We start from the raw sequence: 113,803 nt of genomic DNA, 5'->3' as shown, positions 1-113,803 counted from the left end.
AAGCTGCTCCACCGCCACCCGGGCGTCCGCGATCCAGTTCCGCACCACGCCCTGCTCGGCGATCGGCCTGCCGAAGGCCGTCCGGGACACGGCCCGCCGGCACATCAGCTCGATCGCCCGCTCGGCCGTGCCGATCAGCCGCATGCAGTGGTGGATCCGCCCCGGACCCAGCCGGGCCTGGGCGATGGCGAAGCCGCCGCCCTCCTCGCCGATCAGCGCGGAGACCGGAACCCGCGCCCCGTCGAAGACCACCTCCGCGTGGCCGCCGTGCGCGTGGTCCTCGTACCCGTACACCCGCATCGCCCGCCGGACCTCGACACCCGGGGTGTCGCGCGGCACCAGGACCATCGACTGCCGGCGGCGGATGTCCGCGCCCTCCGGGTCGGTCTGGCCCATGACGATGAGAATCCGGCAATCGGGGTGCATCGCACCGGAGATGTACCACTTGCGGCCGGTGACGACATAGTCGTCGCCGTCCCGCTCGATCCGGGTGCGGATATTGGCCGCGTCGGAGGAGGCGACCTCCGGCTCGGTCATCGCGAAGGCGGACCGGATCTCCCCGGCGAGCAGCGGCTCCAGCCACCGCTTCCGCTGCCGCTCGCTGCCGAACTGCGCCAGCACCTCCATGTTCCCGGTGTCCGGGGCGGCGCAGTTCAGCGCCGCGGGTGCGAGCCGCGGACTCCGGCCGGTGATCTCGGCGAGCGGCGCGTACTGGAGATTGGTCAGCCCCGCCCCGTACTCGCGGTCCGGGAGGAAGAGATTCCACAGCCCCCGGCGGCGTGCCTCGGCCTTCAGCCCGTCCAGGACCGCGGGGGTCTCCCAGGGCGAGGCGAGCCGTGCGCGCTGCTCGCGCTCGACCGTCTCGGCCGGGTGCACGCACTCCGCCATGAAGGCCAGCAGCCGCTCCCGCAGCTCCTCGGTCCGCGCGTCGAATGCGAAGTCCATCCGGGTCAGCCCTCCTTGAGAGTGGTGAGGCCGTGCTCGATGAAGTGCGGGACGGCGGCGCCGATCAGGCCGAAGCCCTCGCCCAGGGTCCGGCCGAGGGTGTAGCGGTAGTGGATGCCCTCCAGGATCACGGCGAGCTTGAACCAGGCGAAGGCCGTGTACCAGGGGACGGCGGACACATCGCGGCCGGACCGGGCGGCGTACCGCTCGATCACCTCGGCCGCCGAGGGGTGGCCCGGGGCGCTCGCGGCGGTGCCGAGGGGGGTGCCGGGCACGGTCGTCCTCGTCCCGTACATCGCCAGCAGGCCGAGATCGGTCAGCGGGTCGCCGAGGGTGGACATCTCCCAGTCCAGGACCGCCGTGATGGTGTCGTCCGCGCCGATCAGCACATTGTCGAGACGGTAGTCGCCGTGGACGACGGCGGGGGCGGGGGAGCGCGGCAGGGATCCCGCGAGGGCGGCGTGGAGTTCGTCGATTCCGGGGAGTTCGCGGCTGCGGGAGGCGTCGAGCTGGCCGCCCCAGCGGCGCAGCTGCCGGGCGAGGAAGCCGTCGGGCCGGCCGAAGTCGCCGAGTCCCACCGGGCCGGGGTCCACGGCATGCAGCTCCACCAGGGTGTCGACCAGGGTGAGTACGGCGGCACGGGTGCGGCCGGGGCCGATCGCGGCGAGCTCGTCCGCGGTGCGGTACGGCACGCCCGCCACCAGCTCCATCACATAGAAGGGGGCCCCGATGACGGTCTCGTCCGTGCAGAGCAGCACGGTCCCGGGCACCGGGACCCGGGTCGGCGCGAGAGCCGTGATCACCCGGTGCTCACGCCGCATGTCGTGGGCGGTGGCCAGCACATGACCCAGCGGCGGGCGGCGGACCACCCACCGGCGGCCGGTGCCGTCGGTGACCGCGTAGGTGAGATTGGATCTGCCGCCCTCGATCAGCCGGGCGCCGAGCGGCCCGCTCACCAGTCCCGGGCGCTCGCGGTCGAGATGGGCGCGCAGCCTCTCGGGGTCGAGTCCCGGTGGGGGCGGTGGGCTCATCGGGCACCTCCGTGGCGCTGCGGTGACGGCCCGCCCATGATGACCGACTGGTCGGTATGCCGTCCAGAGCGCACAGCGGTACGGAGCCGGCCGCCCCCGCCCGCGCGGCCGGCGCCCGTGGTGCCGGATGGGTCAGTGGTCGTCCCAGTGCCCGTCGTGGGCGGCGTGACGGTGGCCGTCGTGGACATAGTCCAGATGATCGCCGTGGGCGACGGCCGGATGGCCGCACTCCGGGCCGTGCTCGTGCGCGTGGCCGCTGTGCGAGACGTGCTCGCCCGGCTCGCACTCGTCCCAGTGGCCGGAGTGTTCGCGGTGCAGATGCCCGTCGTGGGCGTAGTCCACATGGTCGCCGTGCGGGACGCCGGTGTGTCCGCAGGCCGGGCCGTGGGTGTGCGGATGAGTGGGGTGTTCCTGATGGAGGACGGACATGAGACAACCTCTTTATCCGGTTCAGTGGTGTTATGTACCACTCCTCTCCCAGACTAGGCCCTCTACTCCGGGTCGTGCCGGGGACTTCTCCGGGGCGCGCCGGGGCCGGCGCTCAGAAGATCATCGTTACGGCGAACGCGGCCAGCGCCACCGTGCAGACCGTGGCCGCCAGGGCGGTGGGGTGCCCCAGGGTGCTCGGTCTCCGCCCGGCGCCCAGTATCCGCACCCGGTGGTGGGCCACCCACAGAAACGCCAGCCACACCAGCCCGCTGAACACCGCCGCGACGGATCCGGCCGTACTCGTGTCGCCGATCAGCGCCTGTCGCCCGGCCAGTACGGCGGCCACCGTGAAGGCGAGTGTCGTACGCCGCCAGGCCAGCCGGGTCCGCTCCGGCTGAAGCCCCGGATCCCGCCCACCGCCGCCGGGCGTGGGATCCGGCGCGTCCCCGCCATCCGAAGAATCGTTTCTCCTTTTGTCATCAGAGGAATCCGTCATCGGCTGCCGCCCCACCCGAAGACCACCACGGCCGCCATCACCACCGCCACCAGCGCGATCACCAGACTGAGCAGCGCCGGCAGCCGCGACACCGGCAGATCGGCGCCCCGCCGCATCGCCCGCTCGCACCGCACCCAGTGATTGACCGCCCGCAGCGCGCAGAGCACTCCCGCGCCCAGCAGCCCGAGCGCCATTCCGGCCCGTACACCCCAGTGCAGATCCGGCAGGAACTGGTCCACCGCGAAACCGCCCCCGATGAGGGCGAGCGCGGTGCGCAGCCAGGCCAGAAAGGTCCGCTCATTGGCGAGCGAGAACCGGTAATCGGGGGTGTCGCCCTCGTCGCGCACCCGGTCGGGGGCGAACCAGAGCCGTATACCGCGGACGAGATCGCTCATCTTTCGCACCCTACCCGCGGAAACGATCAATGGCTCCGGGCCCGCAGCCGCAGATAGGCCGCCAGACCGTCCGGCACCCACTCCCACTCCTCCAGCCGGCGCTCCAGCTCCCGCTCGGTGAGGAAGGCATGCCAGGCGATCTCGGACGCCTGCGGTCGCACCGGCCGATCGCAGCGGACCTCGTACACCGCCGACCACCAGCCGCCCCGTGACGCCGGACCCTCCCCGTCCTCGTGGAGAAAGGTGAACAGCGGTACGGGCCGGGCGAGCCCGGACACCCCGAGCTCCTCCTCCGCCTCCCGCAGCGCCGCGTCGTCATAGCTCTCACCGGCGCCCACCACCCCGCCCGTGAACATGTCGTACAGCGAGGGGAAGATCAGCTTCGAGGCGGTCCTGCGATGGACGAAGATCCGTCCCTCTCCGTCCCTGACCAGCACGAACACACAGCGGTGCAGCAGTTTGCGGGCATAGACCTCCGCCCGGGTCGCCCGGCCGGTGACCCGGTCGTGCCGGTCCACCACATCCAGGATCTCGGCGCCGGGGTCGGGCAGGGAGCGGGGATCGGTCACCTGTCCCATCCAACCATCCGCGCCCCGAGGGGGCATTGACGTGTTACCGGCCCGTACGGAAGATCGGACCACCGAATTTCCCGTGGAGCCGGCCGGACAGGGATGGACAACATGGCGTACGACGCTGATGTGATCGTGATCGGGGCGGGTCTCGCGGGTCTGGTGGCCACCGCGGAGCTCATCGACGCCGGTCGCACGGTGATCCTGCTCGACCAGGAGCCGGAGACCTCCATCGGCGGGCAGGCGCACTGGTCCTTCGGCGGTCTCTTCCTGGTCGACTCGCCCGAGCAGCGCCGGCTGCGGATCCGCGACAGCCGCGATCTCGCCCTCCAGGACTGGCTCGGCACGGCGGGCTTCGACCGCGAGGAGGACCGCTGGCCGCGCAAGTGGGCCGAGGCGTACGTCGACTTCGCCTCCGGCGAGAAGCGCGCCTGGCTGCGCGCCCGCGGCGTCCGCTTCTTCCCCGTCGTGGGCTGGGCGGAGCGGGGCGGTTACGACGCCGGCGGGCACGGCAACTCCGTCCCCCGCTTCCACATCACCTGGGGCACCGGGCCCGGGGTGGTCGCCCCCTTCGAGCGCCGGGTCCGCGGGGGCGCAGCCCGCGGGCTGGTCCGGCTCCGCTTCCGGCACCGGGTCACCGCTCTGAGCGGCACCGCGGGCACGATCGACACCGTCTCCGGGGAGATCCTGGCCCCGTCCGGCGCCGCCCGGGGCACCGCCAGCGGCCGGGAGGCCGTCGGCGCCTTCGAACTGCGCGCCCAGGCCGTGATCGTGACCTCCGGCGGGATCGGGGGCAATCACGATCTCGTACGGGCCCAGTGGCCCGCGCGGCTCGGCACCCCGCCCGAGCGGATGCTCTGCGGAGTCCCCGCCCATGTCGACGGGCTGATGCTCCAGGTGGCGGAGCGGGCGGGCGCGAGCCACATCAACCGGGACCGGATGTGGCACTACACCGAGGGCATCGAGAACTGGGATCCGGTCTGGGCCCGGCACGGCATCCGTATCCTCCCCGGCCCGTCCTCCCTCTGGCTGGACGCGCGCGGCAGGCGGCTGCCCGTACCGCTCTTCCCCGGGTTCGACACCCTCGGCACCCTGGAGCACATCGCGAAGTCCGGCCACGGCCACACCTGGTTCGTCCTGGACCAGCGGATCATCGGCCGGGAGTTCGCGCTCTCCGGCTCCGAGCAGAACCCGGATCTGACCGGGAAATCGGTGCGCGACGTCATCGGCCGGGCCCGCGCGGATGTGCCGGGGCCGGTGCGGGCGTTCATGGAGAAGGGCGCGGACTTCGTCGTGGAGAAGGATCTGTCCGCCCTGGTCCGCGGGATGAACGCGCTGACCGCCGAGCCGCTGATCGACGAGGCGGAGCTGCTGCGGGAGATCACCGCCCGGGACCGGGAGATCCGGAATCCGTTCACCAAGGATCTCCAGATCACCGCCATCCGGGGCGCCCGGAAGTATCTGGGCGACCGGCTGATCCGCACGGCCGCGCCGCACCGGATCCTCGACCCCGCGGCCGGTCCGCTGATCGCGGTACGGCTGAACATCCTCACCCGCAAATCGCTCGGCGGGCTGGAGACCGACCTCTCCTCGCGGGTGCTGGGCGCGGACGGGCGACCGCTGCCGGGGCTGTACGCGGCCGGCGAGGCGGCAGGATTCGGCGGCGGCGGGGTGCACGGCTACCGCTCGCTGGAGGGGACCTTCCTCGGCGGCTGCATCTTCTCGGGCCGGGCCGCGGGGCGGGCGGCGGGCCGCGCCGTCTGACGCACGCCCGCGTTCTCGGACGTACCGCCCTCCGCCGTCCACGCGCGCCCTCCGGCGCGCGGCCGGCGGTCCGTGCGCCCGCGCCCGCCGCCCTGCGGCCTGCGGTCTCCGTCGTGCGCCTGTGATTTCCGCCGTGCGCGCCCGGCGCCGAAGTGTCTCCGGACGCTCTCCGGAGGCTCTCCGGACGGCGGAAGGCCGGGCGCGGTTCCCCGAGGAGCCCGCCCGGCCTGTTGCCGTGTGCCGGATGTCCCTACAGGACCAGCGACAGCAGCAGCACGAACACGATGCCGACCACCGAGATGATGGTCTCCATCACCGACCAGGTCTTGACGGTCTGGCCGACATCCATTCCGAAGTACTCCTTCACCAGCCAGAACCCGGCGTCGTTGACATGGCTGAAGAAGAGCGAACCGGCGCCGATGGCCAGCACCAGCAGCGCGGACTCGGTGCTCGACATCCCCGCCGCGAGCGGCGCCACCAGTCCGGCGGCCGAGATGGTCGCGATCGTCGCCGAACCGGTCGCCAGCCGGATCGCCACCGCGATCAGCCAGGCCAGCAGCAGCGTCGGGATCGCCCAGTCCTCGGAGAAGTCCAGGATCATCTGGCCCACGCCGACGTCGATCAGGGTCTGCTTGAAGCCGCCGCCGGCGCCGACGATCATCAGCACGCCCGCGATCGGGGCGAGGGACTTCTCCACCGTGGAGGAGATGCGCTCCTTGGTGAATCCGGCCGCGCGGCCCAGGGTGAAGAGACCGACGAGCACCGCGGCGAGCAGGGCGATCAGCGGCGAGCCGATGACATCGGTGACCTTCTGAACCGGGTTCTCGGGGTTGTCGACAACGATCTCGACCAGCGCGTTCGCCAGCATCAGCACGACCGGCAGCATCACGGTGAAGACCGTGGCGCCGAAGCCGGGACGGTGCTCCAGATCCTCCGACGGCCGGGCCGGGATCATCTTCTCGGGCACCGGGACGTCCACCCAGCGGGCGGCGTACTTCGCGAAGACCGGACCCGCGATGATCACGGTCGGAATGGCGACCAGCACACCGAGCGCCAGCGTCACACCGAGGTTGGCGTCCAGCGCGTCGATGGCGACCAGCGGACCGGGGTGCGGCGGGATCAGACCGTGCATCACCGACAGACCGGCGAGGGCGGGTATGCCGATCCGCATCAGGGAGTAGTTGCCGCGCTTGGCGACCACCAGCACCACCGGGATCAGCAGCACGATGCCGACCTCGAAGAAGAGCGGCAGACCGATCACCGAGGCGATCAGCACCATCGCCCAGGGCATGGAGCGCTCGCTCGCCTTGGCGAGGATGGTGTCCACGATCTGGTCGCCGCCGCCGGAGTCGGCGAGCAGCTTGCCCAGGATCGCGCCGAGCGCGATCAGTACGCCCACACTCGCGACGGTGGAGCCGAGACCCTTGGAGAAGGACTCGATGGCCTTGCCGAGCGGCGCTCCGGCGAACGCTCCGAGCGCCAGGGACCCGATGGTCAGGGCCAGAAAGGCATGCAGCTTGAACTTGGTGATGAGCAGGACGATGACGGCGATGCCCGCGAGGACGGCGATGCCGAGCTGGGCGTTGCCCGCCGAGGTGATCGGCTCTGCGGCGTCCGCTGCCAGCATCTCGACACTGAGACTGGTCACGGTGGATTCCTTAGGCGAAAGAGGAGAGGGCGGTGATTGCGGAGAGAGCTCAGAGACCGAACCGGCGCAGCGCGGCCACGGCCCGTTCGGTGATCTCCTCGGGGCTGCCGGCGACATCGACGGCGAGTCCCGCCTCGTCGTCCTCCAGCGGTTGCAGCGTGGCGAACTGCGAGTCGAGCAGCCTGGTGGGCATGAAGTGCCCGGTGCGCCCGGACATCCGCCGCTCGATCAGCTCGCGGTCGCCGGTGAGATGCAGAAAGACGGCATCGGGGGCGGCGGCGCGCAGCCGGTCACGGTAGGAGCGCTTCAGCGCGGAGCTGGAGACCACACCGCCCAGACCCGCCCGGCCGTGTGCCCACTGCCCGATCTCGTCGAGCCAGGGCCATCGGTCGTCATCGTTCAGCGGGGTGCCGGCCGACATCTTCGCAATGTTCGCCGGCGGATGGAAATCGTCGCCCTCGGCGTAGGGAACGCCCAGTGCGTCTGCGAGCAGGGGACCGATCGTGGTCTTGCCGGTCCCTGCCACGCCCATCACCACCAGGACGTGAGGGGTGCTCATTGATGCCTCGCTGTCTCCGTCACACCGGTGCCGACCACGGTGTCGGCACTGGTCCATCGCGCTACTGAAACCCATTAGGTACGACTTATTCAAGAGGCTGAGACCTAAACGTCATACTTTTTGTTGCCGAACCCGGCCCCGTACCCTTGGCACATGACGACAGAGGGCCGGGGAAACGCGGCTGGACAGGGCATTTCGGCGGGTGGGGGCCTCCATGCGCAGGTCCTCGAAACCCTCGGCCTCGCGATCACCGCTGGCGAGTACCCGCAGGGGAGCGTGCTGCGCACCGATGAGATCGCCCAGCGGTTCGATGTCTCGCGCACCGTGGTCCGTGAGGTGGTCCGGGTCCTGGAGTCGATGCATCTGGTCGAGTCGCGCCGCCGGGTCGGGGTCACCGTCCGCTCCGCGGACGAGTGGAATGTCTACGACCCGCTGGTCATCCGCTGGCGGCTGGCCGGCGCCGACCGCCCCCGCCAGCTGCGCTCACTGACCGTGCTCCGCTCCGCGATCGAGCCGGTCGCGGCGGGCCTGGCCGCCCGCAACGCCACCCCCGAGCAGTGCGCCGCGATCACCGAGTGCGCGCTCGGCATGGTCGCCACCTCGCGCGGACAGCAGCTGGAGAGCTATCTCCGGCACGACATCGCCTTCCACCGGCTGGTGCTCAACGCCTCCGGCAATGAGATGTTCGCCCGGCTCGGCGATGTGGTCGCCGAGGTGCTCGCCGGCCGCACCCACCATCAGGTGATGTTCGACGACCCCGATCCGGCGGCGGTCACCCTCCATGTCCAGGTCGCCGAGGCGGTCCGGGAGGGCGACGCGGAGCGCGCCGAGGCGATCACCCGCGAGATCGCGGTGGGCGCCCTCGCCGAGCTGGATGTGCTCGCCCCGCACTCCCCGGTGTGACAAACCCCTCGGCCGCCGCGCCCACGGGGCGGCGGCCACCCCTTCGCCCCGCTCCGGGCAGACCGGGGCCGGGCGGCCGGCTCCCCCTGCGCGACCGGCCGTCCGGGGAATCGTGATGTACTACGACGGTTTGCCAGCACCTTGCATTACCTGCCCGCAACCTCAGAAACACCTCAGATCTATGTCTGTGTGACCTTGAGCACTGCCAGAATCGCAGGGTTGCAGCATCCCCCATGCTCCCCTCACGAAGGTGACACCCCCCATGAGTGATCGCGTCGGCGCGGCCGAAGCGCCCGTCACCGGGCCACCGGCCGCATCCGTCCCTCACACGGACGCCGGCGACGCCGGTTACAGCAAGGACCTCAAGTCCCGGCACATCAACATGATCGCGATCGGCGGCGCGATCGGTACCGGGCTCTTCCTCGGCGCCGGCGGCCGGCTGGCCGACGCGGGTCCCTCCCTGGCCATCGCCTACGCGATCTGCGGTGTCTTCGCCTTCTTCGTCGTACGCGCCCTCGGCGAGCTGGTGCTCTACCGGCCCTCGTCCGGAGCCTTCGTCTCCTACGCCCGTGAGTTCATGGGTGAGAAGGGCGCCTACACGGCGGGCTGGCTGTACTTCCTCAACTGGTCCACCACCGCCGTCGCCGACATCACCGCCGCGGCGACCTACGCCCACTTCTGGGCGATGTTCAGCGACATCCCGCAGTGGATCCTCGCCCTGATCGCCCTCGCCATCACCCTGGTGGCCAATCTGATCTCGGTGAAGTACTTCGGCGAGGTGGAGTTCTGGTTCGCCATCGTCAAGGTGGCGGCGCTGGTGATCTTCATGCTGATCGCGATCTTCCTCCTCGTCACCCAGCAGGAGGTCGGCGGCCACACCCCCGGCTTCGCCACCCTCTCCGCCAATGACGGGATCTTCCCGACCGGCATGCTGCCGATGCTGCTGGTGATCCAGGGCGTGGTCTTCGCCTACGCCTCCGTCGAGCTCTGCGGTGTCGCCGCCGGCGAGACGAGGAACCCCGAGAAGATCATGCCCAAGGCGATCAACTCGATCATGTGGCGGGTCGGAGTCTTCTACGTCGGCTCGGTGGTGCTGCTCGCGCTGCTCCTCCCGTACACCGAGTACACCGCGAAGGAGAGCCCCTTCGTCACGGTGATGGACCGGATCGGCATCCCGGCCGCCGCCGGGATCATGAATCTGGTGGTGCTCACCGCGGCGCTCTCCAGCCTGAACTCCGGGCTGTACTCCACCGGCCGGATCCTCCGCTCCATGGCGCTCGCCGGCTCCGCGCCCCGGTTCACCGGCCGGATGAACAAGGGCCAGGTGCCGTACGGCGGCATCATGCTGACCGCGGCCTTCGGTGTCCTCGGCGTCGGACTGAACTTCGTGATGCCCGGTGAGGCGTTCGAGATCGTGCTCAACCTCGCCTCGATCGGCATCCTCGGCACCTGGGGCATGATCATGCTCTGTTCGCTGCTCTTCTGGCAGCGCTCCCGGGAGGGCCGGGTCACCCGCCCCTCCTTCCGGCTGCCCTGGGCCCCGTACACCCAGATCGTCACCCTGGTCTTCCTGGTCAGTGTGCTGGTGCTGATGTGGTGGGGCGGCGGCATCGGGCGCACCACCGTGATGTTCCTGCCGGGCATCGCCGCGGCGCTGGTCGGCGGCTGGTTCCTGGTGCGCGGCCGGGTGAACGCCATCGCCGCCGGGCGCGAGAAGCTCTGACCCCGCTCCGGCCGGGACGCGCCGCCCGTACCGGAGCGGCCCCACCGGCCGGGACGCCCCCGCTCCGGCCGGCCGGACCACAGGGCCCCCGCGGAATCACTCCGCGGGGGCCCTGCCCGTACGCGCCCTTGTCCTCGCGCGCGCCTGTCCTTGCGCGCGCCCGGCCGGGCTCAGCCGTTCCGCGCCCGGTGTCCGCCATGGCCGCCGTGCCCGCCGCCGTGGTCGAGTTTCAGCGCCTCCGGCGGCATGACCACGAAGGGCCGCATCATGCCCATGTCCTCGTGCTCCAGCAGATGGCAGTGGTACATGAACCTGCCGTACGCCCCGTCGAAGTGCCCCATCACCTTCACCAGCTCCGCCGAGGTGACCCGGAAGACGTCCTTCCAGCCCTGTTCGTTCGGCGGTACGGACAGCGGCCTGGACGGGTCGAAGGCCACCGGGCTCCGGGTCCCGCCGAGCGAGGTGTCGAAGCCGCGCACATCGAACGCCTCACGGGCCAGCACCTGGAAATCGGCGAGATGGATGTGCATCGGATGCGTCGGCGCGCCCAGGTTGAGGAAGGACCACTGCTCGTGACTCCCCTCGCCGATGGTGAAGCCCAGCCCGTCGTTGAAGGTCCGGGAGGTGCGCTGATAGGTGCGCACCTTTCCGTCCGACCCCTTGACCTGGATCACCCCCTCCGTCGGCACCCGGACATCGGCCGGGGGCAGCTCCCGCATCTCCCAGATCTCCGGGTGCCCGCCGCCCCCGACCGTGACCGGCGGGGTCAGCACGATCAGCCGGTGACCGTGGTCGATCAGCTCGTGGTCGAAGCGCCGGAAGGACCCGGAGAGCACCTCGGGCAGGACGAAGGAATCCGGCTCCTTGGCCGTCCCGTATCCGCCCTCGCCGACCCGGAACTCCATGATCTGCGGATACGGGACGCTGTCCGCGACATCCGGGGTGCCCGGGGGCTGATTCCGCCCCTTGTTGACCAGCCGCAGCCGCCGGCCGGCCAGCTCACGGAAGTCGATCAGCAGATCGAACCGCTCGGCGGGCGCCGCGATCAGCGGCTCCCCGCCGGGGAAGTCCACCGGCACCGGACGCGGCAGCAGCCCTCCGTCGCTGCCGATCTGGTGGACCACCCCCGGCACCGGGTTGTTCTCCTCGTCCACCAGCACCAGGTTGTAGCTGCGGGCGTTGGAGGCGTTCACCAGCCGGAAGCGGTACCAGGCGGGGTCGGTGTCCAGATACGGCCAGATGGTGCCGTTCACCGTCGAGTACGGGCCGACGAAGGGCAGGGTCACCGGCTTGCGGGTCTCGGGGTGGCTGGCGATCAGAACCGAGGTCTTGTGCAGCAGCCGGCCGTTGAGCCGCCCGTCGTCGTCGGTGTCGAGATTGCGGTCGGCGAGGATCAGCGGCAGCTCCCGGTCCCCGGAGGGCAGCCCGAGGGCGTCCTCCTCGTCGTCCCGGACCAGATAGGTGCCGACGAGCCCCGCGTACACATTCCAGCGGGTGATGTTCATGGCGTGGTCGTGGTACCACCACTGCACGGCCTGATGGTCATTCGGATACTCCGAGAGCTGGGCGTCGCCGTAACCCACCGCGTTGTCCGCCCAGCCGTCATTGCCGCCGCCGGTCTGCGCGCCGTGCAGATGCGTCACCGACCAGGCCGGCAGCGCGGCCACATTCCTGTCCGGCTTCACGCCCTCGCGCCCGGGGCGGTTGTGGGGGAGCGGCTGCCCGGCCGGGGTGGGTCCCACCTCCACGGCGGTGACCGGGTACTCGCTCCCCCTCGGGATGCGGTTGGTCCAGGCGATCCTGATCCGCTGTCCGCGCCGCACCTCGATGGTGGGGCCCGGCACGGTGCCGTCGTACCCCCACATCAGGGTCGGCGGCAGCTGTGAGTGGAGCCGCACCCAGGCCGGCCGGAGCGCGATCTCGATCTCCTTGCGTACATCGGGCTCGTCCGGCCGCAGCACCCGGGGCACCTGGAGCGGGTCGGTGTAAGGGGTCAGCTCGAAGCTGCCCGCCCCGGTCCTCCCGGTGATCTCCCCGCCGGGGCTCCCGACGCCCCCGCCCGCGGCGCCCGCCGGGTCGAAGGCGTTCTCGGGAAAGGCGGTCGGTCCGCCGGTGGTCTCCGCGATCTCGGTCATACGTTTCCCCCGTACTCCCGTGTGGTTGCCGTGCACCGGGGCGGAGACGGCTCCGTCCCGGTCGCGCGGGCGCGGCGGCCGGTGAATCAGTGACGTCGGTGATTCGGTGATTCGGTGATGTCAGTGATTCGGTGACTCCGTGAACCGGTGCGTTCGCGAGCCCGGTTCGCGGTCCCGCCGCCCGTGCGTTCGGTAAGACTTGTCCCGGTCTGGTGGAGTTGCCCGTTCCGGTCAATCTGGCCGAAAGTACCCCCGTACGGCCCAGTGTGTAACGTGCATCCCGGCCATCACGGCGCGCCGCCGTGACGCGTCACACTGGTCATCCACCGATGTGTGAAGAAGGGCAGGTTTTTGATGTCGCAGCAGGTACGAGGCGTCATCGCGCCGGGCAGGGACGAGCCGGTGCGGGTGGAGACCATCGTCATTCCCGACCCCGGACCCGGCGAGGCCGTGGTCAAGGTGCAGGCATGCGGGGTCTGCCACACCGATCTGCACTACAAGCAGGGCGGGATCAGCGACGACTTCCCCTTCCTGCTCGGCCACGAGGCCGCGGGCGTGGTCGAATCCGTCGGCCCCGATGTCACCGAGGTCGCCCCCGGCGACTTCGTCATCCTCAACTGGCGAGCCGTCTGCGGCCGCTGCCGGGCCTGTGAGCGCGGCCGGCCCTGGTACTGCTTCAACACCCACAACGCCAAGCAGAGGATGACCCTCACCGACGGGACCGAGCTCTCCCCGGCCCTCGGTATCGGCGCGTTCGCCGAGAAGACCCTGGTCGCCGCCGGCCAGTGCACCAAGGTCGACCCCTCGGTCCCCGCCTCCGTCGCCGGACTCCTCGGCTGCGGCGTGATGGCCGGCATCGGCGCCGCCATCAACACCGGAGAGGTCGGCCGGGGCGACACCGTCGCCGTCATCGGCTGCGGCGGCGTCGGCGACGCGGCCGTCGTCGGAGCCCGCCTGGCCGGCGCGGCCCGCGTCATCGCCGTCGACATCGACGACCGCAAGCTGGAGACGGCCCGGAAGATGGGCGCCACCCACACCGTCAACTCCCGCTCCACCGACCCCGTCGAGGCGATCCGGGAGCTCACCGGCGGCTTCGGGGCGGATGTCGTCATCGAGGCGGTCGGCCGCCCGGAGACGTACCGGCAGGCGTTCTACGCCCGTGACCTGGCCGGCACGGTCGTCCTCGTCGGCGTACCGACCCCCGAGATGAAGCTGGAGCTCCCGCTCCTGGACGTCTTCGGGCGCGGCGGCTCGCTGAAGTCCTCCTGGTACGGCGACTGCCTGCCGTCCCGCGACTTCCCGATGCTGATCGACCTCCACCAGCAGGGCCGTATCGACCTGGCCGCCTTCGTCACCGAGACCATCGGCCTCGGCGACGTGGAGCAGGCGTTCGCCCGGATGCACGAGGGCGATGTGCTCCGATCGGTGGTGCTGCTGTGACCGCCCCCCGGATCGAACGGCTCGTCACCGCGGGCACCTTCTCGCTCGACGGCGGCACCTGGGACGTCGAGAACAATGTCTGGATCGTCGGCGACGACACCGAGGCGATCGTCATCGACGCCGCGCACGACGCCGCCGCCATCGAGGCCGCGCTCGGCGGACGGACCCTGCGCGCGATCGTCTGCACCCACGCGCACAACGACCACATCGACGCGGCCCCGGCCCTCGCCCGGGCCACCGGTGCGCCGATCCTGCTCCACCCGGACGATCTGCCGCTGTGGAAGCGGACCCACCCCGACCGGGCCCCGGACGGCGAACTGGCCGACGGCGAGATCCTCACCGCCGGCGGGGTGGAGCTGACCGTGCTCCACACGCCCGGCCACGCCCCCGGCGCGGTCTGCCTGCACGCCCCGGCCCTGTCGGCGGTCTTCACCGGCGACACCCTCTTCCAGGGCGGTCCGGGCGCCACCGGGCGCTCCTTCTCGCACTTCCCCACGATCATCGACTCGATCCGCGAGAAGCTGCTCACCCTCCCGCCGGAGACGGTCGCCCACACCGGTCACGGCGACCCCACCACCATCGGCGACGAGGCCCCGCACCTGGACGAATGGATCCGGCGCGGCCACTGAACCACCCCTGTGACCGTGCCCCCGCGAGGGGCGCGGTCACAGGTCCAGCCGCAGCCGGCTCTCGAAGCGGCACGCCTTCCCGGTCACCGGATCGGTGAACTCCAGCGCCCTCGCCAGCAGCCGCAGCGGCCGGTCCCACTCCTCCCCGCCGCCGCTGTCCTCCCGCACCACCGGATAGAGCGGATCGTTCAGCAGCGGCAGCCCCAGGCTGTTCATGTGCACCCGCAGCTGATGGGTGCGCCCGGTCGCGGGCAGCAGCCGGTAACGCCCGAGCCCGCCGCGCCGCTCCACCAGCTCGATCCGGCTCTCGCTGTTCGGCTCGCCGGCCTCCTCCCGCGCCGCGAGCACCCCGCGCTCCTTCACGATCCGGCTCCGCACCGTGCGCGGCAGCTCCACCCCGGGGTCGTACGGCGCGATCCCCTCGTACTCCTTCACCACCCGCCGGTCCCGGAACAGTGTCTGGTACGCGCCCCTCAGCTCCGGCCGCACCACGAACAGCACCACTCCCGCCGTCAGCCGGTCCAGCCGGTGCGCGGGCTGGAGCCCCGGCAGCGCGAGATCGCGGCGCAGCCGGGCCACCGCCGTCTCGGTGATGTGCCGCCCGCGCGGTGTGGTGGCCAGGAAGTGCGGCTTGTCGGCGACCACGATCCGCTCGTCCCGGTACACGATCCCGATCTCGAACGGAACGTGCGGCTCGGCCGCGAAGTCCCGGTGGAACCAGAGATACCGCCCCGGTGTGTACGGCTCGTCCGCCCCGGCCGGCCCGTCCGCGGAAACGATCCGCCCCTCCCGGAAGAGCGCCCCCACCCGCTCCTCGCCGATGCTCCGGCCGTATCGCGCGAGGAAGTGGTCGTACACGGTCCGCCACTCGCCGTCCGGATCGGCGGGCAGCCGCACCCGTACGGGATCGATGCCGTCCCGCTGGGGGAGCGGCGAGAGCGGGGCCGGATTTCTGCGTCTCACCGGGACGACTGTAGGCGCTGCGGACCGACGGGCTCCGCACCCTGCCCGGCCATCGCCGAAAAACAGAAAAACCCCAGATCAACTGGGGTTTCTGCTGGTGTCCGAGGGGGGACTTGAACCCCCACGCCCGATAAAGGGCACTAGCACCTCAAGCTAGCGCGTCTGCCATTCCGCCACCCGGACAAGGTGTCTGTCGCGGGGCCTTGTTCCTGCGCCCTTGCGACGAGGAAAACCATAGCAAACATTCGAGCGGCCCCGATCACCCCCCGGGGGACGCCAGCAGCCCTTGGGGTCCGGAGCCCGGCGCGGGAGGATGGGCGGGAACCACCAGCAGCGACATCGGGAGGAATCAGCGTGAGCGAGTCGAACACGGCCCGTACCGTCTCGGGCGAGGACGAGGTAGTCGACCTCTGCCGTGAGCTGATCCGGATCGACACCAGCAACTACGGCGACCACTCGGGGCCGGGGGAGCGCGCGGCGGCCGAGTACATCGCGGAACAGCTCGCCGAGGTCGGGCTCGAACCCCGGATCATCGAATCCCATCCCGGCCGCGCCTCCACCGTGGCCCGGATCGAGGGCGAGGACCCCTCCCGGCCCGCGCTGCTCATCCACGGCCACACCGATGTCGTGCCGGCCAACGCCGGCGACTGGACGCACCACCCCTTCTCCGGCGAGATCGCCGACGGCTGCGTCTGGGGCCGCGGCGCGGTCGACATGAAGGACATGGACGCGATGACGCTCGCCGTCGTCCGGGACCGGCTGCGCAGCGGGCGCAAGCCCCCGCGCGACATCGTGCTCGCCTTCCTCGCCGACGAGGAGGCCGGCGGCACCTACGGCGCGCGGTATCTCGTCGACAAGCACCCCGATCTCTTCGAGGGCGTCACCGAGGCGATCGGCGAGGTCGGCGGCTTCTCCTTCACCGTCAACGAGAACCTCCGGCTCTATCTCGTCGAGACGGCCCAGAAGGGCATGCACTGGATGCGGCTCACCGTCGACGGCACCGCGGGCCACGGCTCCATGACCAACAACGACAACGCGATCACCGAACTGTGCGAGGCGGTCGGCCGGCTCGGCCGGCACACCTGGCCGGTGCGGATGACCAAGACCGTGCGGTCCTTCCTGGACGAGCTCTCCGACGCCCTCGGCACCCCCCTCGACCCCGAGGACATGGAGGCCACCCTCGCCAAGCTCGGCGGCATCGCCAAGATGATCGGAGCCACCCTGCGCAACTCCGCGGCCCCGACCATGCTCGGCGCCGGGTACAAGGTCAATGTCATCCCCGGCCAGGCCACCGCCCATGTCGACGGCCGCTTTCTGCCCGGATACGAGCAGGAGTTCCTGGCCGACCTCGACCGGCTCCTCGGCCCCCGGGTCAGGCGCGAGGACGTACACGGCGACAAGGCCCTGGAGACCAGCTTCGACGGGGACCTCGTGGACGCCATGCAGACCGCGCTGCGGGCCGAGGACCCGATCGCCCGGGCCGTCCCCTACATGCTCTCCGGCGGTACGGACGCCAAGTCCTTCGACGACCTCGGCATCCGCTGCTTCGGCTTCGCGCCGCTCAAACTCCCCCCGGAGCTCGACTTCGCCGGCATGTTCCACGGCGTCGACGAGCGGGTGCCGGTGGACGGTCTCAAGTTCGGAGTACGAGTGCTTGACCGCTTCCTGGACCAGTGCTGAACCGGATCGGGTGAGCGCCGGAGCTGTTCACCGGGACGAAACTCCAATAATCGTCACTATGTACGTGCCTGACTGAAAAGGGTGAAAGGAACACCGGGCTCGTAGCCCACACTCCTCCCTCCTCGTTACAGGTGTTGCGGTCCGCGGCTGGGACCGCATTTGCCAACAAGGAGGAATCAATGATCAAGAAGGTCGTCGCCACCGCGGCTGCCACGGGCGGTCTGCTGCTCGCCGGAGCCGGTGTCGCCATGGCCGACGCCGGTGCCCAGGGTGCCGCTGTCGGTTCCCCGGGTGTGCTCTCGGGCAACCTCGTCCAGGTTCCCGTGCACGTTCCGGTCAATGTGGTGGGCAACACCGTCAATGTGATCGGTCTGCTGAACCCTGCCTTCGGCAACACCGGCGTCAACGCCTGATGCTGTGACTCGGCCCCATGAGGTCCGGGCTTGAGGCCGGCGGTCCCGCGGTGCACTCCATGCGCTCCGGGACCGCCCGGCATTTCCGCTCCCGGGCACAGCGCCCGGATGGATTCCTGAAGAAGACAGGGAACTACCTATGCGACAGATCACCCGCAAGGGCCTGATCACCATGGCAGCGGCCGGTGGCGCAATCGCGCTCGGCGGCGGTTATGCACATGCCGGTGCCGGAGCCGATGGAGTGGCGGCGAACTCGCCGGGCGTCGGATCCGGGAATTCGGTTCAGGTGCCGGTTCACGTGCCCGTGAACGCGTGTGGCAACACCGTCAACGTGGTGGGGCTGCTCAACCCCGCGTTCGGCAACAACTGTGCCAACGTCGACAGCGGGCCCCAGCCGGGCGCCCCGGTCTCCCCGGCCAAGCCGGGCGGCGGCCCGGTCACCGGCGGCCCCGGCCAGCCGGGCACCGGAGTGCCCGGGACCACGCTGCCGGCCGGCGTCTCCCAGACCGGCAGCGGATCCCACGCCTCCGGGGGAGCGCACAACTCACCCGGTGTCGGCTCCGGCAACAGCGTGCAGGCCCCCATCGACGTCCCCGTGAACGCCTGCGGGAACTCGGTCGACGTGGTGGGTCTGCTCAACCCCACCTTCGGCAACGAGTGCGTCAACGCCCCGGAGGCCCCGCCCGTCGAGCCGGTGAAGCCGGTCACCCCGCCGGTGAAGCCCGTCACCCCGCCCGCCCCGCCCAAGACCCCGCCGGGGCAGAACGGCGGCCCCGGTGAATCGGAGACCCCCCGGCATGTGAACCACCAGCCGAAGACCGATGAGCCCCGGGTGATCGACCAGCTCGCCCAGACCGGCAGCGAGTCGCTCGGCCTGATCATCCCGGTGGGCGCCGGAATGATGCTCGCCGGTGTGGTTCTGTACCGCCGCGCCCGCGCCTCCGCGTAGCGGCGCCGCACGGCGGCGTACGGAGGGGGTCCCGCACCGGCGGGACCCCCTCTCCGCTGTCACCAGGTGGCGCGCACCTGGCGGATGATCCGCCGGCGCAGCCGCACCCTGCGGCTGCCGTCCCGGTGCAGCGTCAGTCGGTCCAATTCCCAGTGTCCGTACTCGGCGTGGTCGGTCAGCAGGCGTGCCGCCTCCGAGCGGGAGACCCCGCGCGGGACGTACACGTTGACAAATTCGTATTCCGGCATCGCATCTATTGTGCGGGCACCGGTCCGGTACGGATAGCGTCTGCACTATGTCTGATGCTGCGCCGCCCACCGCTGACGAGGTACGTGCCGCCGCCGAGGCGGTCAAAGCCGCCCTGGACCGCCACCTCGTGGCGGTCGAGAACCGGACGGGAGAGGACGACCCGGCCGTTTACGACGCCTTCAACGCCCTGGCACTCGCGGCCGAGGTGTACGACGAACGCCTCTACGACCGGTACGACGAGGTCACCCCCTTCGAGATCCCGGGAGTGGACGACGCCCTGCCGCCCTACGCGGGCCCCGAGGAACCGAGCGCCCTCAGCGTGCTGATCCGGCGCGACTACGCGGTCGTGGAACCCGCCCGGCTGCTCTCCCAGGCGCAGCGCCTCGCGTATCTGGACCCGGACGACGCGAGACCGCAGTCGTCGCGGACCGGGGGCACCGGAGTGCATGCCGCCCTCGGGCTGGTCTTCGGGGAGTACGAGCCCGACGAGATCGCCTCCCGGCACAAGGAGTTCGGTCTGGAGGAAGGGGACTCCACCCTCTGGGTCTCGGCCCTGGACGACCTCGCGGATCCGGGCGAATGGCTCAACGCCCCCTTCGAGGGAGCGGATCCGCAGCGGACGGTGATCCGCTTCGATGTGAGTTCCGTCTTCGACGAGGACGATCTCGACGACCTGGCCGAGGATCTGGACGAGGTCGACGAACCGGGTCCCTGACCCGGGCTTCCCGGCCTCCCCGGAGCCGCCGCGCCGCCCGGCGGCGGGGTCCGTCCGGTCCGGCGGCGCAATACGCCGCCGGACCGGGAGACGGACCGGGAGACACGACCCCGGGCGTGGTTTCGAAGCCCCGTCCGCCGCCGCGGGGCGGCGCACGTACTTCCCCCCGGGCCCGGCGGCCCGGGGCGGAAGACGCCTCAGTGCGCGGCGGGGGCCGGCAGCTCCTCCAGCAGGGTCCGCAGCCGGGTGGTGCGCTCCTCGGAGGGGATTCCCGCCACCGACCGGGCGAGCGCGCCCTCCACACCGTGCACCACGGAGAGATGACGCTCCCCGCGGCTGAAGGCCGTGTACACCCAGGGGCGGCTCAGCGCGTCCGCCGCGTCGCCGGGCAGCACCACGACCACCGCGGGCCAGCGCAGCCCGGCCGCCTGGTGCGCGGTCATCGCCCAGCCGTGCCGGACCGCCGACTCGACCCGCTCCCGGGGCACGGTCACCCTGGTCTCGCCGCATTCCAGCAGCAGCCCCTCCGCGTCCGCCGAGACGACTGTCCCGGGCACGGTGCGGCCGAGCGCCGGGGCGTACGCGACCCGGTCGCCCGGGTCGAAGCCGCCGAACCTCCCGGGGCCGGGGTTGAGCCGGGCCTTCAGCGCCGTGTTGAGCGCCCGGGTGCCCGCAGAGCCGCCATGGCCCACGGTGATCACCTGGGTCCGGTCCGGCCGCACCCCGATCGCCCTCGGCACCGAGTCGGCGACGAGCTGCACCGTCCGGTGCACGGCCTCGCCCGCGTCCCGCACCGGGACGATGACGATCTCCTTGTCCGGCGCCGCCACCTGGTTGAGCTCTCCGGCGCCGATCCCCGACACCAGCTCGCCGAGCGGGCCCGGGTCCGGGACGCGTGAGGCGATCCGGGGACAGACACCGGCCGCCAGCAGATCCGCGAAGACCCGCCCGGGGCCCGCCGAACCGAGCAGCGCGGGATCACCGCTGAGCACCAGCCGGCCGCCGTCCGGAAGCGACTCCACCACCACCGCGGCGGTCTCCACATCGAGCTGCGGAGCGTCCAGCACCACCAGGAGATCCAGCGCCAGCGCGCCGTCCGTGTCCCGCCCGGGACCCTCCGCGCCGGAGAGCAGACCGGTGAGGGTGACGACATCCGGCGCCGGCTCCTGCCACTGCGGGGCGCTGTGCACCGCGACCACCGCGCGCAGCCCGATCCCGGCGGCGGCCCGCGCCAGCGCGATCGGCTCCGCCCGCGCCGCCTCGCCGCCCGTGTGGGCCACCAGACCGCTCTCGGCCGCCGCGCGGGCCAGTGCCGCCGGGGCGTGCTCGGCGGCGGCCTCCCAGCGGGCGTCCGCGCCGGACCTGGCGAGCCGGGCCAGGCCGTCCGCCAGGCTCTCCTCGGCGAGTGCGTAACGGTCGAGCCCCAGCAGCACCGGACCGGGTGCGGCCGGCTCGCCGCCGGACCCCTCCCCGGCCGTATCCGCCTCCGCCTCCGCCTCCGCGCCGGTGTCCGTGTCCTCCTCCGGCCCGTCCTGGAAGGCCAGGACAACGCTGTCGGCGACCGCCTGTTCGAGCACCGCGTCCGGATCCGGCACGGACCACCGCACCAGTGCCTCCCGTACGGCGGACGACTCCAGGGCGGTGTGCCCCCGAAGCGCGGCCCGCTCCAGCCGCCAGACGACCAGGGCGGCCGTCCGCCGCTCGTCCCCGGGACCGCAGGCCCCGCCGAGCAGCGACCGGGCGAACCCGTCAGCCTGCTCCGGCCGGATCCCCGGCACGGACAGCAGCTGCCAGGGGTCGGCCCGCAGCAGCTCGGCCGCCCGCTCCCCGAGCGCGTCCGTGACCCGGGCCGCCGGTGTGCCGGTCATCCCGCCCTCGGTGAGCACGGCCGCCACCGCCGCGACGGCCCCGGGCGCGACCGCCCGGGCGGCCGTGCCCGGGGCCGTCGCGGCGGTGGCCGCCCGCGGTACCGGGCCCGGGGCCGCGCCGCCGGCCGCCCGCGGTACCGGGGCCCGCCCGGCCGCCGGACCGGCGGACGCGCTCGCGGGCCCGCCGGGCGCCGCCGCCGGTGCCGGTTCGGGAGACGCGAAGAACGCCGAGCCCGAGGCCCCGCCGCTCTCCACGGCCCGCACCGCGGCGAGCAGATCCGCGGCCTTTCCGCTCAGCTTGGTCCCGCTCTCGACGGGCCCGTCCCTCTCGGCCTTCCGCTGTTCGATCCGCGCCCGCAGCTCCCGCTGCGCGGCCAGCTCCGCCGCCGCCTCGGACACCTCGGCGGCATCAGCCGCCGCTGCCGCCGCGCCGGGCTCCGCCGTCTCCGACCCGCCCCCGCCGGCACCGTCCGCTTCCTTCGCGTCCTGATCAGCGCCGTCCTGATCAGTGCCGTCCGGATCAGCGCCGGGCTCGTCCGTGCCGTCCGCTTCAGCGCCGTCCTTCTCCGGGCCGGCGCCCGTCTCCGGTGCCTCCGTGCCCCCGGCTGCGCTCTCCCGGTCCCCTCCACCCCCGCTCCCGGCCCCGGGCCCGCCACTCGCTCCGGCCGGAGGAGCCGTGTCACCGGACACAGAAGGGTCCTCGGCCTGGGATGCGGGGTTCGACCCCCGGGAAGGCGAAGGCGCGGTCACAGAGTGCTCCAGTCCTGGTCGGGATAGCGGTGCACCGGGGCGGACACATCGTCCAGCGCCCGGCGGATCTCGTCAGGAAGCGTAAGCGCCTCCACTGACAGTGCGGCCGCCAGCTGCCGCGCGTTGCGCGCGCCGACGATCGGGGCCACCACTCCCGGGCGATCCCGCACCCATGCCAGCGCCACATGGAGCGCCGTCGTCGCCAGTCCGTCCGCGGCCGTGAGCACCGCGTCCACCACGCTGTCGGCCATCTCGTCGAGATACGGCTCCACGAAGGGCCCCAGCATCTCCGACGCCCCCCGCGAGTCGGACGGTGTGCCCTGCCGGTACTTCCCGGTCAGCACCCCCCGGCCGAGCGGTGACGACGGCAGCAGCCCCACCCCCAGATCGATCGCCGCGGGCAGCACCTCCCGCTCCACCCCCCGCTGGAGCAGTGAGTACTCCATCTGGGTGCTCGCCAGCCGGGTGCGCACCCCGGGCGCCGCCAACTGCCAGGTCGCGGCCTTCGCGAGCTGCCAGCCGCAGAAATTGGACACTCCCGCATACCGTGCCCGCCCGCTGCTCACCGCGATGTCCAGCGCCTGGAGCGTCTCGTCGAGCGGGGCCCCGGGGTCGAAGGCATGGATCTGCCACAGATCCACATAATCCGTCCCGAGCCGGGCCAGTGAATCGTCCAGCGCGGAGAGCAGATGGCCGCGCGAGCAGTCGAACCGGCGGTCCGGATCGAGCACACTGCCGGCCTTGGTGGCTATGACGAGATCCCGCCGGGGCACCAGCCGCTCCACCAACTGCCCCAGCAGGTACTCCGCGTCCCCGCCGCCGTACACATCGGCGGTGTCCACCAGGCTCCCGCCCGCTTCCCAGAACGCCTTCAGCTGATCCGCCGCGTCATGCTCATCGGTGTCCCGCCCCCAGGTCAGGGTGCCGAGTCCGATACGGGACACACGCAGGCCGGTCCGGCCGAGTTGCCTCTGCTCCATGAGCGCTGAGATTACTGGCCGGGGACCCGCCCCGGACGGGCCTGTGGACAACGGCCTGTGGACAACTCGGGCCCGGCCGCCCCCTGACGTAACCCCGTCCCCCGCGCTAGAGTCCCCGAAACGGATGTTACTAATCAGTAAGAGGGAGCGGTTATGCGGCTCGGCATCAACCTCGGCTACTGGGGCGCGGGCATGGACGGCGACAATCTCGCCGTCGCCAAGGAGGCCGACCGGCTCGGCTACGACGTCTGCTGGGCCGCGGAGGCGTACGGCTCCGACGCACCCACCGTGCTGAGCTGGGTCGCCGCCCGGACCGAACGCATCGACGTCGGCTCCGCCATCATGCAGATCCCGGCCCGGCAGCCCGCGATGACCGCGATGACCGCCGCCACCCTCGACTCCCTCTCCGGCGGCCGCTTCCGGCTCGGCCTCGGCGTCTCCGGCCCCCAGGTCTCCGAGGGCTGGTACGGGGTGAAATTCGACAAGCCCCTCGCCAGGACCCGCGAGTACGTCGAGATCGTCCGCAAGGCCATGACCCGCGAACGCCTCACCCACGACGGCGCGCACTGGACCCTTCCGCTCCCCGGCGGACCGGGCAAGCCGCTCAGGCTGACCGTCCACCCCGAGCGCGAGCACATCCCGCTCTACATCGCCGCGATCGGCCCCAAGAACCTGGAGCAGACCGGCGAGATCGCCGACGGCGCCCTGCTGATCTTCTCCTCCGCCGACCATCTGGAGGACACCGCCATCCGTCATCTGCGCGCGGGCCGCGCGCTGGCCGGGAAGACGATGGAGGGCTTCGACGTCTGTCCCACCCTGCCGCTGGCGCTCGGCGACGACGTCGACGCCCTCGCCGACATCTTCCGCCCCTACACCGCGCTCTACGTCGGCGGTATGGGCAGCCGCAAGCAGAACTTCTACAACCAGCTCGCCCAGCGCATGGGATACGAGAAGGAGGCCGCCGAGATCCAGGACAAGTACCTCGCCGGCGACAAGGCGGGCGCCGCCGCCGCCGTACCGCACCGGCTGATCGACTCCACCGCCCTGCTCGGTTCCGTCCCCCGGATCGCGGAGCGGATGCAGGCGTACGCCGCCGCCGGGGTCACCACCCTCACCCTGGCCCCGGCCGGATTCACCCTGGACGAGCGGATCGCCGCACTCCGCGCGGGCACCGAGGCGGTCGAGCACGCCGGACTCGCCTGAGCCGCACCCGTGCGGCCTGCGGGACCGGGCCGGCCGGGGTGCCGTCGCCGCCGCCTCGGGCCGCGTGATGTGCGTCACTCTCCGTGTTTCTCCGGTCGGGCACAGGCGATCATGACGGGGATGAACGCCCGCTTCCTCGGCATCGCCGATCTGACCGAAGTCCCCTCCGTGGCCGTCGTGGTCGACGTCATGCGCGCTTACACCGTCGCGGCCTGGGCCTTCGCCCGGGGGGCGGAGAAGATCGTGCTCGCCGGATCGCTGGACGAGGCCCGTGAGCTCAAGGCCCGCCGGCCGGACTGGGCCGCGCTCAAGGACGGCCCGCCCGCGCCCGGCTTCGACCTGGTCAACTCACCGGGCCTGCTGCGCTCCGCCGACCTCGGCGGACGGACCGTGGTGCAGAAGACCACGGCGGGCACGGTCGGCGCCCTCGCGGTCAAGGACGCGTCGCTGGTGCTCTGCGCCGGCTTCGTGGTGGCGGAGGCGACCGCCCGGGTCCTGCGGGCACGCGGGAGCGAGGCCGTCACCTACGTGGTCACCGGCGAGGACGGCCGGGCCGATGAGGATCTGGCATGCGCCCGGTACATCGCCCGGCGGGCCGCCGGGGCCGCGACGGATCCCTCCGGGTACCTCCGCCGCGCCGCCGGATCCCGGGCCGCGGCCGAGCTGACGGAGGGGGTGCGCCGGGGCGCCCACCCCGATGACGTCGCACTCTGCCTCGAACTCGACCGGTTCCCCTTCGCCATGGTGGCGGCCCCTGAGGGCCCGCTCATGGTCCTGCGCCCGTACGCCCCGCCCCCGCAGGCCGGCGGCACCCCGGCCGCGCCCCCTCCGGGGCCGTGAGGACCGGCGCGTACGGGCCGATCGCGCCGGAAGTCCTCCATTCGGCGGAGTTTGCCCGGTCCACCTGTTGCCCCGCCTCCCGGATCCCGGTGACTCTGTCCCTGGGATGCCTTCAGGAGGTGCAGTGATGCTCTCGGCCCGCAGCCTTTTCCAGGAAATCATCGACAACGACGACGCCTTCCGGCTCTTCTGCTCCATCGCCGCCAGCGGCGAGGCCCAGGGAGGCTGGGAGAACGGCCGGATCGCCGCACTGGTGCCCGAGAGCATGCGCGCTCTCGCGCCCAGGATCACCCGGCACGGCGCGGATGAGGACAAACACGGCAGGATATTCAACGCCCTGCTCCGCAAGCGCGGCCTCGAACCCGTGCCCGTACCGCCCGAGACCGACTACACCATGCTCCTGGAACAGCAGGGCATCGGCCTCACCCACGAGAAACTGCGCCGCGACGAACCCCTCACCGAGAAGGACATCGTCGTGTACCTGGCGCACAGCAGGGTCACCGAGCAGCGGGCCGCCGACCAGATGGACATGCTCGTCACCCACTTCGGAGACCACCCCGAGCTCGGCAAGGCGATCAGGATGATCTGCCACGACGAGGAGAACCACCTCGCGTACTGCCACGAGGAACTGCTCCGCCTCGCCGCCGAGGGGCACGGCCGCACCATCCACCGCGTGCTCCGCGAGAGCGCCCTCGCGGAGATCAAGGTCCACCGCGATGTGAGCCTCGCCGTCATGGGGCGCATGGCCGGGATCCTGCGCTGGCCGCGTGCCAAGGCCGGCCTCCTCACCACCGGCATCCGGGGCGTCTACGCGTATGAACGCGCCGGCGGCTGGCACCGCGCGATCAACCTCACCATGCCCGAGCGCCGCGGCGCGCTCGACGGCCCGGCCGTGCCCGCGCCCGCGTTCTGAGCAGCCGCCCCGGCCACCCGGGCCCGGCCCCCCCCGGCCACCCGGCCCCGGCCGCCCCGCCCCCCCCGGCGCCCGGGCGCCGGGCCCGGCCTAGAGCCAGCCCCGCCGCTTGAAGAGCCGGTGCAGGCCGTAGACCGTCCCCGCCATCAGCCCCAGCACCATCGGATAGCCCCCCACCCAGTGCAGCTCCGGCATGTGGTCGAAATTCATGCCGTAGATCCCCGCCACCATGGTCGGGACCGCCGCCATCGCCGCCCATGCCGAGATCTTCCGCATGTCGTCGTTCTGCCGCACACCCTGCTGTGCCAGATGGGCCGCCAGAATGTCCGACAGCAGCCGGTCCAACCCCTCCACCTGCTCATTCGCCCGGGTCAGATGGTCGCTGACATCCCGGAAGAAGGGCTGCGACCGCTCATGCACAAAGGGCACCCCGGGACTCGCCAGCCGCGCCATCGGCCCCGCCAGCGGCCCGGTGGCCCGCCGGAACTCCAGCACCTGCCGCTTGAACCGGTAGATCCGCTCCGCCGTCGGCGGACCGGACGTCCCCGACGCCCCGCCGCCCGTCGGGGCGAAGACCTCGGCCTCCATCTCCTCCAAGTCCACCTGGAGCTCCCCGGCCACATCGATGTAGTGGTCGACCACCGCGTCGCTGATCGCGTACAGCACCGCCGTCGGCCCGTGTGCCAGCACCTCCGGATCCGACTCCAGCCGGGCCCGCACATCCGCCAGCGGCGCCCCCTCGCCGTGCCGCACCGTCACCACGAACGAATCCCCGATGAACACCATCAGCTCACCCGCCGACACGGTGTCGCTCTCCGCCTCGTACACCACCGGCTTCAGCACCACGAAGAGCGAGTCGTCGTAGACCTCCAGTTTGGGACGCTGATGGGCGCGGAGCGCGTCCTCCACCGCCAGCGGGTGGAGCCCGAACTCCCGCGACACCAGATCGAACTCGTCGGCCGCCGGCTCGTGCATCCCGATCCAGATGAACGCGTCACCGGCCGCCCGCGCCGCGTCCAGTGCCTCCGAGAGGTCCCCGGGGCCCTCCGTCCGGCGCCCCGCACGGTAGATGGCACAGTCAACGATCACAGCGCGGATTCTTCCCCGCGCACGGGCCGCGCGCACTTCACGACGCGCGCGGCGGCACACCGCCTAGGCTTGCGGGCATGGCCATGCTCATCCTCGTACGGCACGGACGCTCCACCGCCAACACCGCGGGGGTGCTCGCCGGCCGCACCCCCGGAGTCCACCTCGACGAGCACGGCGCCGCCCAGGCCGCCGGGCTCCCCGCCCGTCTCGGCGGGATACCGCTCGCCGCGGCCGTCAGCAGCCCGCTGGAGCGCTGTGTTCAGACGCTCCGGCCGCTGCTCGACGCCCGGCCCGCCCTCCGGCTCGAAACCGATGAACGGATCAGCGAGTGCGACTACGGCGACTGGTCCGGCCGCAAGCTGGGGGAGCTCAACGACGAACCCCTGATGGAGGTCGTCCAGCACCATCCCTCCGCGGCGGCCTTCCCCGGCGGTGAGACCATGCGGGCCATGCAGGCCCGGGCCGTGGACGCGGTGCGCGACTGGAACGGCCGCGTCGAAGCGGCCCACGGCGAGGACGCCGCCTATGTCATGTGCTCGCACGGGGACATCATCAAGGCGCTCGTCGCGGACGCGCTCGGTATGCATCTCGACCTCTTCCAGCGGATCCATGTGGATCCTTGTTCCGTGACAGCGATCCGTTACACCCGCACCCGGCCGTTTCTTCTCAGGCTCGGTGACACCGATGGCCTCGGCCCCCTGGTGCCGCGCGGCGGCGAGGCCGCGGCGGCCGGTGACGGGAACGCGGTCGTGGGGGGCGGCGCGGGCGCCCCGTGATCGCCCCGGGCAGTAGGGTGGACGCGCGATGCGCCCGTATGCCCGTACGGGTCGTCCCCGAGTCTCAAGGGAGTCAGAACGTGTCCCGTCAGGTGTTCCTCTACGACCCGCCGGACCGGTTCGTCGCCGGTACGGTCGGTCTCCCTGGACGCCGTACGTTCTTCCTCCAGGCATCGGCCGGAGGGCGCGTCACCAGCGTCGCCCTGGAGAAGACGCAGGTCGCCGCGCTCGCCGAGCGGATCGACGAGCTCCTCGACGAAGTGGTCCGCCGCACCGGCGGCAATGCCCCCGTGCCCGCCGTCGCGCCCGCCGAGGTCACCGACACCGCACCGCTCGACTCCCCGGTGGAGGAGGAGTTCCGGGTCGGCACGATGGCCCTGGCCTGGGACGGCGACGAACAGCGCATGATCGTCGAGGCCCAGGCGCTGGTCGAGCTGGACGCCGACTCGGAGGAGGATCTCGCCGAGGCCGAGGAGCGGCTCCTCCAGGACGAGGAGAACGGCCCGCCGATGCTGCGCGTCCGGCTGACCGGGGCCCAGGCGCGGGCGTTCGCCAAACGAGCGCTGGACGTGGTGAACGCCGGGCGTCCGCCCTGCCCGCTCTGCAGCCTGCCGCTCGACCCGGAAGGACACGTATGCCCGCGCCAGAACGGATACCGGCGGGGAGCCTGACGGCTCCGGACCTCCTCACCAAGGGCGAGCTGACCGTACGCGGCCGGGTCGCCGAGGCGTCCAACGCGGTGCTGTTCTGCTCGGTCTCCCTCGGTGGCGAGGAGGCGTCCTGCGTCTACAAGCCCGTCGCCGGGGAGCGCCCCCTGTGGGACTTTCCCGAGGGGACGCTGGCCCAGCGCGAGGTGGCGGCGTACGAGATCTCCGAGGCTCTCGGCTGGCATCTGGTTCCGCCCACCGTCCTGCGGGACGGCCCCCACGGGGAGGGCATGGTCCAGCTCTGGATCGACACGGACACCGGTGAGCATCCCGCCGCCGAGCTGCTGGCGCTGGTCGACGCGGAGGAGCCCGGGGAGGGGTGGAAGGCGGTCGGCCTCGCGGACGTCGGAGAGGGCCGCACGGCGCTGCTGGTCCACGCGGACGACGCCCGGCTGCGGCGGCTGGCGGTGCTGGACGCGGTGATCAACAACGGCGACCGCAAGGGCGGGCATCTGCTGCCGGCTCCGGACGGCGCTCTGTACGCCATCGACCACGGGGTGACCTTTCACACCGAGGACAAGCTCCGCACGCTGCTGTGGGGCTGGGCGGGGGAGCCCCTCACGGAGGAGGCGCTGAGCGCGCTCGGGGCGCTGGGCGCGGCGCTGGCGGAGGGGAGCGGGTTGTCGGGGCGGCTGGCGGAGCTGCTGACGCCGGGGGAGGTGGAGGCGGTACGGGGCAGGGTGGCCTCGCTGTGCCGGACCGGCCGGCATCCCGTGCCCTCGGGCCAGTGGCCCGCGATTCCCTGGCCCCCGCTCTGACCCCGGGGCGGGGGTGTTGTCCCCTCCCCGCCCCTTCCCGCAACCGGGGCTCCGCCCCGGACCTCGCGCCTCAATCGCCGGCGGGGCTTGGTGGTGCGCAACCGGGGCTCCGCCCCGGACCTCGCGCCTCAATCGCCGGCGGGGCTTGGTGGCGCGCAACCGGGGCTCCGCCCCCGACCCCGGGCCTCAATCGCCGGCGGGCCGAGTCTGCTCACCCCGCGCTTCAAAGGCCGGCGGGGCCGAGTCCGCTCACTCCGTCCCGGGCCACCCGCCTCAGTCGCCGGCGGGGCCGGAGTGTGCGGGACCCGAACCCCCGGAGAGCCGTACCGGGCGCACCGGGGTGGTGAATCAGGCCCCGCCGGCGATTGAGGCGGGACCCGTACCCGGGCGGGGGTGCCCGGTGTCGTACCCGCGCCCCGGGGGAGACCACCCCGCCCCAGGGGTCCCGCACATACACGTGCCACCGCGCAACCCCGTCCAACCGGCCAATCGGCGTGATCCGGTTCGTAACCGGATCAGCCGTCCGGTTAGGCTCACTGCATGTATGCCTGGCCCGCTTCTGAGGTCCCCGCCCTGCCTGGCAAGGGCCGCGACCTCCGGATCCACGACACCGCGACCGACGGGTTCCTGACCCTCGCCCCCGGTCCCGTCGCCCGTATCTATGTCTGCGGCATCACGCCGTACGACGCGACCCACATCGGTCACGCGGCGACCTACAACGCGTTCGATCTCGTTCAGCGCGTGTGGCTCGACACCAAGCGTCAGGTTCACTACGTCCAGAACGTCACCGACATCGACGATCCGCTGCTGGAGCGGGCCATCCGTGACGGGCACGACTGGACCGAGCTCGCCGAGCGTGAGACCGCACTCTTCCGCGAGGACATGACAGCTCTGCGGATGCTGCCGCCGAAGCAGTACATCGGAGCCGTCGAGGCGATACCCGGCATCGTGCCGCTGGTGGAACGTCTCCGGGACGCCGGGGCCGCCTATGAGCTCGAAGGGGACATCTACTTCTCCGTCGAGGCGGACCCGCACTTCGGCGAGCTGTCCCACCTGGACGCCGAGGCGATGCGGCTGCTCTCCGCCGAGCGCGGCGGCGACCCGGAGCGGCCGGGGAAGAAGAACCCGCTCGACCCGATGCTCTGGGTGGGCGCCCGGGAGGGTGAGCCGAGCTGGGACGGCGGCAGTCTCGGCGCCGGGCGCCCGGGCTGGCACATCGAGTGCGTGGCCATCGCGCTGGAGTATCTGGGGATGGGCTTCGACGTCCAGGGCGGCGGCTCCGACCTGGTCTTCCCGCACCATGAGATGGGCGCCTCGCATGCGCACGCCCTGACCGGCGAGCACCCCTACGCCAAGGCGTATGTGCATGCCGGCATGGTCGCCCTCGGCGGCGAGAAGATGTCGAAGTCGAAGGGCAATCTGGTCTTCGTCTCGGCGCTGCGCCGTGCCGGTGTGGACCCCGCCGCGATCCGGCTGGCGCTGCTCTCGCACCACTACCGCGCCGACTGGGAGTGGACCGATTCGGTGCTCCGGGACGCCGAGGAGCGGCTCGCCCGGTGGCGGGCGGCGGTCTCGCGGCCCGACGGGCCGTCGGCGGACGCGCTGGTCGAGGAGGTCCGGGAGGCGCTGGCGGACGATCTGGACGCACCGGCGGCGCTGGCCGCCGTCGATCGCTGGGCCGAGTGTCAGAGCTCGGAGGGCGGTACGGACGAGGGCGCGCCCGGAGTGGTGTCGCGGACGGTCGACGCGCTGCTCGGCGTCGCACTGTAGCGGCGATCCGATGAGGTGACACGGAAGCGCCGGGCGGTGATCCCACCGCCCGGCGCTTCCGTGTCACAGGCCCGGCCCCGAGGCCGTCGTACCGCTAATCGGCCAATCAATTTCGGCCAATCTCGTCGTCCGCCCGGATGTCACTCCTCCGGCCGGTCCTTCTCGCCGCTGTCGCCGCCGCTGTCGCCGCCGTCCTCGGCCTCCGCGTCCGGCTCCGGCCGCTCCCGGGCGCCGGACGGGCCGGCCTCGTCCGGCGAAACAGACGGATCGGACGGATCGGCGGTTTCGGACGGGTCGGCGGCGTCGGAGGGACCGTCCGCCCCGGACGGCTCCGGCGAGTCCGCCGGCTCCTCCGTACCCGAACGCGGCGCCCGCGCCGGCCGGTTGAGCCCGCCGCCGGGATCCCGCAGATACGCCCCGCCGTCACCGCCGCCGCCGTCGGTCGCGAGGCCCGGACCGGGCCCCGGGCCCGGACCGCCGTCACGCCGCCGCAGATACCGCTCGAATTCCCGGGCGATGGCCTCTCCGGACGCCTCCGGCAGCTCCGCGGTGTCCCGCGCCTCCTCCAGGGTCTGCACGTACTCCGCCACCTCGGTGTCCTCGGCGGCCAGCTGGTCCACGCCCAGCTGCCAGGCCCGCGCGTCCTCGGGCAGTTCGCCCAGCGGAATGCGCAGCCCGATCAGATCCTCCAGCCGGTTGAGCAGCGCCAGCGTGGCCTTGGGGTTGGGCGGCTGCGACACATAGTGCGGCACCGCCGCCCACAGGCTCACCGCCGGCACCCCGGCGTGGGTGCATGCCTCCTGGAGAATGCCGACGATCCCGGTCGGCCCCTCGTACCGGGTCTCCTCCAGGTCCATCGTCCGCGCCAGATCGGGATCGGAGGTGATGCCGCTGACGGGTACGGGCCGGGTGTGCGGGGTGTCGCCGAGCAGCGCGCCCAGGATCACCACCATCTCGACGCCCAGTTCATGGGCGAATCCGAGGATCTCATTGCAGAACGAGCGCCAGCGCATGGATGGTTCGATCCCGCGCACCAGCACGAGATCGCGTGGTTTCTCGCCGCCGACACGGACCACGGACAACCGGGTCGTGGGCCAGGTGATCTTCCGCACTCCGCCGTCCAGCCACACTGTGGGCCGGTTGACCTGGAAGTCGTAGTAGTCCTCGGCGTCGAGGGCCGCGAACACCTCGCCCTTCCACTCCCGGTCCAGGTGTGCGACCGCGGTGGAGGCGGCGTCGCCGGCGTCGTTCCAGCCCTCGAACGCGGCCACCATGACCGGGTCGATCAGCTCGGGTACCCCCTCGAGCTCGATCACCCAGTGCCTCCTTCCGAAGTTCCTTGTGTACGCCCCAACCTTACGGGTTTCGACGTCTCCCGCCGCAGCCCTCGCGCACGCGCGGGTGAACTTGGGCGGGAGATCGACACGGCTGCTTCACAGCTGAGCAATATGCGCGTAACCGCAGCTCACTCAAGGGAATACATCCGAGCTGTACCCAGGGAATTGCGTCATGACCCCTGGATCGTGGCGCGAGGTGGACGCTATACATCGGATGACCACCAGAGATCCGATGTTCTCCGGGCGGGCGAGGGCGTACGGTGGAGCGCTCATCCGGTCCGGACCGGCCGCCGCCGGTGCCGAAGGTGCACAAGGCCATGGAATACGCCGCACCGCAGGGCGCGGGAGAGCCGCCCCGGCCCGCGCCGCCGGGGTACAGCGGCCCCGGATCATCCGATCTCCCGCCCCCGGCGGCCCCCGCCGGACTCCATGAAGTCGCCCGGTCCCGACCGCTGTTCGGCCCCGCCGGGCCCGGCGCCGGTAGCGCACCGGCCGTCCGTGTCAACCCCTCATCGATCCCGTGGTGATGGGGCGGCCGGGACGGCGCCGGGGGAGACCCGCCGTCCGCGTACTCCTGTACCGCCCGCGGGACGGATTCACGCACCGTCCGGTGCCGCCCGCCGCAGGCACTGCTCCACACCGGCGATGTGCACGGTCGCCCAGCACTGGGCCACCGCCGCGTCCCGGTTCCGCAGCGCCGCCAGGATCGCCCGGTGCTCGTGAAGGGTCCGGCCGACGGCGTCCTCACGCGTCAGCCCGCGCCAGATCCTGGCCCGGGTCGCCGGGCCGGAGAGCCCGTCGAGCAGCGAGCAGAGCACCGCGTTGCCCGAAGCCCGCACGATCCCCCGGTGGAACTCCAGGTCCGCGGCGACCAGTTCCTCCAGTGAGGGGGCCGGGCCGAGCCCGTCGAGTCCGGTGCTCAGCGCGTCGAGTTCGGCGGTGCTGATGCGGGACGCCGCCAGCGCGGTCGCGGCGGGTTCCAGGATCCGGCGCACGGCGAGGAACTCCAGCTCGGTGTCGTCCCGGTGCAGATCCACCACGAAGCCGACCGCCTCCAGCAGCAGCTGAGGGTCGAGACTGGTCACATAGGTGCCGTCGCCCTGGCGGACGTCCAGGATCCGGATCAGCGAGAGGGCGCGTACCGCCTCGCGCAGCGAATTGCGGGAGAGGCCGAGCTCGGCGGCGAGTTCGCTCTCCTTGGGCAGCCGGTCGCCGGGGCGCAGCGCACCCGAGACGATCATGTCCTTGATTCTCTCGATCGCCTGGTCGGTGACTGCCACGACCGCCCCCTCGTCCGCTCGTCCGATCGGCCCCGCGAATCATCCGATCTCGGAGGGTACAGCGAGGGGCGGCCCGCAAGGAGCCGCCCCGTACCACTGAAATTCCCGCCTCGCGCGGGCCCTTGAGCGGAGCCCGCGCGGTGCCGCCGGGCGCCGTTACGCGCGGTCCGCCAGCAGACCCTCCACCTTCGCGCGGATCGGGTCCGTGGCCAGGCCCCGGATCGTCAGCGTGGTGCGCCGGCGCAGTACGTCGTCCGCCGTCTCGGCCCACTCGTGGTCCCGGGCGTACACCACCTGCGCCCAGATCTCCGGGGCGTCGGGGTGGATCCGCTCGGCGAGCGCCGGATCGTCGTTGGCCAGCCGCGCGATGTCGAACGACAGCGAGCCGTAGTGCGTCGCCAGGTGGCGCGCGGTGTCCGCCGCCATCCGGGGGCCGGGGGTGCCCCCGTCGACCAGCAGCCGGTGCGCGACCGCGTCCGGGTTGGCTATGCCGGGGAGCGGCACCTTCCTCGGCAGCCGGGAGATGGGCTCCATGTCCTCGGCGAGCGGCTTTCCGGGGAGCTCGGCCAGCTTGTTCATCACCGTGCGGCCGATGTGCCGGAAGGTGGTCCACTTGCCGCCCGCGACCGAGAGCATGCCGCCGCGGCCCTCGGAGACGACCGTCTCCCGCTTGGCCTTGGAGGTGTCACCCGGGCCGCCGGGCAGTACCCGCAGACCCGCGAAGGAGTAGGTGATCAGATCCCGTGACAGCTGCTGGTCCCGGATCGAGTACGCGGCCTCGTCCAGGATCTGCGCGGTGTCCTTCTCGTTGACCGCGACCTCGCCCGGGTCGCCCTCGTACTCCTCGTCCGTGGTCCCGAGGAGGAGCATGTCCTCCCAGGGCAGGGCGAAGGTGATCCGGTACTTGTCTATCGGGGTGGCCAGCGCGGCCTTCCACGGCGAGGTGCGCTTCAGCACCAGGTGGGCGCCCTTGGAGAGGCGGATCGACGGCGCCGCCGCCGGGTCCTCCATCCGGCGCAGATGGTCCACCCACGGACCGGTGGCGTTCAGCACCAGCCGCGAGGTGACCCCGAATTCGGTGCCGTCGGTGCGGTCCTTCAGCTCGGCGCCCGTCACCCGGCCGCGGGTGAACCGCAGCCCGGTGACCTCGGCGTGATTGAGCACGGTCGCCCCGGCCGCGACGGCCGCGCGGACCGTCATCAGCGCCATCCGGGAGTCGTTCATCTGGTCGTCCCCGTAGACGGCGACGGCCTTCAGATTCTCGGTGCGCAGTTCGGGAACGTCGCGCTGGGCCTTCGCCGCGCCGATCACATGGCCGACGCCGTCGCCGAAGGCGGAGAGCGCGGAGTACGCGAAGACCCCGGCACCGAGCTTCGCCGCGCCGTGCGGGCCGCCCTTGTAGACGGGCAGATAGAAGGTGAGCGGATTGGCCAGGTGGGGGGCGACCTCGCGGGAGACCGCGCGCCGCTCGAAGTGGTTCTCCGCGACCAGCTTCACCGCGCCGGTCTGGAGGTAGCGCAGACCGCCGTGGAGAAGCTTGGAGGAGGCGGACGAGGTGGCGCCGGCGAAGTCGCCGGCGTCCACCAGAGCCACCCGCAGCCCGGCCTGCGCCGCATGCCAGGCGGTGGAGATGCCCAGGATGCCGCCGCCGATCACCAGGAGGTCGTAGGTCGCCTTGGAGAGCTGCTCCCGGGTCTCGGCTCGGCTCGGGAGGGAGCCGGAGGCCGGGTGCGTCCCGAGGGCCGGGACGCTCTGCATGGTGGTCATCGTCGTTTGCTCCTCGTCACTCTTCCTCGTCGAGCCAGCTCATCGACCGCTGTACGGCCTTGAGCCAGCTCTTGTACTCGCGCTCACGCTGGTCGGCGTCCATGCGCGGGGTCCATTCGGCGGCCCGGCGCCAGTTGGCGCGCAGGGCGTCGGTGTCCGGCCAGAACCCGACGGCCAGACCTGCGGCGTACGCCGCGCCGAGGCAGGTCGTCTCGGCGACCATCGGACGCACCACCGGCGCGTCCAGGAAGTCCGAGAGGGTCTGCATCAGCAGATTGTTGGAGGTCATGCCGCCGTCGACCTTGAGCGCGGCCAGCTCGACACCGGAGTCCTTCGTCATGGCGTCGGTGATCTCGCGGGTCTGCCAGGCGGTGGCCTCCAGTACGGCACGGGCGATGTGCGCCTTGGTGACGTACCGGGTGAGTCCGGCGATCACCCCGCGGGCGTCGGAGCGCCAGTAGGGGGCGAAGAGACCGGAGAAGGCGGGGACGAAGTACGCGCCGCCGTTGTCCTCGACGGAGAGCGCCAGAGTCTCGATCTCGGCCGCGGACTTGATCAGGCCCATCTGGTCGCGCATCCACTGCACGAGCGATCCGGTGACCGCGATCGAGCCCTCCAGGGCGTAGACCGCCTTCTGGTCGCCGATGCGGTAGCCGACGGTGGTCAGCAGGCCGTTGTAGGAGTTCACCGGGGTGTCACCGGTGTTCATCAGCATGAAGGTGCCGGTGCCGTAGGTGGACTTCGCCTCGCCCTCGGCGAAGCACGTCTGGCCGAAGAGCGCGGCCTGCTGGTCGCCGAGGGCCGAGGCGACCGGCACCCCGTCGAGGACGCCGCCCTTGGCGGTGCCGTAGACCTCGCTGGAGGAGCGGATCTCGGGCAGGACGTTGGCCGGGACCTCCATGGAGGTGAGGATCTTGTCGTCCCACTCCATGGTGTGGAGGTTCATCAGCATGGTGCGGGAGGCGTTGGTGACGTCCGTGACGTGCACACCGCCGTCCACACCGCCGGTCAGATTCCAGATGACCCAGGAGTCCATGGTGCCGAAGAGGATCTCGCCGCGCTCGGCGCGCTCGCGCAGCCCCGGGACGTTGTCCAGCAGCCAGCGGACCTTCGGCCCGGCGAAGTAGCTGGCCAGCGGGAGGCCGGTCTGGCGGCGGAAGCGGTCCTGGCCGACATTGCGGCCGAGCTCCTTGCAGAGCGCGTCGGTGCGGGTGTCCTGCCAGACGATGGCGTTGTGGACCGGCTCGCCGGTGTTCCTGTCCCACAGGAGGGTGGTCTCGCGCTGGTTGGTGATGCCGATCGCCATGACGTCGGCGCGGGTGATCCCGGCCTTGTCGACGGCGCCCGCCAGGACTTCCTGGACATTGGTCCAGATCTCGGCGGCGTCGTGCTCCACCCAGCCCGGCTTGGGGAAGATCTGCTCGTGCTCCTTCTGGTCGACCGAGACGATCCGGCCGTCCTTGTCGAAGACGATGCAGCGGCTCGACGTGGTGCCCTGGTCGATGGCCGCGATGAACGGACCATGTCCGTGCGAAGACGTTCCCGAGGTGTGTGCATCGGTCACGGTGTGCTCCTGCTGTGGTCGGTGGGGATACGGCGGTACCTGTACGGGTTGCCGGTGCGGACGCGGTTCTGGTGCTCCATACGTATCCGCGTGGCGAGTGGGCTCACCGGTCAGGCGAACGCGAGATCGTAGATTCCGGCGGCGAGCGCTCCGCCGGCCAGCGGGCCGACGACGGGAATCCAGGCGTAGCCCCAGTCGGAGCCGCCCTTGTTGGGCAGCGGCAGCAGGGCGTGGATGATGCGGGGGCCCAGGTCACGGGCGGGGTTGATGGCGTAGCCGGTGGGCCCGCCGAGCGAGAGACCGATGCCGACCACGACAAAGGCGGTGATCAGCGCGCCGAGCGTGCTCAGGCCCTTGCCCTCGGCGTTGAGGCCCTGGGTGAGCACGGCGAGGACGAGCACGGTGGTGCCGATGATCTCGGTGGCGAGGTTCTGCCAGACGACGCGGATCTCCGGGCCGGTGGAGAAGATGCCGAGGACGGGGCCGGCCTTGGGGCCGGGCGCGCCCTCGATCGGCTTGTCGGCCGGGTCGCCGGCGATCTCGGGGTCGCGCAGGTGCGACATGAACTGTCCGTAGTACGCGACGACGACCAGCGCCGCGCCGATCATGGCGCCCAGCATCTGGCCGGCGATGTAGACGGGGACGTTCGACCAGGTCCCGTCCTTGATCGCGATACCCAGGGTGACGGCCGGGTTCAGATGCGCGCCGGAGAGGGGCGTGACCATGTAGACGGCCGTCATGACGGCGAAGCCCCACGCGAACGTGATGGCGAGGAAGCCCGCGCCGCGGGCCTTGGAATTCTTGAGGGTGACGGCGGCGACCACGCCGCCGCCGAGCAGGATCAGCACGGCCGTGCCGATCGTCTCGCCGATAAAGATGTCGGAGCTGGACACCGCGACTCCTTTGTCCTTCGTCCAGGGGAAGGCGGACCCCGGGTTCGCGCCGGTGATCCGCGCCCTCAGGTGAGGGCGTTGCCGGCCCTTGGCGCTTGCCACACTCTAACGCGTATTTCCGTTAGCTGTTCGACAATGCCGACCGGTGAACGGCAGTTTTGCCCCTGGTAAACACGGCGTCAAGGGCCGTCTGTCCGAAAACCGGATCGTTATCGATGATGCGCCGACATGATCGGCCCCGCCCGGTACACGCGCCCGGGCGTGCGGGAGCCGGTCGCCGCGGGGCGTCATTCCGTACGGGAACGGGGCCGTCCGCCCGCCGCCCGGAACCGCGCCCGCCCCGGGCCCTCTCGCGTCCGCCTGACCTCTGCGTCCGGCGGCTCTCGCGCCCGCCGGCCCCCGGCGCGGGCCCGTCCTCAGGCCACGCCGGTGCTCAGAAGCGGCCCGCGCCCAGATCGCGGGAGACCGCCCGCGCGCACTCCCGTACCGCCGCCACCAGCTCCGACCGCAGCTCGCGACCCTCGCAGATCCGCTCCACCGGTCCGGTGATCGCCACCGCGCCCACCGGCATCCGGCGCCGGTCGTGGATGGGCGCCGCGACGGCGGCCACACCCTCCCAGGTCTCCTCCACATCCGAGCCCCAGCCGCGCGCCCGGGTCAGATCGAGCACGGTCTCGAACCCGTCCAGCTCCGTCACCGTCCACTGGGTGAACGCCTCGCGCTCGATCTCCACGGCCTCGGCATGGGCCACCGGGTCGTACGCGGCCAGCACCTTCCCCAGCGCCGTGGAGTGCAGCGGCTGCATGGCCCCCACCTCCAGCACCTGGCGGCTGTCGTCCGGCCGGAAGACATGGTGGACGACGAGCACACCGCGCTGATGCGGGACGCCGACATGGACGCTCTCCCCGCTGGACCTGGCCAGATCGTCCGTCCAGACCAGGGCGCGGGCGCGCAGCTCGTGCACGTCGAGATAGCCGGTGCCCAGCCGCAGCAGCTCCGCGCCCAGCTGGTAGCGGCCCGACGCGGGGTCCTGCTCCACGAACCCCTCCGACTGGAGCGTCCGCAGAATGCCGTGGGCCGTTCCCTTGGCGAGCTCCAGCGAGGAGGCGATGTCGGACAGGCCGAGCCGGCGCTCGCCGCCGGCGAGCAGCCGCAGCATCGCCGCCGCACGCTCCAGCGACTGGATGTTCTTCGCCATCGGATCGTGCCCTCTCCACCCGCTGTTCGACAATGCTGAACACTATCGGTCGATGCCGACTTCGGTCACTGCTGAGTGAGTATCCCGTGAGGGACCGCCTCACAGAAACCCCCAGGCCAACCCCAGTCCGTCCCATGGGACGCCCAAGCGCGCCCCGACCGCGCCCGGCTACTCTGGCTCCGTGCGCCTTCCCCCCGGAAGACGCAAAGCCGACAGCCGTCGCACTCCAGGGAGCACATTCCATGGCCTCGTCGCCGACCCCTTCCGCACCTTCCGCAGACAGCCGGACCCGGATCGAAGCCCTCCGCGAGGCACTCGCCACGCGGGTCGTCGTCGCCGATGGGGCGATGGGAACGATGCTTCAGGCACAGGACCCGACGCTTGAGGACTTCGAACAGCTCGAAGGCTGCAACGAGATTCTGAATGTCACCCGTCCGGACATCGTCCGATCGGTGCACTCCGCCTACTTCGAGGTCGGTGTCGACTGCGTCGAGACCAATACCTTCGGCGCCAACTTCGCCGCCCTCGCCGAGTACGACATCCCCGAACGCGTGCACGAGCTCTCCGAGGCGGGCGCCCGCATCGCGCGCCAGGTCGCCGACGAGTTCACCGGCGCCACCGGACAGCAGCGCTGGGTGCTCGGCTCCATGGGCCCCGGCACCAAACTCCCCACCCTCGGCCACGCTCCGTACACCGTGCTCCGGGACGCCTTCCAGGCGAACGCCGAGGGCATGATCGCGGGCGGCGCCGACGCCCTGCTGGTGGAGACCACCCAGGACCTGCTCCAGACCAAGTCCGCCATCATCGGCGCCCGCCGCGCCATGGAGGCCACCGGGCTCTCGCTGCCGCTGATCTGCTCGGTGACGGTCGAGACCACCGGCACCATGCTCCTCGGATCCGAGATCGGCGCCGCCCTCACCGCGCTGGAACCGCTCGGTATCGACATGATCGGCCTGAACTGCGCCACCGGCCCCGCCGAGATGAGCGAGCACCTGCGCTATCTGGCCCGCCACTCCCGTATCCCGCTCTCCTGCATGCCCAACGCCGGACTGCCCGTCCTCGGCAAGAACGGCGCCCACTACCCGCTGGGCGCGCCCGAGCTGGCCGACGCGCAGGAGAATTTCGTCCGCGAGTACGGCCTCTCGCTGGTCGGCGGCTGCTGCGGCACGACCCCGGAGCATCTGCGCCAGGTGGTCGAGCGGGTGCGCGGCCTCACCCCGGCCGAGCGCAGCCCGCGCCCCGAGCCGGGTGCCGCCTCGCTCTACCAGACCGTGCCGTTCCGCCAGGACACCGCCTACATGGCGATCGGGGAGCGGACCAACGCCAATGGATCGAAGAAGTTCCGCGAGGCCATGCTGGACGGCCGCTGGGACGACTGTGTGGAGATGGCCCGCGACCAGATCCGCGAGGGCGCCCACATGCTCGACCTCTGTGTCGACTATGTCGGCCGGGACGGCGTCGCCGACATGCACGAGCTGGCGGGCCGCTTCGCCACCGCCTCCACCCTCCCCATCGTGCTGGACTCCACCGAGGTCAATGTCATCAGGGCCGGGCTGGAGCGGCTCGGCGGCCGGGCCGTCATCAACTCCGTCAACTACGAGGACGGCGACGGCCCCGACTCCCGTTTCGCCCAGGTCACCCGGCTGGCCCAGGAGCACGGCGCGGCGCTGATCGCGCTGACCATCGACGAGGAGGGCCAGGCCCGTACCGTCGAGACCAAGGTCGCCATCGCCGAGCGGCTCATCGGCGACCTCACGGGGAACTGGGGCATCCACGAGTCGGACATCCTGATCGACCTGCTGACCTTCACCATCTGCACCGGCCAGGAGGAGTCCCGCAAGGACGGCATCGCCACCATCGAGGCGATTCGCGAGCTCAAGCGGCGCCACCCCGATGTCCAGACCACCCTCGGGCTCTCCAACATCTCCTTCGGCCTCAACCCGGCCGCGCGGATCCTGCTCAACTCCGTCTTCCTGGACGAGTGCGTCAAGGCCGGTCTCGACTCGGCGATCGTGCACGCCTCCAAGATCCTGCCGATCGCGCGGTTCTCCGACGAGGAGGTCGCCACCGCGCTCGACCTGGTGTACGACCGCCGCCGCGAGGGCTATGACCCGCTCCAGCGGCTGATGGAGCTCTTCGAGGGGGTCAACACCAAGTCCCTCAAGGCCGGCAAGGCCGAGGAGCTCCTGGCGCTGCCCCTGGACGAGCGGCTCCAGCGGCGCATCATCGACGGCGAGAAGAACGGCCTGGCCGCCGACCTCGACGAGGCCCTCCAGGAACGGCCGGCGCTCGCCATCGTCAATGACACCCTGCTGGAGGGCATGAAGGTGGTCGGCGAGCTCTTCGGCTCCGGCCAGATGCAGCTCCCCTTCGTGCTCCAGTCCGCCGAGGTCATGAAGATCGCGGTGGCCCATCTGGAACCGCACATGGAGAAGTCCGACGCCGAGGGCAAGGGCACCATCGTGCTCGCCACCGTCCGCGGCGACGTCCACGACATCGGCAAGAACCTCGTTGACATCATCCTCTCCAACAACGGCTACAACGTCGTCAATCTGGGCATCAAGCAGCCGGTCTCCGCGATCCTCGAAGCCGCCGAGGAGCACCGCGCCGATGTGATCGGGATGTCCGGACTGCTGGTCAAGTCCACGGTGATCATGAAGGAGAACCTGGAGGAGCTGAACCAGCGCAAGATGGCCGCCGACTATCCGGTGATCCTCGGCGGCGCCGCGCTCACCCGGGCCTATGTGGAGCAGGATCTGCACGAGATCTACGAGGGCGAGGTGCGGTACGCCCGCGACGCCTTCGAGGGCCTGCGGCTGATGGACGCCCTGATCGCCGTCAAGCGCGGAGTGCCCGGGGCGGCCCTGCCCGAGCTGAAGCAGCGCCGGGTCAGGAGCGCCGCCACCGCCGCCGTGCTGGACGAGCGGCCCGAGGAGGGCGCCGCGCGCTCCGATGTCGCCGTCGACAACCCCGTGCCCACCCCGCCGTTCTGGGGCACCCGGGTGATCAAGGGCATCCAGCTGAAGGAGTACGCCTCCTGGCTGGACGAGGGCGCGCTCTTCAAGGGCCAGTGGGGACTCAAGCAGGCCAGGGCCGGTGACGGGCCCACCTATGAGGAGCTGGTGGAGACGGAGGGCCGGCCCCGGCTGCGCGGCTGGCTCGAACAGCTCCACACCCAGGGGCTCCTGGAGGCGGCCGTGGTCCAGGGCTACTTCCCCTGTGTCTCCAAGGGCGACGATCTGATCCTGCTCAATGAGGACGGCTCCGAGCGCACCCGCTTCTCCTTCCCGCGGCAGCGCCGCGGGCGCCGGCTCTGCCTCGCCGACTTCTTCCGTCCCGAGGAGTCCGGCGAGACCGATGTCGTCGGACTCCAGGTCGTCACGGTCGGCTCCCGGATCGGGGAGGCCACCGCGGAGCTCTTCGCCTCCGACTCCTACCGCGACTACCTCGAACTCCACGGTCTGTCCGTGCAGCTCGCGGAGGCGCTCGCGGAGTACTGGCACGCCCGGGTCCGGGCCGAGCTCGGCTTCGCGGGGGAGGACCCGGCGGATGTGGAGGACATGTTCGCCCTGAAGTACCGGGGCGCGCGGTTCTCCCTCGGCTACGGCGCCTGCCCCGATCTGGAGGACCGGGCGAAGATCGCCGACCTGCTCCGGCCGGAGCGGATCGGTGTCCACCTCTCGGAGGAGTTCCAGCTCCACCCCGAGCAGTCCACGGACGCGATCATCATCCACCACCCCGAGGCGAAGTACTTCAACGCCAGGTAGCGGGCGGGGGCCGGCGGGCCCGGCGCGGGGTTTTCCCCAGGCGCTTTCGCCGGCCGGGTCGTACACTTGTCGGTCCAGCGCAGGCCGGTCGCCGTACCCGGGGGAGAGCCCCGGGAGAGAGGCGGCCGGCCTTCTCGTCCCCCACCGGAGGTGTGCCCATGACCAGCACGGTCCCCGTGTCCCCGATCCGCCTCGCGGAGGGCTCCGCCCTTCAGGCGGTGCTGCTCGACATGGACGGCACCCTCGTGGACACCGAGGGCTTCTGGTGGGAGGCGGAACGCGATGTCTTCGCCGAGCTCGGTCATGAACTGGACGACGCCTGGCGCGATGTGGTGGTGGGCGGCCCGATGACCCGCAGCGCCGGATACCTCATCGAGGTGACGGGCGCCGACATCACCCTGCCCGAGCTGACCGTGCTGCTCAACGACCGGTTCGAGAAGCGCATCGGCCTCGGGGTGCCCCTGATGCCCGGGGCGGGGAAACTGCTGGCCGAGCTGACCGCCGCGGCCGTCCCCACCGCCCTGGTCTCCGCCTCCCACCGCCGCATCATCGACCGGGTGCTGCACTCCCTCGGCCCCTCCCACTTCGCGCTCTCCATCGCCGGGGACGAGGTCGCGCGGACCAAGCCGCACCCGGACCCGTATCTGATCGCGGCCCGGGGGCTGGGCGCCGAACCGGCCCGGTGCGCCGTCATCGAGGACACCGCGACCGGGGTCGCCTCCGCGGAGGCCGCCGGATGCCGGGTCGTCGCCGTACCGTCCGTGGCGCCCATCGCCCCCGCCGAGGGCCGTGTTGTCGTCGGTTCGCTGGAGGAAGTCGACCTCGGATTTCTCCGTAAGCTGATCACTGTCACCAACTGACATGTGCACGGTCTGTGTTTCCTGAATAGCGGAGAAAGCCCGGAAGGGGATAGGCGGCCATTCCCGCTGTCCGGAATCGTGTTTATACAGGACCCTTCCGATATGTTCCGGGGCGTGACGTTCATCACCGTGAATGGTCTGGACGGAACCTCTCGAACCGCTCAATAGCGCTCTCCGGGCGGGATGGAAGGGCCTATGTGTCCCCATTCATGGAGGGGTGTACGAAACATTCCCGGACAGGTTCATCCACGCACAGACACAAGTGATCACTGAACGAATTCGCCCCGACTTCGACCGGTCAAACCCCGCGCTCTTCCCGGACTAATCTCGTCGCGGGTCTTCGCCGCAACTCCGAGGCACCCCGGCGGCTGTGCGGTCGTACGGCCGCCGGGAACACAGGACCGATCGTCCTGATTCCCGGACCGATCGAACCGCCCCACCGGGCGGCCTGCGGCGAAGTCTCCCCTACACGCTGTATCCCAGTGCCGGATGAGGAGAACGTCCAGGATGAACCGCAAGACTCTGGTGCTGCCGGCCGTGGTCGGCCTGCTCGCGCCTGTACTCGTCGCCTGTGGCGGTGCGGGGAGCGGGGCCGGTGGCGACGACGCCATTGTCGTGGGCACCACGGATCAGGTCGTCGCCGACAAGGAGGCGCCCGCGCCTCTCGACCCGGCGTTCGCCTATGACACCGGCTCCTGGAACGTCCTCCGCCAGACCGTGCAGACGCTGCTGACCGCCCCCCGGGGCGGCGGCAAGCCGGTGCCCGAGGCCGCCAAGTCCTGTGAGTTCACGGACAGCATGTCCCAGAGCTTCCGCTGCAAGCTCCGCAGCGATCTGCAGTTCTCCGACGGCACCGCCATCACCGTCGAGGACGTCAAGTTCTCCATCGAGCGGCTGCTGGGCATCAATGACGACAACGGTGCCGCCGCCCTGCTGGCGAACATCGACACCATTGAGACCAAGGGCGACTACGAGATCATCTTCCATCTCGCCACGCCCGACGCGACCTTCCCGTTCAAGCTCTCCACCCCGGTCGCCGGCATCCTCAGCAAGAAGAAGTACGAGGGCAAGAAGCTCCGCCACGGTCTCCAGGTCGACGGCTCCGGGCCGTACACGATGACCTCCGAGTCGAAGAAGGGCCACGCCTCAAAGATCGTCTTCAAGCGGAACGACTCCTACAAGGGCGGCTTCGAGCACCACAACAGCCGGGTCGAGCTGCGCATCTACGAGGACGCCCAGGACATGGCCAAGGCGCTGGAGAAGGGCGACATCGACATCGCCTCCCGCGAGATGTCCCCCGAGCAGGTCCAGGCGATGGTCGAGCAGCCCAAGAAGGACATCGAACTGACCGAGCTGCCCGGGCTCTTCATCCAGTTCCTCGCCTTCAACACCGACCACCCCTCGGTGAAGGACAAGGCCGTCCGCCAGGCCATGGCCACCGTCATCGACCGCGGCAAGATCGCCGGCGATGTGTACCGCTCCACCGCCGAGCCGCTCTACTCGCTGATCCCCACCAAGATCGGCGCGCACAAGAACGCCTTCTACAACAAGTACGGCGACCCCAGCACCAGCAAGGCCAAGGGCATACTCCGGAAGGCCGGCATCACCACACCGGTGAAGCTCTCCCTGCACTACGCCGACGACCGGTACGCGGCCAAGGAATTCGCCGTCATCCGTGATCAGCTGAATGCCTCCGGCCTCTTCGAGGTCACCGCCAAGGGCGCCCCCTGGAACAAGTTCCGCACCGCCCACAAGCGCGGCGACTATCCCGTCTACGGCCTCGGCTGGGTCCCCGACTTCCCGGACCCCGACAACTTCATCGCCCCCTTCCTGGAGAAGGACAACTTCCTCAACTCTCCGTACAGCAATGCCGAGGCCCAGCGGCTCATCCCGCAGTCGCGCCGCCAGTCGGACCGCTCCGCCGCCACCGGCGACTTCGAGCGGCTCCAGGAGATCGTGGCGAACGACGTGCCCGTGATGCCGCTCTGGCAGGGCAAGCACTTCGTCGCCGCCCGCAAGGGTGTCATCGGTGTGGAGCGGCTGCTCAACGGCAGCTCCGACATCCAGCTCTGGGAGCTGAGCAAGGACGGCGACTGACCCCGGGAGCCGGAGAAGCCGGAAGCGGCGGCGGGCTCGGCCCGCCGCCGCTTCCGGCTCTCATCCGCTACCGCGTCCCGGGCCTACCGCGTCCCGGGCCTACTGCGCCCCGGGCCGCACCAGACCGCTCTCATAGGCGTACACCGCCGCCTGCACCCGGTCCCGCAGCCCCAGCTTCGTCAGCACATGCCCCACATGCGTCTTCACCGTCGTCTCGCTGACGAAGAGATCCGCGGCGATCTCGGCGTTCGACAGGCCGCGCGCCACCAGCTTCAACACCTCGACCTCGCGGTCCGTGAGGGTGTGCAGGGTGTCCGGCAGCGGCTCGTCCCCCGACGGCAGATGCCCCGCGTACTTGTCCAGCAGCCGGCGCGTGATGCTCGGCGCCAGCATCGCCTCACCCGCCGCGACCACCCGGATCGCCTGCACCAGCTCATTGGCCGGCGCGTCCTTCAGCAGAAACCCGCTGGCCCCCGCCCGCAGCGCCTCCACCACATACTCATCGAGATCGAACGTGGTCAGCACCAGGACCTTCGCCGGGCCGTCCCGCCCCGGGCCGGTGATCTGGCGGGTCGCCTCGACCCCGTCCATCCGCGGCATCCGGATGTCCATCAGCACCACATCCGGCTGAAGCGCCCGCACCTGATCGAGTGCCTGAAGGCCGTCCCCGGCCTCACCCACCACCGCGACATCCTGCTCGGCCTCCAGAATCATCCGGAAACCAGTACGCAGCAGCGGCTGATCATCGACCAGCAGAACACGGATAGCCACGGAGAACTCCTCACATTTGGTCGGGCACCATTCTGCCCTGACCCGGAACCGCCCCGGCAAGCGGGGCGGGGGCGGCGAGCAGCGGATACACCGGCGGCGTGCCCCCGAACTCGGGACAGAACGCCTGATGGTCACACCAGCCGCAGAGCTTCGTCGGCCGGGGCCGCCAGTCGCCCGACTCCGTCGCCTGCCGGATCGCCTCCCAGAGCGCCAGCAGCTTCCGCTCCACCCGGTCGAGATCGGCCGGCACCGGGTCGTACGTCACCACATCCCCGCTGCCCAGATACACCAGCTGGAGCCGCCGGGGCAGCACCCCCTTCAGCCGGTGGATCACCAGCGCGTAGAAGGTCATCTGGAAGAGCGCGCCCTCGCTGTACTCCGGACGCGGGGCCTTGCCCGTCTTGTAGTCGACGATCCGCACCTCACCCGAGGGCGCCACATCCACCCGGTCGATCACCCCGCGCAGCCGGAGCCCCGAATCCAGCTCCGTCTCCACGAACATCTCCCGCTCCGCCGGCTCCAGCCGGGTCGGATCCTCCAGCGCGAACCACCGCTCCACCAGCGACTCCGCCTGTGCCAGCCACCCGGCCAGCCGCTCACCACCGGTGTCCTCGCCGAAGAGGCCGGCCAGCTCCGGCCGCTGCTCCAGCAGCCGGTCCCACTGGCCCGGGATCAGCGACTTCGCCCGCGGCGCGGTCCGCTCCGCCGCCGGCGCGTCGAAGAGCCGCTCCAGCACCGCGTGGACCAGTGTCCCCCGGGTCGCCGCCTCGCTCGGCTTCTCCGGGAGCCGGTCAATCACCCGAAACCGGTACAGCAGCGGACACTGCATGAAATCACTCGCCCGCGACGGCGACAGCGACATCGGCGGCCTGCCCGCCGGCGGCCCCTCACTCGTACTCATGACCACGACCCTACGGCCCGCCACTGACACCGAGCGCAATACCATCGACGTCGGAGGGCCGTGCACCGCATCCTCGGATCAGCGGCACACACCCCGCCCCCCACCCGAACGACAGCTGAGACGTCATATGTGAAGGGACCCCGTGACCCCCGTGAACCCGGACGACACGCGAGGCGAGCGCGAGCGGGCCCACTCCGGCACCGGCGGGGGCCCCGAGACCCCGCGGAACGGCAAGCGCAAGCGCTCCGACGGCCCCGGCGGCGGCATCCTCATGGGCCGCCCCTTCGGCGTGCCCGTCTATGTCGCCCCCAGCTGGTTCCTCGTCGCCGCGCTCATCACCTGGGTCTTCGGCGGACAGCTCGACCGTGTCCTGCCCGACCTCGGCGGCGCCCGCTATCTGGTCTCGCTCTTCTTCGCGATCGCCTTCTACGCCTCCGTGCTCGTCCACGAGCTCGCGCACACCGTCGTCGCGCTCCGCTACAAGCTCCCGGTCCGCCGCATCCAGCTCCAGTTCTTCGGCGGCGTCTCCGAGATCGAGAAGGAGTCCGAGACCCCCGGCCGCGAATTCATCCTCGCCTTCGTCGGGCCCCTCTTCTCCCTCGTCCTCGCCGGCGTCTTCTACGGCGCCATGCAGATCGTCGAGCCCGGCACCGTGCCCGGCGTCCTGCTCGCCGGACTGATGATCTCCAACCTCATCGTCGCCGCGTTCAACCTCCTCCCCGGCCTCCCGCTCGACGGCGGACGCATGCTCCGCGCCGTCGTCTGGAAGATCACCGGAAAGCCCATGAGCGGCACCGTCGCCGCCGCCTGGGTCGGCCGCGCCCTCGCCATCGCCGTCCTCATCGGGCTGCCGCTCCTCACCCACACCGGCGCCCTCGGCAACCCGGCCCAGGACATCGGCGGCACCCAGACCGTCACCGACGCGCTCCTCGCCGCCATCCTCGCCGCCATCATCTGGACCGGCGCCGGGAACAGCCTCCGGGTGGCCCGCCTCCGCGAGCACCTCCCCGAGCTGGAGGCCCGCACCCTCACCCGCCGCGCCGTCCCCGTCGAGGCGGACACCCCGCTCTCCGAGGCGCTCCGCCGCGCCAATGAGGCGGGCGCCCGCGCCCTCGTCGTCGTCGACGGCCAGGGCGAGCCCACCGGCCTCGTCCGCGAGACCGCCATCGTCGGCGTACCCGAACACCGCCGCCCCTGGGTCGCCGCGGGCGGACTCGCCCAGGACCTCACCGACGACATGACGATCCCCGCCGAACTCGCCGGGGAGGCCCTCCTGGACCGGCTCAGGGCCGCCCCCGCCACCGAGTACCTCGTGCTGGAGGAATCCGGCGCCATCTACGGGGTGCTCTCCACCGCCGACGTCGAACGCGCATTCGTCGCCGCCATGGCCCGCCCCCACTGACCGCCCCGTCCCGCCCAGGTCCGCGGGGCCTCCCCGGGCCCGGTACGCTGGTCACATGTCCGAACCGACCGGTGCCGCCCGCCGACGCGGGCCCTTCAAGGTCGGGGACCAGGTCCAGCTCACCGATCCCAAGGGACGCCACTACACGTTCACGCTCGAAGCCGGGAAGAATTTCCACACCCACAAAGGGTCCTTCCCGCACGACGAGCTGATCGGCTCCCCCGAGGGCAGTGTTGTCCGAACCACGGGAAACGTCGCCTATCTCGCGCTGCGCCCCCTGCTCCCCGACTATGTCCTGTCCATGCCCCGCGGCGCCGCCGTGGTCTACCCCAAGGACGCGGGGCAGATCCTGGCCTTCGCCGACATCTTCGCCGGCGCCCGCGTCGTCGAGGCGGGGGTCGGCTCCGGCTCGCTCAGCGCCTTCCTGCTGCGCGCCATCGGCGATCACGGAATGCTGCACTCCTACGAGCGCCGCGCCGACTTCGCCGAGATCGCCCAGCAGAATGTGGAGCGCTACTTCGGCGGGCCGCACCCCGCCTGGCAGCTCACCGTGGGCGACCTCCAGGACAACCTCACCGACGCCGACGTCGACCGGGTCATCCTGGACATGCTCGCTCCCTGGGAGTGCCTCGACGCCGTCTCCAAGGCGCTCGTGCCCGGCGGCATCCTCTGCTGCTACGTCGCGACCACCACCCAGCTCGCCCGCACCGTCGAATCCATCCGCGAGATCGGCTGCTTCGCCGAACCGCAGCCCTGGGAGTCGATGATCCGGAACTGGCACGTCGAGGGTCTCGCCGTCCGCCCCGATCACCGGATGATCGGACACACCGGCTTCCTGGTCACCGCCCGCCGGCTCGCCGACGGGGTGGAACCCCCGATGCGCCGCCGCCGCCCCGCCAAGGGCGCCTACGGTGACGACTACGAAGGCCCCAACAAGGGCTGACACCGGTCCCGCCCGGCAGGAGCCCACGCCTCCCGTCCGGCCGGCCCCACCGGAACACCGCCCCGGCGCCGCCGCCGAGTTCCCGCGCAGCCACCATCGCGCGTCCGGAACTCGGCGGCGGCGCCGTCGTTTTGCCCGTACGCCGCGGTCGCGGCCGGGCGGAGCGAGCGGGACGGGGGCGGCGCGGGCGGCGTCACGGGCCGGCCGGGGTGGGCGCGGCCGGGCCGGCGGGCTCCGCACTCCCGCGCCGTACGGCAGCCTCCCCGGCGCGCGGTCCCGGCGGCACACACCCGTCCCCATCCGGTCGTATCCCCGCCGCGATGGACCGAATCCGGACAGCTTTCCGCACTCCGGGGACGGCCGGCCGTCCCGCGGACCGGCCCCCGGGGCGCCGCGCCCCGGGCCGGGCCCCGCCGTCCCACCTCTCTCCCGCACCCCCGGCCCCGTACACCCCGCCGCACCCCGGCCGTGTGACCTGTGGCACGATGCAGATCTCCCTCCCGCCGCCGGAAGCTCCCTCCGGCTCCGTCGTCACAGGAGACCTCACGCGTGCAGACCTCCGCCGTCCCGGACCTCGCGCACACCGCGGCCCGCCCGCTCCACTGGCTGGTCACCGCCGCCGCCACCGCGGCCGTCATCGCCCTCGGGGGGCTGGTCCAGCCCGACACGGCGACCGCCGGACGCCCCGGCCCGGCGGCCGGGCCCGCTGCCGCCGCCCCCGACCCGGCCCGGGTCGGCCTGCCGCTCTCCTGCCCGGCCGTCGGCACCGTCATCGTGCGGAAGGCGACCGGCGATCTGGACGGTGACGGCAGGCCCGAGACCGTCGTCGCCGCCCGCTGCGACGCGGGCTCGGGGACCCCGCCGAACGGCATCTGGGTGCTCACCACCGGCCGCGACGGCGCCCCGCGCGTCGTCGCGACCCTGCTGGAGCCCGCCGAGCGCCGCACCGCGGACACCCTGACGGTGCGGAACGGAACCATCTCCGCCACCCTGCTCGGCTACTCCTCGGACGCGGTCCCCGGCTGCTGCCCCGACCAGCGGGAGAAGGCCGAATGGCGCTGGCGGGACGCGGCGTTCATCCGCACCCTCGCGGGAGCCGGCCGCAGCGTCTGACCCCCGCCCCCGGCCATGCCGGAGGGCGCCCCTCAACTGCCGGGGCGCCCCCGAAACGTTCCGCCATGCGCGGTCCGTGACCTCGCGGCTACCCCGCGTCGGGTCCGTACACCTCGACCCTGTCCGAAACCCGACGTACATGAATGCAGTCGCCGGGGCACTCCTTCGCGGAGTCCACCACGTCCCGGAGCAGCGGCAGCGGCACCGGCGTCGTCGCCCCCGGAGCCTGGAGCAGCTCGTCCTCGCCGCTCTTCACATACGCCAGCCCGTCGATGTCCAGCTCGAACACCTCGGGCGCGTACTGCGCGCAGATCCCGTCCCCGGTGCAGAGATCCTGGTCGATCCAGACCTCCAGAGCCTCGGCGGCGCCCTCGGACGGGGCCTCGTGCTGCACGGTCATAATCTCCTGCCGTTTCCTTCGTCGGGTGAAGCGCCCGATGCACTGCCGGGAAGCAAGTCGCGCCAGCCCTGACGGGTGTTGAACACTTCGACGATACAACCGTCCGCTTTCCGATGTTGATGGGTGGGTATTCCCCTGACACGAGGGAGAGCGCAAGGGTGAAGATCGGACACACTCCCACCGTCTTTGTGATCTAGGGGTTTCAATCACCACCCACACAGGTAGGGTCAGGAAGCGTCCAGCTCCCCTTGGAGGAGGTGAGGACCGTGGCAGCCCACGACGACGACATCAACCGCGGCATCCGGCCCGGGCGGGGGTCCGAAGACCCAGCCGGCCAGGTTGCCTATCTTGAGCAGGAAATCGCCGTCCTGCGCCGCAAGCTCGCCGACTCTCCGCGTCACACGAGGATTCTCGAAGAGCGGATCGTCGAGCTTCAGACCAATCTGGCCGGCGTGTCCGCACAGAACGAGCGGCTCGCCAGTACACTCCGCGAGGCCCGCGACCAGATCGTGGCCCTCAAGGAGGAAGTCGACCGGCTCGCACAGCCTCCGGCCGGCTTCGGTGTCTTTCTGCAGGCCAATGAGGACGGCACATGCGACATCTTCACCGGGGGCCGCAAGCTCCGGGTGAACGTTAGCCCGGGCGTCCAGCTCGAAGAGCTGCGGCGAGGCCAGGAAGTCATGCTCAATGAAGCGCTCAACGTGGTCGAGGCCATGGCGTACGAGCGCGCCGGGGACATCGTCACCCTCAAGGAGATCCTCGAGGACGGCGAGCGCGCCCTGGTCGTCGGACACACCGACGAGGAACGAGTCGTAAGGCTCGCCGAGCCACTGCTGGACATCACCATCCGGCCCGGCGACGCCCTGCTTCTCGAACCCCGCTCCGGTTATGTCTATGAAGTGGTTCCCAAGAGCGAGGTCGAGGAGCTCGTACTCGAAGAGGTCCCGGACGTCGACTACGAGAAGATCGGCGGCCTGGGCAACCAGATCGAACTGATCCGCGACGCGGTCGAGCTGCCCTACCTCCACCCCGACCTCTTCAAGGAGCACGAACTCCGACCGCCGAAGGGCATCCTGCTCTACGGCCCGCCCGGCTGCGGCAAAACCCTGATCGCCAAAGCCGTCGCCAATTCTCTCGCCAAGAAAGTCGCCGAGGTCACCGGCCAGCCCGCGGGGAAGAGCTACTTCCTCAACATCAAGGGCCCCGAGCTCCTCAACAAATACGTCGGCGAAACCGAGCGGCACATCCGTCTCGTCTTCCAGAGGGCCCGTGAGAAGGCGAGTGAGGGTACCCCCGTCATCGTCTTCTTCGACGAAATGGAATCCCTCTTCCGCACCCGCGGATCCGGCGTCAGCTCCGATGTCGAGAACACCATCGTTCCGCAGCTCCTCGCCGAGATCGACGGCGTCGAGGGCCTGGAGAACGTCATCGTCATCGGCGCCTCCAACCGCGAGGACATGATCGACCCCGCGATCCTCCGCCCCGGCCGTCTCGATGTGAAGATCAAGATCGAGCGTCCGGACGCCGAGGCCGCGAAGGACATCTTCGCCAAGTACCTCACGGCCACGCTGCCGCTCCACGCCGACGACCTCTCCGAGCACAACGGCTCCAAGGAAGCCGCCGCCCACGCGATGATCCAGTCGGTCGTCGAGCAGATGTACGCGGAGACCGAGGAGAACCGCTTCCTGGAGGTCACCTACGCCAATGGTGACAAGGAAGTCCTCTACTTCAAGGACTTCAACTCCGGCGCGATGATCCAGAACATCGTGGACCGGGCGAAGAAGATGGCCATCAAGGCATTCCTCGACCGTGACCAGAAGGGTCTGCGGGTCTCCCACCTCCTCCAGGCATGTGTGGACGAGTTCAAGGAGAACGAAGACCTCCCGAACACCACCAACCCGGACGACTGGGCGCGGATCTCCGGCAAGAAGGGCGAGCGGATCGTCTTCATCCGCACGCTCGTCACCGGAAAGCAGGGAGCGGACACCGGACGCTCCATCGACACCGTGGCCAATACCGGTCAGTACCTCTGACCGGCCGACCGGGCCACTCCGGCCACACCGCAGCAATGACGAAATCGATCTCCCCAGCGGCGCAACGGCGTTCTAGGCTCTGCGGTACCGCCGAGTCGCGCAGCGCGGGGACGGGCACCGCATGCGCACCGGAGCACCAGCGGTACTTGAGCGTCCCTCCCGGAGGGGAGCGGCGCAGGGCAAGGAGGGCCGCATGACCGTACGGCGAGTAATGGGCATCGAGACCGAGTACGGCATCTCCGTCCCGGGCCACCCGAACGCCAATGCCATGCTCACCTCGTCCCAGATCGTCAACGCGTACGCGGCGGCGATGCACCGGGCGCGCCGCGCCCGCTGGGATTTCGAGGAGGAGAACCCGCTGCGGGACGCCCGGGGCTTCGACCTCGCCCGCGAGGCCGCCGACTCCAGTCAGCTGACCGACGAGGACATCGGCCTGGCCAATGTGATCCTCACCAATGGCGCCCGGCTCTATGTGGACCACGCGCACCCGGAGTACAGCTCCCCGGAGATCACCAATCCGCTCGACGCCGTCCTCTGGGACAAGGCCGGCGAGCGGATCATGGCCGAGGCCGCCGAGCGCGCCGGTCTGCTCCCCGGTGCCCAGCCCATCCATCTGTACAAGAACAACACGGACAACAAGGGCGCCTCCTACGGCACCCATGAGAACTACCTGATGAAGCGCGAGACCCCGTTCTCGGACATCGTGCGCCATCTCACGCCGTTCTTCGTCTCCCGTCAGGTCGTCACCGGCGCCGGACGCGTCGGGATCGGCCAGGACGGTCATGAGCACGGCTTCCAGATCAGCCAGCGGGCGGATTACTTCGAGGTCGAGGTCGGCCTGGAGACCACGCTGAAGCGCCCCATCATCAACACCCGCGACGAGCCGCACTCGGACGCCGAGAAGTACCGCCGGCTCCATGTGATCATCGGGGACGCCAATCTCTCGGAGATCTCGACCTATCTGAAGCTCGGCACCACGGCGCTGGTGCTCTCGATGATCGAGGACGGTTTCATCACCGTCGATCTCGCCGTCGACCAGCCCGTGCGCACCCTGCACCAGGTCTCCCACGACCCCGGCCTCGGCTATCTGATCACGCTCCGCAGCGGCCGGACACTCACCGCCGTCCAGCTCCAGATGGAGTACTACGAGCTGGCCCGCAAATATGTGGAGGAGCGCTTCGGCGCCGACGCCGACGACCAGACCAGGGATGTGCTGAGCCGCTGGGAGGACACGCTCAACCGCCTGGAGACCGATCCGATGAGCCTCTCCGGCGAGCTCGACTGGGTCGCCAAGAAGGAACTCATGGAGGGCTACCGCCGCCGGGACGGCCTGGACTGGGACGCCGCCCGGCTCCATCTGGTGGATCTCCAGTACGCGGACGTCCGGGCCGACAAGGGCCTCTACAACCGTCTGGCGGCCCGCGGCAGGATGAAACGCCTCCTGACCGAGGAGGACGTCTCCAGGGCTCGTACCAAGCCGCCGGAGGACACCAGGGCGTACTTCCGCGGCCGCTGTCTGGAGCAGTACGCGGATGACGTGGCGGCGGCCTCCTGGGATTCGGTGATCTTCGACCTCCCCGGCCGCGACTCGCTCCAGCGGGTCCCGACCCTGGAGCCCCTGCGCGGCACCCGTGCCCACGTCAAGGACCTCCTCGACCGGTGCCGGACGGCGGAAGAGCTGGTCCGGGTCCTGTCGGGCGGGTGAAAGGGTCCCGGTTCGGGAATCATTCCGGGGATCGGGGAATCGACGGAGCGTCCCGGAGCCCAGGGAAACCACAGGCCGATGTCAGAGCCTGCTTGTAGGGTCTGATCTTGACAGAATCAACTCATATCAGGGTGAAACCGAGCGGGGTGAGGGATATGTCGACCAAGGACAGCGGCGGCGGACAGCAGAAGGCCACACGTTCCACGGAGGAGACCGAGGAGCAGGCGCAGGACGCGCAGGTCTCGGAGGACCTCAAGGAGCGCCAGGAGAAGCTGAGCGACGACGTCGACTCGGTTCTCGACGAGATCGACGATGTCCTTGAGGAGAATGCCGAGGACTTCGTCCGCTCCTTCGTTCAGAAGGGCGGAGAGTAGTCCCGGGATCCGAACGGCGGACGGCGTTCCGAAGCGTCGGTACGGCATGGCCGGAGCCCGGCGGGATGAGCCCGGCCGGGCGGCGGAGGGGGATCCGCTCCATCCGCTCAGCTGCTCCTCCCATTCATGTGGATCACCGCCACAAGACGGGTAGGGTCCGTGGCGTACCGTGCTTCAACTGCAATTCGGCCATCGGCACATTGGGGGGGCGTTTCCGGACCGTTCGCCGGCCGCCGCCCATCCGGAAGGGGGGCTCGTGGAAGCCATCGCTCATGGCGCAGGGTGTCCGTCCGTCGCCTTCCCCGTACCCGGTCACCGCGGCCGGGCTGTTCCGAGCCGGTCCGTGCCGTGTTGACGCACTCTCCACTGACAGAAAGGGACGGATAGCCGGTGACGACGCCGTTCTATGTCTCGCCCGCACAGGCCATGCAGGACCGGGCGGAGTACGCCCGGAAAGGCATCGCCCGTGGACGCAGCCTGGTTGTGCTGCAGTACACCGACGGCATTGTCTTCGTCGGAGAGAACCCGTCCCGTGCGCTGCACAAGTTCAGCGAGATCTACGACCGGATCGGCTTCGCAGCGGCCGGTAAGTACAACGAGTACGAGAATCTGCGCATCGGCGGAGTCCGCTATGCCGACCTCCGCGGATACACCTACGACCGGGACGATGTGACGGCCCGGGGCCTGGCCAATGTCTACGCCCAGACACTGGGCACGATCTTCTCCAGCTCGGCCGAGAAGCCGTACGAGGTGGAGCTGGTCGTCGCCGAGGTGGGCGCGACCCCGGACGGCGATCAGATCTACCGGCTGCCGCACGACGGCTCGATCGTGGACGAGCACGGCTCGGTCGCGGTCGGCGGCAATGCCGAGCAGATCAGCACCTATCTCGATCAGCGGCACCGCGACAGCATGTCGCTCGCGGAGGCGCTGAAGCTCGCCGTCCAGGCACTGTCGAACCAGACCAACGGCACCGACCGGGAGATTCCGGCGGAGCGGCTGGAGGTCGCGGTGCTGGACCGCACCCGGCCGCAGAAGCGGAAGTTCAAGCGCATCGTGGGCCGGCAGCTCGCCCGTCTCCTGGAGGCGGACGGCGCCGCGTCGGTGCCCACGGACGCGCCGTCCGACACGGAGGACGGCACGGAGGAGAGCGGCGCGTAGCGGCGGATCATCCGGCGGGTGTCACGCCCGCGGGTGAGCCGATGGTGTCCCGGACATCCCCGGTCGGGGGTCCGGGACACTTCCGTGTCCGGGGCCGTCAGGGCAGCCGCCAGTGGTGCAGGCCCCGGGTGGAGCGGGTGAGCCAGGTGCCGTCGCCCAGCGGTGTCACCCAGCCGACGGGTGCCGGATAGCGGATCCGCCCCAGCGGGCGCAGGGTGGCCGCGTCGCAGAGCCAGTGGCGTGCGGCGGCCGGCCGGCCGGGCGCGTGGATCCGCCCGGTGACCAGGAGATGCCGGCCGTCCAGGAGAAAGGCGCCGTCGAACTCGTCGTCGTCCCGGTCCGCCCCCAGCCCCGCCAGGTCGTAGAGGACGGCCGGTTCGTCCGCGGTCACCTCGTGGCAGGCGAGTTCGTCCCGGTCGTCATTGGCGGCGATCCGCTCGGCCCGGCGCAGTGTGAGTGCGCGCGGCCGGTCCGCCGGGGCACCCGGCAGGAAGTCGATGATCTCGCGCATGGTGGTGCCGCCGCGGATGTGGAGTCCGTCGTGCCGGGGCTCGATCCACCAGGACGACCAGCTGTACCAGGCGGTCCAGCGGGAGACGGCGAGAAGCCCGCCGCCGGGGTGCCAGCGCTGGGTGATGACGGAGGAGATGCCCCCGATGGGGCGCTGCGCCCGTATGTCGCCGGTGCCGACGTCCGCGAGGATCAGGACATCGCTCTTGTACGGGGGCGTGGACGCGGCGCCGCGGCCCGTGCGGCGGCCGGTGCCGAGATTGGGCACGACGGCGCTGACCAGGCCGCCGCCGGGGTGCACGGCGGGCGGCCCGGGAGGCCGCGGGGTCTGGTGGGGGCCGTGCCAGGGGGCGTGCGGGAGCTCCCAGACGGTGGTGCCGTCCGCGGTGACCCGGCGGATCCGGCCGGCCTCCGCGACGATGGCGCCGTCGTCGAGCGCGGCGGCGGCGGCCTGCTCCGGCAGCCGGAGGGTGTGCAGCGGGCTGAGCTCGCCCGCCAGCAGCGCGGCGGCTTCATGGGTCTCCAGCCGGTCCCCGTCCCGTACGGCCAGTCTTCCCCCGGGGAGCGGGGTCACGGTACCGGCGGTGGGGAGGGTTCCGTTGAGAGCGGCGTCGATCGGGGTCTCCGCTGCACTCGTCATGATCGTGATCGTTGCACGGCGGTACGGCGGTCTCAAGAGCCGTCTCACCGGGACACCGCCCGCCCGCGCGGGCCGCCGGCCGGCTCAGGACGGCGGGGGCGCGGTGGAGTCGCGGACGATCAGCTCGACGGGAAGGTCGTCCCCGGTGGGCGGGGCGCCGTCGAGCACGGCCAGCAGTGCGGACATCCCGCGCTCCCCGACCTGTTGGGCGGGCAGCCGCACGGTGGTCAGCTCGGGTTCCACCGCGGTGGCGAGGGCGAAGTCGTCGAAGCCGGTGACGGAGATGTCCGCGGGGACGCGCAGCCCCAGGCGCCGTACGGCCTTGCAGGCGCCGGCGGCGAGGAGGTCGCCGTCGCAGACGACGGCGGTGGGCCGGGGGCCCGGCCCGGTGAGGGCCCGCTCGGTGGCCTCGCGCGCGCCCGCGACGTCGAACGCGGCCCGGACGGTGGCGACGGCGGTGCCGGGCACGGCGCGGATCGTGCCGGCCAGCGCGCGGGCGCGCACATCGAAGGTCCAGGAGTCGACGGCGGAGGCGAGATGGAGGAAGCGCCGGTGGCCGAGGGCCAGCAGATGCTCCGCGACCCGGCGCATGCCGTCCGCGATGTCGAGGTTGACATGGGCGGCGGCCTCGCGGTCGGCGGGGTCGCTGTCGAGCATGACCAGGGGCAGATCGGTGCCCCGGAGGGCGGCGACCGCCGTCGCGGCCATGGAGGAGGCGATCACTCCGTCGAGCGCCGCGGGGGAGCTCGCGAAGGGGTCCCGGGCGGGCCCGATGCCCTCGGGGGAGGGGTAGACGACGACACCGAAGCCGTGGGCCTCGGCGACGGCGGCGGCTCCGGTGTGGACGCGGGCGAAGAATTCGTTGGTGAGGGCGGGGACGACGAGCAGCGCGGTACGGGTGCGGCCGAGACGGAGATTGCGGGCGGCGAGATTCGGCCGGTAGTCCAGGGCGCGCGCGGTCTCCCGCACATGGTCGGCGGTGCGCTGGGAGACCCGGCCGCGCCATTTGCCGCCGAGCACGAGGGAGACGGTGGCCTGCGAGACCCCGGCGGCCCGGGCGACGTCCCGGCTGGTGGGCCGGGGGGAGACGGCCGCGCCGTGCTGCTCGGCGGGGGCCCGCCGGGTCCGTTCCGGCGCGGGGTCCGGGCGGACCTCCCGCTCCGGAGCCGGCTGTGCCCGCCGGTGCTCCTCCTCCCCCTCGCCTGCGCCGCCCCCGGTGCGTGTCCGTGCTCCGCCGCGACGGGACCCGTCTGCCATGGCTGCCGTCCTCTGCCGTTCCGCCGCCCCGCCCGCCCGCTCCGGAGGGTTCCGGAGCGGGCGGGTACCGCCCCGGCCCGGCCGGTCGCGCGGTGTCCGCGGCGGGGCAACTCAGTGGACCCGCGAACTGCCGACATGGTACGTATGGCCGCGACGTTATACGTAACACTCCGGTGCTGCCGGAGGAGGGAGGGGCTGGACATGGGCGCAGGTGTCACCGGTTACGGGGAGATCCTGAGGGCTCCGTACGCCGCGAGGCTGCTCGCCGGAACACTGGTCGGGCGGCTGCCGAGTGCCACCGGACCCATCGCGATCATGCTCTTCACCAGGGCCGAGGGCGGCAGCTACAGCCTCGCCTCGGCCCTGGCCGCCGTATACGGAGCCGGCACCGCGGCAGGACAGCCCCTGCTGGGGCGTGCCGTCGATCTGCGCGGGCAGCTCCGGGTCCAGCTCCCGGCCGCCCTCGTCTCCGCGCTCGCCATGGTGGCGCTCGCCGTGATCGGCACCGGCGAACTCTGGCCCGCCTGTGCGGCGGTCGCGGTCGCCGGGCTCTTCACCCCGCCCCTCGAAGGCGGTCTGCGCGCCCTGTGGCCGGCCGTGCTGGGGCGCGAGGACCGGGTCCACCGGGCCTACGCCCTGGACGCCGTGGCCCAGGAGATCATGTTCACCGTCGGCCCGCTGCTGGTCACCCTGCTGGTGTGGCTCTGGTCCCCGGCGGCGGCGCTGCTGGTGATCAACGCGCTCGGGGTGCTCGGCGCACTCGCCGTGGTGCTCTCCGAGCCCTCCCGGGCCTGGCGTTCCGCGCCCCGCGAGGCGCACTGGCTGGGGGCGCTGCGCTCGCCCGGCCTGCTCGCCCTGCTGGGCTCCTTCTTCTTCGTCGGTCTCGCCCTCGGCTCCATCACGGTCGCCGGTGTCGCCTACGCGGACGACCGGGGGAGCGAGGCGGTGTACGGCCTGCTGCTGGCCGCGCTCAGCTTCGGCGCCCTGGTCGGCGGGGTGTTCTACGGAGCCCGGCGGTGGACCGGCGAGCCCGAGCGGCGGCTGCGCATCCTGATCGCCCTGCTGGCGCTCGGCTATCTGCCCCTCGCGCTCACCCCCGGAGTGGCGGCGATGACCGTTCTGTCCGCTCTGGCCGGGCTCTTTCTCGCCCCGGCGATCGCCTGCGCCTTCGTCGTGGTCGACCGCCACGCCCCGCGCGGCACGGTGACCGAGGCGTTCTCCTGGCTGGTGACCACCTTCGGGGTGGGCGCGGCGGGCGGCACCGCCGTCGCGGGTCCGGTGGTCGAGTCGGCGGGCACGGCCTGGAGTTTCGCCGTGGCCGGCGGCGGCGGGGCCGCCGCGCTGCTGGTGCTGGCGGTGACCCGGCGGGCCCTCGCCGTACCCCTGCGCACCGGTGAACCAGCCCGCCCCGTACCGGCCGATCCGGCCCCCGCCGGCCCTCCCGTGCCCGACACCACCGCACGGGTATCCGAAAATGATCGTAATGGGGCCGCCGAACCCGGTTTCAGTTCCCGCCCCGAGGCGTAATGTTCAGACATGGACCGCCGCATTTTCGGGCTGGAGAACGAGTACGGCGTCACGTGCACGTTCAGGGGACAGCGCCGACTGTCACCTGACGAAGTGGCGCGCTACCTCTTCCGCCGAGTTGTGTCATGGGGCCGCAGCAGCAATGTCTTCCTGCGGAACGGCGCCCGCCTCTACCTCGATGTGGGTTCGCATCCGGAATATGCCACGCCGGAATGTGACAATGTGATCGAACTGGTCACCCACGACAAGGCCGGTGAGCGCATTCTCGAAGGCCTGCTCGTCGACGCCGAACGCCGCCTGCACGAGGAGGGAATCGCGGGCGACGTCTACCTCTTCAAGAACAACACCGACTCGGCGGGAAACTCCTACGGCTGCCACGAGAACTATCTCGTCGCCCGCCACGGAGAGTTCTCCCGGCTCGCGGATATTCTCATTCCGTTCCTCGTCACCCGGCAGCTGCTCTGCGGTGCGGGCAAAGTGCTCCAGACGCCGCGCGGCGCCGTCTACTGCGTGAGCCAGCGGGCCGAGCACATCTGGGAGGGGGTCAGCTCCGCGACCACCCGTTCCCGTCCCATCATCAACACCCGTGACGAGCCGCATGCGGACGCCGAGCGCTACCGCCGTCTCCATGTCATCGTCGGCGACTCGAACATGTCCGAGACGACCATGCTGCTCAAGGTCGGCGCGACCGATCTGGTGCTGCGCATGATCGAGGCGGGCACCGTGATGCGGGATCTGACACTGGAGAACCCGATCCGGGCGATCCGCGAGGTCAGCCACGACCTCACCGGCCGCCGCAAGGTACGCCTGGCCAGCGGCCGGGAGGCGTCGGCGCTGGAGGTTCAGCGGGAGTACTACGAGAAGGCCGTGGACTTCGTCGACCGGCGGGGGATCCGCACCGGAGTGGTCGAGCAGGTACTCGAACTGTGGGGCCGCACCCTCGACGCCATCGAGGCGGAGGACCTCGACCGCATCGGCACCGAGATCGACTGGGTCATGAAGTACAAGCTCATCGAGCGGTACCGGGCCAAGCACAACATGACCATGTCCCACCCGAGGGTCGCGCAGATAGACCTGGCGTACCACGACATCCACCGCCGCCGCGGGCTCTACTACCTCCTGGAGCGCAAGGGCCAGGCCGCCCGGATCTGCAACGACCTGAAGATCTTCGAGGGCAAGTCGGTGCCCCCGCAGACCACCAGGGCACGGCTGCGCGGCGACTTCATCCGCCGGGCGCAGGAACAGCGCCGGGACTTCACCGTCGACTGGGTGCATCTGAAGCTCAATGACCAGGCGCAGCGCACCGTGCTGTGCAAGGACCCGTTCCGTTCGGTCGACGACCGGGTGGAGAAGCTGATCGCCGGAATGTAGACCTGCGAGGGGTCGATTCCGGCCAGATGTCCGGAGTCGTCAACACGCACCCGCCGGCCGGTGGAACGTCACCCGGGCCCCGTACGTTTACTCGTGCGGGGCCCTTGGCGCGCCCTGGGGCCTTGTCGATCGGGCCGGGTGAGGGCACGGCGACGGGCCGCGCCGGGCCCGGCGTGATCCGAAAGGGAGGCCCTAGAGTGTCGAGGACCTTTCCATGACGTCTGAGATCTGAGGAACACGTGCGCCGATTCGCCGGCCTTCTTGTCGTCCCCGCGCTGCTGCTGTCGACAGCGGCATGCGGGAGTGATGACAAGGGCTCCGACTCCAACTCCGCAAGCTCCAGCTCCAGTGTGTCGAAGGGCGGGCTGCCGGCGATCACCGCGGGCGCCAAGTTCGGCGAGAAGCCCACGCTGGCGAAGGGGAAGGGCGCTCCGCCGAAGGAGCTGAAGGTCGAGGTCATCAGCGAGGGCAAGGGGGCCGTCCTGAAGAAGGGCGACCAGGCGCAGGTGAACTACCTCGGCCAGGAGTGGGACGAGACCAAGCCGTTCGACAACAGCTTCGACCGCGGCCAGCCGTTCGATGTCTCCATCGGCGGCCAGGGTGTCATCGAGGGATGGCAGAAGGCGCTGGACGGCCAGAAGATCGGCAGCCGCCTGGAGGTGTCGATTCCGCCGGCCCTCGGTTACGGCGCGCAGGGCCAGGGCGACATCAAGGCCAATGCCACGCTCGTCTTCGTGATGGACGTCGTCAAGGGCACGAGCGTCCCGGTCTCCGCCAAGGGCACCGAGGTCGCCCAGGAGAACATCGACCTGCCGAAGGTGGGCACCAACACCGACGGCAAGGCGCCGTCGGTGACCTTCCCCAAGTCGGCCGCCGCGCCGAAGAAGCTCGTGTCGAACTATGTGCTGGAGAGCACGGGTGCCGAGCTGACCGACAAGGACAGCGTTGTCGTGAAGTACGAGGCGTATGTCTGGGACGGCGCGAAGCAGTTCGACAGCACCTACAAGTCGGACTCCACGGTCACCTGGCCGCTGGGCCAGCTGACCGTGAAGGGGCTCAAGGACGGGCTCATCGGGAAGAAGGCCGGCAGCCGGGTGCTGCTGGTGATCCCGCCGGACCAGGCGTTCGGTGACAAGGAGCAGCAGGGGATCCCGAAGAACGCCACCCTGGTCTTCGCGGTGGACCTGCTCTCCAAGGCGTGATCCCGCGGGGCGCGGTCCCGGTCTCCGGGGCCGCGCCCGCCCGCCCGTCCCCTCCGGCGGAGACCGCCGGAGGGCTGTGACCGGCGCGCGGCCGGTCGTGCCCCCGGAGGCCGGCGCCCCGGTGGGGTGCGAGACTGTCCGGGTTGCCCATTCAACGTTTGAGGAGCAGTTCAGTGAGCATCGAGAAGCCCGAGATCGACTTCCCGGAAGGCAACCCGCCGGCCGACCTGGAGATCGTGGACATCTGGGAGGGTGACGGTCCCGAGGCCACGGCGGGCGCCTTTGTCAGCGTCCACTATGTGGGTGTCTCGTTCTCCACGGGTGAGGAGTTCGACGCGTCCTGGAACCGGGGCGAGGCGTTCCGCTTCCCGCTCGGCGGCGGCCGTGTCATCGCCGGCTGGGACAAGGGTGTGCAGGGCATGAAGGTCGGCGGCCGCCGCCGGCTGACCATTCCGCCGCACCTCGGGTACGGGGACCGCGGCGCCGGCGGCGCGATCAAGCCGGGCGAGACCCTGATCTTCGTCGTGGACCTCCTCGGCGTCTGACCTTCCCGGGCCGCTCCGGGACCGTTCCCGGACAGCTCGGCCGAGGCCCGTGCTCCGCTGAGCACGGGCCTCGGCTTTTGTGTCGACACCCCGGGGCGGTACGGTCGTCCGGGGCGGAAGCGAGTCGAGCGGAAGAGGTGCGGGGCGTCGATGGCGATTGCCAAGGCCGAGCGGCTGATGAATCTGGCACTGTGCCTGCTCGGGACGCGCCGGCCGCTGAGCAAACGCGAGCTGCGCGAGTCCATCGAGGCGTATCTGGAGGCGGGGGTCGACGATGCCTTCAACCGGATGTTCGAGCGCGACAAGGACGATCTGCGCGAGCTCGGCCTGATCATCGAGACCGTCGAGAACATCGACGGCGAGGTGGGCTATCTCGCCCGCCGGGACAGCAACCGGCTGCCGCCGATCACCCTCGACGCGGAGGAGGCGGCCGCGCTGGGTCTGGCCGCCCGGGTGTGGCAGCAGGCCCGGCTCGCCGGGGCGGCGAGCGGCGCGCTCCAGAAGCTCCGGGCGGCCGGAATGCCCGAGGCCGAGGATGCCTTCGACACCCACCAGAGCGCGCTGGAGCCGCGTATTCCGGTGCATGAGGCGGCCTTCGAGCCGCTGATGCTGGCCTGCCGCGACCGCCGGCCGGTGATCTTCGACTACCGGAAGGTCACCGCCGCCCGTCCCGAGCAGCGCCAGGTGGAGCCCTGGACCCTGGAGTGCTGGCGCGGCCACTGGTATCTGGCGGGCTGGGACCGGGAGCGCGGGGCCGAGCGGGTCTTCCGCCTCTCCCGTATCACCGGCAGGGTCCGGTCCCGGGCCGGGGCCTTCACCGTGCCCGTGCCCGATGTGGTCACGGTCCGCGAGACCGTGGAGAGCTGGGCGGGGGAGACCGCGACCCGTACCGCGCGGATCAGGCTGCGCACCGGTTCCGGCTATCCGCTGCGGGCCCGGGCGCAGTCGGTGCGCGAGCTCGGCGGCGGCTGGGACGAGCTGGAGATTCCGTACGGGCACGGGCTGGACGCCTGGCTGGTGGAGTTCGGCCCGGATGTGGTCGTGGTGGAGCCCGCGGATCTGCGGGCCGAAGTGATGGACCGGCTCCGTGCCGTGGCCAAGGGCTGAGGGGAAGTCGTACGACCATGGCCACCAACGCCATTGACCAGACGCGGCGCATGCTGTCGCTGGTGACCTATCTGCGGGAGCGTCCCGGTGCGCGCATCGGTGATGTGGCCCGCGCCTTCGGGATCACCGAGGACGAGCTGATCTCCGATCTCGATGTGCTGCCCATGTGCGGGACCAGCTTCCGGGGCGGCGATCTGCTCGACATCGACACCGACGGCGAACGGATCTGGTGGCACAACCCGGACGACGTGGCCGAGCCGCTGCGGCTGGCCGCCGACGAGGCGACCGCGCTTCTGGTGGCGGCGCGCGCGGTGGCCACGCTCCCCGGGCTGCGGGAGAGCGACCGTGACGCGCTGGTGCGGGCCACCGCCAAGCTGGAGGCCGCGGCCGGAGAGGTGGCCGGCGCCTCCTCCCGGCTCTCGGTGACCTTCGAGTCCGAGGGCGGGGTGTTCGCGGATGTGGACCGGGCGATCTCGGAGCGGCGCCGGCTCTGGCTGCGCTACTACTCACCGGCGCGCGATGAGCTGACCGAGCGCGAGGTCGATCCGATCCGGCTCTTCGCCGTGGGCCACACCTATATGGAGGGGTGGTGCCGGCTCTCGGAGGCGCGCCGCACTTTCCGGCTCGACCGGGTGGCCGAGATCCGGCTGCTGGACGAGCCCTCCGCGCCGCCCGAGATCGAGGTGCGGGATCTGTCGGAGGGGCTGGTCCATCCCTCGGCGGACGATCCCGAGGTGGTGGTCGAGGTGGGTCCGGCCGGGCGCTGGGTCGCCGAGTACTACCCGCACGACAGCGCCGAGGAGCTGGCCGGCGGAGGGCTGCGCATCACCCTGCGGACACCGTCCCCCTCCTCCCTGCGGCGGCTGGCGCTGCGGCTGGGCCGTGACGGGCGGATCGTCTCCCCGGTGGAGCTGGCGGAGAGTGCCCGGAGCGCCGCGCGGGAGGCCCTGGCCGCCTACGCCGAGGCCGCGGCCGCCCCCGGATCTCCGGATCCCGCGGACATCATCGCGGACTCGCCGGATCCCGGGCCGGTTCCGGCCCCGCCGGGAGCCGTGGCGGCCGATGGCCGGACGCACCGTACCGACAGAGGACAGGAATAGGGGGGTTTGCGCACTATGTCGCTCACGTCTGGGTCTGTTCCCTCACGGTCCGGCCCGGTCCTCTTCCGGGCGGCCTGCCCCGACTGCCGGGCCGGCTTCGAGCTCGCCGCCGAGTCGCTGCGGCTGAAGATCGGCGCCACCCCCGACACCACCTTCTACACCTTCACCTGCCCCCAGTGCGGCTCGGCGGTCCGCAAGCCCGCCGGTGAGCGGATCGTCGAGCTCCTCACCGGCGGCGGGGTGCGCACCCTCCGCCTCGCCCCCATCTCCCCGACTGTTTAGGCCGTCCATGCTCTGGCCCATGATCGCCATCGCCCTCGGTTTCCTCGGGATCGCCGTCCTCGGCGTCCTCGGGATCCGTGTCTTCGTCGAGGCCCGGCGGCTCGGGCTGGAGGTCGCCCGGACCGCGGAGCGGATCAGCCGGGCCTCGGAGGATCTTGAACGGGCGGCTGCCGGACTGGCCCGGAATGGCGAGACATTGCGCCCGGGGTCGTGAATTGACTCCCCGAATCAGGGCAAAGGCGTCAAGAACGCATTGTTTGGTGAAAGTCAGTAACCCGGCGGCAAGATCAAATAACTGCCGGCATTGCCCTGCGTTTACCAACTCGGGTTACGATCGCTGACAGCATGGTGGCTGAACATCCGTACGGTTGCTCAGCCGGCACCCCCCAACCGCCTCGGTGAGAAGGTACACGCTATGGGATTCGGACGGATCGGCGCTCCAGAGATCATTCTGATCCTCGTCGTCATCATCCTGCTGTTCGGGGCCAAGAAGCTTCCGGACATGGCCCGTTCGCTGGGCAAGTCCGCCCGCATCCTCAAGAGCGAGGCCAAGGCGATGAAGTCGGAGGGCGGCCAGCAGCAGACGGCCCCCGCGGACCCGCCGCAGCCCGGTGCCTCTCAGGAGCAGCAGCCCGCGCCGCGCACGATCAAGGCCGCACCCGGTGATGTGAGCAGCTCGCGCCCGGTGAACGAGCCGACGGACTCCACCCAGCGCTAGAACAGGGCCGCTCACAGGCCCTTCACCGGTGAGGGCCTGCCGCATGAGATGAGGACGTGGGTTGCTCAAGCCTGCCCGTAAGAAGAAGGACCCCGAGGGGCGGATGCCCTTGGTGGAGCACCTCCGCGAGCTGCGGAACAGGCTCGCCAAGGGGTTGCTGGCGATTGTCGCCGTGACGGTCGCCTCCGCCTTCTTCTACAACGACATCATCGATGTGTTCACCAAGCCCATCCTGGAGTCCGTGGGCTGCGCCACCAGCTTCTCCGAACTGGCGAAGCTGGAGGAGGACGCCACCTGCGCCAAGATCACCATCAACGGCCTGCTGACGCCCTTCACGCTGGTGCTCAAGGTGTCCCTGATGGCCGGTGTCGTCCTCGCCTCGCCGGTCTGGCTCTACCAGCTCTGGGCCTTCCTCGCGCCGGGTCTGCACAAACACGAGAAGAAGTACGCGCTGATGTTCGTCGGCGCCGGCTTCCCGCTCTTCCTGATGGGCGCTTTCTTCGCCTACAAGGTGCTGCCGACCACGGCGAAGGTGCTCATCGAGTTCACGCCGGCCCAGGTGGAGAACCTGCTTCCGCTGGATGATCTGCTCGACCTGGTGACCCGCATGGTGGTCGTCTTCGGGCTCTCCTTCGAACTGCCGCTGCTGCTGGTCATGCTCAACATCGGTGGTGTCATCACCGGCCGCCGGATGCTCGGCTGGTGGCGCGGAATGATCATGGGCATCACGGTCTTCTCGGCCGTCGCGACCCCCAGCACCGAGCCGATCACCATGCTGGCGCTGGCGATGCCCATCGTCCTCCTCTACTTCCTGGCCACCGGGATCTCGCTCTTCAACGACCGGCGGCGGGCGATCAAGGCCGCCCGGGGCCCCCGCGACGACGAGGCGTCCGAGCTGGACGCCCCCGAGGAGATCGGCGAGATGGAACCCGTCGCCGCCTCCCGTGCCCTGCCCGAGCAGGCGAGCGGCGAAGCCGGCGACCGGCTGCCGCACCGGGTGAACGGTTACGACGACATCACCTGACCACCGCGCCGGGCCCGCGGGAACACGGCCCGGGCGCGACGGCACACGCCGGCCCCTCCGGCATGTCCCCACGGCCCCCGGGGTGCAGTAATCTCACGCGGATGACCAGCGAGATCACTCTCTTCGTCAATCCCGCGGCGGGCCGCGGCCGGGGTGCGCGGGCGGCACAGCCCGCCGCGAGAGCCCTGCGGGACGTGGGCTTCTCCGTACGCACCGTCCTCGGCGAGGACGCGGCCGACGCGCTCGTCCGGGCCCGCCGGGCGGTCGACGGCGGCACCGGCGCGCTGCTGGCCGTCGGCGGCGACGGAATGATCTCCCTCGCACTCCAGGCGGTGGCCGGGACCCCGACCCCGCTCGGCGTGATAGCCGTCGGCACCGGCAACGACTTCGCCCGCACGCTCGGTCTCCCGCTCCGCGACCCGGCACGCGCCGGTGCGCTCGCCGGAGCCGCGCTCAAGGCCGGCTCGACCCGCACCATCGATCTGGGCCGGGCCGGCGGACGCTGGTTCGGCACCATACTCGCCTCCGGATTCGACTCCCGGGTGAACGACCGGGGCAACCGGATGCGGCTGCCGCTGGGGCGGTTCACCTACGATCTCGCCATCGTCGCCGAACTGGCGGCGCTGCGGCCCATCCCGTACCGGATCACCCTCGACGGAGGGCCCGTCCGGGAGATCGAGGCCACGCTCGTCGCGGTGGGCAACGGCCCCGCCTACGGCGGCGGCATGCGGATGTGCGCCGGAGCCGCGCTCGACGACGGACTCCTCGATGTCACCGTGGTCGGCCCCTGCTCCCGCACCACCCTGCTCAGGGTCTTCCCCCGGGTCTACCGGGGCACCCACCTCGGCCACCGGCTGGTCACCGCGCACCGTGTCCGGTCGGTCACCCTGGAGGCACCCGGCATCACCGGATACGCGGACGGCGAGCGGCTGGGCCCGCTGCCGCTCACCGCCGAGTGCGTGCCCGGCGCGGTGCGGGTGCTCGTACCACTGGATGCCCCGGGCGAATAAGTCCCGCGCTGAGTGTCACACCTCTTGGGTAGGCTCGTGAGCAAGATGACCGAGGATCTCTCTCCCGCCGAGCGCTACGCCGCCGCCCGCATCCGCGCCGCAGTGGAGGCCACCGCACTGTCCCCCTTCCGCGCGATGTACGAATTCGATCTGGACCCGTTCCAGATCGAGGCCTGTCAGGCCCTGGAAGCGGGCAGGGGTGTGCTCGTCGCGGCGCCCACCGGTTCCGGGAAGACCATCGTCGGCGAATTCGCCGTCCACCTCGCCCTGGAGCAGGGCCGCAAATGCTTCTACACCACCCCGATCAAGGCCCTCTCCAACCAGAAGTACACCGACCTCGCCAAGCGCTACGGCGCTGACAAGGTCGGCCTGCTCACCGGCGACAACAGCGTCAACGCCGACGCGCCGGTGGTCGTCATGACCACCGAGGTCCTGCGCAACATGCTGTACGCGGGATCCCCGGCACTGCTGGGCCTCGGGTATGTGGTGATGGACGAGGTGCACTACCTCTCCGACCGCTTCCGCGGCGCCGTCTGGGAGGAAGTGATCATTCACCTCCCCGAATCGGTCACCCTGGTCTCACTCTCGGCCACCGTCTCCAACGCGGAGGAGTTCGGCGACTGGCTGGACACGGTGCGCGGCGACACCGCCGTGATCGTCTCCGAGCACCGGCCGGTGCCCCTCTGGCAGCATGTGATGGCCGGGCGGCGGATGTACGACCTCTTCGAGGAGGAGTCCGACCACGGCGGCCGGGGCACCGGCCGGCGGGAGGTCAATCCCGATCTCGTCCGGCTGGCCCGGATGGAGAATCAGCGCTCCTACAATCCGCGCGACCGCCGCAGGGGCAAGATGGTCCGGGAGGCCGACCGGGAACGGGAGCGCCGCCAGCGCAGCCGGATCTGGACCCCGGGACGGCCCGAGGTCATCGACCGGCTCGATGCCGAGGGGCTGCTGCCCGCGATCACCTTCATCTTCAGCCGGGCCGGGTGCGAGGCCGCCGTCCAGCAGTGCATGTACGCCGGGCTCCGGCTCAATGACGACGGCGCGCGGCTCAGGGTCCGCGAGATCGTCGAGGAGCGCACCTCCTCCATCCCCACCGAGGATCTCCATGTCCTCGGCTACTACGAGTGGCTGGAGGGCCTGGAGCGGGGCATCGCCGCCCACCACGCCGGGATGCTGCCGACCTTCAAGGAGGTCGTGGAGGAGCTCTTCGTCCGCGGCCTGGTGAAGGCCGTCTTCGCCACCGAGACCCTCGCGCTCGGCATCAACATGCCCGCCCGCTCCGTGGTTCTGGAGAAGCTCGTCAAGTGGAACGGCGAGCAGCATGCCGACATCACTCCGGGCGAGTACACCCAGCTCACCGGCCGTGCCGGGCGGCGCGGGATCGATGTCGAGGGCCATGCCGTGGTGCTCTGGCAGCGGGCCATGGACCCGGCCGCCCTCGCGGGTCTCGCCGGGACCCGGACGTATCCGCTCCGCTCCAGCTTCCGGCCGTCGTACAACATGGCGGTCAATCTCACCCAGCAGTTCGGGCGGCACCGCTCGCGCGAGCTGCTGGAGACCTCCTTCGCGCAGTTCCAGGCGGACCGTTCGGTCGTCGGCATCTCCCGCCAGGTCCAGAAGAACGAAGCGGGGCTCGACGGCTACCGCGAGGGAATGACCTGCCACCTCGGCGACTTCGAGGAGTACGCGCGGCTCCGCCGCGACCTCAAGGACCGGGAGAACGACCTGGCGAAGCAGGGGGCGGCGCAGCGGCGGACCGCCGCCGCGGTCTCGCTGGAGAAGCTGAAGCCGGGCGATGTCATCCATGTGCCGACGGGCAAGTTCGCCGGTCTCGCGCTGGTGCTCGATCCGGGGATCCCGGCCGGGCGCACCAACGGCCACCGGGGATTCGAGCAGCACGACGGGCCCCGGCCGCTGGTGCTCACCGCCGAGCGGCAGGTCAAGCGGCTGGCGTCGATCGACTTCCCGGTGCCGGTGGAGCCGCTGGAGCGGATGCGGATTCCCAAGTCCTTCAACGCTCGGTCGCCGCAGTCGCGGCGTGATCTGGCCTCCGCGCTGCGGACCAAGGCCGGGCACATCGTGCCCGAGCGGCACCGCAAGTCCCGGTCGGCCGCGGCGGAGGACCGGGAGATCGCCCGGCTGCGGGCGGAGCTGCGGGCCCATCCGTGCCATGGCTGCGCCGAGCGCGAGGACCACGCCCGGTGGGCCGAGCGCTACCACCGCCTCCAGCGGGACACGCTCCAGCTGGAGCGCCGGATCGAGGGGCGCACCAATACGATCGCCCGCACCTTCGACCGGATCGTGGCGCTCCTGACCGAGCTGGACTACCTCCGCGGCGACGAGGTCACCGAGCACGGCAGACGGCTGGCCCGGCTCTACGGCGAGCTCGATCTGCTGGCGAGCGAGTGTCTGCGCGAGGGCGTCTGGGAGGGGCTCAGCCCGGCCGAGCTGGCCGCCTGTGTCTCCGCGCTGGTCTATGAGGCGCGCCAGTCCGACGACGCGGTGGCCCCCAAGGTGCCGGCCGGGCGGGCGAAGACGGCGCTCGGCGAGATGATCCGCATCTGGGGCAGGCTCGACGCCCTGGAGGAGGACTTCAAGATCAACCAGACCGAGGGCGTGGGCCAGCGGGAACCGGATCTTGGCTTCGCCTGGGCCGCCTATCAGTGGGCCTCGGACAAGAGCCTGGACGAGGTCCTGCGCGAGGCGGAGATGCCCGCGGGCGACTTCGTCCGCTGGTCGAAGCAGGTGATCGATGTGCTCGGCCAGATCGCCGCGGCGGCTCCCGCCGAGGGCGGCACGGTGTCGAGGAATGCCCGCAAGGCGGTGGACGCGCTGCTGCGCGGAGTGGTGGCGTACAGCTCGGTGGGCTGAGACGGGCGGGCGGCGTCAGGCCGGGGCGAGAGCTCTCGCCAGGGATTCCAGTCCGGCCGCCCGCACCACCCGATCGCCGAAGCCGGGGAGCGGCACGTGGAGTCTTTCCAGCCAGCGGGAGGGGACGGCTCCGATGCCGTGGACCGCTCCCGCGAGCATGCCGGTGACCGCCGCCACCGTGTCCGTGTCGCCGCCCAGATCGACCGCCGCCGCCAGTGACTCCTCATAGGTGTCCGTGGTGCGCACCGCCCAGAGCGCGGAGCCGAGGCAGGGCCACACCGCTCCGTTGAACTCGGTGGCGTCGGCCGGAGACCATCCGGGTGCCAGCACCCGGGCCCAGCGTTCCCGGTGGCCGGGATGGACCGCGGAGAGCGCGGCGGGCACGGCTCCGGCCGGATCGCCGCCGTCCAGGGCGACCCGGATCAGTTCGTGCAGGATCGCGGTGCCCTCCCCGGCCGCCGGGTCCCCGTGGGTGAGGGCGGAGATCCGCCGGGCCGCCGTCATGGTGGCCTCCCGGCCGGCCGGAGCGAAGTGGACGGCGGCGGTCGACGCCCGCATCAGGGAGCCGTTTCCGGCCGAACGCCCGGTGATCCGGAAGTGGAGCGCCGCCGCGCGGTCCCAGGGCTCGCCGTTGGTCAGCACATCCTCGGTCTGGAGGCCGATGTCCTTGGGATCGCCGGCGGCCCAGCGCTGGAACCTGCCGAAGATGTCGGGGAGATCGAGGCCCCCGCATGCCAGCAGGGACTCCCCGACCAGGACCGACATCTGGGTGTCGTCGGTGGCCTCTCCCGGGTCCCAGCCCCCGCCCCCGCACAACTCCCCTCTCCCGGTGGGGAATTCCGCGGTGAACACCCCCGGCTCGCGGAATTCGAAGGGCGCGCCCAGCGCGTCACCGGCCGCCGAGCCGATGACGGCGCCGAGTACCCGTGCCATGCGGTCGAGATGTCTCATCCGCACAGCGTAGGCGTGCGCGTCAGCGCAGACCGCGGGCGCGTTCGAAGCGGGCCCGGCCCTCCGCCGGGTCCACCAGGGGCGGGGGGTAGCCCAGCCGGGCGAGCCGGCGCGCGTCCAGTTCGTGCGGGCGGTGGATCTCGGGCCCGGTGAGAGAGGCCAGTTCGGGGACCCAGCGGCGGACGTAGTCGCCGGAGGGGTCCAGCCGCCGTGCCTGGGCGAGCGGGTTGAGGATCCGGTTGGGCCGGGTGTCGGTGCCGGTGCCCGCCATCCACTGCCAGGTGAGCTGGTTGTCGGCGATGTCGCCGTCGACCAGCAGGGTCAGGAAGTGGCGGGCGCCGATCCGCCAGTCCGTGTAGAGCGTCTTGGTGAGATAGCTGGCCACCAGCAGCCTGGCCCGGTTGGGCAGCCAGCCCTCATGGCTCAGCTGCCGCATCCCCGCGTCCACGATCGGGCAGCCGGTGCGCCCCTCCTTCCAGGCGGTGATCTCCCGTTCGTCGGTGCGCCAGCGGTCGCCGCGCGGACGGTAGTCGGCATGGGCCGCGTCCGGCCGGGCCGCGAGTACCTGATGGTGGAAGTCCCGCCAGGCCAGACGGCGTACGAGAGTGTCCATCCCCGTTCCGCCGCTGCCGCGGGCACGGTGCAGCAGCTCGGTGGCGGAGAGCGTGCCGAAGTGCAGATGGGGCGAGAGACGGGAGGTGGTGTCGGCCGGCGGGCCGTCGTGCCGGCCGCTCGGCCCGGTGGCGGTGCGGGAGGCGGCGAGCCAGGCGCTCAGCCGCAGCCGTCCCTCGCGCTCCCCGCCCCGGGCGACGCCGGGCGAGACGCCGGTGACCGCGATCCGGCGGGGGAGCGGATGGCCGGGGAGTTCGGGTACGGCCACCTCCCGGGGGGCGGCCAGCACGGGGCGCGGTCCGGTCCGGTGCCAGCGGTCGAAGTAGGGCGTGAAGGCGGTGAAGTGATCCTGGCCGGCGAGGGCTGTCCGGCCCGGCGGCAGCGCGGTGACCACTCCCTCGTGGACCCGCAGGGCGCAGCGCACGGCGGCGAGGGCCGGGCGGAGGCGTTCCTCGCGGCGCTGGGCGTAGGCGCTGACGCCCGCGGCGATGTGCACCGCGCGGGCTCCGGTCTCGGTGACGATCCGGCAGACCTGTTCGGTGACATCGCCCATGCGGATCACCAGCCGTCCGCCGCGCTCGCGGAGGCCGGCGTCGAGGGAGGCCAGGCAGTCGGCGAGGAAGGCCCGCCGGTTGGGGGCGTCGAAGCCGGCTCGCCGTACTCCGTTGTCGATCACGAAGAGGGGCACCACCTCGTCCGCCTCCCGCACCGCTGCGGTGAGTGCCGGGTGGTCGTGGATCCGCAGATCGGAGGTGAAGAGCATCACGGACACACTCATACGCCGCCCCCGTGCGGCAGGGGGAGGCGTATCAGTGTGGTTTCTCGGGGCGCGCGGTCGGTCAGCGGAAGCTCCTGGGCTCGTTCCGGAGGGTCGGCCGGGGGGTGGCTGTCGCGGTGCGGGAGGCCGGGCCGGTGGTGCCGGCGAGGGGTGCGGCGCCGGTCGTGCGGCGGCCTCCGCGGCGTGTGGGGGGACCCTCCGGGCCGGGGCAACCGGGTTTCGGTGCCGCATCGGCCCCGGATTGGTCCGGGTCCGCAGATAGTCGCATGTGAACGGCTTCCGGGGGGCCCGGACGGCAAAGCAGGACTGTCACCCGTTGGAGTGAATAACGCTGTACGTTCGACCGCTCGCGGAAGGTTACGCGGAGAGCTTTCCGCTGCCGCTGCGCCGGCCGGCGGTCCCGGCGGGTCCGGCCGGCTCCGGGGTGTCCGTTCCGGTGCGGCCGGCCGGGTCGGTGCCGGGGGCCGTGCTCTCGCGGGTCCGGGTGTCCGGAACCAATCCGGCGGCGGGGGCGCCCGGGGTGCGCAGGGAGAGCAGCGCGGCGGCGGCGCCGAGGGCGAGGAGCGCGGCCAGCGCCGTGATGGTGGCCCCGTCCGGGTGGATCAGCGCCTGGCCGCGCTGTGCCTGCCAGGTGGTGAGGGCGACCAGGCCGGAGAGCACCCCGGCGGCGGTCACCACCAGCCGGACGCGTACCCGCTCGTCGCGCAGCCGGGGGTGGCGGCGGGCGAGGAAGACCAGGGCGAGGACCAGGAGCGGCAGCAGCTGAAGCGCGTGCATGCCGATGAAGTGGGGAATCCGCATGTCCCCGCCGGTGGTCGACCACCCGGTGACGGGCATCGAGGGGCCGCCGTCCGTGACTCCGACGGAGTGCGCTCCGGTGGTGTCGGGCCGCTCGCCCCGGTCGGCGGCCGCCTGCTGTGCCCGGGTGGGGAAGGTCATCAGAAAGCCGAGCGCCGCGCCGATCAGCGCGATCGGTGAGCCGAGCCGCAGGGCCCAGGCGGAGGCGCGGTCCCGGAGCGGGGTGCGGAAGAGCAGGATCGCGATGACCAGGGTGGCGAGCCAGAGGACCACGATGGTGTTGCCCATGATCCCGAAGAGTGTGGTGTCGAGGTCCGTCTCGTTGTTGAAGTGGCTGCGCCGGCCCCGCACCACCTGGGCGATGACGATCGCCATCTCGACGACGGTCGCGACGGCGACCAGGGTTCCCGCCCAGTGGCCGACCCGGCGGGCGCGGGTGCTCAGCGAGAGCATCCAGGCCAGGGAGATGCCGTACACCAGGAACGAGACCGAGAACTTGAAGGGCTTCGCCCAGATGGGCGAGCCCACGAGTATGCGGTCGTCCACGACCAGGCCGACCGCGGAGACGGCCGCCGAGAGTGCCATCAGGGCCGAGACGAAGAGGAGGGGGCGGTGCCATGAGCGCCAGGAGGAAGGCATAGAAATACCCCTGCGGGATTATGGATAGCGACACTTACCGCTATCCGGTAGCGCCACTATCTATGATGGAACCCGGTATGGGCAAGTGCGGAAGGAAGAACTGGTCGTGCGCATTGGCGAGTTGAGTCGCAGGACCGGGGTCCCGGTGCCGACGATCAAGTACTACGTCCGGGAGGGGCTGCTGCCGGCGGGCCGGCTGACCAGTCCGAACCAGGCGTCCTACGGCGATGAACACGAGCACCGGCTGCGGCTGATCCGGGCCCTGCTCGATGTGGGCGGACTGAAGGTGGCGGCCATCGCGGAGGTGCTGGCGGCCGTCGACGACCCGGAGAGTTCGGTGCACAACGTGCTGGGGGTGGCCACCGACCTGCTGGTGCCCCGCTATCCGGAGGCGGGGTCCCCGGACGGTCCGCCGGACACCGTGATGAACACGGCCCGCGAGCGGGTGGCCGGTCTGATCGAGCGGCGCGGCTGGGACGAGAAGCCGGACTGCCCGGGAAGCGAGGCGCTGGCCACGGCGCTGGCCACCTTGCAGCGGATCGGGCACGGCGGTTTCGCGTCGAGTCTGGAGACCTATGCCGACGCGGCGGAGCAGGTCGCCGCTGCGGATCTCGCCTATGTGGCGTCCAGTGTCGGCGTCGAGCGGGTGGTGGAGAGCGCGATCGTCGGGACGGTGCTGGGGGAGTCCATGTTCGAGGCGCTGCGGCACATGGCCCATGCGAGCATCTCGTCCCGGCTGTACGGCGGTGACGGAGGCGACGGCGGAGGCGACAGGGGCGACAGGGATGCCGGGCCGGGCGGGGCGGGCCGGTCACCGGCGGGCGGGCCCGGCGGGGCGGCTTCCGGCGGATCCGGCGGGGCGGCCCCCGGCGGGCCGGGCGGCGGGCGGAGCGCCGGCTGAGGCGCGGGAGCGGTCACCGGCGTCGCACAGGAGTGGGGCCCGGCGGCATGCGCTGCGCATGCCGCCGGGCCCCACCGTGTCCGTCCGGCTCGGTCCGTACGGCTTCGGCCCGTGTCCGTCCGGCTCGGTCCGTACGGGCGGAAGTGCCGGCTCCGGACCCGGAGCCGGTGGGCGGGCCACCGGGCCCGGACCCGGGCCCGGATCCGGACCCGCAGTCGGAGCCGCAGTCGGAGCCGGACCCGGCGTGAATCCGCCGGATCCGCCGGATCAGGCGGCCTTCTGCTGCTCCTGCTCGCGCTCCACCTGCTCGTTCCACTCGCGCTTCACCGCGCGCCACGCCTCGTCCGTCTGGCCGAGCCGCCAGTAGCCCGAGATCGACAGCTGATCGCGCGGGATCTGCCGGTCCAGCCGGAGATGGCGCCGCAGCTCCTTCACGAACGCCGCCTCGCCGTGGACGAAGGCGCTCACCCGGCCCGCCGGGAACTCCAGCCCGGTGACCTCGGCCACCAGCGCCTCGCCCACCGGGCGGCCCGCCCGGTGCAGCCAGCTGACCCGCACGCCCTCCGGGGCCACGAGCTTGAGCTCGTCCTCCGCCCCCTCGATCTCGATGAAGGCATGCACCGGAACGCCCGCGGGCATGTTCTCCAGCGCGGCGGCGATGGCGGGCAGCGCGCTCTCGTCGCCCACCAGCAGATGCCAGTCGGCGGCCGGGTCGGGGGCGTACCCGCCGCTCGGGCCGACGATCCACAGCCGGTCGCCGGGGACCGCGCGGGCCGCCCACGGCCCGGCCAGGCCCTCGTCACCGTGGACGACGAAGTCGATCGTCAGCTCCCCGAGCGTCTCGTCCCAGCGCCGCACCGAGTAGGTGCGGTTCGCGGGCCACTGGTCGCGCGGGAACTCCTCGCGGATCCGCACCAGGCTGAACGGCTCCGGGTAGGTCACACCCTCCGGCTTGAAGACGAGCTTCACATAGCTGTCGGTGAACCCCTCGACGGCGAAACCGTCCAGCCCCTCGCCGCCGAGGACCACCCGTGTCATGTGCGGGGCGATCCGCTCCGTGTGGACGACACGGGCTTCGTAAATGTCCTTCGGTGCGGAACGGGCCGGTCGTTCTGCCACGGTGGTCTCCCTCGACTCGTGTATGACTTAGGCTTGCCTAAGTTAACACTTCGGAGGGTGGCTCTCAGCTCGGGGATTGTCGCGAAGTCAGCTCTCCAGGGTCGTCAGCAGGCGCTGGAGCGCACCGCCCAGCCCCCAGCGCGCCGACAGCCGCTCCAGCGCGTCCGGGTCCCGGGGCGCGGCCGGCAGGGCCGGGTCGAAGGCGGGCAGCGGCACATCGGCCGCCACCCGGACCACCTTCGGAGCCACCGCCACATAGCCGCGCGCCTCGTCGAGCCGCTTGCGCTGCGAGGGGGTGAGCGCGGCCGACGGGTCGTCCACGGCCGCCATGATTCCGTCCAGATCGCCGAAGGCGTCCAGCAGCTTCGCCGCCGTCTTCTCGCCGATCCCGGGCACGCCCGGCAGCCCGTCGCTCGGGTCGCCGCGCAGCAGCGCCAGGGCCGCGTAACCCGGGCCGTCGACGCCGTACTTCCCCCGCAGCCACGCCTCGTCCGTCGTCTGGAGCATTCCGACGCCCTTCAGCGGATAGAGCACCCGCCGCCCGCGCGCGTCGTCCACCAGCTGGAACAGATCGCGGTCACCGGTGACGATGTCCACCGGTCCGGTGGCCCGCGCGGTCAGGGTGCCGATCACATCGTCCGCCTCGTAGCCGTCGGCGCCGACCCGCGCGACGCCCAGCGCGTCGAGCACCTCGGCGATCACCGGGACCTGCGGGGCGAGGGTGTCCGGGGTCTCCTCCTCGTCGGGGCTGCCCGGCTCCGTCTCGACGGCCACCCGGTGCGCCTTGTACGACGGGATCAGATCCACCCGCCACTGCGGACGCCAGTCATTGTCCCAGCAGGCCACCAGATCGTCCGGATGATGGTCCTGGACCAGCCGGGTGATGAATTCGAGCAGCCCGCGCACGGCGTTCACCGGGGTGCCGTCGGGGGCGCGGACCGAATCGGGAACCCCGAAGTAGGCCCGGAAGTAGAGAGAAGCGGTGTCGAGGAGCATCAGGCGTCGCGTCACACCCCGATGATGCCGCACGCCTGTGACAGTGCCCGTCAGGCGCCGGTGGGCACCGGCGGGACACCTGCCGGCAACAGTCGGACTTCACCGCCCATGGCGCACCGTATCCGGCATTTCCGTGATGTGGGTCACTGTTCTGTTTGCTCCCGGCCGGTCCGGGCAGGCGCGGTCCGGAGCAAATTCCGTGGCCAATGCAATGAATTATCGGCACGGGGTTGCGCGGGCGGAACCCGCCGGGCTCCACGGTCCGCCGGGCCCGGCGCCGGGCGGACCGTTTCCGTGCGATCCGCGAGGTGTGTGTGTCCAGACTCCAGGCCGAGCACTTGTACAAGGTGTTCGGCAGACGGCCCGATGAATCGGTACGCAGGCTCGAAGGCGGAGCCGGCCGGGACGAACTCCGGGCCGACGGGGCCACGGCCGCCGTCATCGACGCCTCGTTCACGGTCGAGCCCGGCCATGTCTTCGTCGTCATGGGTCTGTCCGGATCCGGCAAGTCCACCCTGCTGCGCATGCTCAACGGACTCCTCGAACCCACCTCGGGCCGGGTCCTCTTCGACGGCCAGGACCTCACCGCGCTCTCCCCGCGCGAGCTGCGCGCCGTCCGCTCCCGCAAGATCAGCATGGTCTTCCAGCACTTCGCGCTCTTCCCGCACCGCAGTGTGCTGGAGAACGCCGGTTACGGCCTGGAGGTGCAGGGCGTCGACCGCGCCGAGCGCGACCGGCGCGCCGCCGAGGCGCTGGCCCTCGCCGGACTCGCGGGCTGGGAGGACTCCTGGCCCGACGAGCTCTCCGGCGGAATGCAGCAGCGCGTCGGCCTCGCCCGCGCCCTGGCCACGGACGCCGATCTGCTTCTGATGGACGAGTCCTTCAGCGCGCTCGACCCGCTGATCCGCCGCGACATGCAGGATCAGCTGCTGCGGCTCCAGAAGACCCTGAAGAAGACCATTGTCTTCATCACCCACGACCTCAACGAGGCGATGCGGCTCGGCGACCGGATCGCCGTGATGCGCGACGGCCGGATCGAGCAGCTCGGCACCGCCGAGGACATCCTCACCGCCCCCGCCACCGACTATGTCGCCTCCTTCATCCAGGACGTGGACCGCTCCAGGGTCCTCACCGCCGGGGCGATCATGACCGATCCCGGAACCGGTGAGGGCGAGGCCGCCCGCGTACTCGCCGCCGCGCCCGCCGAGGTGTCCGCCTCGACCCCGGCCATCGAGCTCTTCACCCCCTGCTCCACGGGCGACGCGCCCGTCGCCGTCGTGGACGGCGCGCGGGAGCTGATCGGTGTCGTGTCGCGGTCCGCCCTGCTCGCCGCGCTGGGGGAGCCGATGAACCCCGCGCCGCCGGAGCCGTCCGGTCCCGGCGCCGTGCGGGACGCCGTGCCGGAAACGGCCGCCGCCCCGCCGCGCACCGGATCCGGCAAGGCGGTGGCCCGTGCCCAGATTTGATCTCGGCGGTCTGGTCGACAGCGGAGTCGACTGGCTCCAGCGTCATCTCGACTGGCTCTTCCAGGCCATCGGTTCCCTCGTCACCGGGATGTACGACGGAATCGACGCGGCCCTCTCCGCACCCGAACCGCTGCTCTTCGCCGCCATCCTCGCCGTCGTCGCCTGGTGGCTGCGCGGGCTGACCGCCGGAGTCCTCGCCTTCGCGGGCTTCGCGCTGATCGACTCCATCGAGCTCTGGGACGACGCCATGTCGACCCTCTCGCTGGTGCTGGTCGCCACCGCGGTCACCCTCGCGATAGCCGTCCCCCTCGGCATCTGGGCCTCCCGTTCCAGGACCGTGAGCGCCGTCATCCGGCCCGTCCTGGACTTCATGCAGACCATGCCCGCCATGGTCTATCTGATCCCCGGCATCATCTTCTTCGGCGTCGGCGTGGTCCCCGGCATCATCGCCACCATCGTCTTCGCCCTGCCGCCCGGTGTGCGGATGACCGAGCTCGGCATCCGCCAGGTGGACGGGGAACTGGTCGAGGCCGCCGAGGCGTTCGGCACCAGCCCGCGCGACACCCTGCTCCGGGTCCAGCTGCCGCTCGCCCTGCCCACCATCATGGCCGGGGTCAACCAGGTCATCATGCTCGGCCTCTCCATGGTCGTCATCGCCGGAATGGTCGGCGGCGGCGGACTCGGCGGCGCCGTCTACCGCGCCATCGGCAATGTCGACATCGGCCTCGGCTTCGAGGCGGGTGTCTCCATCGTCATCCTCGCCATGTACCTGGACCGGATCACCGGCGAACTCGGCCGCCAGGTCTCCCCGCTCGGCCGCCGCGCCGTCGCGAAGGCGAAAGCGCTCACCGGCGGGCCGAAGATCTGGCACCATCGCCCGCACTCCTCCGTCGCGGTCGTCGGAGTGATCGTGCTCGCCCTGGTCGCGGGCGGGATGAGCGTCTTCGGCGACGCCAAGAGCAGCGGCCCCGCCGGCGCCGCGGACATCGGCAAGGGCCGCGAGGTCACCATCGGCTACATCCCCTGGGACGAGGGCATCGCCTCCACCTTCCTCTGGAAGGAGGTGCTGGAGCGGCGCGGATTCACCGTCGACACCAAGCAGCTGGAGGCCGGGGCGCTCTACACCGGCCTGGCCGGCGGACAGCTCGACTTCCAGACCGACGGCTGGCTGCCCGTCACCCACGCCCAGTACTGGAAGAAGTACGGGAACCGGCTGGAGGACCTCGGCTCCTGGTACGGACCCACCTCGCTGGAACTCGCCGTCCCCTCCTATGTGCAGGGCATCGACTCCCTGGACGATCTCAGGGGCCGCTCGGACACCTTCAAGGGCCGGATCATCGGCATCGAGCCCAGCGCCGGAATGATGGGCCTGCTCAAGGACAAGGTGCTCGGGGAGTACGGACTCCGGGGTGAGTACGAGGTCGTCGACGGCTCCACCCCCGGCATGCTGGCCGAGCTGAAGCGCGCGTACCGGAAGAAGGAGCCGGTGGTCGTCACCCTCTGGTCGCCGCACTGGGCGTACAGCGGCCACGACCTGAGGAAGCTCAAGGATCCCCGGGGCGCCTGGGGCGAGGGCGACGGCGTTCACACCATCGCGCGCAAGGGATTCTCCGCTGATCAGCCTGAGATCGGGAAATGGCTGAAGAACTTCACCATGACCGAGAAGGAGCTCACCGGACTGGAGGCCCGCATCCAGGAGACCGGCAAGGGCGAGGAGCAGGCCGCCGTCCGCTCCTGGCTCAAGGACAACCCCGGTGTCGCCGAGCGCATGGCGCCGGTGTAGACACCGCCCGGGCGGGCTCCGTCACGGAGCGGAAAGGGGCGGTCCCGATGAGTCGCGGGGCCGCCCCTGGCCATATCCCGCCGGTCCGGCGTTCTCCTCCCGTGCCCGGTGCACGCCCATTCGAGCCGCGAGGCCCGGAAGCTGCGTATGGTTGTACAGGACCAGGAAGGGGAGCCGGGCGACATGGCGGAAGCGAAGGACGGCAAGGACCCGAAGGAGACCGAGCGTCTTCGGGTGGGCGCCGCCGTGCGCAGACGCCGCCGGTCGCTCGATCTGACCCTCGCCGCCGTCGCCGAGCGCAGCGGCCTCTCCGTCCCCTTCCTCAGCCAGGTCGAGAATGAGCGCGCCCGTCCCAGCATGGGCTCCCTCCAGCGGGTCGCCGACGCGCTGGAGACCACGACCGAGCGGCTGATCGAGGCATCCGACGCCGCCCGGACCGTCACCCTCACCCGCGCGGTGACCGCCGAAGCCGCCGATGCCGCTGTCGGAACGAACACCTCCGGAGTGACGGCGGCGCGCATCCCGGCCACCCGCCGGCTCGTCCGCGGCCGGCATCAGCTGGAGGCCCTGGAATTCCTCGGCGAGCATGCCACCGAGGGCGAGTTCCAGCACCGCAATGACGAGCTGATGTACGTCGCCGACGGCGCCGTCGAGGTCGAGGCCGAGGGCCGCGCCCACCGCCTCGGACCCGGCGACGCGCTCTTCCTCTCGGGCGGCGTGATGCACCGCTGGCGCACCACCGGTCCCGACGCCCGCATGATCGTCGTCACCGTCGCCGAGCACATCGAGACGCCCGGGGAAGGCTAGATCTCCTTGCGGGTCGTCTCGCTGGTCCCCTCGCTCACCGAGGCCGTCGCCGCCACCGAGCCCGGTCTCCTCGTCGGAGTGACCGACTGGTGCAGTCATCCGGCCGGTCTCGGCGCCGCCCGGATCGGCGGCACCAAGAATCCGGACATCGAGGCCGTCCTCCGGCTGCGGCCCGATCTGGTGATCGCCAATGAGGAGGAGAACCGGGCACCCGACCTCGCCGCGCTCCGCGCCGCCGGCACCGAGGTGATGGTCACCGAGGTACGCGGGCTCGACCAGGCATTCGACGAGCTGGAACGAGTGCTCGTGACCGGCTGCGGTCTCGCGAGGCCCGCCTGGCTCGACCGCGCGGCCGGTGCCTGGGCGCGGGCGGTCCCGGTGGCCGGGTGCACCGCCGTGGTGCCCATCTGGCGGCGGCCCTGGATGGTTCTGGGCCGGGACACCTTCGCCGGGGATCTGCTGCGCCGCCTCGGCGTGCGCAACGCCTTCGAGGGCCGGCCCGAGCGCTATCCGCGCATCCCGCTCGCGGAGCTGAGGGCGGCCGGCGCCCCGCTGGTGGTGCTCCCCGACGAGCCCTACCGCTTCACCGCGTCGGACGGCCCCGAGGCGTTTCCCGGGATGACCCCGGCACTGGTCAGCGGGCGCCATCTGACCTGGTACGGACCCTCACTGGCCGAGGCGCCGGAGGTCATCGGCGCGGCGCTGGCAGCGGCCCCGCGCCACTGACCGCCCCACTGACCGCGCCGCCGGCCGGAGCGCAGGGCTCCGCGAGCAGCGCGCCGCTGAACAGCCCCCGCAGCGTCTGGAACGCGGTCACCGCCCAGGCCGCCGTCAGCAGGACGTACAGCCCGGCCGCCGACCACGCGAGCGGGGCGGAGCCGATGAGACGGGCCAGTCCTGCCGCCCCCGTCACACAGGTGCCGACCGGGAAGGTGAAGGCCCACCAGCCGAGGGTGAACGGCATTCCCCGGCGAACCGCCCGTACCGTCGCCGCCGCCGCGACGATCAGCCACAGCAGGGCGGAGCCCAGTACCGGTACGCCGTACAGCACCGCCGCGTCCGCCGCGTACGGAGCCGCCGCGGCCATGTGGGACGCCGCGGTGGTGGACTGGCCCAGCGGTCCCACGATCAGAAAGAGGGCCGGGGTCAGCGCGAGCGGCGGCGCGCCGTTCCGGAGCAGCCGGGCGAGGATCACCGGCAGGATGATCAGCGTCGCGAGCAGGCCGATGCCGAAGAGGCCGAGGCAGAGCAGCAGCAGGGCCTCCCGCCCCGGGCCCGGCGCGAGCCGCGGCACGAGCAGGGCCCCGGCGGACGACGCGACGATCGGGGGGACCACCGGCAGCAGCCACGCGGGCGAGGCGGTGCGCAGCGGGGTCCGGCGGCGCACCACCACCAGATACGGGACGGTCACCGCGACCGCGAGCGCCGCGGCCGTGCCCGCCCCGAAGAGCACGAAGGCGATGACGGCCCCCGCCGGTTCACCGATCACCGCCGTGCCCGCCGTGCCCGCCGTGAGGGTCGCGGTGCCGGCCGCGAGCACCGCCATCGCCGCACAGCCGTGGAACGGAGCCGTCGCCGGGTCGCCGAGCCCGTCGACCGCCCGGTCGCGATGGCGGATCCAGTGCGCGCCGCGCGCTGCGGTGACCGCGCCGAGCAGCACCAGCGAGAGCGCCCACACGGCGGCGGTGAATGCGCGCGGGGCCGGCACCGGCAGCGCGGTGCCGGCGGTGGCGACGATCGCGGTGCCCATGACCGTCGCGTACCAGTTGGGACCGAACCGGCGCAGGGCCGGTGAGCGGGCCCTCTCCGGGGGTACGGGGACGGGGCGCGCGGGTGCGGGGCGGGTGGCGGTGGCCATGGGAGCAGCCTTCTACCGGGTGGGAGGGTGCACCAGCACCCGGTCGGCTATGACCCCATAAGCTGGATTTATGAGTATGGGTGAGGCCGGCGGTGCCGGTGAGATCGCGGGGGAGACGCCGTACGCCCCGCGCGGCACCGCTCCCGGGACGGACGCCGTCTCCGGGCGGCCGGCGCCCGGGGACGGCCCCGAGCGGGTGCCGCTGTCGCACCGGGTGCCCGATTTCGGCGCCCTGGAACTGCTGATCGCCGTCGCCCGCCACGGGAGCCTCGGCCGGGCCGCGCGCGAGCTCGGCATCTCCCAGCCCGCCGCCAGCAGCCGGATCCGCACCATGGAGAGCCGGCTCGGCATGGCCCTGGTGGACCGCTCACCGCGCGGCTCCCGGCTCACCGAGGCCGGCGCGCTGGTCACCGACTGGGCGCGGCGCGTCATCGAGGCGGCCGAGGACTTCGACGCCGGGACCCGGGCCCTGCGGGGCCGGCGGGACTCCCGGCTGCGGGTCGTCGCCTCGATGACCATCGCCGAGTATCTGCTGCCCGGCCGGCTCATCGCCCTGAGCACCCTCCTCCCGGACACCGCGGTCTCACTCCAGGCCGGCAACTCCGCGGTGGTCGCGGAGCGGCTGCTCTCCGGCGCGGCGGATCTCGGCTTCGTGGAGGGCCTCGCGGTGCCCGAGGGCCTGGACGGCGCCGTGATCGGTCACGACCGGCTCGTGGTCGTCGTCGCCCCCGGCCACCCCTGGGCCCGGCGCCGCGCCCCGCTGCCGGCCCCCGAGCTGGCCCGCGCCCCGCTGATCCTCCGGGAGCGGGGTTCGGGCACCCGGCAGGTGCTGGACGCGGCGCTCTCCGCGTACGGAGGTCTCGCCGAGCCCCTGCTCGAACTGGCCTCCACGACGGCCGTGAAGTCCGCCGTGGTGAGCGGCGCGGGGCCGGCCGTGCTGAGCGAGCTGGCCGTGACCGGGGAGGTGTCGGCGCGGCGGCTCATCGAGGTGCGGGTCGACGGGCTGGATCTGCGCCGCGCGCTGCGGGCGGTCTGGCCCAGATCCCAGCGGCCGAGCGGACCGGCGCGCGAGCTGCTGGGGCTGGCCCGGGGCTGAGGATCCGGCCGGCGCCGGCTGTGCGGTCCGGGCCCTCTCCCGTACGCCGCACGAGCCCCCGCCCGCCGTCATCCGCCGCCGGAGCCCGCGCGCTCCCGTAGGGCCGGGACCGGCGCCTCTCCTTCCCGTACCGCCCGCTCCCGTGCCGCCCTGTCCCGCGCCGCATCGACCAGGGCGCGCATCACCCGGGTGTCCTCCCCCATCTCGGGGTGCCACTGCACCCCCAGCACCCAGCCGCCGCCGGTGAGTTCCACCGCCTCCACGGTGCCGTCCCCGGCGAAGGCGGAGGCGGTGAGCGGCTCCGCCAGCCGGTCCACCGCCTGATGGTGGTAGGCGGGGACATCGGCGGCCCCGGGCACGATCCCGGCGTACCGGGTACCGGGGACCGGCTTCACCGTGTGGGAACCGAAGACGCCCTCGCCCCCGGTGTGGCCGTCCATGTGCTGGATCAGCGTCCCGCCGAGCGCGACATTGAGGAGCTGCATGCCCCGGCAGATCCCCAGCAGGGGAGTGCCGTCCGCCAGCGCCGCGTGGATCAGGGCGAGTTCCCAGGCGTCCCGCTCCCGGGCGGGCGGGCCCGTGCGCGGGCCCGGGGACGATCCGTACCGCTCGGGTTCCACATCGGCGCCGCCCGCGATGACCAGCCCGTCCAGGCGGGCCACCACCTCCCGTGCCGAACCGCTGTCGGGGTCCGGCGGCAGCATCGCCGCGAGCCCGCCCGCCCGCTGGACGAGGGCGGGGTACCCGGCGGGCAGCAGTGCCGCACTCATCTTCCACACCCCCCAGGCGGCCGGGTTGAGATAGGTGGTGATGCCGATGAGGGGTTTGGACACCATCGCTCCGATCACTTGCGCTTGAGTTCGTCCTCGGCCGCGGCCAGTGCCGCGAATTCTTCCTCCGGTGCCCTGGCGACCAGATGACGGCGACTGTAGAGCGCGAAATAGGCGAGGGCGATCACATAGACGCCCAGCGCGATCACGGCCGCCTGCCGGTCCACCAGGAAGGTCGCGACCAGCGCGGCCAGCGCGAGCACGAAGGCGACGGACGAGGTGAGCATCCCGCCGGGGGTGCGGTACGGGCGGTGCAGATCCGGTTCGCGGCGGCGCAGCACCAGATGGGAGAGGGCCATCAGGGCGTAGCTGATCGTCGCGCCGAAGACGGCCATGTTGAGCATCCGCGCGCCGTCGCCGGTCGAGGCGGCGAGGGCGAAGCCGATGGCGCCGGGGATCAGCAGGGCCGGGTAGGGCGATTTGCGGCGGCTGGTGAGCGAGAGGAAGCGGGGGAGGTATCCGGCCCGGGAGAGCGCGAAGAGCTGGCGCGAGCCCGCGTAGATGAGGGAGAAGAAGGAGGCGACCAGCCCGGCCAGGCCCGCGTAGTTGACGAAGCGGCTGAGCGCGGTCGGGTCGCCGTCCCCCTGGAGGGCGACCACCAGCGGGTTCCCGGCGTCCTGAAGAGCGGCGGAGCCGCGCGCCCCGGTGGCGGCGACGAAGGTGAGGACGGCGAGCAGCGCCAGGATGCCCATGGAGACGGAGAGCGCCCTCGGCATGGAGCGCACCGGGTCCTTCGCCTCCTCGGCGGCGAGCGGGACGCCCTCGACACCGAGGAAGAACCACATGCCGAAGGGGAACGCGGCCCAGATGCCCAGCAGCCCGAAGGGGAGCCAGGAACTCGCGCCGAAGGCGTCCTTGTCGGCCGGTATGTCATTGAGATTGGCCGCGCTGAAGTCGGTGAGGGCACCGGCGGCGAAGATCAGCAGGGCGGCGACGGCGATGGCGGTGACCACCAGACTGAAGCGCAGGGCCTCCCCGACACCCCAGAGATGGATCCCGATGAAGACGGCGAAGCAGGCGAGCTGGACGGGCCACCCCGACTCCAGGCCGAAGAGGCCGAGCGACTCGATGTAATCGCCGATGAAGATGGAGATCGCGGCCGGGGCGAGGATGTACTCGATGAGGATCGCCGTGCCGGTGAGGAAGCCGCCCCAGGTGCCGAGCGCCCGGCGGGCGAAGCCGTAGCCGCCGCCGGCGGTGGGCAGGATCGCCGACAGCTCGGCGAGGGCGAAGACGAGACAGGCGTACATCACTCCCATCACGAGAGTGGCGATGGCCAGTCCGCCGAAGCCGCCCTCGGCGAGGCCGATGTTCCAGCCGGAGAAGTCGCCGGAGACGACATAGGCCACCCCCAGCCCGGTGAGCAGCAGCCAGCCCGCGCTGCCCCGGCGCAGGGTGCGCCGCCGGAGATAGGCGTCGTCGGCGGGGGGCGGTTGCGGGGACGAGGGGCGAGCGGTGGTGCCTTCGGCCATGGGACGCTCCTGGCGTTCAAAGGTATGTGCGGACACCTTTGCGTCAGGTGTGGCGAACGCGCAACCCCCGTGCGCGAAGCCGGTACGCGGGTCGGGCGCCCCGCGTGCGTGAGGCCGGCGCGTGCGCCCGGCGGCCCCCGTGCGTGAGGCCGGCATCCGGCGCCGGGCGATCGCCGTGCGTGAAGCCGGTGTCCGCGCCCCCGCCCCCTCAGCGGGCGAGAAATCCCCGCAGCAGCGCGGCCGTGCCCTCGCAGTGCTCGCGCATCATCTCCCGGGCGCCGTCCGCGTCCCCGTCCAGCACCGCCTCCACCAGCGCGGTGTGCTGCTGCTGGGAGTGCTCCAGATTGCGCACCAGCAGCGGTATGCAGTCGAGCAGTTCATTGAGGGACGCCCGGACCGCCGCGTACTGCTCCGCCAGCGTGGGCGAGCCGGAGAGCTCCGCCAGCGTCAGATGGAGCAGGGTGTCCCGGCGCCGGTAGTCGGCCAGCGGGGCGTCATGCGTCGCGGCCAGCGCCGCGCGCAGCCGGTCCGCGTCCGCGCCGGCCAGTCCGTGCGCCGCGCACAGCCCCGCCGCGCCCACCTCCAGCACCTCGCGGAAGCGGAGGGTGTCCTCCACATTCACCTCCGCCACCCGGCGGCGCAGTTCGTCCTCCCCGCCGCCGGTGTCCGGCCGGCCCAGGACGAAGGTGCCGCCGTACCGGCCGCGCCTGCTCTCCACCAGGCCCTGATCGGCCAGCACCTTCAGCACCTCGCGCAGGGTGACCCGGCTTATCCCCATCCGCTCCGCCAGTTCGCGCTCGGCGGGCAGCCGGTCCCCGCCCGCGACCAGCCCGAGCCGCAGCAGCCGGAGGATCTGCTCCAGCGCCTCCTCGAAGCCGTTGCCCGCGCGCACCGGCCGCAGGACGGGCGTCAGGCGGCCGGCCGCGTCATCGTTCTTCGCCACGTTGCCGTTCCCTCTTCCCAATCAATGGTCTTCAGCAATACCTTATGGCTTCCGGCTGATCCAAGGAGGAGCGACCCCGTGGCAGACCGCAAACCCCCGCTCGGGACCGAGGAGCTGCGCGCCCTGGTCTCGGACGGCGAGATCGACACCGTGGTCCTCGCCTTCCCCGATATGCAGGGACGGCTCCAGGGCAAGCGGTTCGCCGCGCGGTTCTTCCTGGACGAGGTGCTCGACCACGGCACCGAGGGCTGCAACTACCTCCTCGCCGTGGACACCGAGATGAACACCGTCGACGGCTATGCGATGTCCTCCTGGGACCGGGGGTACGGCGACTTCGCCATGCACCCCGACCCGGCCACCCTGCGCCGGGTCCCCTGGAACGACGGCACCGCCCTGCTCATCGCCGACCTCGCCTGGAACGACGGCTCACCCGTCGCCGCCGCTCCCCGCCAGATCCTCCGCCGCCAGCTCGAACGTCTCGCCGAGCACGGTTTCACCGCGCAGGTCGGCACCGAGCTGGAGTTCATCGTCTTCCAGGACTCCTACGAGCAGGCGTGGGACCGCGACTACCGCGGGCTCACCCCCGCCAATCAGTACAACATCGACTACTCCGTCCTCGGCACCGGCCGGATCGAACCGCTGCTCCGCCGGATCCGCAATGAGATGTCCGCCGCCGGACTGACCGTGGAGTCCGCCAAGGGCGAGTGCAACCCCGGCCAGCACGAGATCGTCTTCCGCTACGACACCGCCCTCACCACCTGCGACCAGCATGCGATCTACAAGACCGGTGCGAAGGAGATCGCCGCGCAGGAGGGGTACTCCCTCACCTTCATGGCCAAGTACAACGAGCGCGAGGGCAACTCCTGCCACATCCATCTCTCCCTCACCGACGCCGACGGTGACAATGTGATGGCCGACGCGGGGGCACCCGACGGCATGTCCCCGGTCATGCGGCACTTCCTCGCCGGACAGCTCGCCGCACTGCGGGACTTCTCCCTGCTGTACGCGCCCAACATCAACTCGTACAAGCGGTTCCAGCCCGGCTCCTTCGCCCCCACCGCCGTCGCCTGGGGCGCCGACAACCGCACCTGCGCCCTGCGGGTCGTCGGCCGCGGCCGCTCCATGCGCTTCGAGAACCGGCTGCCGGGCGGCGATGTCAACCCGCATCTGGCCGTCGCCGGACTGATCGCCGCCGGCCTCCACGGCATCGAGCGGAAGCTGGAACTCCCCGAACCCTGCGCCGGCAACGCCTACACCGCCGGCTACGACCGGGTCCCCGGCACCCTGCGGGAAGCCGCCGATCTCTGGGCGGCGAGTCCCATAGCGGGAGCCGCCTTCGGGCCGGAGGTCGTCGCCCACTACACCAACATGGCGCGGGTCGAACTCGCCGCCTATGACGCCGCGGTGACCGACTGGGAGCTGCGCCGCTCCTTCGAACGCCTCTGACGGGCGCGCCGCTCCCCCGGACGCGTCCGGGACCCGCTGAACACGTCCGGGACCCGCCCCCGAACGCCTCTGACGGGCGCGCCGCTCCTTCGAAGACATCCGAGACCCGCGCCACGGAGCGCTCCACACTGTGAGGACGCCTTGCCGCAAGCCCGCCGCGACACCACCCACCACGAAGTCCTCGACCCCGCCACGGGCCGGGTCATCGAGACCGTCCCCGCCACCACCGCCGCCGGTGTCGGCGCCGCCGTGACCCGCGCCGCCCGCGCCCAGGAGGGGTGGGCCGCCGCCGCCCCCGCCGACCGGGCCCGTCTGCTGCGCCGCTTCGCCGCCGTCGTCGACGACCACCGGGAGGAGTTGGCCCGCCTGGAGGTCGCCGAGGCCGGACACACCATCGGCAACGCCCGCTGGGAAGCCGGCAATGTCCGCGATCTGCTCGACTACGCCGCCGGGGGAGTCGAACGCCTCAACGGCCGGCAGATCCCGGTCGCCGGCGGCCTCGACGTCACCTTCCTCGAACCCCTCGGCGTGGTCGGGGTGATCGCCCCCTGGAACTTCCCCATGCCGATCGCCGCCTGGGGCACCGCACCCGCCCTCGCGGCCGGCAACGCCGTGCTGCTGAAACCGGCCGAGACCACCCCGCTCACCGCGCTGCGCCTCGCCGCTCTCGCCTTGGAGGCCGGACTGCCCGAAGGGCTCTTCCAGGTCCTCCCCGGCGCGGGCGAGGTGGCGGGAAACGCCCTGGTCGAACATGGCGGGGTGGCCAAGATCGTCTTCACCGGCTCCACCCGGGTCGGCAAGTCGATCATGGCCAAGTGCGCCGCCGATGTGAAGCGGGTGACCCTCGAACTCGGCGGCAAGAGCCCCAATATCGTCTTCGCGGACAGCGATCTGGACGCCGCCGTCGCCGCCACCCCCATGTCCTTCCTCGACAACAGCGGCCAGGACTGCTGCGCCCGCACCCGCATCCTGGTCCAGCGCACGGTGTACGAGCGGTTCCTCGAACTCCTCGCCCCGGCCATCCGCTCCGTCGTGGTCGGCGACCCCGCCGACGAGAAGACACAGATGGGCCCGCTGATCTCCCGGTCCCAGCTCGACCGCGTCAGGGGTTACGTCCCCGACACCCTTCCCGGCATCCGGGGCACGGCCCCGGACGGTCCCGGCTTCTGGTTCCCGCCCACCGTCCTCACCGGCATCGCCCCCGACGCCCCGGCCGCCCGCGAGGAGATCTTCGGACCGGTCGCCGCCGTGCTCCCCTTCGAGGACGAGGCCGACGCCATCCGGCTCGCCAACGACACCGAGTACGGGCTCTCCGGCTCCGTCTGGACCCGGGACGTCGGCCGCGCCATCCGCGTATCGCGTGCCGTACGGGCCGGGAACCTCTCCGTCAACTCGCACAGCAGCGTCCGCCACTCCACCCCCTTCGGCGGCTACCGGGCATCCGGCCTGGGCCGCGAGCTGGGGCCCGACGCCCTCACCGCTTTCACCGAGACCAAGAACGTCTACTTCAGCACGGAGGCATGAGCTCCCCATGACCGAATCCCCCCTCTGCCGCCGTCTGGTCGGCCGCACCGCAGTCATCACCGGCGCCGGCAGCGGCATTGGCCTGGCCACCGCCCGCCGCCTCGCCTCCGAGGGCGCGCATGTGGTCTGCGGCGACATCGACGAGACCGCGGGCAAGGCCGCCGCCGACGAGGTCGGCGGGCTCTTCGTCCGGGTCGACGTCACCGACGGCGACCAGGTCGAAGCCCTCTTCAAGGCCGCCCACGACACCTATGGCTCCGTCGACATCGCCTTCAACAACGCGGGCATCTCGCCCCCCGACGACGACTCCATCCTCACCACCGGCCCGGAGGCGTGGAAGCGCGTCCAGGACGTCAATCTGACCTCCGTCTACCTCTGCTGCAAGGCGGCCATCCCCTATATGCGGCGCCAGGGCCGCGGCTCGATCATCAACACCGCGTCCTTCGTGGCCAGGATGGGCGCCGCCACCTCGCAGATCTCGTACACCGCCTCCAAGGGCGGGGTGCTCGCGATGTCCCGCGAACTGGGGGTGCAGTTCGCCCGCGAGGGCATCCGGGTCAACGCGCTCTGCCCGGGGCCGGTCAACACCCCGCTGCTGCGGGAGCTCTTCGCCAAGGACCCGGAGCGGGCCGCCCGCCGGCTCGTCCACATCCCCCTCGGACGGTTCGCGGAGGCCGACGAGATCGCCGCCGCGGTGGCCTTCCTCGCCAGCGACGACTCGTCCTTCGTCAATGCCACGGACTTCCTGGTCGACGGCGGGCTCACCGGCGCCTACGTCACCCCGCTCTAGCCACCGCGGAAACGGGCCCGCGTACCGATATCACGTATCACGCGGGCCCGGTCCCCTCACGGAATACCCCCTCGCCCAGGGCGGGTTGGCACCGGCATGAGCAAAGGACCAGCACCCCGCGCCCTGTCCGACGAGGCACTCTCGGCCCTGCTGAGCAGCCGGCGGTTCGGCACCCTGGCCACCGTCAAACGCAGCGGCCATCCCCATCTGACGACCATGGTCCACGACTGGGACCCCGAGACCCGCACCATCCGCTTCTCCACCACCGCCGACCGCGTCAAGGTGCGCCGGCTCCGCCGCGACCCGCGGGCCTCCGTCCATGTACAGGGGGCCGACCCCTGGTCCTTCGCGGTGGCGGAGGGCGAGGCGGAACTCTCCGAGATCACCGCGGTCCCCGGCGACGCCACCGGCCGGGAACTCCTCGCGATGATCCCCGACGACGCGAAACCCGCCGATGAGGAGGCATTCCTCCGGCAACTGGTGGACGAGCGCCGCCTGGTCATCCGGCTCCGGGTGAGCAGACTCTACGGAACCGCCCTCGACATCGCGGATTGAACCGGGCCGCGGCGGTGCCGGGGCGTCGCGGCGGTGCCGGAGAAAGGTGACGGGTTCGGGGAAAGGTGACGGGTTCGGAGAAGGGTGACGGGCTCAGAGATAGGTGCGGCCCTCGCCCCGGTACGTCGGTACGGAGCCGGTCACCCGGTCCCCCTCCACCAGGTGCAGCGTGTCGAACCGCTCGCACAGCTCCCCGGCCTTCGCATGCCGGAACCACACCTTGTCGCCGATCAGCAGATCATCGGCCGGGGACCCCAGCAGCGGTGTCTGCACCTCGCCCGCCCCCTCCATGGGGGCCAGGCGCAGCCCCTCGGGGAGATGGGGGACCGGAGAACGGTCCGCGCCCGCCGCGCCCGACGCCGGATAGCCGCCGCCCAGCACCGTCACCGCCCCCACACCCGGCCGCCGCACCACCGGCAGGGCGAAGAGCGCCGCCGGGCGCCCCGAGAAGGACGTGTAGTCGTCGAAGAGCCGGGGCAGATACAGCCCCGATCCGGCGGCGATCTCCGTCACCGCCGCCTCGGCCGCCGTGCTCTGCACGCTGCCGGTGCCGCCGCCGTTCACGAACTCCAGCTCCGGCGCGACGGCCCGTACCGCCCGCACGGCCGCCGCCCGGCGCGCGGCCAGCTCCCGCCGGGCCACCCGCTGCATCAGCCCGACCGCCCGCGAACGCAGCGGACGTCCCGCCGGCGCGTCACCCACCCCCGCGATGTGCCCCTCGTACGCCATCAGCCCCACCAGCCGGAATCCCGGCCTGCGGGCGATCGACCGGGCCAGTTCGGCGAGTTGGGCCGGCTCGCTCAGGGGAGACCGGTACGACCCGATCCGGATCCGCCCGCCCAGCAGCCGCAGCGCGGTGTCCAGCTCCAGGCAGACCCGGATCTCCTCCCGGCCGCCGTCCCTGGCCCGGTCGATCAGCTCCAGCTGCGCGGGGTCGTCGATCATCACGGTCACCGCCGCCGACAGCTTCGGATCGGCCGCCAGCTCGGCGAAACCGGCCCGGTCGGCCGAGGGATAGGCCAGCAGCACATCCTCGAACCCCGCACGCGCCAGCCACACCGACTCGGCCAGGGTGAAGGACATGATCCCGGCGAAACCGTCCATGGCCAGCACCCGGCCGAGCAGTTCCCGGCAGCGCACGGACTTGCTCGCCACCCGGACCGGCTTGCCCCCGGCACGGCGCGCCAGGTCCCGCGCGTTGGCGTCGAACGCGTCGAGATCCACGATGGCGAACGGCGCGTCGAGATGGGCGGTGGCCCGGTCGTAACGGGCCCGGTCGGTGGCAAGCGGCGTCATGGGCCGAGCCTGCCAGAGACGATTACCGTCGGGTAGGGGTCGAGGAGGGGACGTTCTGGGCAGATTCCCCCGGAGGCCGGGCCACACTCCCTTGGTCCGGCTCTCAACCCGTAGAGTGACGCAGACGCGAGGCCACCGGACCGGCCCTGGAGAGAACGATCCGGCGGTGCGCGGGGACGAGAACGGGGGCGGTACATGAGCACGGAGGCACAGCGCCCTCCCACCTCCGACGGTGCCTCCCCGCCCCAGCCGCGCGTCCCCGGCGAGCCGCCCCGCGGCATTCCGGCCGCCCGCCCGTCCGACGCGGCGGACCGCGCCGAACACCCGCCCGCCGGCGGCGAATCGGCCGCCACGTCCTTCCCGCCTGCCGCCTGGGGCCCGTCCGCCGCCCGCGCGCCGGGCCGCCGCCCCGCCGCCTCCGTGCCGCCCGCCGGATCCACCGCCGCCCCCGTACCGCACCCCCGCTCCGATTCCCCCGTGCCGCCCGCCGGATCCGCGGCCGACCACGACACCCGCCTGCTCCGCCGCGACGCCGGGGAGATCCGCCCCGCCCGGATGGAGGCGGTGCCGCCGTGGGGCACCGGCACGGGACCGTCCACCGCCGACACCCGTTCACCCCGCCGCGAGAGCGGCGGTACGGGCCCCCGCGCCACCACCGGTACGGCCCTGCCGAGCGCCCCGGAGCGCCGCGCGCTCCCCGGCGGCCCCGGCACGCGCCCCGCACTGCCCCGGCCCGCGTCGGACACTCCGCCCCCGCCCCGGCGCACCGCGGCCCCCGCCGACAGCGACACCCGCTCACTGCGCCGCCCCTCCCCGTCCGGTACGGATTCGGACACCCGGGTACTGCGCCGGGAGCCGGGGGAGTACCGGACGCCGGATTCCGGCACCGGGTACGGCGCCCCGGGCGACGTCCCTTCCCGGGCGGGTTCGGACTCGGACACCCGCGCACCGCGCCGGGAGCCGGGGCCGGACGACGCGCCGGATTCCGGCACCGGGCCGGCGGGTCGGCGGATCGCCGCGTACGGCACCCCGGGCGACGGCCCCTCCCCGTCCGGTACGGATTCGGACACCCGGGTACTGCGCCGGGAGCCGGGGGAGTACCGGACGCCGGATTCCGGCACCGGGGCGCCGACCGGGTACGGCACCCCGGGCGAGGTTCCCGGATCCGGCGCCGCCGGGCCCGGCGGCGAATCCGGCGCGCGCCCGCCGCGCCGCGGCCCGCGTGAGCGCGGCGGCCCCGGGTCCGAGACCCCGCCGGCGGCCCCCGGAGACGGCCCGCCCGGCACCGGCACCCGGTCACCGGGCCGCGTGCCCGGCCGGAACACCACCCCGGGAGACGCCCCCCGACCCGCTGACACCGACACCCGGCTGCTCCGCCGCGAGCCGGGCGGGTCCGCCGGGCCGCGGCCGGCGTCGGCACCGGGCCGTCCGGACGGCGGGTCCGCCGTGCCCCCGCGCGGCTCCGTCCCCGCCCCGCGCGACGGCCGCCCCGCCCGTACGACCGCCGCGACCGGCTCCCCGGCGGCGCCCCCGCGCCCCCGCACCGCGCCCGACACCTCCGCCGCGCGCCGCACACCCCCCGCGCGGCCCGGCGGACCGCCGCGCCGCCCCGAACCCTTCCCGGCCGGGACCGCCCCGCGCCAGGCCCCGCCGATACCCGGCACGCCCCCGCCCGGACCCCCCGGATCGGGGCTGCCCGGCCCCCGGCCGCCGGGAGTGGCCGGAGCGCCGCCGCAGCGGCCGGGAGCACCCCTCGTACCGCCCCCGCCCGCGCATTTCCGGCCGCCCGGCGCCGGCGAGGCCGCCGCCCCCTGGCCCGCCGCGCACCCGGGCCCGTACTGGTCCGGGCAGACCGGCCCCGCCCACCCGTACCCCGTCTCCCACCGCCGCTCCGGCCGCACCGCGGGCGCGATCACCGCTCTCGTCCTCGGACTCGGCCTGATCGGCGGAGCCGTCGCGGGGGCACTGCTGAGCGACGGCTCCCCGGGCGGCACCTCCCCGCAGAGCACCTACGCGGACGCCCGCGGCCTCTGGCACAGCGTCCCCGTGGACAAGCTCTTCCCCCGCACCCTGGACGGCAGGGGAGCGGGCCCCGGCAAGGCCGACCGGACCTGGACCCGGATCACGGTCGCCCCCGACAGCGGCTGCGCGGGCGCCCTGGACCCGCTGCTCGCCAAGACCCTCCGGCCGGTCGGCTGCGACCGGCTGCTCCGCGCCACCTACACCGACGCCACGGCCAGCAGCGTCATCACCGTCGGCATGATCTTCACCAAGGGCGACGTCATCACCATGAAGGCCCTGGAGCACCGCTTCGGCAAGGAGAAGCTGGCCGAGCGCACCGATCTGATGCCGCGCGCCCTGCCCGCCGAGGGCACCGCCGCCGAAGGATTCGGAGACCAGCAGCGGGCCGGCTGGACCGTGCGCGTCCTCACCGATCTGCCCGTGGTCGTCTTCTCCGTCTCCGGCTTCGCCGACGGCCGCACCGTCGCCCATCCGCAGCCCGTCGGCGCCTCCCCCGCGGGCAAGGAGACCTCGGCCCCCGCCCAGTCGGGCCTCGTCCACGACGCCAAGGGCCTCGCCGACGGGATCGAGAAGGCGCTCCGCGCCCGTCTGAACACCGACGCGGAGGCCGCCGGATGACTCGTGTCCGCACCGCCGGCCCGGCCGGCCCGGCGGGCCCCCGCGCCCGCCGAGGCGCCGGCATTGCCCTGCTCGCCGCCGCCTTCGCCGTGCTGCCCGCCGCGCCCGCGCAGGCCGACGGGATACGGCCGCGCCAGTGGGGCCTGGAGGCCCTCAACACCGCGGAGGCATGGCGCACCACCAAGGGATCGGGCATCACCGTCGCCGTGCTCGACACCGGTGTCGACGACCAGCACCCCGATCTGACCGGCAATGTCCTGCCCGGCAAGGACTTCATCGGCTTCGGGGCGTCCCGGGGGGACGGCGCCTGGGCGCGGCACGGCACCGCGATGGCGGGCATCATCGCGGCGCACGGCCATGGCGAGGGAGCCGGGGAGGGGGTCATGGGCATAGCGCCCGAGGCCAAGATCCTGCCCGTCCGGGTCATCCTCGAAAGCACCGACAAGGCCCGCGACCGGGCCCGCAACACCCGGGGCCCGGCCCTCGCCGAGGCAATCCGCTGGGCCGCCGACCAGGGCGCGGACGTCATCAACCTCTCCCTCGGGGACGACAGCGAATCCGCCCGCGCCGAAAGGGGCGAGGACGCCGCCGTGCAGTACGCCCTCGGCAAGGGCGCCGTCCTGGTCGCCTCGGCGGGCAACGGCGGCGAGAAGGGCGACCGGGTCTCCTACCCGGCCGCCTACCCGGGAGTGATCGCGGTGACCGCCGTCGACCAGTTCGGCACCCGTGCCTCCTTCTCCACCCGGCGGTGGTACGCCACCGTCAACGCCCCCGGCGTCAATGTCGTCATGCCCGACCCGGACCGGAAGTACTACCAGGGCTGGGGCACCAGCGCCGCCGCCGCCTTCGTCTCCGGCGCGGTCGCCCTCGTCCGCGCCGCGCATCCCGGCCTGACCCCGGCCCAGGTCAAGAAGGTCCTGATGGAGACGGCCGGGGACCGCCCCGAGGGCGGGCGGAACGACGCCAAGGGGTACGGGATGGTCGACCCGGCCGCCGCGATCGAGGCGGCCGGGAAACTGCGCCCCGCCGACGCCCGGGCCACCGCCCCCGGCTATGCGAAGAAGTACTTCGGCCCCGGCCCCCGCCGGGAGACGGCCGGCTCCGGCAACGCCGAGTGGCTCACCATCCTCGCCGGTTCGCTGGGCGCGCTCCTGCTGCTGGCCGCCGTCGCGCTCTGGCGCACCGGCACCGCCCGCGACCCGGGCCACTGACAGCCCCCGCGCGGTCCTGCCCCCGACGACGAACTAGGCTCGGCGCGTGGAGCTGAAGAACATCCCCGACCCCGGTTTCTCCGACGACGACGGCACGGCCGACCCCCGGCTGACCGCCGCCCTCGCGGCGTGGTCCCGCGACCGTGCGGACCGGCGCGCCGAGCGGCCCGTGCTGGAGGCGCTCCGGGAGGCCCGGCTGCTCGTCCCGGTTGTCGCCGTCCTCGGCGAGGTGGAGGTGGACGAGAACGGACTGCGCCGGGAGAAGACCAGCGACATGGCCGTGCCGACGCTCACCGCGGGCGACCGGCGCGCACTGCCCGCCTTCACCTCGCTCGACACGCTCGCGCGCTGGGACCCGCGGGCGCGCCCCGTCGCCGTACCGCTGCACCAGGCGCTCCGGGCCGTCGCCCACGAGAGGGCCGACACCCTGGTGCTCGACCTGGCGGGACCGGTGCCCTACCAGCTGACCGGGGCCGCGCTGCGGGCCCTCGCCGAGGGGCGCACCAGCACCGATCCGCTGGACGACCCCGCCGTCACCGCCGCGGTGCGCGAGGTGGTCGCCGCCGAGCCCGCCGTGGTCCGCGCCCATCTGGGGCCGGGCAGCGCCGACGGCACGCTCGCCCTGGTGCCGGCCCCCGGCGCGGTGCCCGCCGAGGCCGCCCGCCGGATCGCCGAGGCGCTGGCGGCCCATGACGTGCTGAGGGCCCGCCTGGTGCGGGGCCTCGACCTGGCACTGCTGCCGGCCGGGGCGACCGCTCCGGGCGAGCCCCTTTTCGTACGGGAGTGACGGCGGGAGTGACCGCGCGTGTGGCGGGTGTGACGGGGGGAAACGGGGGAGCGGCGCGGGATCAGCCGTAGACCGGACCCGTGTACTTCTCGCCCGGCCCCTGCCCCGGCTCGTCCGGCACGAGCGACGCCTCGCGGAAGGCGAGCTGGAGGGATTTCAGCCCGTCCCGCAGCGGCGCCGCGTGGAAGGAGCTGACCTCCGTGGTGGACGCGTCCAGCAGCCCGGCCAGCGCGTGGACCAGCTTCCGGGCCTCGTCCAGATCCTTGTGCTCCTCGCCCTCCTCCGTCAGCCCGAGCTTGACGGCGGCGGCGCTCATCAGATTCACCGCGACCGTGACGATCACCTCGACGGCCGGAACCTCCGCGATGTCGCGGGCCATGGCGTCGAAGTCGGGTGCTTCCGGGCCCGCGGGGGGCTCGGTGGAATCGGGGGTCGGGGTCGCGTTGCTCATGACGGACACGATATGCCGGGACCCGGACGGCCCCGCATGCGCCACCTGATTAGCAAACCCGGCCCGCCGATGCTAACCTTCTGTTACGACCGGCTGGACACATCTGTGCCCAGCCCACAAGTGGAGGCTCCGCTCTCCCACCTGACCGTCCTCCGGGACGGCGGGTCACCGGTCAGGCGATGCCCATCGTTCCGTACGGACGATGGAAATCGCCCGATGTGCGCCCCGTGACCGACACGGCGGTGCTCCGGTATTGATGGAGCTCCCGCCTGTGTCCCGTCCCGGGGCTTTTCTGTGTTCCGGCTCGGTTGGTCACACATAGACGTTACGCGGTTGGCTGCCAGTCGGCCGTGTGGTGCTACCGAGGAGGATCCATCAGCGCCGAGCCCCGCATCAACGACCGGATTCGCGTTCCGGAAGTGCGGCTTGTCGGTCCCAGCGGTGAGCAGGTCGGCATCGTCCCGCTCGCCAAGGCACTTGAGCTCGCTCAGGAGTATGACCTCGACCTGGTCGAGGTCGCGGCGAACGCCCGGCCGCCCGTGTGCAAGCTCATGGACTACGGGAAGTTCAAGTACGAGTCGGCCATGAAGGCCCGTGAGGCGCGCAAGAACCAGGCGCACACGGTCATCAAGGAGATGAAGCTCCGGCCGAAGATCGATCCGCACGACTATGACACCAAGAAGGGTCATGTCGTCCGGTTCCTCAAGCAGGGTGACAAGGTCAAGATCACGATCATGTTCCGTGGTCGTGAGCAGTCCCGCCCCGAGCTTGGCTTCCGCCTGCTCCAGCGTCTCGCTTCCGATGTCGAGGACCTCGGGTTCATCGAGTCGAACCCGAAGCAGGACGGCCGGAACATGATCATGGTTCTTGGCCCGCACAAGAAGAAGACCGAGGCCATGGCCGAGGCGCGTGAGGCTCAGGCCGCACGCAAGGCCGATCGCACCGGTGCGAAGGTCCAGGCTGAGGAAGAGCCTGCCGACGCGCCGGTCGAGACGCCCTCCGAGGGGTGACCCGAGGGGCCGCCGGCACCGGCGCCCCCGGTCCCGACCGGATACACAACCAAGATCTGACGCTCCCGCCAGCCGGCGCCCCGTGTGCCGGGGGAGCGCCACTGACGAGGAGATAACGGCGCGATGCCGAAGAACAAGACGCACAGCGGTTCCAAGAAGCGCTTCAAGATCACCGGCTCCGGCAAGGTGCTCCGTGAGCGCGCCGGCAAGCGCCACCTGCTTGAGCACAAGCCGTCCACGCTGACGCGTCGCCTCTCCGGCAACGCGGAGATGGCTCCCGGCGACGCCAAGAAGATCAAGAAGCTTCTCGGCAAGTGACGTTCCCTCCCCGCCCGCTCCGGTGACGGAGCAGCGGCCGGGGGCCGAACGCCAGGACCGGGACCTATTCGAATTCGGGTTGTGGAAGCTCAACCACGACCCCGCTACAAGGAGTTAACAAGTGGCACGCGTCAAGCGGGCAGTCAACGCCCACAAGAAGCGCCGGGCAATCCTCGAGGCGGCCAGCGGTTACCGCGGTCAGCGTTCGCGCCTGTACCGCAAGGCCAAGGAGCAGGTCACCCACTCCCTGGTTTACAACTACAACGACCGCAAGAAGCGGAAGGGTGACTTCCGCCAGCTGTGGATCCAGCGGATCAACGCCGCCGCTCGTCAGAACGGCATGACGTACAACCGCCTCATCCAGGGTCTGAAGGCCGCCAACATCGAGGTGGACCGCAAGATCCTCGCCGAGCTGGCCGTGAACGACGCCAACGCGTTCGCCGCGCTGGTCGAGGTCGCGCAGAAGGCCCTCCCGGCCGACGTGAACGCGCCGAAGGCCGCTGCCTGAGCTTCGGCTTGAGGTCTGATGCCTCCGGACCCGCGGACCTGATGTGGCCCGCGGGTCCGAGTGCTTCCGCCACCGGCCGGGCGGGGTGCTCCCGCCGCCGGTGACCCGTGTGCGCGTCCGTCTCCCGCCCCCTCGCCCGCCCCGCTGTGCGGCAGGGGGAGGGAGACGGCCGTACCACCCGGGTGCCGGCCGGTCCGCCCCCCCCGTGGCTGTGCGCCGCGGGTACGCGCCCGGCCGGATCACCGCGTCGCAGCCGTCTCCGCCGGGCCGGACGCACTCCGCGTCTCTCCGCCGGGCCGGATGCCCCCTGCCGCGATCGCGTCACGCGATCCCGGGCCGCCGTCGCCGTACCGCCGTCGCGCGGCTCACCCGCGCGGCCCGGCCGGCCGCCGGGACCGCGCGGCCGGGCCGCCGGAGCGACCCCCGGGCCGGTGGGGCGCCGACCGCCCCCCGCCCGCGTACCCGTCCGCACCCCCGCGCCTCCCGCGCGCACCCGAAAGCGAGTCGATGGCCGTCCCCGAGTTGATCTCCCCGCGCTCGACCCGTGTCGCCGCCGCCCGGCGGCTGGCGCGGCGGAACTTCCGCGGCAAGGACCGGCTGTTTCTCGCCGAGGGACCCCAGGCGGTCCGCGAGGCCGCCGCGCACCGCGCGGCGGACGGCCCCACCCTGGTCGAGCTCTTCGCCACCCCGGAGGCCGCCGAGCGGTACGCGGAGATCGTCGCCGCCGCGGAGACCGCCGGAGCCCGGGTCCATCTCGCCGACGAGTCGGTGATCGCCGACATCTCCACCACCGTCACCCCCCAGGGCCTGGTCGGCGTCTGCCGCTTCCTGGACACCCCCTTCGAGACCGTCGTGCGCGCCCGCCCCCGGCTGGTCGCCGTCCTCGCGCATGTCCGCGACCCCGGGAACGCCGGCACCGTGCTGCGCTGCGCGGACGCCGCCGGAGCCGACGCCGTCGTCCTCACCGACGCCTCCGTCGACCTCTACAACCCCAAATCGGTCCGCGCCTCGGTCGGCTCGCACTTCCATCTGCCGGTCGCCGTCGGGGTGCCCGTGGAAGAGGCCGTCCGGGGACTCAAGGACGCCGGAGTACGGGTGCTGGCCGCCGACGGCGCCGGCGGACACGACCTCGACGACGAACTCGACGCGGGCACCATGGGCGGGCCCACCGCCTGGATCTTCGGCAATGAGGCATGGGGACTCCCCGAGGAGACCCGGGCGCTCGCGGACGCGGTCGTCCGGGTGCCGATCCACGGAAAGGCCGAGAGCCTGAACCTGGCGACGGCGGCGGCGGTCTGCCTGTACGCGTCGGCACGCGCCCAGCGCGCCGCCGACGTGCGCTGACGGGCGCGGGCTCGCTGTGACGCGGAGGGCTCACCGAGGGGGAGCACTCGCTCAGGGGCTCCGCACTGTCACATTCAGCTAGTAGGGTGACGGGCTCGGGGGCCCACTGCACCGGCGGAGAGGTGGGGAATTCGGGGATGACGGTCGGGACGAGCAGGCCCGCGGAGACACACGGCGCTCTGCTGTGCCCGACTCCGGGCCCCGGCACGTGTTCAGCGGAGGGCCCCGGCATGTTCGGCATCGACCCCGACGATCTTCCCGACGGCCTCGTCGTCGCCGACGCCGCCGGCCGGATCGTCGTCTTCAACGCCGCCGCGGTCAAGATCACCGCCATGGCCCGGGACGACGCCATCGGACTGCCGCTGGAGCGCGCGCTCCCGCTGGAGGACCTCAAGGGCCGCCGCTGGTGGACGCTGACCGATCCGTACGGCGGTCTCGCCACCCGGGTCGCCCAGCCCGAGCGCAATCTGCTGCTGCCCGGCGGGCGCGAGGTGCTGGTCTCCGCGCGCTATGTCCGCGAACACCCCACCGGGCCGGTCAGCCGACTCGTCGTCAGCCTGCGCGGCACCGAGGCCCGGCGCCGCAGCGAGCGCAGCAATGCCGAGCTGATCGCCACCGTCGCCCATGAGCTGCGCTCCCCGCTGACCTCGGTCAAGGGCTTCACCGCCACCCTGCTCGCCAAGTGGGAGCGGTTCACCGACGACCAGAAGCGGCTGATGCTGGAGACGGTGAACGCCGACGCCAACCGGGTGACCCGGCTGATCGCCGAGCTCCTCGACATCTCCCGGATCGACTCCGGGCGCCTGGAAGTGCGCCGTCAGCCGGTCGACATGGCCGCCGCCGTCGGCCGCCATGTCCAGGCGCACATAGCCAATGGCCAGAGCGCCGACCGGTTCTTCGTCCGGATCCGCCGCGACCTCCCCGGGCTCTGGGCGGATCCCGACAAAATCGACCAGGTGCTCGGCAATCTGCTGGAAAACGCGGTGCGCCACGGCGCGGGAACCGTCACCATCGAGGTGGCGCCGGTTCCGGCGAGAAGCGAGCAGGGCGAAGAGGAAGGCACGGCGGTCACCGTGAGCGACGAAGGCCCCGGCATCCCCGAGGAGTCGATGGGCCGTGTCTTCACCCGCTTCTGGCGGGGGAGCAAGCGCGGCGGCACCGGCCTCGGCCTCTACATCGTCAAGGGCATCGTCGAGGCGCACGGCGGCGCGATCACCGTCGGCCGCGGGCCCGGCGGCGGCGCCGAGTTCCGATTTATTCTGCCCGTGGGCACTCCGGCCTATCTGACCTGAGCCGCCGCCCACGGGCATCCCCGGCGTTCCGCGCCGCCCGGCGGGGTCCGCGCACCGGCCGCACCGCCGGTGCGGCCGGACCCGTCCGGTACGGTTCCGGCGCTCCGGCCCGTCCGGAGCCCCCGGGCCCGCCCGGAGCCGGGAGCCGGTTGTCCGCGCCCGCCCCTTAGACTCGGCCTTTGGCACCTTCGCGCCCCCGCACGTCCGCCGGGCCGCACAGGTCCGGGGATGTTCCCCGGTAAAGGCAGCAATCACCGCAGCATCAGCCAATCGGAAGCACGGGAAGAGATGTCCGCACCCAACAAGTCGTACGACCCGGTCGAGGTCGAGGCCCTGAAACCGGAAGAGATCGAGCGCATGCGGGACGAGGCGCTCGCCGCCTTCGCCGCCGCAGGTGATCTCGAAGCGCTCGCCCACGCGAAGGTCGCGCACACCGGCGGCACCTCGCCGCTGGCGCTCGCCAACCGCGAGATCGGCGCCCTGCCCCCGCAGGCGAAGGCCGAGGCGGGCAAGCGCGTGGGCCAGGCCCGCGGTGCCGTCAGCAAGGCCCTGGCCGCCCGCCAGGCCGAGCTGGAGGCCGAGCGCGACGCCCGGGTGCTGGTCGAGGAGGCGGTCGATGTCACGCTGCCCCACGACCGCGTACCGGCCGGTGCCCGCCACCCGCTGACCACCCTCTCGGAGCGCATCGAGGACATCTTCGTGGCCATGGGCTACGAGGTCGCCGAGGGCCCGCAGGTCGAGGCCGAGTGGTTCAACTTCGACGCGCTGAACATCGGCCCCGACCACCCCGCCCGGGGCGAGGCCGACACCTTCTTCGTCGAGGGCCCCGAGGGCTCCCGCGAGGGCTCCGGGCTGGTGCTGCGGACCCACACCTCCCCCGTGCAGATCCGGTCGCTGCTGGACCGCGAGCCCCCGGTGTATGTCATCTGCCCCGGCCGCGTCTACCGCACCGACGAGCTGGACGCCACCCACACCCCCGTCTTCCACCAGGTCGAGCTGCTCGCCGTGGACGAGGGGCTCACCATGGCCGACCTCAAGGGCACCCTCGACCACATGGTCCGGGCGCTCTTCGGCGGCGAGGGCATGAAGACCCGGCTCCGGCCGAACTTCTTCCCCTTCACCGAGCCGTCCGCCGAGATGGACATGGTCTGTTACGTCTGCCGCGGCGAGTCCGTCGGCAACCCCGACCGCCCCTGCCGCACCTGCTCCAGCGAGGGCTGGATCGAGCTGGGCGGCTGCGGCATGGTCAACCCCAAGGTGCTCGTCGCCTGCGGCGTCGACCCGGAGAAGTACAGCGGATTCGCCTTCGGGTTCGGCATCGAGCGGATGCTGATGTTCCGCCACAACGTCGAGGACATGCGAGACATGGTCGAGGGTGACATCCGTTTCACCCGGCCGTTCGGGATGGAGATCTGATGCGGGTCCCGCTTTCATGGCTGCGGGAGTACGTCGACCTGCCGGCGACGGCGACCGGCCGTGACGTACAGACCAAGCTCATCGCGGCCGGCCTGGAGGTCGAGGCCGTCGAGCGGCTCGGCGCCGGGCTCACCGGCCCCCTCGTCGTCGGCCGCGTCGCCGCCATCGAGGAACTGACCGAGTTCAAGAAGCCCATCCGCCACTGTCTGGTGGATGTGGCGGACGCCAATGGCACCGGTGAGCCGCAGGAGATCATCTGCGGCGCCCGGAACTTCGCGGTGGGCGACAAGGTCGTCGTCGCACTCCCCGGCGCGGTGCTGCCCGGCGACTTCCGGATCGCCGAGCGCAAGACGTACGGCCGGATGTCGCGCGGCATGATCTGCTCGTCCGACGAGCTCGGCATGGGCGACGACGGCACCCGGGGCATCATCGTCCTGCCGCCGGAGATCGAGACCGGCATCGACGCCACCGTCCTGCTGGAGCTGTACGACGAGGTCCTGGACATCGCCGTCACGCCCGACCGCGGCTACGCCCTCTCCCTGCGCGGAGTCGCCCGCGAGGCCGCCACCGCGTACGGGCTGCCGCTGCGCGACCCGGCCCTCCTCGATGTGCCGGGCCCCAACGCCCACGGCTACCCGGTCCAGGTCTCCGACCCCGTCGGCTGCGACCGCTTCACCGCGCGCACCGTCACCGGACTCGACCCGGAGGCCCGCTCCCCGATCTGGCTCCGGCGCCGCCTCCAGAAGGCGGGCATGCGCACGGTCTCGCTCGCCGTGGACATCACCAATTACGTGATGCTGGAGCTCGGCCAGCCCCTGCACGCCTACGACCGCACCCTCGTCCACGGACCCATCGGTGTCCGCCGGGCCGAGGACGGCGAGAAGCTCACCACCCTCGACGGGGTGAGCCGGGTCCTGGACGCCTCGGATCTCGTCATCACCGACGACCGCGGCCCGATCGCCCTCGCGGGTGTGATGGGCGGCGCCCACACCGAGATCGCCGACGCCGTGCCCGACCCGGAGACCGGACGGATCCGGGGCACCACCGAGGTCGTCATCGAGTCCGCGCACTTCGACCCGGTCACCGTCGCCCGCACCTCGCGCCGTCACAAGCTGATCTCCGAGGGCTCCAAGCGCTTCGAGCGCGGGGTGGACCCGCAGGCAGCCGCCGCCGCCGCGCAGCGCACCGTCGATCTGCTGGTCCTCCTCGCGGGCGGCACCGCCGAGGCCGGGGTCACCCAGGTCATCTCGCCCTCCGCGCCGCGCACCATCTCCATGAGCGCCGACCACCCCGACCGGGTCGCCGGTGTCGAATACGGCCGGGAGACCGTCGTACGCCGCCTCCAGCAGGTCGGCTGCGATGTCTACGGCCAGGACGAGCTCGTGGTCACCGTCCCCTCGTGGCGCCCCGACCTCACCGAGATCAACGATCTCGCCGAGGAGGTCATCCGGCTGGAGGGGTACGAGAACCTCCCCTCCACGCTGCCCCGGCCGCCGGCCGGCCGCGGACTCACCCTCCGCCAGCGGCTGCACCGCCGGGTCGGCCGCGCGCTGGCCGGCGCCGGCTATGTCGAGGCGCCGAACTACCCCTTCATCGGCAAGCAGGCGCTCGACCAGCTCGGCCTGGCCGCCGACGACCCGCTGCGGCGGCTCGTCAAGCTGGTCAACCCGCTCTCCGACGAGGAGCCCGCGCTCCGCTCCACCCTGCTGCCCGGACTCCTCGGAGCCCTGCGCCGCAATGCCGGGCGCGGTGCGCACGACCTCGCCCTCTTCGAGACCGGGCTGGTCTTCCACCCGGCCGCCGGGGCCGCTGTCGCGCTCCGGCTGCCCGTGGACCGCAGGCCCACCGACGAGGAGATCGCCGCGCTCGACGCCGCGCTGCCCGTGCAGCCGCGCCACGCGGCCGTGGTCCTCGCCGGCGCCCGCGAGCAGTCCGGCTGGTGGGGCGAGGGCCGCCCGGCCGACTGGGCGGACGCCATCGAGGCCGCCCGCGTCATCGCCCGGGAGACCGGCACCGAGCTCGTCGTCGAACAGGCGCAGTACGGCCCCTGGCACCCCGGCCGCTGTGCGGCGCTCCATGTCGTCGTGGACGGTGTGAAGACCCTCGCGGGATACGCGGGCGAACTGCACCCGCGTGTCGTCAAGGCGCTCGGTCTGCCCGAGCGCACCTGTGCGATGGAGCTCGGTCTGGACCTGGTCGAGCGGGCGGGCGGGGACACCCTGGTGGCCCCCCGCATCTCCGCCTTCCCGGTCGCCACCCAGGACGTGGCGCTCGTCGTGGACGAGGAGATCCCGGCCGCCGCGGTGGAGCACCTGCTCACCCTGGGCGCGGGCGAACTGCTGGAGTCCATCCGGCTCTTCGACGTCTTCACCGGCGAGCAGATCGGGGCCGGCAAGAAGTCGCTGGCGTACGCGCTCCGCTTCCGCGCCGCCGACCGGACGCTGACGGTGGAGGAGGCGACGGCCGCCCGCGACGCCGCCGTCGCCCGCGCCGCAGAGTCCACCGGCGCGGTGCTCCGCGGCGCCTGACGGCACCGGATCCCCGAGCGGACCAGGGCCGCACCTCCGTCCACCGGAGGTGCGGCCCTTTCCGTGCGTACCCGGACAGGTCAGGAGAGCGCGCCGGTGACCACCCTCGTCGCCTCCGCGATCAGCCGGTCGTCGTGCCCGGCGTCCCGGTGCCGCCGGTTCGACATGACCGCCACGACGACGGGCGCGGCGCCGGGCCGCCACACCACCGCGATGGCGTTGCGGACTCCCCAGCCGCTGCCGGTACCGGTCCTGTCGCCCACCACCCAGTCCCGGGGCACCCCGGCCCTGATGAGCCCGGCCCCGGTGGTGTTGGTCCGCAGCCACTCGGTGAGCAGCGCGCGCTCACCGGCGCCGAGGACGTCCCCGAGCACATAGGCGCGCAGACTCCCGGCGAGCGCCCGGGGCGTGCTGGTGTCCCGCGCGGAGCCCGGCTCCCACTGGTTCAGCTCCGGCTCGCGGCGCTCCAGCCGCGTGACGTCGTCGCCGATCCCGGCGAGCGCGGCGTCCAGCCCCCGGGGCCCGCCCACCGCGTCGAGCAGCAGATTGGCCGCCGTGTTGTCGCTGAAGCGGACCGCCGCCTCGCCCAGGGCCCGCAGACTCATCCCCGTGCCGGCATGCTTCTCCGTCACGGGGGAGTGGGCGATCAGATCGCCGGCGGAGTACGGCGTCACCCGGTCGATCCCGCCCAGCCCGTACTTCCGCAGAACGGCTCCGGCGGCCAGCGCCTTGAAGGCGGAGGCATGCGCGAATCGCTCGCCGGCCCGGTGGGACACCTCGCGCCCGGTGCCGGTGTCGACGGCATGCACCCCCAGCCGGGCGCCGTACTCCCGTTCAAGATCCTTGAACGCGCGGGTGAACGGCCCCGCCGCCGCCGGACTCCGCGGCGCGGTCGACGGGCCCGGCGACGCCGGTGAGCTCCCCTCCCCGCAGGTCGTGAGCGGTACGAGGACGAGTGTGGCGAGCGCGCCGAGAAGAGCGCGCCGGGCACGGCTGTACGGCATGGTCCAAACCTCCGGAACACCCTGCGGGCAGGGCACACGGGAGGGGAGCGCAGGGCTCCGTCCCGGTGCGTGATCATGAGTGCCCGACCACCATCGCCGCCGGGCGGTCATGCGGTCCAATGCGGTAACGCGGTGTTCCATGCCGATTCGGCATAGGGTTGCGGGCGTGGATCTTGTGGGGGCGTGCCGGGCGTTCGTCAGTGTCGGCGAGTACGGCGGTTTCACCGCCGGGGCGGAGGCCGCCCGGATGTCCCAGTCGGTGGCGAGCCGTCGCGTCGCCGCCCTGGAGGAGCGTTTCGGCGAGCGGCTCTTCGAGCGCACCTCGCGGCGGGCCGTCCTCACCCCCTTCGGCCGGGACCTGCTGCCCGCCGCCGCGGAGCTGGTGCGGGCGGCCGACGCGCTGGCGGCGGAGGCGTCGGCCGCCAAGCGCAAACCGTGGCGGCTTGCCGTGCCCGCCATCTGCGCCACCGCCGGCCTCGCCCGCCTCGTCGCCGACGCGCGGGGACACGGAATCATGCTCGAACCCCGGCTCGCGGGGCCGGTGCGGCGGCTGGAGCTCATCCGGGCGCGGCGGGTGCGCGCGGCCCTGCTCGCGGTACCGCCCGACGAGGCGGAGTGGCGCGTACCGCTCGGCCTGGCCGGCGCCCGCGATCCCGGCATGAACCGCGTCCACCTCGAAACCCTGCGGATGGGGCGGGCCTCCGCCGGCCCGGCCCGGCGCGTCCTGATCCAGCCCGAGGACGATGTGCCGCACATCCGGGATCCGCTGACCCGGCTGCGCGACGCGGTGGGTCTGCGCCCCGTACAGCTCGCCGCCGCGTCCGATCCGCTGACCGCCGCGGCGGACGTCCTGAGCGGCGGTGATCTGCTGCTGTGCTCTCCCGCGCAGGCCGCCGAACTCGGTCTGCACTGGCGCCCGATCGGCGAGATCACCCTCAGCCGCGGCTTCACCCTCACCGTGGCCGCCGACGGCGACCCCCGGAGCGTCACCGCCCGCCTGGGCGACTCCATGGCCCGCTGCCTCGGCGCCGGCACCGGGGGAGAGGCGGCGGTGTGAACACCGAGTCCCTGCTGCGCGAGATGCGCGGCCGGCTCCGCGACGGCGGTCTGCGCGGCTGTCTTCTCGTCCGCGATCTGCACACGGGGGAGGAGGTGGGGATCGACCCGGACACCGAACTGCCCGTCGCCTCCCTGGTCAAGGTCCCGCTCGCGCTGGCGACCGCGGAGCGCGTCCGGCGCGGCGAGATCGACGGGGCGGCCGTGCTGGAGGTGGCGCCCGGCCGGATCACCACGCCCGGCCCCACCGGGCTGAGCCGCTTCCGCCATCCCGCCCGGATCGCCGTCGACGACCTGCTCTATCTGAGCACCGGTGTCAGCGACGGAACCGCCGCCGACGCGCTGTTCGGCCTCACCCCGCCCGCCCGGGTCGCCGCCCTCCTCCGGGAGTTCGGCCTCCGCGGCATCACCGTCCGGCACGGCATCGGTGAGCTGGCCGACACCCCGGCGGAACGCTTCGACGCCGGCCGGGCCCATCTCGCGCACGCCCTGGCGATCGGCGCCGGCACCGCCGGACACGGCCACCGGGTGCCGCAGCTCGACATCAGCCGTGCCAACACCGGCACCCCGCGCTCCTACCTCGATCTGCTCCAGGCGCTGTGGACGCCCTCCGCGATCGACCCCGGTGTGGCGGAGCGGGTGCGCGGGCTGATGGCCGCCAATCTGCTCCGGCACCGGCTCGCCCCGGACTTCAGCTCCGATGCCACCGTCTGGTCCTCCAAGACCGGCACTCTCCTCAATCTGCGCCATGAGATCGGGGTGGTCGAGCACGCCGACGGCCAGGTCTTCGGCATCGCCGTCTTCACCGAATCACTGGTCCCGGCCGGTACCCAGCCCGGTGCCGACGCCCTGATGTCGCAGGTCGCCCGGGCACTGCGGGACCACCTCCGGCAGCTCTGAGAAGCACCCGGCGACCGGGTGCGCGGGACAGGGGCGCATCGTGCCGACAGATGCGCCCCTACCCCGTGCCGAGACCTTTCTTCTCACTCGTTCGAGTGAGAAGGGCGGACGATGTTCCCCACTGTGCCCCCGCGCTCGCAAGAATCGTCGCGCCGAGGGGAGCGGCGCACACCGGGCCAATGAGCCAATGAGGGGACCACGGAATGATCCACATCCGGGCTGCACGTCCCGCACCGCCCCCGCGCGGGACACCATCCCCCGGCGAGCCGCCCGCCGCCGTCTCCGGTGAGCCGTCCGCCGCCCACCGGCGGAGAGCGCGCACCGGCCGGGAGGCGCTGCGGGCCGCGGCGGCACACGAGCGGGAGCGGGGCGCGCCGGCGGCCGGCGGGATTCCGGAGCCCCGCACCGGCGGCGGATCCGCACCGGCCCGGCCGGCCGCCGAGCGCCGCCGCACCTCCCTCCGGCCCGTCGCGGCACGTCTGAGCAGGCAGCTCCGGCCGGACCCGGGGCGGGCGAGGACATCCCTGCGGCCGGGTCCCGGGCGAGCGAGGGCACCCTTCCGGCCCGGCGGGGCGCGGGGGCGAAGGGTGCGCCGGATACTGCCCGTCGGGGTGTCCGTCGCGGGCGGCGCCGCCGCCCTCGCCTGGCGGGTCGCCCTGCCTCCCGACCACCCCGAGAGCCTGGGCGAGCGCATCATCGCCGGCGTGGTGCTGCTCACCGTCGGCACCGGCATCGTCCTCGGCGTCCGACGGCGCCTGATCCGTGAACTGCGCCGGGTGCACGCCGTGGCGCACGCGGCCCAGAGTGCGCTCTTGCGGCCCCTGCCGCCCACCCTCGACGGCCTCACCCTCGCCACCGCCCGGCTCTCGGCCGCCCCGGGCGCCTTCGTCGGCGGCGATCTGTACGAGGCCGCCGCCACCCCGTACGGCGTCCGGATCGTCATCGGCGACGCCCGCGGCCACGGCCTGCCCGCGATCGGGGCCGCCGCCGCGGTCCTCGGCAGCTTCCGGGAGGCCGCCCACGACGAACCCGACCTCGGCGGCGTACTGCGCCGGCTGGACCGCGCCGTACAGCGCTACCGGCACGAACGGGCCCGGGACGAGCGGTCCGCCGCCGGGCCCGGCCCACTCCGGCCGCCGGGTTCCGGGGAGCCGGAGCCGGGGGAGGAGTTCGTCACCGTACTGCTGCTGGAGATCGACCCCGGCGGCCGGATGCGCGCGCTCAACTGCGGCCACCCCTGGCCCCACCGGCTCGGCCGTGCCGTGCGCCCGCTCGCCCGCGCCGAACCGCTGCCCCCGCTGGGGCTCTTCCCGCTCCCCGCCGTGCTCCCCCTGCACCGCTGCGGCCGGCTCTCGCGCGGCCAGGGACTCTTCCTCCACACGGACGGCGTGCTGGACGCCCGGGACGCCGCGGGCCGCTTCTTCGATGTGGGCGCGGTGCTCACCGCCACCCTCCGGCTCCCGCCCGCCGCCGTGATCAGCGCCGTCCACACCGAGCTGCTCCGTCACACCGGCGGCCGGCTCACCGACGACGCGGCCCTGCTGGTGCTGCGGAACGACGACCGTACGCGGGTTCCGGCGCGGCGCGGACGTACGCCGCGCCGTACCCGCCGGGGCGGCGGGCCGGAGTCCTCCGCGCCGCGCCGGCCGGGTGGGTCGGATACGGCCAGGTGCGGCGGAGGACATCCGGCCGGCGGCCCCACGGCCGACGCCGTCCGCCCTGCCGCGGAGTGTCGGGCAGATCAGCAGGACAGACGACGCTAACGACGACCACCGCACTGTACGAGGGGGAGCCCGGTGGTCCGGCCGCCTCTGTGAGAGGCAGTTCAGTCAACAGGCGTGTCCCGCGCGGCGGCAGAGCGCGCGCGTCATGGATCGGGACATTCGATTCACACCCCGTGTGAAGGCACTCTCCACTAACCTGAGCGCACCGAGTCCCCGGAGGGCCCCATGCAGCCCAACACCCTGCTCGACGCCCTGCTCGACGAGGCCGGTTTCTCCCATGCGGGCTTCGCCGCCCGGGTCAATCGGGCCGGCTCGGCCCGCGGGCTCCGGCTCCGGTACGAACACACCGCGGTCGCCCGCTGGCTGAAGGGCCAGCGTCCGCGCGGCCAGGTGCCCGACCTGATCTGCGAGGTCTTCGCCGAACGGCTGCACCGCGCCTTCTGTCTCGGGGACATCGGCCTCGGGGCCGACGCCGGCGGGCTGCCCGGATCGCCGCTCTCCGGTTTCGTGGAGCGGGCCACCGCGCTCTGGCGCTCCGACGAACAGCAGCGGCGGCACATCATCGAGGCCCCCGCCGTCACCGGAACCCCGGCCGTCATGCCCGTATGGGAGTGGGAGAATCCGCCGGAGGACGCGGATGTGTCGCGCTCCGGGCAGACCAGGGTCTCCCCGGCCGATGTCACCATGCTGCGATCGGCCCGCGCCCACTACGAGCTGATGTACCGCAAGGCCGGGGGGATCGCGACCCGCGCCCGGATCGTCGGCTTCCTCAACACCGAGGCCGCGCCCCTGCTCCGGGGCGGATACAGCGACGACCTCGGCCGGCAGCTGCACCGGGCGACCGGCGGGCTGGTCGCGGTCGCCGGGATCTGCGCCTACGACTCCGACGCGCACGGACTCGCCCAGCGCTACTTCCACCAGGCGCTGCGGCTGGC

98 protein-coding genes, 1 tRNA gene and 2 pseudogenes (2 of these 101 cut by a window edge) are annotated in these 113,803 nt (G+C 72.0%); 63 read left to right on the top strand and 38 right to left on the bottom strand.

Annotated features, from left to right (window positions below):
• The 6 genes and pseudogenes from AAFN69_RS16200 to AAFN69_RS16175 all read right to left on the bottom strand — a co-directional run.
• On the bottom strand, positions 1-945 hold the 5' portion of the coding sequence (locus AAFN69_RS16200; protein ID WP_347729197.1) for an acyl-CoA dehydrogenase family protein. 270 nt of this gene lie to the left of the window's left edge; only the first 945 of its 1,215 coding nucleotides appear in the window; the start codon lies at positions 943-945; its stop codon lies beyond the left edge, outside the window.
• 5 nt (positions 946-950) lie between these two features.
• Positions 951-1,976: a phosphotransferase family protein gene (locus tag AAFN69_RS16195; RefSeq protein WP_347729196.1), complete on the bottom strand. Its 1,026-nt coding sequence runs from the start codon at positions 1,974-1,976 to the stop codon at positions 951-953.
• 132 nt (positions 1,977-2,108) lie between these two features.
• Positions 2,109-2,405, bottom strand: coding sequence for a hypothetical protein (locus tag AAFN69_RS16190; RefSeq protein ID WP_347729195.1), 297 nt, complete (start codon positions 2,403-2,405; stop codon positions 2,109-2,111).
• A 112-nt stretch (positions 2,406-2,517) separates the two neighbouring features.
• Positions 2,518-2,817: pseudogene (locus AAFN69_RS16185) on the bottom strand (DUF202 domain-containing protein); the annotation flags it as partial.
• Positions 2,818-2,897: 80 nt separating this feature from the next.
• Entirely contained in the window at positions 2,898-3,296 is a 399-nt protein-coding gene (locus tag AAFN69_RS16180) for a DUF202 domain-containing protein (RefSeq protein ID WP_347729194.1), read from the bottom strand.
• A 26-nt stretch (positions 3,297-3,322) separates the two neighbouring features.
• The gene (locus tag AAFN69_RS16175) at positions 3,323-3,874 is read right to left on the bottom strand and encodes an NUDIX domain-containing protein (RefSeq protein ID WP_347729193.1); all 552 of its coding nucleotides are present in this window, start codon (positions 3,872-3,874) and stop codon (positions 3,323-3,325) included.
• 102 nt (positions 3,875-3,976) lie between these two features.
• Between AAFN69_RS16175 and AAFN69_RS16170 the strand changes: the two genes are divergently transcribed.
• Complete coding sequence (locus AAFN69_RS16170; RefSeq protein ID WP_347729192.1) at positions 3,977-5,629, top strand: FAD-binding dehydrogenase; 1,653 nt, start codon at positions 3,977-3,979, stop codon at positions 5,627-5,629.
• Positions 5,630-5,879: 250 nt separating this feature from the next.
• Here AAFN69_RS16170 and AAFN69_RS16165 read toward each other — a convergent pair whose 3' ends face one another.
• Positions 5,880-7,277 carry a gluconate:H+ symporter gene (locus tag AAFN69_RS16165; protein WP_347729191.1) on the bottom strand — a complete coding sequence of 466 codons (1,398 nt, stop codon included), beginning with the start codon at positions 7,275-7,277 and terminating at the stop codon, positions 5,880-5,882.
• A 49-nt stretch (positions 7,278-7,326) separates the two neighbouring features.
• Complete coding sequence (locus AAFN69_RS16160) at positions 7,327-7,836, bottom strand: gluconokinase (RefSeq protein WP_347729190.1); 510 nt, start codon at positions 7,834-7,836, stop codon at positions 7,327-7,329.
• Positions 7,837-7,989: 153 nt separating this feature from the next.
• Here AAFN69_RS16160 and AAFN69_RS16155 point away from each other — a divergent pair, with 153 nt between their 5' ends.
• Together AAFN69_RS16155 and AAFN69_RS16150 are read left to right on the top strand one after the other, a co-directional pair.
• Positions 7,990-8,739, top strand: a complete 750-nt coding sequence (locus AAFN69_RS16155) for an FCD domain-containing protein (protein WP_347729189.1) — start codon at positions 7,990-7,992, stop codon at positions 8,737-8,739.
• A 262-nt stretch (positions 8,740-9,001) separates the two neighbouring features.
• Positions 9,002-10,462, top strand: coding sequence for an amino acid permease (locus AAFN69_RS16150; protein ID WP_347729188.1), 1,461 nt, complete (start codon positions 9,002-9,004; stop codon positions 10,460-10,462).
• 170 nt (positions 10,463-10,632) lie between these two features.
• Here AAFN69_RS16150 and phsA read toward each other — a convergent pair whose 3' ends face one another.
• Entirely contained in the window at positions 10,633-12,597 is a 1,965-nt protein-coding gene (gene phsA, locus AAFN69_RS16145; protein WP_347729187.1) for an O-aminophenol oxidase PhsA, read from the bottom strand.
• A 354-nt stretch (positions 12,598-12,951) separates the two neighbouring features.
• Here phsA and AAFN69_RS16140 point away from each other — a divergent pair, with 354 nt between their 5' ends.
• Both AAFN69_RS16140 and AAFN69_RS16135 read left to right on the top strand, forming a co-directional pair.
• The gene (locus tag AAFN69_RS16140) at positions 12,952-14,037 is read left to right on the top strand and encodes an S-(hydroxymethyl)mycothiol dehydrogenase (protein WP_347729186.1); all 1,086 of its coding nucleotides are present in this window, start codon (positions 12,952-12,954) and stop codon (positions 14,035-14,037) included.
• Positions 14,034-14,666 carry an MBL fold metallo-hydrolase gene (locus AAFN69_RS16135; RefSeq protein WP_347729185.1) on the top strand — a complete coding sequence of 211 codons (633 nt, stop codon included), beginning with the start codon at positions 14,034-14,036 and terminating at the stop codon, positions 14,664-14,666. Before AAFN69_RS16140 ends, AAFN69_RS16135 begins: the two co-directional genes overlap by 4 nt.
• A 36-nt stretch (positions 14,667-14,702) precedes the next feature.
• Here AAFN69_RS16135 and AAFN69_RS16130 read toward each other — a convergent pair whose 3' ends face one another.
• Positions 14,703-15,629 carry a pseudouridine synthase gene (locus AAFN69_RS16130; protein ID WP_347729184.1) on the bottom strand — a complete coding sequence of 309 codons (927 nt, stop codon included), beginning with the start codon at positions 15,627-15,629 and terminating at the stop codon, positions 14,703-14,705.
• A gap of 95 nt (positions 15,630-15,724) precedes the next feature.
• Positions 15,725-15,812, bottom strand: a tRNA-Leu gene (locus AAFN69_RS16125).
• Between the two features lie 171 nt (positions 15,813-15,983).
• Between AAFN69_RS16125 and AAFN69_RS16120 the strand changes: the two genes are divergently transcribed.
• From AAFN69_RS16120 to AAFN69_RS16110, 3 genes are all read left to right on the top strand, one after another.
• On the top strand, positions 15,984-17,309 hold the full coding sequence (locus tag AAFN69_RS16120) for a M20/M25/M40 family metallo-hydrolase (protein WP_347729183.1): 1,326 nt from the start codon (positions 15,984-15,986) through the stop codon (positions 17,307-17,309).
• A gap of 179 nt (positions 17,310-17,488) precedes the next feature.
• The gene (locus AAFN69_RS16115) at positions 17,489-17,722 is read left to right on the top strand and encodes a chaplin (RefSeq protein ID WP_347729182.1); all 234 of its coding nucleotides are present in this window, start codon (positions 17,489-17,491) and stop codon (positions 17,720-17,722) included.
• 139 nt (positions 17,723-17,861) lie between these two features.
• A complete protein-coding gene (locus AAFN69_RS16110) occupies positions 17,862-18,671 on the top strand; it encodes a chaplin family protein (protein WP_347729181.1) in 810 nt (269 codons plus the stop codon).
• Positions 18,672-18,730: 59 nt separating this feature from the next.
• Here AAFN69_RS16110 and AAFN69_RS16105 read toward each other — a convergent pair whose 3' ends face one another.
• On the bottom strand, positions 18,731-18,919 hold the full coding sequence (locus AAFN69_RS16105; protein ID WP_347729180.1) for a DUF5703 family protein: 189 nt from the start codon (positions 18,917-18,919) through the stop codon (positions 18,731-18,733).
• A gap of 47 nt (positions 18,920-18,966) precedes the next feature.
• Here AAFN69_RS16105 and AAFN69_RS16100 point away from each other — a divergent pair, with 47 nt between their 5' ends.
• The gene (locus tag AAFN69_RS16100) at positions 18,967-19,635 is read left to right on the top strand and encodes a hypothetical protein (RefSeq protein ID WP_347729179.1); all 669 of its coding nucleotides are present in this window, start codon (positions 18,967-18,969) and stop codon (positions 19,633-19,635) included.
• A gap of 197 nt (positions 19,636-19,832) precedes the next feature.
• Here AAFN69_RS16100 and AAFN69_RS16095 read toward each other — a convergent pair whose 3' ends face one another.
• On the bottom strand, positions 19,833-22,193 hold the full coding sequence (locus tag AAFN69_RS16095; protein WP_347729178.1) for a helix-hairpin-helix domain-containing protein: 2,361 nt from the start codon (positions 22,191-22,193) through the stop codon (positions 19,833-19,835).
• A gap of 56 nt (positions 22,194-22,249) precedes the next feature.
• Positions 22,250-23,233 (bottom strand): aldo/keto reductase, encoded by a 984-nt coding sequence (locus tag AAFN69_RS16090; RefSeq protein ID WP_347729177.1) that lies wholly within the window; start codon positions 23,231-23,233, stop codon positions 22,250-22,252.
• A 153-nt stretch (positions 23,234-23,386) separates the two neighbouring features.
• Here AAFN69_RS16090 and AAFN69_RS16085 point away from each other — a divergent pair, with 153 nt between their 5' ends.
• The 3 genes from AAFN69_RS16085 to AAFN69_RS16075 all read left to right on the top strand — a co-directional run bounded on the left by AAFN69_RS16085 (position 23,387) and on the right by AAFN69_RS16075 (position 26,189).
• Positions 23,387-24,436, top strand: coding sequence for an LLM class F420-dependent oxidoreductase (locus tag AAFN69_RS16085; protein WP_347729176.1), 1,050 nt, complete (start codon positions 23,387-23,389; stop codon positions 24,434-24,436).
• A 120-nt stretch (positions 24,437-24,556) separates the two neighbouring features.
• Entirely contained in the window at positions 24,557-25,276 is a 720-nt protein-coding gene (locus AAFN69_RS16080) for a 2-phosphosulfolactate phosphatase (RefSeq protein ID WP_347729175.1), read from the top strand.
• Between the two features lie 127 nt (positions 25,277-25,403).
• On the top strand, positions 25,404-26,189 hold the full coding sequence (locus tag AAFN69_RS16075; protein WP_347729174.1) for a ferritin-like domain-containing protein: 786 nt from the start codon (positions 25,404-25,406) through the stop codon (positions 26,187-26,189).
• A gap of 90 nt (positions 26,190-26,279) precedes the next feature.
• Here AAFN69_RS16075 and AAFN69_RS16070 read toward each other — a convergent pair whose 3' ends face one another.
• Positions 26,280-27,287, bottom strand: a complete 1,008-nt coding sequence (locus AAFN69_RS16070) for a magnesium and cobalt transport protein CorA (protein WP_347729286.1) — start codon at positions 27,285-27,287, stop codon at positions 26,280-26,282.
• 68 nt (positions 27,288-27,355) lie between these two features.
• On the opposite strand from AAFN69_RS16070, the gene AAFN69_RS16065 reads away from it, so the two are divergent.
• The 4 genes from AAFN69_RS16065 to mshC all read left to right on the top strand — a co-directional run bounded on the left by AAFN69_RS16065 (position 27,356) and on the right by mshC (position 31,289).
• Positions 27,356-28,054, top strand: a complete 699-nt coding sequence (locus AAFN69_RS16065; RefSeq protein ID WP_347729173.1) for a histidine phosphatase family protein — start codon at positions 27,356-27,358, stop codon at positions 28,052-28,054.
• Positions 28,055-28,134: 80 nt separating this feature from the next.
• Positions 28,135-28,725, top strand: coding sequence for a DUF3090 domain-containing protein (locus AAFN69_RS16060; protein ID WP_347729172.1), 591 nt, complete (start codon positions 28,135-28,137; stop codon positions 28,723-28,725).
• Positions 28,689-29,519 carry an SCO1664 family protein gene (locus AAFN69_RS16055; RefSeq protein ID WP_347729171.1) on the top strand — a complete coding sequence of 277 codons (831 nt, stop codon included), beginning with the start codon at positions 28,689-28,691 and terminating at the stop codon, positions 29,517-29,519. The genes AAFN69_RS16060 and AAFN69_RS16055 overlap by 37 nt, the downstream gene beginning before the upstream one ends.
• Positions 29,520-30,059: 540 nt before the next feature.
• On the top strand, positions 30,060-31,289 hold the full coding sequence (gene mshC / locus AAFN69_RS16050; RefSeq protein WP_347729170.1) for a cysteine--1-D-myo-inosityl 2-amino-2-deoxy-alpha-D-glucopyranoside ligase: 1,230 nt from the start codon (positions 30,060-30,062) through the stop codon (positions 31,287-31,289).
• A gap of 140 nt (positions 31,290-31,429) precedes the next feature.
• Here the strand turns inward: mshC and AAFN69_RS16045 are convergent, their stop codons facing one another.
• The 6 genes from AAFN69_RS16045 to AAFN69_RS16020 form a co-directional block, all read right to left on the bottom strand.
• Positions 31,430-32,605 carry a PAC2 family protein gene (locus AAFN69_RS16045; RefSeq protein WP_347729169.1) on the bottom strand — a complete coding sequence of 392 codons (1,176 nt, stop codon included), beginning with the start codon at positions 32,603-32,605 and terminating at the stop codon, positions 31,430-31,432.
• Between the two features lie 617 nt (positions 32,606-33,222).
• Positions 33,223-33,906, bottom strand: a complete 684-nt coding sequence (locus tag AAFN69_RS16040) for a FadR/GntR family transcriptional regulator (RefSeq protein WP_347729168.1) — start codon at positions 33,904-33,906, stop codon at positions 33,223-33,225.
• 156 nt (positions 33,907-34,062) lie between these two features.
• The gene (locus AAFN69_RS16035; RefSeq protein WP_347729167.1) at positions 34,063-35,673 is read right to left on the bottom strand and encodes a glycerol-3-phosphate dehydrogenase/oxidase; all 1,611 of its coding nucleotides are present in this window, start codon (positions 35,671-35,673) and stop codon (positions 34,063-34,065) included.
• A gap of 16 nt (positions 35,674-35,689) precedes the next feature.
• A complete protein-coding gene (glpK, locus tag AAFN69_RS16030) occupies positions 35,690-37,237 on the bottom strand; it encodes a glycerol kinase GlpK (RefSeq protein ID WP_347729166.1) in 1,548 nt (515 codons plus the stop codon).
• A gap of 110 nt (positions 37,238-37,347) precedes the next feature.
• Complete coding sequence (locus AAFN69_RS16025; RefSeq protein WP_347729165.1) at positions 37,348-38,130, bottom strand: MIP/aquaporin family protein; 783 nt, start codon at positions 38,128-38,130, stop codon at positions 37,348-37,350.
• A 433-nt stretch (positions 38,131-38,563) separates the two neighbouring features.
• Positions 38,564-39,328: an IclR family transcriptional regulator gene (locus AAFN69_RS16020; protein ID WP_347729164.1), complete on the bottom strand. Its 765-nt coding sequence runs from the start codon at positions 39,326-39,328 to the stop codon at positions 38,564-38,566.
• 242 nt (positions 39,329-39,570) lie between these two features.
• On the opposite strand from AAFN69_RS16020, the gene metH reads away from it, so the two are divergent.
• From metH to AAFN69_RS16005, 3 genes are all read left to right on the top strand, one after another.
• Positions 39,571-43,095 carry a methionine synthase gene (gene metH / locus AAFN69_RS16015; protein ID WP_347729163.1) on the top strand — a complete coding sequence of 1,175 codons (3,525 nt, stop codon included), beginning with the start codon at positions 39,571-39,573 and terminating at the stop codon, positions 43,093-43,095.
• A gap of 158 nt (positions 43,096-43,253) precedes the next feature.
• Positions 43,254-43,955, top strand: coding sequence for an HAD family phosphatase (locus AAFN69_RS16010; RefSeq protein ID WP_347729162.1), 702 nt, complete (start codon positions 43,254-43,256; stop codon positions 43,953-43,955).
• A gap of 507 nt (positions 43,956-44,462) precedes the next feature.
• Positions 44,463-46,052, top strand: a complete 1,590-nt coding sequence (locus AAFN69_RS16005; protein ID WP_347729161.1) for an ABC transporter substrate-binding protein — start codon at positions 44,463-44,465, stop codon at positions 46,050-46,052.
• 99 nt (positions 46,053-46,151) lie between these two features.
• On the opposite strand, the gene AAFN69_RS16000 is transcribed toward AAFN69_RS16005, so the two are convergent.
• A complete protein-coding gene (locus AAFN69_RS16000; protein ID WP_347729160.1) occupies positions 46,152-46,823 on the bottom strand; it encodes a response regulator transcription factor in 672 nt (223 codons plus the stop codon).
• Between the two features lie 10 nt (positions 46,824-46,833).
• Positions 46,834-47,724 carry a RecB family exonuclease gene (locus AAFN69_RS15995; RefSeq protein WP_347729159.1) on the bottom strand — a complete coding sequence of 297 codons (891 nt, stop codon included), beginning with the start codon at positions 47,722-47,724 and terminating at the stop codon, positions 46,834-46,836.
• Between the two features lie 151 nt (positions 47,725-47,875).
• Here AAFN69_RS15995 and AAFN69_RS15990 point away from each other — a divergent pair, with 151 nt between their 5' ends.
• From AAFN69_RS15990 to AAFN69_RS15980, 3 genes are all read left to right on the top strand, one after another.
• Entirely contained in the window at positions 47,876-49,126 is a 1,251-nt protein-coding gene (locus AAFN69_RS15990) for a site-2 protease family protein (protein WP_347729285.1), read from the top strand.
• Positions 49,127-49,181: 55 nt separating this feature from the next.
• Positions 49,182-50,069, top strand: coding sequence for a tRNA (adenine-N1)-methyltransferase (locus AAFN69_RS15985; protein WP_347729158.1), 888 nt, complete (start codon positions 49,182-49,184; stop codon positions 50,067-50,069).
• A 549-nt stretch (positions 50,070-50,618) separates the two neighbouring features.
• Entirely contained in the window at positions 50,619-51,182 is a 564-nt protein-coding gene (locus AAFN69_RS15980) for a hypothetical protein (RefSeq protein ID WP_347729157.1), read from the top strand.
• A gap of 88 nt (positions 51,183-51,270) precedes the next feature.
• Here the strand turns inward: AAFN69_RS15980 and AAFN69_RS15975 are convergent, their stop codons facing one another.
• Positions 51,271-51,582, bottom strand: coding sequence for a ferredoxin (locus AAFN69_RS15975; RefSeq protein WP_347729156.1), 312 nt, complete (start codon positions 51,580-51,582; stop codon positions 51,271-51,273).
• Positions 51,583-51,848: 266 nt separating this feature from the next.
• Here AAFN69_RS15975 and arc point away from each other — a divergent pair, with 266 nt between their 5' ends.
• The 5 genes and pseudogenes from arc to prcA all read left to right on the top strand — a co-directional run bounded on the left by arc (position 51,849) and on the right by prcA (position 56,852).
• The gene (gene arc, locus AAFN69_RS15970; RefSeq protein ID WP_347729155.1) at positions 51,849-53,615 is read left to right on the top strand and encodes a proteasome ATPase; all 1,767 of its coding nucleotides are present in this window, start codon (positions 51,849-51,851) and stop codon (positions 53,613-53,615) included.
• 193 nt (positions 53,616-53,808) lie between these two features.
• Positions 53,809-55,320: a depupylase/deamidase Dop gene (gene dop / locus AAFN69_RS15965; RefSeq protein WP_347729154.1), complete on the top strand. Its 1,512-nt coding sequence runs from the start codon at positions 53,809-53,811 to the stop codon at positions 55,318-55,320.
• Positions 55,321-55,475: 155 nt separating this feature from the next.
• On the top strand, positions 55,476-55,694 hold the full coding sequence (locus AAFN69_RS15960) for a ubiquitin-like protein Pup (protein WP_347729153.1): 219 nt from the start codon (positions 55,476-55,478) through the stop codon (positions 55,692-55,694).
• 65 nt (positions 55,695-55,759) lie between these two features.
• Positions 55,760-55,909 (top strand): annotated as a pseudogene (locus tag AAFN69_RS15955) (endonuclease domain-containing protein); the annotation flags it as partial.
• Between the two features lie 175 nt (positions 55,910-56,084).
• Positions 56,085-56,852, top strand: coding sequence for a proteasome subunit alpha (gene prcA / locus AAFN69_RS15950; protein ID WP_347729152.1), 768 nt, complete (start codon positions 56,085-56,087; stop codon positions 56,850-56,852).
• Positions 56,853-56,949: 97 nt separating this feature from the next.
• Here prcA and AAFN69_RS15945 read toward each other — a convergent pair whose 3' ends face one another.
• On the bottom strand, positions 56,950-58,002 hold the full coding sequence (locus tag AAFN69_RS15945; RefSeq protein WP_347729151.1) for a hypothetical protein: 1,053 nt from the start codon (positions 58,000-58,002) through the stop codon (positions 56,950-56,952).
• Positions 58,003-58,086: 84 nt separating this feature from the next.
• Positions 58,087-59,259 carry a LacI family DNA-binding transcriptional regulator gene (locus tag AAFN69_RS15940; protein WP_347729150.1) on the bottom strand — a complete coding sequence of 391 codons (1,173 nt, stop codon included), beginning with the start codon at positions 59,257-59,259 and terminating at the stop codon, positions 58,087-58,089.
• A gap of 201 nt (positions 59,260-59,460) precedes the next feature.
• On the opposite strand from AAFN69_RS15940, the gene AAFN69_RS15935 reads away from it, so the two are divergent.
• From AAFN69_RS15935 to AAFN69_RS15880, 12 genes are all read left to right on the top strand, one after another.
• Complete coding sequence (locus AAFN69_RS15935; RefSeq protein WP_347729149.1) at positions 59,461-60,786, top strand: MFS transporter; 1,326 nt, start codon at positions 59,461-59,463, stop codon at positions 60,784-60,786.
• Positions 60,787-60,795: 9 nt separating this feature from the next.
• Complete coding sequence (gene pafA / locus AAFN69_RS15930; RefSeq protein WP_347729148.1) at positions 60,796-62,157, top strand: Pup--protein ligase; 1,362 nt, start codon at positions 60,796-60,798, stop codon at positions 62,155-62,157.
• 239 nt (positions 62,158-62,396) lie between these two features.
• Positions 62,397-63,359, top strand: a complete 963-nt coding sequence (locus AAFN69_RS15925; RefSeq protein ID WP_347729147.1) for an FKBP-type peptidyl-prolyl cis-trans isomerase — start codon at positions 62,397-62,399, stop codon at positions 63,357-63,359.
• Between the two features lie 173 nt (positions 63,360-63,532).
• Positions 63,533-63,904, top strand: a complete 372-nt coding sequence (locus tag AAFN69_RS15920; protein ID WP_347729146.1) for an FKBP-type peptidyl-prolyl cis-trans isomerase — start codon at positions 63,533-63,535, stop codon at positions 63,902-63,904.
• A gap of 150 nt (positions 63,905-64,054) precedes the next feature.
• Complete coding sequence (locus AAFN69_RS15915; protein WP_347729145.1) at positions 64,055-65,011, top strand: WYL domain-containing protein; 957 nt, start codon at positions 64,055-64,057, stop codon at positions 65,009-65,011.
• A gap of 17 nt (positions 65,012-65,028) precedes the next feature.
• Positions 65,029-66,111 carry a WYL domain-containing protein gene (locus tag AAFN69_RS15910; RefSeq protein ID WP_347729144.1) on the top strand — a complete coding sequence of 361 codons (1,083 nt, stop codon included), beginning with the start codon at positions 65,029-65,031 and terminating at the stop codon, positions 66,109-66,111.
• Positions 66,112-66,126: 15 nt separating this feature from the next.
• A complete protein-coding gene (locus AAFN69_RS15905; RefSeq protein ID WP_347729143.1) occupies positions 66,127-66,393 on the top strand; it encodes a hypothetical protein in 267 nt (88 codons plus the stop codon).
• A 7-nt stretch (positions 66,394-66,400) separates the two neighbouring features.
• Entirely contained in the window at positions 66,401-66,607 is a 207-nt protein-coding gene (locus AAFN69_RS15900) for a hypothetical protein (RefSeq protein ID WP_347729142.1), read from the top strand.
• A 201-nt stretch (positions 66,608-66,808) separates the two neighbouring features.
• Positions 66,809-67,111 (top strand): Sec-independent protein translocase subunit TatA, encoded by a 303-nt coding sequence (gene tatA, locus AAFN69_RS15895; protein WP_347729141.1) that lies wholly within the window; start codon positions 66,809-66,811, stop codon positions 67,109-67,111.
• A 61-nt stretch (positions 67,112-67,172) separates the two neighbouring features.
• Positions 67,173-68,135 carry a twin-arginine translocase subunit TatC gene (gene tatC / locus AAFN69_RS15890; RefSeq protein ID WP_347729140.1) on the top strand — a complete coding sequence of 321 codons (963 nt, stop codon included), beginning with the start codon at positions 67,173-67,175 and terminating at the stop codon, positions 68,133-68,135.
• Positions 68,136-68,236: 101 nt separating this feature from the next.
• Positions 68,237-69,145 (top strand): diacylglycerol kinase, encoded by a 909-nt coding sequence (locus AAFN69_RS15885; RefSeq protein WP_347729139.1) that lies wholly within the window; start codon positions 68,237-68,239, stop codon positions 69,143-69,145.
• A gap of 45 nt (positions 69,146-69,190) precedes the next feature.
• Positions 69,191-72,019, top strand: a complete 2,829-nt coding sequence (locus AAFN69_RS15880) for a DEAD/DEAH box helicase (RefSeq protein ID WP_347729284.1) — start codon at positions 69,191-69,193, stop codon at positions 72,017-72,019.
• A 15-nt stretch (positions 72,020-72,034) separates the two neighbouring features.
• Here the strand turns inward: AAFN69_RS15880 and AAFN69_RS15875 are convergent, their stop codons facing one another.
• The 3 genes from AAFN69_RS15875 to AAFN69_RS15865 all read right to left on the bottom strand — a co-directional run bounded on the left by AAFN69_RS15875 (position 72,035) and on the right by AAFN69_RS15865 (position 75,797).
• Entirely contained in the window at positions 72,035-72,970 is a 936-nt protein-coding gene (locus tag AAFN69_RS15875; RefSeq protein ID WP_347729138.1) for an ADP-ribosylglycohydrolase family protein, read from the bottom strand.
• Positions 72,971-72,992: 22 nt separating this feature from the next.
• Positions 72,993-74,360 carry a deoxyribodipyrimidine photo-lyase gene (locus AAFN69_RS15870; RefSeq protein WP_347729137.1) on the bottom strand — a complete coding sequence of 456 codons (1,368 nt, stop codon included), beginning with the start codon at positions 74,358-74,360 and terminating at the stop codon, positions 72,993-72,995.
• A 357-nt stretch (positions 74,361-74,717) separates the two neighbouring features.
• On the bottom strand, positions 74,718-75,797 hold the full coding sequence (locus tag AAFN69_RS15865; protein WP_347729136.1) for a hypothetical protein: 1,080 nt from the start codon (positions 75,795-75,797) through the stop codon (positions 74,718-74,720).
• Between the two features lie 106 nt (positions 75,798-75,903).
• Here AAFN69_RS15865 and AAFN69_RS15860 point away from each other — a divergent pair, with 106 nt between their 5' ends.
• Positions 75,904-76,698: a MerR family transcriptional regulator gene (locus tag AAFN69_RS15860; RefSeq protein ID WP_347729135.1), complete on the top strand. Its 795-nt coding sequence runs from the start codon at positions 75,904-75,906 to the stop codon at positions 76,696-76,698.
• Positions 76,699-76,965: 267 nt separating this feature from the next.
• On the opposite strand, the gene AAFN69_RS15855 is transcribed toward AAFN69_RS15860, so the two are convergent.
• Together AAFN69_RS15855 and AAFN69_RS15850 are read right to left on the bottom strand one after the other, a co-directional pair.
• Complete coding sequence (locus tag AAFN69_RS15855; protein WP_347729134.1) at positions 76,966-77,817, bottom strand: siderophore-interacting protein; 852 nt, start codon at positions 77,815-77,817, stop codon at positions 76,966-76,968.
• A gap of 87 nt (positions 77,818-77,904) precedes the next feature.
• Entirely contained in the window at positions 77,905-78,813 is a 909-nt protein-coding gene (locus AAFN69_RS15850) for a 5'-3' exonuclease (RefSeq protein WP_347729283.1), read from the bottom strand.
• 314 nt (positions 78,814-79,127) lie between these two features.
• On the opposite strand from AAFN69_RS15850, the gene AAFN69_RS15845 reads away from it, so the two are divergent.
• From AAFN69_RS15845 to AAFN69_RS15830, 4 genes are all read left to right on the top strand, one after another.
• Entirely contained in the window at positions 79,128-80,279 is a 1,152-nt protein-coding gene (locus tag AAFN69_RS15845) for a betaine/proline/choline family ABC transporter ATP-binding protein (protein ID WP_347729133.1), read from the top strand.
• The gene (locus tag AAFN69_RS15840; protein WP_347729132.1) at positions 80,266-82,062 is read left to right on the top strand and encodes an ABC transporter permease/substrate binding protein; all 1,797 of its coding nucleotides are present in this window, start codon (positions 80,266-80,268) and stop codon (positions 82,060-82,062) included. Before AAFN69_RS15845 ends, AAFN69_RS15840 begins: the two co-directional genes overlap by 14 nt.
• 183 nt (positions 82,063-82,245) lie before the next feature.
• A complete protein-coding gene (locus AAFN69_RS15835) occupies positions 82,246-82,869 on the top strand; it encodes an XRE family transcriptional regulator (protein WP_347729282.1) in 624 nt (207 codons plus the stop codon).
• A 6-nt stretch (positions 82,870-82,875) separates the two neighbouring features.
• Positions 82,876-83,595, top strand: a complete 720-nt coding sequence (locus AAFN69_RS15830; protein ID WP_347729131.1) for a helical backbone metal receptor — start codon at positions 82,876-82,878, stop codon at positions 83,593-83,595.
• Here AAFN69_RS15830 and AAFN69_RS15825 read toward each other — a convergent pair.
• Positions 83,558-84,727, bottom strand: coding sequence for a C4-dicarboxylate ABC transporter (locus tag AAFN69_RS15825; RefSeq protein ID WP_347729130.1), 1,170 nt, complete (start codon positions 84,725-84,727; stop codon positions 83,558-83,560). The two genes, AAFN69_RS15830 and AAFN69_RS15825, sit on opposite strands and share 38 nt — an antisense overlap.
• 202 nt (positions 84,728-84,929) lie before the next feature.
• Here AAFN69_RS15825 and AAFN69_RS15820 point away from each other — a divergent pair, with 202 nt between their 5' ends.
• On the top strand, positions 84,930-85,823 hold the full coding sequence (locus AAFN69_RS15820) for a LysR family transcriptional regulator (RefSeq protein ID WP_347729281.1): 894 nt from the start codon (positions 84,930-84,932) through the stop codon (positions 85,821-85,823).
• A 68-nt stretch (positions 85,824-85,891) separates the two neighbouring features.
• Here the strand turns inward: AAFN69_RS15820 and AAFN69_RS15815 are convergent, their stop codons facing one another.
• The 3 genes from AAFN69_RS15815 to AAFN69_RS15805 all read right to left on the bottom strand — a co-directional run bounded on the left by AAFN69_RS15815 (position 85,892) and on the right by AAFN69_RS15805 (position 89,068).
• Positions 85,892-86,656: a gamma-glutamyl-gamma-aminobutyrate hydrolase family protein gene (locus tag AAFN69_RS15815; protein WP_347729280.1), complete on the bottom strand. Its 765-nt coding sequence runs from the start codon at positions 86,654-86,656 to the stop codon at positions 85,892-85,894.
• A gap of 11 nt (positions 86,657-86,667) precedes the next feature.
• Entirely contained in the window at positions 86,668-88,125 is a 1,458-nt protein-coding gene (gene eat / locus AAFN69_RS15810; protein ID WP_347729129.1) for an ethanolamine permease, read from the bottom strand.
• 208 nt (positions 88,126-88,333) lie between these two features.
• Positions 88,334-89,068 (bottom strand): FCD domain-containing protein, encoded by a 735-nt coding sequence (locus AAFN69_RS15805; RefSeq protein ID WP_347729128.1) that lies wholly within the window; start codon positions 89,066-89,068, stop codon positions 88,334-88,336.
• Between the two features lie 78 nt (positions 89,069-89,146).
• Between AAFN69_RS15805 and AAFN69_RS15800 the strand changes: the two genes are divergently transcribed.
• From AAFN69_RS15800 to AAFN69_RS15785, 4 genes are all read left to right on the top strand, one after another.
• Complete coding sequence (locus AAFN69_RS15800) at positions 89,147-90,514, top strand: glutamine synthetase family protein (RefSeq protein WP_347729127.1); 1,368 nt, start codon at positions 89,147-89,149, stop codon at positions 90,512-90,514.
• A gap of 141 nt (positions 90,515-90,655) precedes the next feature.
• Entirely contained in the window at positions 90,656-92,038 is a 1,383-nt protein-coding gene (locus tag AAFN69_RS15795; RefSeq protein WP_347729126.1) for an aldehyde dehydrogenase family protein, read from the top strand.
• A 7-nt stretch (positions 92,039-92,045) separates the two neighbouring features.
• A complete protein-coding gene (locus AAFN69_RS15790; protein WP_347729125.1) occupies positions 92,046-92,828 on the top strand; it encodes a 3-oxoacyl-ACP reductase in 783 nt (260 codons plus the stop codon).
• Between the two features lie 96 nt (positions 92,829-92,924).
• On the top strand, positions 92,925-93,383 hold the full coding sequence (locus tag AAFN69_RS15785; RefSeq protein ID WP_347729124.1) for a PPOX class F420-dependent oxidoreductase: 459 nt from the start codon (positions 92,925-92,927) through the stop codon (positions 93,381-93,383).
• 93 nt (positions 93,384-93,476) lie between these two features.
• Here the strand turns inward: AAFN69_RS15785 and AAFN69_RS15780 are convergent, their stop codons facing one another.
• Positions 93,477-94,679, bottom strand: coding sequence for an amino acid deaminase/aldolase (locus AAFN69_RS15780; RefSeq protein WP_347729123.1), 1,203 nt, complete (start codon positions 94,677-94,679; stop codon positions 93,477-93,479).
• Positions 94,680-94,874: 195 nt separating this feature from the next.
• On the opposite strand from AAFN69_RS15780, the gene AAFN69_RS15775 reads away from it, so the two are divergent.
• Genes AAFN69_RS15775 through AAFN69_RS15765 form a run of 3 tightly spaced genes read left to right on the top strand, consistent with a single transcriptional unit; the run spans position 94,875 to position 99,317 of the window.
• The gene (locus tag AAFN69_RS15775) at positions 94,875-97,319 is read left to right on the top strand and encodes a hypothetical protein (RefSeq protein WP_347729122.1); all 2,445 of its coding nucleotides are present in this window, start codon (positions 94,875-94,877) and stop codon (positions 97,317-97,319) included.
• Positions 97,316-98,530, top strand: coding sequence for a type VII secretion-associated serine protease mycosin (mycP, locus tag AAFN69_RS15770; protein WP_347729121.1), 1,215 nt, complete (start codon positions 97,316-97,318; stop codon positions 98,528-98,530). The genes AAFN69_RS15775 and mycP overlap by 4 nt, the downstream gene beginning before the upstream one ends.
• A 46-nt stretch (positions 98,531-98,576) precedes the next feature.
• Positions 98,577-99,317, top strand: coding sequence for an SseB family protein (locus AAFN69_RS15765; protein ID WP_347729120.1), 741 nt, complete (start codon positions 98,577-98,579; stop codon positions 99,315-99,317).
• 61 nt (positions 99,318-99,378) lie between these two features.
• Here the strand turns inward: AAFN69_RS15765 and AAFN69_RS15760 are convergent, their stop codons facing one another.
• Entirely contained in the window at positions 99,379-99,768 is a 390-nt protein-coding gene (locus AAFN69_RS15760; protein WP_347729119.1) for a DUF1844 domain-containing protein, read from the bottom strand.
• 350 nt (positions 99,769-100,118) lie between these two features.
• Here AAFN69_RS15760 and infC point away from each other — a divergent pair, with 350 nt between their 5' ends.
• From infC to pheT, 7 genes are all read left to right on the top strand, one after another.
• Positions 100,119-100,778 carry a translation initiation factor IF-3 gene (infC, locus tag AAFN69_RS15755; RefSeq protein ID WP_347729118.1) on the top strand — a complete coding sequence of 220 codons (660 nt, stop codon included), beginning with the start codon at positions 100,119-100,121 and terminating at the stop codon, positions 100,776-100,778.
• Positions 100,779-100,901: 123 nt separating this feature from the next.
• Positions 100,902-101,096 carry a 50S ribosomal protein L35 gene (rpmI, locus tag AAFN69_RS15750; protein ID WP_153480691.1) on the top strand — a complete coding sequence of 65 codons (195 nt, stop codon included), beginning with the start codon at positions 100,902-100,904 and terminating at the stop codon, positions 101,094-101,096.
• A gap of 121 nt (positions 101,097-101,217) precedes the next feature.
• The gene (rplT, locus tag AAFN69_RS15745; protein ID WP_125652405.1) at positions 101,218-101,604 is read left to right on the top strand and encodes a 50S ribosomal protein L20; all 387 of its coding nucleotides are present in this window, start codon (positions 101,218-101,220) and stop codon (positions 101,602-101,604) included.
• Positions 101,605-102,111: 507 nt separating this feature from the next.
• On the top strand, positions 102,112-102,948 hold the full coding sequence (locus AAFN69_RS15740; protein ID WP_347729117.1) for an RNA methyltransferase: 837 nt from the start codon (positions 102,112-102,114) through the stop codon (positions 102,946-102,948).
• Between the two features lie 230 nt (positions 102,949-103,178).
• The gene (locus AAFN69_RS15735; RefSeq protein WP_347729116.1) at positions 103,179-104,240 is read left to right on the top strand and encodes an ATP-binding protein; all 1,062 of its coding nucleotides are present in this window, start codon (positions 103,179-103,181) and stop codon (positions 104,238-104,240) included.
• A gap of 288 nt (positions 104,241-104,528) precedes the next feature.
• A complete protein-coding gene (gene pheS / locus AAFN69_RS15730; RefSeq protein WP_347729115.1) occupies positions 104,529-105,656 on the top strand; it encodes a phenylalanine--tRNA ligase subunit alpha in 1,128 nt (375 codons plus the stop codon).
• Positions 105,656-108,184, top strand: coding sequence for a phenylalanine--tRNA ligase subunit beta (pheT, locus tag AAFN69_RS15725; RefSeq protein ID WP_347729114.1), 2,529 nt, complete (start codon positions 105,656-105,658; stop codon positions 108,182-108,184). Before pheS ends, pheT begins: the two co-directional genes overlap by 1 nt.
• A gap of 80 nt (positions 108,185-108,264) precedes the next feature.
• Here pheT and bla read toward each other — a convergent pair whose 3' ends face one another.
• Positions 108,265-109,188 carry a class A beta-lactamase gene (gene bla, locus AAFN69_RS15720; RefSeq protein WP_347729113.1) on the bottom strand — a complete coding sequence of 308 codons (924 nt, stop codon included), beginning with the start codon at positions 109,186-109,188 and terminating at the stop codon, positions 108,265-108,267.
• Between the two features lie 166 nt (positions 109,189-109,354).
• Here bla and AAFN69_RS15715 point away from each other — a divergent pair, with 166 nt between their 5' ends.
• The 4 genes from AAFN69_RS15715 to AAFN69_RS15700 all read left to right on the top strand — a co-directional run.
• Positions 109,355-110,245, top strand: a complete 891-nt coding sequence (locus AAFN69_RS15715) for a LysR family transcriptional regulator (protein WP_347729112.1) — start codon at positions 109,355-109,357, stop codon at positions 110,243-110,245.
• The gene (locus tag AAFN69_RS15710; RefSeq protein WP_347729111.1) at positions 110,242-111,144 is read left to right on the top strand and encodes a serine hydrolase; all 903 of its coding nucleotides are present in this window, start codon (positions 110,242-110,244) and stop codon (positions 111,142-111,144) included. The genes AAFN69_RS15715 and AAFN69_RS15710 overlap by 4 nt, the downstream gene beginning before the upstream one ends.
• 587 nt (positions 111,145-111,731) lie before the next feature.
• On the top strand, positions 111,732-112,907 hold the full coding sequence (locus AAFN69_RS15705; RefSeq protein WP_347729110.1) for a PP2C family protein-serine/threonine phosphatase: 1,176 nt from the start codon (positions 111,732-111,734) through the stop codon (positions 112,905-112,907).
• A 186-nt stretch (positions 112,908-113,093) separates the two neighbouring features.
• Positions 113,094-113,803, top strand: the 5' portion of a protein-coding gene (locus AAFN69_RS15700) for a transcriptional regulator (protein WP_347729109.1). The gene runs 625 nt beyond the window's last position; only the first 710 of its 1,335 coding nucleotides appear in the window; its start codon is at positions 113,094-113,096; the stop codon falls past the right edge of the window.

It is taken from the genome of Streptomyces sp. CAU 1734 (assembly GCF_039888735.1).
In the GTDB taxonomy this organism is placed as follows: Bacteria; Actinomycetota; Actinomycetes; order Streptomycetales; family Streptomycetaceae; genus Streptomyces.
This window is presented reverse-complemented; position numbering and strand designations above follow the sequence as displayed.

What these genes read in the sequence shown, in the direction of transcription:
- AAFN69_RS16195 (WP_347729196.1), bottom strand. Translation starts at nt 1,976, where the DNA reads ATGAGCCCACCGCCCCCACCGGGACTCGACCCCGAGAGGCTGCGCGCC.
- AAFN69_RS16190 (WP_347729195.1), bottom strand. Translation starts at nt 2,405, where the DNA reads ATGTCCGTCCTCCATCAGGAACACCCCACTCATCCGCACACCCACGGC.
- AAFN69_RS16180 (WP_347729194.1), bottom strand. Translation starts at nt 3,296, where the DNA reads ATGAGCGATCTCGTCCGCGGTATACGGCTCTGGTTCGCCCCCGACCGG.
- AAFN69_RS16175 (WP_347729193.1), bottom strand. Translation starts at nt 3,874, where the DNA reads ATGGGACAGGTGACCGATCCCCGCTCCCTGCCCGACCCCGGCGCCGAG.
- AAFN69_RS16170 (WP_347729192.1), top strand. Translation starts at nt 3,977, where the DNA reads ATGGCGTACGACGCTGATGTGATCGTGATCGGGGCGGGTCTCGCGGGT.
- AAFN69_RS16160 (WP_347729190.1), bottom strand. Translation starts at nt 7,836, where the DNA reads ATGAGCACCCCTCACGTCCTGGTGGTGATGGGCGTGGCAGGGACCGGC.
- AAFN69_RS16155 (WP_347729189.1), top strand. Translation starts at nt 7,990, where the DNA reads ATGACGACAGAGGGCCGGGGAAACGCGGCTGGACAGGGCATTTCGGCG.
- AAFN69_RS16150 (WP_347729188.1), top strand. Translation starts at nt 9,002, where the DNA reads ATGAGTGATCGCGTCGGCGCGGCCGAAGCGCCCGTCACCGGGCCACCG.
- phsA (WP_347729187.1), bottom strand. Translation starts at nt 12,597, where the DNA reads ATGACCGAGATCGCGGAGACCACCGGCGGACCGACCGCCTTTCCCGAG.
- AAFN69_RS16140 (WP_347729186.1), top strand. Translation starts at nt 12,952, where the DNA reads ATGTCGCAGCAGGTACGAGGCGTCATCGCGCCGGGCAGGGACGAGCCG.
- AAFN69_RS16115 (WP_347729182.1), top strand. Translation starts at nt 17,489, where the DNA reads ATGATCAAGAAGGTCGTCGCCACCGCGGCTGCCACGGGCGGTCTGCTG.
- AAFN69_RS16110 (WP_347729181.1), top strand. Translation starts at nt 17,862, where the DNA reads ATGCGACAGATCACCCGCAAGGGCCTGATCACCATGGCAGCGGCCGGT.
- AAFN69_RS16105 (WP_347729180.1), bottom strand. Translation starts at nt 18,919, where the DNA reads ATGCCGGAATACGAATTTGTCAACGTGTACGTCCCGCGCGGGGTCTCC.
- AAFN69_RS16100 (WP_347729179.1), top strand. Translation starts at nt 18,967, where the DNA reads ATGTCTGATGCTGCGCCGCCCACCGCTGACGAGGTACGTGCCGCCGCC.
- AAFN69_RS16090 (WP_347729177.1), bottom strand. Translation starts at nt 23,233, where the DNA reads ATGGAGCAGAGGCAACTCGGCCGGACCGGCCTGCGTGTGTCCCGTATC.
- AAFN69_RS16085 (WP_347729176.1), top strand. Translation starts at nt 23,387, where the DNA reads ATGCGGCTCGGCATCAACCTCGGCTACTGGGGCGCGGGCATGGACGGC.
- AAFN69_RS16080 (WP_347729175.1), top strand. Translation starts at nt 24,557, where the DNA reads ATGAACGCCCGCTTCCTCGGCATCGCCGATCTGACCGAAGTCCCCTCC.
- AAFN69_RS16075 (WP_347729174.1), top strand. Translation starts at nt 25,404, where the DNA reads ATGCTCTCGGCCCGCAGCCTTTTCCAGGAAATCATCGACAACGACGAC.
- AAFN69_RS16065 (WP_347729173.1), top strand. Translation starts at nt 27,356, where the DNA reads ATGGCCATGCTCATCCTCGTACGGCACGGACGCTCCACCGCCAACACC.
- AAFN69_RS16055 (WP_347729171.1), top strand. Translation starts at nt 28,689, where the DNA reads ATGCCCGCGCCAGAACGGATACCGGCGGGGAGCCTGACGGCTCCGGAC.
- mshC (WP_347729170.1), top strand. Translation starts at nt 30,060, where the DNA reads ATGTATGCCTGGCCCGCTTCTGAGGTCCCCGCCCTGCCTGGCAAGGGC.
- AAFN69_RS16035 (WP_347729167.1), bottom strand. Translation starts at nt 35,673, where the DNA reads ATGACCACCATGCAGAGCGTCCCGGCCCTCGGGACGCACCCGGCCTCC.
- AAFN69_RS16020 (WP_347729164.1), bottom strand. Translation starts at nt 39,328, where the DNA reads ATGGCGAAGAACATCCAGTCGCTGGAGCGTGCGGCGGCGATGCTGCGG.
- metH (WP_347729163.1), top strand. Translation starts at nt 39,571, where the DNA reads ATGGCCTCGTCGCCGACCCCTTCCGCACCTTCCGCAGACAGCCGGACC.
- AAFN69_RS16010 (WP_347729162.1), top strand. Translation starts at nt 43,254, where the DNA reads ATGACCAGCACGGTCCCCGTGTCCCCGATCCGCCTCGCGGAGGGCTCC.
- AAFN69_RS16005 (WP_347729161.1), top strand. Translation starts at nt 44,463, where the DNA reads ATGAACCGCAAGACTCTGGTGCTGCCGGCCGTGGTCGGCCTGCTCGCG.
- AAFN69_RS15995 (WP_347729159.1), bottom strand. Translation starts at nt 47,724, where the DNA reads ATGAGTACGAGTGAGGGGCCGCCGGCGGGCAGGCCGCCGATGTCGCTG.
- AAFN69_RS15985 (WP_347729158.1), top strand. Translation starts at nt 49,182, where the DNA reads ATGTCCGAACCGACCGGTGCCGCCCGCCGACGCGGGCCCTTCAAGGTC.
- AAFN69_RS15975 (WP_347729156.1), bottom strand. Translation starts at nt 51,582, where the DNA reads ATGACCGTGCAGCACGAGGCCCCGTCCGAGGGCGCCGCCGAGGCTCTG.
- dop (WP_347729154.1), top strand. Translation starts at nt 53,809, where the DNA reads ATGACCGTACGGCGAGTAATGGGCATCGAGACCGAGTACGGCATCTCC.
- AAFN69_RS15960 (WP_347729153.1), top strand. Translation starts at nt 55,476, where the DNA reads ATGTCGACCAAGGACAGCGGCGGCGGACAGCAGAAGGCCACACGTTCC.
- AAFN69_RS15945 (WP_347729151.1), bottom strand. Translation starts at nt 58,002, where the DNA reads ATGACGAGTGCAGCGGAGACCCCGATCGACGCCGCTCTCAACGGAACC.
- AAFN69_RS15940 (WP_347729150.1), bottom strand. Translation starts at nt 59,259, where the DNA reads ATGGCAGACGGGTCCCGTCGCGGCGGAGCACGGACACGCACCGGGGGC.
- AAFN69_RS15935 (WP_347729149.1), top strand. Translation starts at nt 59,461, where the DNA reads ATGGGCGCAGGTGTCACCGGTTACGGGGAGATCCTGAGGGCTCCGTAC.
- pafA (WP_347729148.1), top strand. Translation starts at nt 60,796, where the DNA reads ATGGACCGCCGCATTTTCGGGCTGGAGAACGAGTACGGCGTCACGTGC.
- AAFN69_RS15915 (WP_347729145.1), top strand. Translation starts at nt 64,055, where the DNA reads ATGGCGATTGCCAAGGCCGAGCGGCTGATGAATCTGGCACTGTGCCTG.
- AAFN69_RS15910 (WP_347729144.1), top strand. Translation starts at nt 65,029, where the DNA reads ATGGCCACCAACGCCATTGACCAGACGCGGCGCATGCTGTCGCTGGTG.
- AAFN69_RS15905 (WP_347729143.1), top strand. Translation starts at nt 66,127, where the DNA reads ATGTCGCTCACGTCTGGGTCTGTTCCCTCACGGTCCGGCCCGGTCCTC.
- AAFN69_RS15900 (WP_347729142.1), top strand. Translation starts at nt 66,401, where the DNA reads ATGCTCTGGCCCATGATCGCCATCGCCCTCGGTTTCCTCGGGATCGCC.
- tatA (WP_347729141.1), top strand. Translation starts at nt 66,809, where the DNA reads ATGGGATTCGGACGGATCGGCGCTCCAGAGATCATTCTGATCCTCGTC.
- AAFN69_RS15885 (WP_347729139.1), top strand. Translation starts at nt 68,237, where the DNA reads ATGACCAGCGAGATCACTCTCTTCGTCAATCCCGCGGCGGGCCGCGGC.
- AAFN69_RS15880 (WP_347729284.1), top strand. Translation starts at nt 69,191, where the DNA reads ATGACCGAGGATCTCTCTCCCGCCGAGCGCTACGCCGCCGCCCGCATC.
- AAFN69_RS15875 (WP_347729138.1), bottom strand. Translation starts at nt 72,970, where the DNA reads ATGAGACATCTCGACCGCATGGCACGGGTACTCGGCGCCGTCATCGGC.
- AAFN69_RS15870 (WP_347729137.1), bottom strand. Translation starts at nt 74,360, where the DNA reads ATGAGTGTGTCCGTGATGCTCTTCACCTCCGATCTGCGGATCCACGAC.
- AAFN69_RS15865 (WP_347729136.1), bottom strand. Translation starts at nt 75,797, where the DNA reads ATGCCTTCCTCCTGGCGCTCATGGCACCGCCCCCTCCTCTTCGTCTCG.
- AAFN69_RS15850 (WP_347729283.1), bottom strand. Translation starts at nt 78,813, where the DNA reads ATGCTCCTCGACACCGCTTCTCTCTACTTCCGGGCCTACTTCGGGGTT.
- AAFN69_RS15835 (WP_347729282.1), top strand. Translation starts at nt 82,246, where the DNA reads ATGGCGGAAGCGAAGGACGGCAAGGACCCGAAGGAGACCGAGCGTCTT.
- AAFN69_RS15825 (WP_347729130.1), bottom strand. Translation starts at nt 84,727, where the DNA reads ATGGCCACCGCCACCCGCCCCGCACCCGCGCGCCCCGTCCCCGTACCC.
- eat (WP_347729129.1), bottom strand. Translation starts at nt 88,125, where the DNA reads ATGGCCGAAGGCACCACCGCTCGCCCCTCGTCCCCGCAACCGCCCCCC.
- AAFN69_RS15790 (WP_347729125.1), top strand. Translation starts at nt 92,046, where the DNA reads ATGACCGAATCCCCCCTCTGCCGCCGTCTGGTCGGCCGCACCGCAGTC.
- AAFN69_RS15785 (WP_347729124.1), top strand. Translation starts at nt 92,925, where the DNA reads ATGAGCAAAGGACCAGCACCCCGCGCCCTGTCCGACGAGGCACTCTCG.
- AAFN69_RS15780 (WP_347729123.1), bottom strand. Translation starts at nt 94,679, where the DNA reads ATGACGCCGCTTGCCACCGACCGGGCCCGTTACGACCGGGCCACCGCC.
- AAFN69_RS15775 (WP_347729122.1), top strand. Translation starts at nt 94,875, where the DNA reads ATGAGCACGGAGGCACAGCGCCCTCCCACCTCCGACGGTGCCTCCCCG.
- mycP (WP_347729121.1), top strand. Translation starts at nt 97,316, where the DNA reads ATGACTCGTGTCCGCACCGCCGGCCCGGCCGGCCCGGCGGGCCCCCGC.
- AAFN69_RS15760 (WP_347729119.1), bottom strand. Translation starts at nt 99,768, where the DNA reads ATGAGCAACGCGACCCCGACCCCCGATTCCACCGAGCCCCCCGCGGGC.
- rpmI (WP_153480691.1), top strand. Translation starts at nt 100,902, where the DNA reads ATGCCGAAGAACAAGACGCACAGCGGTTCCAAGAAGCGCTTCAAGATC.
- AAFN69_RS15740 (WP_347729117.1), top strand. Translation starts at nt 102,112, where the DNA reads ATGGCCGTCCCCGAGTTGATCTCCCCGCGCTCGACCCGTGTCGCCGCC.
- AAFN69_RS15735 (WP_347729116.1), top strand. Translation starts at nt 103,179, where the DNA reads ATGTTCGGCATCGACCCCGACGATCTTCCCGACGGCCTCGTCGTCGCC.
- pheS (WP_347729115.1), top strand. Translation starts at nt 104,529, where the DNA reads ATGTCCGCACCCAACAAGTCGTACGACCCGGTCGAGGTCGAGGCCCTG.
- pheT (WP_347729114.1), top strand. Translation starts at nt 105,656, where the DNA reads ATGCGGGTCCCGCTTTCATGGCTGCGGGAGTACGTCGACCTGCCGGCG.
- bla (WP_347729113.1), bottom strand. Translation starts at nt 109,188, where the DNA reads ATGCCGTACAGCCGTGCCCGGCGCGCTCTTCTCGGCGCGCTCGCCACA.